This is a genomic window from Reichenbachiella sp. (genome assembly GCF_039944555.1).
In the GTDB taxonomy this organism is placed as follows: domain Bacteria; phylum Bacteroidota; class Bacteroidia; order Cytophagales; family Cyclobacteriaceae; genus Reichenbachiella.
Map to the genome: position 1 here is coordinate 1 of NZ_JBDUYN010000009.1, position 115343 is coordinate 115343.

The 115343-nt window shown below is 40.3% G+C and carries 88 protein-coding genes and 1 tRNA gene (1 of these 89 running past the window's edge); 30 read left to right on the plus strand and 59 right to left on the minus strand.

All coding sequences use genetic code 11. From position 1 onward, the window contains the following. The 7 genes from ABJD64_RS16410 to ABJD64_RS16440 all read right to left on the minus strand — a co-directional run. Nucleotides 1-774 (minus strand): hypothetical protein (locus ABJD64_RS16410; protein WP_348181666.1); only part of this gene is annotated, 774 nt, incomplete at its 3' end. 11 nt (nucleotides 775-785) lie between these two features. Further along, nucleotides 786-3824: a hypothetical protein gene (locus ABJD64_RS16415; protein WP_348181667.1), complete on the minus strand. Its 3039-nt coding sequence runs from the start codon at nucleotides 3822-3824 to the stop codon at nucleotides 786-788. A 487-nt stretch (nucleotides 3825-4311) separates the two neighbouring features. Beyond that, nucleotides 4312-7443, minus strand: a complete 3132-nt coding sequence (locus tag ABJD64_RS16420) for a CHAT domain-containing tetratricopeptide repeat protein (RefSeq protein WP_348181668.1) — start codon at nucleotides 7441-7443, stop codon at nucleotides 4312-4314. 307 nt (nucleotides 7444-7750) lie between these two features. After that, entirely contained in the window at nucleotides 7751-8701 is a 951-nt protein-coding gene (locus ABJD64_RS16425; RefSeq protein WP_348181669.1) for a hypothetical protein, read from the minus strand. Between the two features lie 193 nt (nucleotides 8702-8894). Further along, nucleotides 8895-9107 carry an SPFH domain-containing protein gene (locus ABJD64_RS16430; RefSeq protein WP_348181670.1) on the minus strand — a complete coding sequence of 71 codons (213 nt, stop codon included), beginning with the start codon at nucleotides 9105-9107 and terminating at the stop codon, nucleotides 8895-8897. A 75-nt stretch (nucleotides 9108-9182) separates the two neighbouring features. Beyond that, nucleotides 9183-9680: an O-linked GlcNAc transferase gene (locus tag ABJD64_RS16435; RefSeq protein ID WP_348181671.1), complete on the minus strand. Its 498-nt coding sequence runs from the start codon at nucleotides 9678-9680 to the stop codon at nucleotides 9183-9185. Between the two features lie 774 nt (nucleotides 9681-10454). Continuing rightward, entirely contained in the window at nucleotides 10455-10868 is a 414-nt protein-coding gene (locus ABJD64_RS16440) for a hypothetical protein (RefSeq protein ID WP_348181672.1), read from the minus strand. 318 nt (nucleotides 10869-11186) lie between these two features. Between ABJD64_RS16440 and ABJD64_RS16445 the strand changes: the two genes are divergently transcribed. Then, nucleotides 11187-12269, plus strand: coding sequence for an agmatine deiminase family protein (locus ABJD64_RS16445; protein WP_348181673.1), 1083 nt, complete (start codon nucleotides 11187-11189; stop codon nucleotides 12267-12269). 92 nt (nucleotides 12270-12361) lie between these two features. Here the strand turns inward: ABJD64_RS16445 and ABJD64_RS16450 are convergent, their stop codons facing one another. Both ABJD64_RS16450 and mnmE read right to left on the minus strand, forming a co-directional pair. Then, entirely contained in the window at nucleotides 12362-13672 is a 1311-nt protein-coding gene (locus ABJD64_RS16450; RefSeq protein WP_348181674.1) for a hypothetical protein, read from the minus strand. 87 nt (nucleotides 13673-13759) lie between these two features. Beyond that, nucleotides 13760-15115, minus strand: a complete 1356-nt coding sequence (gene mnmE / locus ABJD64_RS16455) for a tRNA uridine-5-carboxymethylaminomethyl(34) synthesis GTPase MnmE (protein ID WP_348181675.1) — start codon at nucleotides 15113-15115, stop codon at nucleotides 13760-13762. Nucleotides 15116-15271: 156 nt separating this feature from the next. Between mnmE and ABJD64_RS16460 the strand changes: the two genes are divergently transcribed. Further along, nucleotides 15272-16228, plus strand: coding sequence for an FKBP-type peptidyl-prolyl cis-trans isomerase (locus ABJD64_RS16460; protein ID WP_348181676.1), 957 nt, complete (start codon nucleotides 15272-15274; stop codon nucleotides 16226-16228). Between the two features lie 100 nt (nucleotides 16229-16328). Here the strand turns inward: ABJD64_RS16460 and thrS are convergent, their stop codons facing one another. Both thrS and ABJD64_RS16470 read right to left on the minus strand, forming a co-directional pair. Continuing rightward, nucleotides 16329-18269, minus strand: coding sequence for a threonine--tRNA ligase (gene thrS, locus ABJD64_RS16465; RefSeq protein WP_348181677.1), 1941 nt, complete (start codon nucleotides 18267-18269; stop codon nucleotides 16329-16331). A gap of 3 nt (nucleotides 18270-18272) precedes the next feature. Next, entirely contained in the window at nucleotides 18273-19388 is a 1116-nt protein-coding gene (locus ABJD64_RS16470; RefSeq protein ID WP_348181678.1) for a hypothetical protein, read from the minus strand. A 503-nt stretch (nucleotides 19389-19891) separates the two neighbouring features. Between ABJD64_RS16470 and ABJD64_RS16475 the strand changes: the two genes are divergently transcribed. The 5 genes from ABJD64_RS16475 (at nucleotide 19892) to ABJD64_RS16495 (ending at nucleotide 24650) form a co-directional block, all read left to right on the plus strand. Beyond that, a complete protein-coding gene (locus tag ABJD64_RS16475; protein ID WP_348181679.1) occupies nucleotides 19892-20473 on the plus strand; it encodes a SiaB family protein kinase in 582 nt (193 codons plus the stop codon). Between the two features lie 112 nt (nucleotides 20474-20585). Then, nucleotides 20586-21146 carry a hypothetical protein gene (locus tag ABJD64_RS16480; RefSeq protein WP_348181680.1) on the plus strand — a complete coding sequence of 187 codons (561 nt, stop codon included), beginning with the start codon at nucleotides 20586-20588 and terminating at the stop codon, nucleotides 21144-21146. Nucleotides 21147-21172: 26 nt separating this feature from the next. Beyond that, nucleotides 21173-23071 (plus strand): ATP-binding protein, encoded by a 1899-nt coding sequence (locus ABJD64_RS16485; RefSeq protein ID WP_348181681.1) that lies wholly within the window; start codon nucleotides 21173-21175, stop codon nucleotides 23069-23071. Nucleotides 23072-23092: 21 nt separating this feature from the next. Then, complete coding sequence (locus ABJD64_RS16490; protein ID WP_348181682.1) at nucleotides 23093-24373, plus strand: response regulator; 1281 nt, start codon at nucleotides 23093-23095, stop codon at nucleotides 24371-24373. A 34-nt stretch (nucleotides 24374-24407) separates the two neighbouring features. Continuing rightward, on the plus strand, nucleotides 24408-24650 hold the full coding sequence (locus ABJD64_RS16495; RefSeq protein ID WP_348181683.1) for a hypothetical protein: 243 nt from the start codon (nucleotides 24408-24410) through the stop codon (nucleotides 24648-24650). 300 nt (nucleotides 24651-24950) lie between these two features. On the opposite strand, the gene ABJD64_RS16500 is transcribed toward ABJD64_RS16495, so the two are convergent. Then, entirely contained in the window at nucleotides 24951-26750 is a 1800-nt protein-coding gene (locus ABJD64_RS16500; protein WP_348181684.1) for an acyl-CoA dehydrogenase, read from the minus strand. A 270-nt stretch (nucleotides 26751-27020) separates the two neighbouring features. On the opposite strand from ABJD64_RS16500, the gene ABJD64_RS16505 reads away from it, so the two are divergent. The 3 genes from ABJD64_RS16505 to ABJD64_RS16515 all read left to right on the plus strand — a co-directional run bounded on the left by ABJD64_RS16505 (nucleotide 27021) and on the right by ABJD64_RS16515 (nucleotide 30491). Further along, a tRNA-Asp gene (locus tag ABJD64_RS16505) sits at nucleotides 27021-27094 on the plus strand. 222 nt (nucleotides 27095-27316) lie between these two features. Next, nucleotides 27317-28732 (plus strand): FAD-dependent oxidoreductase, encoded by a 1416-nt coding sequence (locus ABJD64_RS16510; RefSeq protein ID WP_348181685.1) that lies wholly within the window; start codon nucleotides 27317-27319, stop codon nucleotides 28730-28732. A gap of 178 nt (nucleotides 28733-28910) precedes the next feature. Further along, nucleotides 28911-30491, plus strand: coding sequence for a capsule assembly Wzi family protein (locus ABJD64_RS16515; RefSeq protein WP_348181686.1), 1581 nt, complete (start codon nucleotides 28911-28913; stop codon nucleotides 30489-30491). Between the two features lie 3 nt (nucleotides 30492-30494). Here the strand turns inward: ABJD64_RS16515 and ABJD64_RS16520 are convergent, their stop codons facing one another. Genes ABJD64_RS16520 through ABJD64_RS16540 form a run of 5 tightly spaced genes read right to left on the minus strand, consistent with a single transcriptional unit; the run spans nucleotide 30495 to nucleotide 36244 of the window. Further along, the gene (locus tag ABJD64_RS16520) at nucleotides 30495-31880 is read right to left on the minus strand and encodes a hypothetical protein (RefSeq protein WP_348195176.1); all 1386 of its coding nucleotides are present in this window, start codon (nucleotides 31878-31880) and stop codon (nucleotides 30495-30497) included. Nucleotides 31881-31910: 30 nt separating this feature from the next. Next, nucleotides 31911-32867: a hypothetical protein gene (locus ABJD64_RS16525; RefSeq protein WP_348181688.1), complete on the minus strand. Its 957-nt coding sequence runs from the start codon at nucleotides 32865-32867 to the stop codon at nucleotides 31911-31913. Beyond that, nucleotides 32864-33694: a DUF1647 domain-containing protein gene (locus ABJD64_RS16530; protein WP_348181689.1), complete on the minus strand. Its 831-nt coding sequence runs from the start codon at nucleotides 33692-33694 to the stop codon at nucleotides 32864-32866. Before ABJD64_RS16530 ends, ABJD64_RS16525 begins: the two co-directional genes overlap by 4 nt. 1 nt (nucleotide 33695) lies before the next feature. Then, a complete protein-coding gene (locus ABJD64_RS16535) occupies nucleotides 33696-35303 on the minus strand; it encodes a cyclic peptide export ABC transporter (RefSeq protein ID WP_348181690.1) in 1608 nt (535 codons plus the stop codon). Between the two features lie 32 nt (nucleotides 35304-35335). Then, the gene (locus ABJD64_RS16540; RefSeq protein WP_348181691.1) at nucleotides 35336-36244 is read right to left on the minus strand and encodes a Stealth CR1 domain-containing protein; all 909 of its coding nucleotides are present in this window, start codon (nucleotides 36242-36244) and stop codon (nucleotides 35336-35338) included. A 40-nt stretch (nucleotides 36245-36284) separates the two neighbouring features. Here ABJD64_RS16540 and ABJD64_RS16545 point away from each other — a divergent pair, with 40 nt between their 5' ends. After that, the gene (locus ABJD64_RS16545) at nucleotides 36285-36881 is read left to right on the plus strand and encodes a LicD family protein (protein ID WP_348181692.1); all 597 of its coding nucleotides are present in this window, start codon (nucleotides 36285-36287) and stop codon (nucleotides 36879-36881) included. Between the two features lie 88 nt (nucleotides 36882-36969). On the opposite strand, the gene ABJD64_RS16550 is transcribed toward ABJD64_RS16545, so the two are convergent. Beyond that, a complete protein-coding gene (locus tag ABJD64_RS16550) occupies nucleotides 36970-37686 on the minus strand; it encodes a phosphocholine cytidylyltransferase family protein (protein WP_348181693.1) in 717 nt (238 codons plus the stop codon). A gap of 174 nt (nucleotides 37687-37860) precedes the next feature. On the opposite strand from ABJD64_RS16550, the gene aepX reads away from it, so the two are divergent. From aepX to ABJD64_RS16570, 4 genes are all read left to right on the plus strand, one after another. Beyond that, a complete protein-coding gene (gene aepX / locus ABJD64_RS16555) occupies nucleotides 37861-39153 on the plus strand; it encodes a phosphoenolpyruvate mutase (protein ID WP_348181694.1) in 1293 nt (430 codons plus the stop codon). A gap of 6 nt (nucleotides 39154-39159) precedes the next feature. Then, nucleotides 39160-40278, plus strand: a complete 1119-nt coding sequence (gene aepY, locus ABJD64_RS16560; RefSeq protein ID WP_348181695.1) for a phosphonopyruvate decarboxylase — start codon at nucleotides 39160-39162, stop codon at nucleotides 40276-40278. Between the two features lie 90 nt (nucleotides 40279-40368). Continuing rightward, nucleotides 40369-41448 carry a 2-aminoethylphosphonate--pyruvate transaminase gene (locus tag ABJD64_RS16565; RefSeq protein WP_348181696.1) on the plus strand — a complete coding sequence of 360 codons (1080 nt, stop codon included), beginning with the start codon at nucleotides 40369-40371 and terminating at the stop codon, nucleotides 41446-41448. Between the two features lie 118 nt (nucleotides 41449-41566). Further along, a complete protein-coding gene (locus ABJD64_RS16570; protein WP_348181697.1) occupies nucleotides 41567-42373 on the plus strand; it encodes a phytanoyl-CoA dioxygenase family protein in 807 nt (268 codons plus the stop codon). A gap of 79 nt (nucleotides 42374-42452) precedes the next feature. On the opposite strand, the gene ABJD64_RS16575 is transcribed toward ABJD64_RS16570, so the two are convergent. The 8 genes from ABJD64_RS16575 to ABJD64_RS16610 all read right to left on the minus strand — a co-directional run bounded on the left by ABJD64_RS16575 (nucleotide 42453) and on the right by ABJD64_RS16610 (nucleotide 51720). Further along, nucleotides 42453-44183 (minus strand): hypothetical protein, encoded by a 1731-nt coding sequence (locus ABJD64_RS16575; protein WP_348181698.1) that lies wholly within the window; start codon nucleotides 44181-44183, stop codon nucleotides 42453-42455. A 71-nt stretch (nucleotides 44184-44254) separates the two neighbouring features. Continuing rightward, nucleotides 44255-45241 (minus strand): hypothetical protein, encoded by a 987-nt coding sequence (locus ABJD64_RS16580; RefSeq protein WP_348181699.1) that lies wholly within the window; start codon nucleotides 45239-45241, stop codon nucleotides 44255-44257. A 4-nt stretch (nucleotides 45242-45245) separates the two neighbouring features. Continuing rightward, nucleotides 45246-47225: an FG-GAP-like repeat-containing protein gene (locus tag ABJD64_RS16585; protein WP_348181700.1), complete on the minus strand. Its 1980-nt coding sequence runs from the start codon at nucleotides 47223-47225 to the stop codon at nucleotides 45246-45248. A gap of 101 nt (nucleotides 47226-47326) precedes the next feature. Further along, nucleotides 47327-48112: a response regulator gene (locus ABJD64_RS16590; RefSeq protein WP_348181701.1), complete on the minus strand. Its 786-nt coding sequence runs from the start codon at nucleotides 48110-48112 to the stop codon at nucleotides 47327-47329. Continuing rightward, nucleotides 48109-49206 carry a histidine kinase gene (locus ABJD64_RS16595; RefSeq protein WP_348181702.1) on the minus strand — a complete coding sequence of 366 codons (1098 nt, stop codon included), beginning with the start codon at nucleotides 49204-49206 and terminating at the stop codon, nucleotides 48109-48111. The genes ABJD64_RS16590 and ABJD64_RS16595 overlap by 4 nt, the downstream gene beginning before the upstream one ends. A gap of 44 nt (nucleotides 49207-49250) precedes the next feature. Continuing rightward, nucleotides 49251-49694 carry a DUF4440 domain-containing protein gene (locus ABJD64_RS16600; protein ID WP_348181703.1) on the minus strand — a complete coding sequence of 148 codons (444 nt, stop codon included), beginning with the start codon at nucleotides 49692-49694 and terminating at the stop codon, nucleotides 49251-49253. A gap of 78 nt (nucleotides 49695-49772) precedes the next feature. After that, a complete protein-coding gene (locus ABJD64_RS16605; RefSeq protein ID WP_348181704.1) occupies nucleotides 49773-51107 on the minus strand; it encodes a leucine-rich repeat domain-containing protein in 1335 nt (444 codons plus the stop codon). Nucleotides 51108-51138: 31 nt separating this feature from the next. Further along, nucleotides 51139-51720 carry a DNA-3-methyladenine glycosylase gene (locus tag ABJD64_RS16610; protein ID WP_348181705.1) on the minus strand — a complete coding sequence of 194 codons (582 nt, stop codon included), beginning with the start codon at nucleotides 51718-51720 and terminating at the stop codon, nucleotides 51139-51141. A 92-nt stretch (nucleotides 51721-51812) separates the two neighbouring features. Here ABJD64_RS16610 and ABJD64_RS16615 point away from each other — a divergent pair, with 92 nt between their 5' ends. The 4 genes from ABJD64_RS16615 to ABJD64_RS16630 all read left to right on the plus strand — a co-directional run bounded on the left by ABJD64_RS16615 (nucleotide 51813) and on the right by ABJD64_RS16630 (nucleotide 57388). Next, on the plus strand, nucleotides 51813-52691 hold the full coding sequence (locus ABJD64_RS16615) for a DUF2911 domain-containing protein (protein ID WP_348181706.1): 879 nt from the start codon (nucleotides 51813-51815) through the stop codon (nucleotides 52689-52691). A gap of 127 nt (nucleotides 52692-52818) precedes the next feature. After that, entirely contained in the window at nucleotides 52819-54702 is a 1884-nt protein-coding gene (locus ABJD64_RS16620) for a hypothetical protein (protein WP_348181707.1), read from the plus strand. A 20-nt stretch (nucleotides 54703-54722) separates the two neighbouring features. Then, nucleotides 54723-55304: an FISUMP domain-containing protein gene (locus ABJD64_RS16625; protein ID WP_348181708.1), complete on the plus strand. Its 582-nt coding sequence runs from the start codon at nucleotides 54723-54725 to the stop codon at nucleotides 55302-55304. A 308-nt stretch (nucleotides 55305-55612) separates the two neighbouring features. Beyond that, complete coding sequence (locus tag ABJD64_RS16630) at nucleotides 55613-57388, plus strand: hypothetical protein (protein WP_348181709.1); 1776 nt, start codon at nucleotides 55613-55615, stop codon at nucleotides 57386-57388. A 5-nt stretch (nucleotides 57389-57393) separates the two neighbouring features. On the opposite strand, the gene ABJD64_RS16635 is transcribed toward ABJD64_RS16630, so the two are convergent. The 3 genes from ABJD64_RS16635 to ABJD64_RS16645 form a co-directional block, all read right to left on the minus strand. Continuing rightward, nucleotides 57394-58233 (minus strand): tetratricopeptide repeat protein, encoded by an 840-nt coding sequence (locus ABJD64_RS16635; protein ID WP_348181710.1) that lies wholly within the window; start codon nucleotides 58231-58233, stop codon nucleotides 57394-57396. A gap of 30 nt (nucleotides 58234-58263) precedes the next feature. Further along, nucleotides 58264-59031: an alpha/beta hydrolase gene (locus ABJD64_RS16640; protein ID WP_348181711.1), complete on the minus strand. Its 768-nt coding sequence runs from the start codon at nucleotides 59029-59031 to the stop codon at nucleotides 58264-58266. A gap of 188 nt (nucleotides 59032-59219) precedes the next feature. Then, nucleotides 59220-61385, minus strand: coding sequence for a glutamine synthetase III (locus ABJD64_RS16645; RefSeq protein WP_348181712.1), 2166 nt, complete (start codon nucleotides 61383-61385; stop codon nucleotides 59220-59222). 232 nt (nucleotides 61386-61617) lie between these two features. Between ABJD64_RS16645 and ABJD64_RS16650 the strand changes: the two genes are divergently transcribed. Then, nucleotides 61618-62340 carry an RsmE family RNA methyltransferase gene (locus ABJD64_RS16650; protein WP_348181713.1) on the plus strand — a complete coding sequence of 241 codons (723 nt, stop codon included), beginning with the start codon at nucleotides 61618-61620 and terminating at the stop codon, nucleotides 62338-62340. Here ABJD64_RS16650 and ABJD64_RS16655 read toward each other — a convergent pair. The 19 genes from ABJD64_RS16655 to ABJD64_RS16745 all read right to left on the minus strand — a co-directional run bounded on the left by ABJD64_RS16655 (nucleotide 62324) and on the right by ABJD64_RS16745 (nucleotide 90498). Beyond that, nucleotides 62324-63829, minus strand: a complete 1506-nt coding sequence (locus ABJD64_RS16655; protein WP_348181714.1) for a calcineurin-like phosphoesterase family protein — start codon at nucleotides 63827-63829, stop codon at nucleotides 62324-62326. The two genes, ABJD64_RS16650 and ABJD64_RS16655, sit on opposite strands and share 17 nt — an antisense overlap. A 21-nt stretch (nucleotides 63830-63850) precedes the next feature. Further along, a complete protein-coding gene (locus ABJD64_RS16660; protein WP_348181715.1) occupies nucleotides 63851-65149 on the minus strand; it encodes a cellulase family glycosylhydrolase in 1299 nt (432 codons plus the stop codon). Nucleotides 65150-65251: 102 nt separating this feature from the next. Continuing rightward, nucleotides 65252-69403, minus strand: a complete 4152-nt coding sequence (locus tag ABJD64_RS16665; RefSeq protein ID WP_348181716.1) for a two-component regulator propeller domain-containing protein — start codon at nucleotides 69401-69403, stop codon at nucleotides 65252-65254. Nucleotides 69404-69437: 34 nt separating this feature from the next. Further along, on the minus strand, nucleotides 69438-71750 hold the full coding sequence (locus tag ABJD64_RS16670; protein ID WP_348181717.1) for a discoidin domain-containing protein: 2313 nt from the start codon (nucleotides 71748-71750) through the stop codon (nucleotides 69438-69440). Then, a complete protein-coding gene (locus ABJD64_RS16675; protein ID WP_348181718.1) occupies nucleotides 71747-72955 on the minus strand; it encodes an AGE family epimerase/isomerase in 1209 nt (402 codons plus the stop codon). The genes ABJD64_RS16670 and ABJD64_RS16675 overlap by 4 nt, the downstream gene beginning before the upstream one ends. Nucleotides 72956-73169: 214 nt before the next feature. Then, on the minus strand, nucleotides 73170-74732 hold the full coding sequence (locus ABJD64_RS16680) for a glycosyl hydrolase (RefSeq protein ID WP_348181719.1): 1563 nt from the start codon (nucleotides 74730-74732) through the stop codon (nucleotides 73170-73172). Between the two features lie 696 nt (nucleotides 74733-75428). Then, nucleotides 75429-76817, minus strand: coding sequence for an MFS transporter (locus ABJD64_RS16685; RefSeq protein ID WP_348181720.1), 1389 nt, complete (start codon nucleotides 76815-76817; stop codon nucleotides 75429-75431). Between the two features lie 6 nt (nucleotides 76818-76823). After that, a complete protein-coding gene (locus ABJD64_RS16690) occupies nucleotides 76824-78005 on the minus strand; it encodes a glycosidase (protein WP_348181721.1) in 1182 nt (393 codons plus the stop codon). After that, nucleotides 78002-79774 carry an arylsulfatase gene (locus ABJD64_RS16695; RefSeq protein WP_348181722.1) on the minus strand — a complete coding sequence of 591 codons (1773 nt, stop codon included), beginning with the start codon at nucleotides 79772-79774 and terminating at the stop codon, nucleotides 78002-78004. The genes ABJD64_RS16690 and ABJD64_RS16695 overlap by 4 nt, the downstream gene beginning before the upstream one ends. Further along, nucleotides 79771-80886 (minus strand): glycosyl hydrolase, encoded by a 1116-nt coding sequence (locus tag ABJD64_RS16700; RefSeq protein ID WP_348181723.1) that lies wholly within the window; start codon nucleotides 80884-80886, stop codon nucleotides 79771-79773. Before ABJD64_RS16700 ends, ABJD64_RS16695 begins: the two co-directional genes overlap by 4 nt. 78 nt (nucleotides 80887-80964) lie before the next feature. After that, complete coding sequence (locus tag ABJD64_RS16705) at nucleotides 80965-82647, minus strand: IPT/TIG domain-containing protein (RefSeq protein WP_348181724.1); 1683 nt, start codon at nucleotides 82645-82647, stop codon at nucleotides 80965-80967. Nucleotides 82648-82668: 21 nt separating this feature from the next. After that, nucleotides 82669-84288 carry a RagB/SusD family nutrient uptake outer membrane protein gene (locus tag ABJD64_RS16710; RefSeq protein WP_348181725.1) on the minus strand — a complete coding sequence of 540 codons (1620 nt, stop codon included), beginning with the start codon at nucleotides 84286-84288 and terminating at the stop codon, nucleotides 82669-82671. 11 nt (nucleotides 84289-84299) lie between these two features. Beyond that, nucleotides 84300-87383, minus strand: coding sequence for a TonB-dependent receptor (locus tag ABJD64_RS16715; RefSeq protein WP_348181726.1), 3084 nt, complete (start codon nucleotides 87381-87383; stop codon nucleotides 84300-84302). A 15-nt stretch (nucleotides 87384-87398) separates the two neighbouring features. Continuing rightward, a complete protein-coding gene (locus ABJD64_RS16720) occupies nucleotides 87399-87572 on the minus strand; it encodes a hypothetical protein (protein ID WP_348181727.1) in 174 nt (57 codons plus the stop codon). A 187-nt stretch (nucleotides 87573-87759) separates the two neighbouring features. Beyond that, nucleotides 87760-88290 carry an acyl-CoA thioesterase gene (locus ABJD64_RS16725; protein ID WP_348181728.1) on the minus strand — a complete coding sequence of 177 codons (531 nt, stop codon included), beginning with the start codon at nucleotides 88288-88290 and terminating at the stop codon, nucleotides 87760-87762. Further along, nucleotides 88283-88807 carry a DinB family protein gene (locus tag ABJD64_RS16730; protein WP_348181729.1) on the minus strand — a complete coding sequence of 175 codons (525 nt, stop codon included), beginning with the start codon at nucleotides 88805-88807 and terminating at the stop codon, nucleotides 88283-88285. The genes ABJD64_RS16725 and ABJD64_RS16730 overlap by 8 nt, the downstream gene beginning before the upstream one ends. Nucleotides 88808-88812: 5 nt before the next feature. Continuing rightward, a complete protein-coding gene (locus ABJD64_RS16735) occupies nucleotides 88813-89295 on the minus strand; it encodes a hypothetical protein (protein ID WP_348181730.1) in 483 nt (160 codons plus the stop codon). A gap of 3 nt (nucleotides 89296-89298) precedes the next feature. Further along, nucleotides 89299-89811 (minus strand): gamma carbonic anhydrase family protein, encoded by a 513-nt coding sequence (locus tag ABJD64_RS16740; protein WP_348181731.1) that lies wholly within the window; start codon nucleotides 89809-89811, stop codon nucleotides 89299-89301. Between the two features lie 24 nt (nucleotides 89812-89835). Continuing rightward, a complete protein-coding gene (locus ABJD64_RS16745; RefSeq protein WP_348181732.1) occupies nucleotides 89836-90498 on the minus strand; it encodes a pyridoxamine 5'-phosphate oxidase family protein in 663 nt (220 codons plus the stop codon). A gap of 86 nt (nucleotides 90499-90584) precedes the next feature. Between ABJD64_RS16745 and ABJD64_RS16750 the strand changes: the two genes are divergently transcribed. The 6 genes from ABJD64_RS16750 (at nucleotide 90585) to ABJD64_RS16775 (ending at nucleotide 96234) form a co-directional block, all read left to right on the plus strand. Next, nucleotides 90585-92018, plus strand: a complete 1434-nt coding sequence (locus ABJD64_RS16750; protein WP_348181733.1) for a PLP-dependent aminotransferase family protein — start codon at nucleotides 90585-90587, stop codon at nucleotides 92016-92018. Nucleotides 92019-92164: 146 nt separating this feature from the next. Continuing rightward, nucleotides 92165-93304 carry an FIST N-terminal domain-containing protein gene (locus ABJD64_RS16755; RefSeq protein WP_348181734.1) on the plus strand — a complete coding sequence of 380 codons (1140 nt, stop codon included), beginning with the start codon at nucleotides 92165-92167 and terminating at the stop codon, nucleotides 93302-93304. Beyond that, a complete protein-coding gene (locus tag ABJD64_RS16760; RefSeq protein ID WP_348181735.1) occupies nucleotides 93301-94182 on the plus strand; it encodes a HAMP domain-containing sensor histidine kinase in 882 nt (293 codons plus the stop codon). Before ABJD64_RS16755 ends, ABJD64_RS16760 begins: the two co-directional genes overlap by 4 nt. Before the next feature lie 5 nt (nucleotides 94183-94187). After that, entirely contained in the window at nucleotides 94188-94664 is a 477-nt protein-coding gene (locus ABJD64_RS16765) for a VOC family protein (RefSeq protein WP_348181736.1), read from the plus strand. A gap of 166 nt (nucleotides 94665-94830) precedes the next feature. Beyond that, on the plus strand, nucleotides 94831-95724 hold the full coding sequence (locus ABJD64_RS16770) for a peptidoglycan DD-metalloendopeptidase family protein (RefSeq protein ID WP_348181737.1): 894 nt from the start codon (nucleotides 94831-94833) through the stop codon (nucleotides 95722-95724). 63 nt (nucleotides 95725-95787) lie between these two features. Next, nucleotides 95788-96234, plus strand: coding sequence for a KTSC domain-containing protein (locus ABJD64_RS16775; protein ID WP_348181738.1), 447 nt, complete (start codon nucleotides 95788-95790; stop codon nucleotides 96232-96234). 99 nt (nucleotides 96235-96333) lie between these two features. Here ABJD64_RS16775 and argH read toward each other — a convergent pair whose 3' ends face one another. The 10 genes from argH to ABJD64_RS16825 form a co-directional block, all read right to left on the minus strand. After that, nucleotides 96334-97671, minus strand: a complete 1338-nt coding sequence (gene argH / locus ABJD64_RS16780) for an argininosuccinate lyase (protein ID WP_348181739.1) — start codon at nucleotides 97669-97671, stop codon at nucleotides 96334-96336. Between the two features lie 66 nt (nucleotides 97672-97737). Continuing rightward, nucleotides 97738-98817, minus strand: a complete 1080-nt coding sequence (locus ABJD64_RS16785) for a M20/M25/M40 family metallo-hydrolase (RefSeq protein ID WP_348181740.1) — start codon at nucleotides 98815-98817, stop codon at nucleotides 97738-97740. Continuing rightward, the gene (gene argB, locus ABJD64_RS16790; protein WP_348181741.1) at nucleotides 98802-99587 is read right to left on the minus strand and encodes an acetylglutamate kinase; all 786 of its coding nucleotides are present in this window, start codon (nucleotides 99585-99587) and stop codon (nucleotides 98802-98804) included. Before argB ends, ABJD64_RS16785 begins: the two co-directional genes overlap by 16 nt. 20 nt (nucleotides 99588-99607) lie before the next feature. Next, nucleotides 99608-100639, minus strand: a complete 1032-nt coding sequence (locus ABJD64_RS16795) for an N-acetylornithine carbamoyltransferase (protein WP_348181742.1) — start codon at nucleotides 100637-100639, stop codon at nucleotides 99608-99610. 86 nt (nucleotides 100640-100725) lie between these two features. Further along, entirely contained in the window at nucleotides 100726-101853 is a 1128-nt protein-coding gene (locus ABJD64_RS16800) for an aminotransferase class III-fold pyridoxal phosphate-dependent enzyme (RefSeq protein ID WP_348181743.1), read from the minus strand. A 2-nt stretch (nucleotides 101854-101855) separates the two neighbouring features. Next, the gene (gene proC, locus ABJD64_RS16805) at nucleotides 101856-102662 is read right to left on the minus strand and encodes a pyrroline-5-carboxylate reductase (protein WP_348181744.1); all 807 of its coding nucleotides are present in this window, start codon (nucleotides 102660-102662) and stop codon (nucleotides 101856-101858) included. A 37-nt stretch (nucleotides 102663-102699) separates the two neighbouring features. After that, the gene (gene argC / locus ABJD64_RS16810) at nucleotides 102700-103665 is read right to left on the minus strand and encodes an N-acetyl-gamma-glutamyl-phosphate reductase (protein ID WP_348181745.1); all 966 of its coding nucleotides are present in this window, start codon (nucleotides 103663-103665) and stop codon (nucleotides 102700-102702) included. Then, complete coding sequence (argG, locus tag ABJD64_RS16815) at nucleotides 103662-104846, minus strand: argininosuccinate synthase (protein WP_348181746.1); 1185 nt, start codon at nucleotides 104844-104846, stop codon at nucleotides 103662-103664. The genes argC and argG overlap by 4 nt, the downstream gene beginning before the upstream one ends. After that, a complete protein-coding gene (locus tag ABJD64_RS16820; RefSeq protein WP_348181747.1) occupies nucleotides 104843-105466 on the minus strand; it encodes a GNAT family N-acetyltransferase in 624 nt (207 codons plus the stop codon). Before ABJD64_RS16820 ends, argG begins: the two co-directional genes overlap by 4 nt. Before the next feature lie 295 nt (nucleotides 105467-105761). After that, entirely contained in the window at nucleotides 105762-106730 is a 969-nt protein-coding gene (locus ABJD64_RS16825; protein ID WP_348181748.1) for a GSCFA domain-containing protein, read from the minus strand. 589 nt (nucleotides 106731-107319) lie between these two features. On the opposite strand from ABJD64_RS16825, the gene ABJD64_RS16830 reads away from it, so the two are divergent. The 4 genes from ABJD64_RS16830 to ABJD64_RS16845 all read left to right on the plus strand — a co-directional run bounded on the left by ABJD64_RS16830 (nucleotide 107320) and on the right by ABJD64_RS16845 (nucleotide 113125). Continuing rightward, the gene (locus ABJD64_RS16830) at nucleotides 107320-107760 is read left to right on the plus strand and encodes a response regulator (protein WP_348181749.1); all 441 of its coding nucleotides are present in this window, start codon (nucleotides 107320-107322) and stop codon (nucleotides 107758-107760) included. A gap of 62 nt (nucleotides 107761-107822) precedes the next feature. Further along, entirely contained in the window at nucleotides 107823-109868 is a 2046-nt protein-coding gene (locus tag ABJD64_RS16835; RefSeq protein WP_348181750.1) for an OmpA family protein, read from the plus strand. Next, nucleotides 109846-112746, plus strand: a complete 2901-nt coding sequence (locus ABJD64_RS16840; RefSeq protein WP_348181751.1) for a response regulator — start codon at nucleotides 109846-109848, stop codon at nucleotides 112744-112746. The genes ABJD64_RS16835 and ABJD64_RS16840 overlap by 23 nt, the downstream gene beginning before the upstream one ends. Nucleotides 112747-112768: 22 nt before the next feature. Continuing rightward, on the plus strand, nucleotides 112769-113125 hold the full coding sequence (locus ABJD64_RS16845) for a hypothetical protein (RefSeq protein ID WP_348181752.1): 357 nt from the start codon (nucleotides 112769-112771) through the stop codon (nucleotides 113123-113125). A gap of 134 nt (nucleotides 113126-113259) precedes the next feature. Here ABJD64_RS16845 and ABJD64_RS16850 read toward each other — a convergent pair whose 3' ends face one another. Continuing rightward, nucleotides 113260-115343: the 3' end of a glycosyl hydrolase family 18 protein gene (locus ABJD64_RS16850; protein ID WP_348181753.1), read on the minus strand. The gene runs 2605 nt beyond the window's last position; only the last 2084 of its 4689 coding nucleotides appear in the window; its start codon lies beyond the right edge, outside the window — the gene reads right to left on this strand; its stop codon occupies nucleotides 113260-113262.

The window sequence follows — 115343 nt, forward strand, 5'->3', positions numbered from 1 at the left end:
ACCATTACTAGTTTGCCAATAATAGGTCTGAGTAGGCGGCGGCGTAGGTCTGGTCAGTACGGTATTGCCACAATTGTTGGTTTCACTGATACTCCCCGGTGTGGCAGGCTTGGCCAACTCTGCATAGGTACGACTTGCTGAGTTTGTAGACCAGCAGCCTGCACTGCTTCTGGCCCGTAGGTACATCGTACCTGAGCCGGTCGTATTGTAGGTCGTGGAGCTATTGGAAGTACTGGTTCCGCCACTGCTGGTCTGCCAATACCAGGTATTGCTTCCGGAGCTGCTTCGCGTAAGGGTCGACCCTGTGCAGCCATTGCTGACGCTAGGTGTAGCTGGTGTGGACGGAAGACTGTTTATAGTCACGGATTTTGATAGGTATCCATTACTCCATTGCTGACTGGAGGGCTTATAGGCTTTGATATAGTAGGTACCTGTAGATGGCGCTGAATAGGTTGAGGCGTCATAAGTTACACTCGTTCCATTGTAAGAGGTTTGCCAGTACCAAACATCTCCCGGTGGTGGAGAATGGGTACGTGTTAGGGTTTTATTTCCACAAGTACCTGATTCTGTAATTGACCCGGTAGGATCAGCGGGTGCTCCCGGAGGAGTCGGTGAAGTTTTAGGGTTTTCTGAGGTAGCGTTGGCAACAACTCCCGATACAGTTTTGTTGTCCTCTTCATTATTTCCGGCCAAGGCCAGCGCACTAAGCATCAATAGGATGCCAATAACCAATAACCCTTTATTTATCGATTCTATGATTCTATTGCTATTCATCGTTCTTTGGATTATTGGTTAGACTTCTGACTCTTGTTATGATATTCGCTGGCACTTCGAATGTTGCCGTCGTGGTCTTTCACATATTCGACCCGTCCGTAGTCGTCGTAGACATAGGTGGTCGTGCGACCGTTGGGATCGGTCATGGTCTCCACGCCATAGCCTATTTTATAGGTATAGGTCGTGATCAAGGCCTGTGGCAGGGCAGTTTTGAGCGTGGTTATATCTGAACCGCTCAGGGCACCTGTGCCGGCACTCAAATCATTACCCAAGGCAGGCAAGGCGGCCTTGACCTGGGCAGTGTCTGCATTGGTGATGCTGGCTACTACGAGTGTTTGGTTGTAACCTCTAATCACCGAACTAATGATATTATTCTCTGCCCGCTGGCTAATTACCTGTCCTTTGTTGTCACGGGCCAACACTTCTCCTTTTTTGGTGTAGCTGCTGAAGGTAGTTCCATTGGAGGATGCTGTAAAGGTACCACCGGTGTCTTCCCAGGCATAAAACACTTCGGGAACGACCCAGTCATTGGTACTGTCGTAGCTAAATTTCGTTGCCCCGGCGGACACTACGTTGCTTCCTACTTTTTTAATCGTTTCTACCGGGATACCTACCAGGTGCCGGCTGACCATGCTGTCAATCACCGCCCCTCCACTACCTCCGTAGTCCTGCGGATAGGTGTAGCTGGTGGTGATGGTCCCTTCTATGCTGGCATCGCTATCTACTGAGGTGAGCTGGGCGTGGGAGGCACTATCATAGTGGTAGGTCACCGTAGTGGTGACCGGGTTGTTGCCGTCTTCATCGTACTGGCTGGTGGTGGTGGATTTCAAGTATTGCCAGAAGGAGTAATTTTTATACTCTACGACATCCACATTGTTCAAAATACTGGATACCACCACCGTATCTCCCGGATCGTAACCCACACAAGGTGGCACTGCGATCACTTTGATGCTGTTGTCATTATCTGCTGCTATACACTCCCCTATGGGGCCGGTGTAGTTGTGTGTGTGTTGTGTACGGCAAAAGATCAGGTATTCTATATCGTTGTTTTCATCAGTGCAGGGTACCAGTGTGGTTTGTTCACAATCGGTCTCGAACGTTTTCCTTATCGCAGCCGCCGGTATTTCGGTATAGTTGGCCGAATCCATTTGATAGGTGTGTTCGGTCTTTCGGAGAACAACCGGGTTGCCGCTTCCATCAAGTTTGAAAACCTCACTTTTCTTAAGCAGGCCATCGTTCCAACCTCGGTTGCTCAGTGGGGTGCCGCTGATCAACTCTCCATATACCACAGTTCCTGAAGTATCTGCTGCTTGCAAAAACTGGTAGGTGATTCCTCCATTGTCCAGACTGTCCCCTTTGACTACCGTGACATATTCATAAGACAGATGGTACCCCCGGGTGTTATACAGCGAATTGAGCGAATTGGACTGCAAGGAGGCATAAGTACATCCATAGTAGTTGCAGCTATCATTGGTGTTTTCCAGGCGATTGGTAAACTCCGAATAATAGGACCAAAAATCAGGGCGTTCAGATTGCTGCCCGCTTGAAGTGGTCAGGCTGGTCGCTTGTCCATAGTAGTATCGTGTGCTGTCTTTTTGCCCTGTCACAGGATCGTGATTGACCACGCCTTTCAATCGAAGCCCACCCGTGATGCTTGCATCGCTCAGGATGTTGGCCTCATACTCGAAGGTGGTGAACATACTTGAGGGGTATACGATACTCCTGAGCATCCCATATTTTGCATAGTCGGCATCCGCAGACCGGTCCGCTTTGGTAAAAGAAGAAAAAACAGCGGCCTTTGAGGCATCGCCTGCATCAGCAATCGTATCGTAGGTGGGCAGCAAAAAGGTTGAACTTAGTTTGCCGTTGTAGTATCCCCAGTGATCCTGTGCAAACTTTAACCGCTCCGGGAGTTTTTCAATGTCGTAATAGTCAAATACATGCAGCCCTTCCTGTGTAGAATCGGCATCAATATCAGTGACCTGAGTAAGAAACATTCGATCATTGGCTGTAAATTCATACTTCAACAGAACCTTTCGAAGAGTATCACCACTGGCACTTTTTACAAATACCGAATCCAGTTTGGTATTTCCTATTCCGGGCCTTTCACTTGATGCAAATTCGATACTTCCAAAGTGGGTAGCTGAGATTTTTTTTATGATCAGTTCGTCTGTCTTGATGTTGACATCGCAATTGTCGGCCGGATAGATGGGGAAGGGTTGTCCTGCCGGTCTTCCACTGGAAAGTGTATCATAGTAGGTTTGTGTCTTTCCGGCGATATAAGAAAAAGAGGCCGTATCATACTCAAGATCAATTTGTCCTTCCACCGGATGAATAATGGTTTTAAGGTGCCAGGCCGTTTTTACCGAATCTGCATAACCACTCGAACTGGACTGGCAGTAGGTACCAGAATACCAGGACTTGGAGGTTTCTGTAGCACCTGTACCGCCAAACTCGTACCGGATGCCATCAGGAGTTGTGATATGTATATAGTCCAGACTGTCATTTTTTTCAATGCGTAGATTTTGATAGGGCATGACCCTGATCGTATCATGGCTATCAATAACGAAAGAACCGGAGTAACCCATGAAGTTGAAAGAAAACAAGTCTGGTTCGGTATCGAAGTCCTGATCCGGGTCGGTGGCATTTTCCAAAAAGTCCAGGGTTTCGGTAGTGAGCGTATAGATATCCGTGGGATATGCCGAAGTGCTAACCTCATCCCTGTCGTCCCTAACGGTACGAGTGATGACTCCTCCTGCCTGGAGCGACCAGCCCAGGCCAACATTGGAAGCGAGTTGGTCTACTTTGGTACCCGTGGAGTAATAGCTCAGGGATACCGGCACTGACAACTGATTGGTCGCGAAATTGGCCAATGGGATGGAAACACCGCTCATACCCTGGGCCAATCCACCACCAGAGGCACCCGAGGCGCCCGCACTGGGCGAGGGAGGTAAGAAATCGCTGTAGCCTGTGCTGACACTTTGGCTATAAATCGGAGAAAAGGTCGCGCCTATCAATAGGCACATCAAGACACAAGTATACTTTTTCATATGCTCTTTGCTAAAGTGAAATACACTACATGGATGGGGAGACAGCATTCAGTCATTGGCGCCATGGCTGTCATGGACCTCATTGAAAAAGTATGTTTGACCAATTACTTGTTTCCTACAACCAAATCATTCTTAGGTTAGGTCGACGATTGTAGTAAGCAATTAATCCTTCTCGGAATGCTGATACTATGTTACAAACAAAATTTTATTTCGCAAAATTTTCCTTTTTATAGTTGCTCGCAACTGATATGGATCATGTTAATGATGGGATGAGCGCATAGTTTGCGCCTTTTCTGATTTACCAATTTTGTGAAATGCGATCTATCCATGGTCGCAGAAAGCCGTTCGGAAATAAACAAATCAAACAAAACAAAAGTGGTGAACATGTAAAAGTCAAGTTGGAGAGTAGACGCATGAGTTGTTTAAATATCTACGCTACTGCTGATACCTTGTAACTGGTCAAGTGGTCACCTTTTAGCTACTTTGGTTAGAATATCCTTTTTCTAAAGCCAATCAAAACGACAACAACCAATCCTCCAAGGATCAAATACCAAATCAATTGATTCGATTGATGTAGAGATCCGGAGTTACCTATTAACACAAATGCTCCCCAGTAATATGGATTGGCGCTGTGTACATTTCCGTTTATCATAGAAAGCTTGGACTGCCTTAGCGCCTCACTTTTAGTCATTCCTTCGTCCAAATACTGATAGAAATTTATCATTAGATCGCTTGTCGATTTATCATCCACCGGCCAAAGGCTAGATACAATGCTGGGGCAGCCTGCATAGGCAAATCCATAGGCCAGGCTAATAATTCCTTCACCTTGTTCCAATTCTCCAGCCCCGGTACTGCAAGCGCTTAGCACGATCAGTTCGGGGTTGATCTTTAAGTCAAACAACTCATAGGTATGAAGGAATCCATCATTGAGGGAGTCCATATGTGAATTAAAAACCAATTTAGACCGCATAGGTTCCTGGTCGTCAATTAGTGCATGCATGGCCAAATGCACTATATTGGATTTAGATACTTGCTCTTTAAAATTAGTTTCTGTTGCCTGATCTGCCAGATAATATGTACCTGCCAAACTCTTCCCAACAGACTCAACTTCATGTTGATTCCATTCAAGATTGACCAGTGAATTTCTAAACTTTTTAAGTTCATTTTTTTGAGCTGGTTCCAGTTCCTGATACGAGGGAGCATAACCAAGATATTCCATCTCATTGGTGGTTTGACTTTGAGACTGATGAACTAATGATTGAGCAGAATATGCATAACTTATGCTATAGCTCTTTATCAAATAGTCTAGCGAATTGTAATCTGTCCCTTCATTATAACTTCCGAGTAAAATCTCGAAAGGCAAATACGATAATGGACCTGATGGGACGATGACCAAACTTTCCACCTCATTCTCATTCACGGTTGCGAGTTGCCTTTGTAGAAAGGTTTTGTATAGGTATCGAGATTGAGATACATATTCATCGTATTGACTCTGAAATTGGGATATTTCCGGTCCCTCAGACATGTTCTTCAAAAAGGAATTTAGTTGTTTAAAGGTCTTGTCCGTGATTTCAGATGTTAGAACGTCAAAATTGTTTTTATCAATCAAAAAGGTGTACAAAATACTATCACTTATTATGTATTCGATGATCAATGTTTTATCCGGAATTTGCTTTTGCAGTTCATCTACTCCTACGGCTGTCGTTTGGTATTTTAGCTGGTAGTACTTAGGGTATTGTGTTCTGAGAATTTGTTCTAAGGAGTCTTTTTTTCTACCTATTAAAAATATCTCATGCTGATATTGCACCACTTCGGTGCTCTTGACCGAATCGTCCTGTACCTGCAGCCCTCTCAATTTTGATCGAAAATAATCGAGATCAAGAAGAATAGACTTTTCCAGAGCCGACAGATCCTCGGGAATAAGCCTATTTTCGATTACTGACATGGTTGAATAAGACTCATCCAGGATAGCAGCCTTACTTTTTTCAGTAAAATAAAAAGCCTGATGCAAGTGGGACTGGTCTTTTGTTTGATCATATAATTGCATGCTTACTGAGACTGCATTTTTGTATATTTCTTCTGCAGTTTCCGAAAGGCTAATTTTATCATCCCACGACAGATTACTTCTTCTCATTCGGTCGACTAAAGTATCGGTCAACTGAAAATTCAAAAGCGAGTGATTCAATTCATCAGTCTTAGCAAACGTCATGGCTTTGCCAGTTAGTGTCTTCAATAATACATTTCGATCAACAAAGCCTTCGAGCGATGGCAGTTCATAAATAGAGCTATCCCGGAAGGAAAAATGATTTGATGTCAGTGCCTTTTGATAATAAGGCAGAGCTTCATGATACAACCCAGATTTGCGATACGTTTCGGCAATGAAATAATTGGCATTCGATACTTTCAGGTTTACTTCACCCTCGGATTGCATGAATATATCTCGTGATTTGATAAAATTGGTCCTGGCTGTTTTGAAGTCATTACTATTGAAGTAGTATACAGCGATGGCATCCAATGAAAGTCCAACAGGCATCGAATTATCACCATAAATTGCTGCTCTAATACTTTTACTTTTCTCTAAATATTCCAACGCCCTTTCATCGTCACCGATTCCTGCATACAGCATACCCATACCATTATATAAGACTGCTATCTCAGAATGACTTTCCCCTAACTTGGATAACAAGATTTTCGCAGATTTATCATAATATTCGAGCGCCTTATCATATAACTTCATTTCTTTATAAACAATACCCAAAAGGTTATAGGCCCTTCCCACTCCATAGGATTGAATTCCATTGGAGTTTTTAAGTATGTCCAGTGAAGACTGTGCATAATTCAGTGCCTTTTTTAGATTACCATCCTTCACAAAAACAAAGGCAAGATTCATATAATCATGAGCAAGTCTGGGATGATAATTCCCCAGTGCGGCTTTTCTAATTTCTAATCCTCGCGTGATATAATATTTCCCAGAATCTTCGTATGCCATTTGCATGTAGACCACGCCAAGATTTGAATATGTGGTAGCCAATTTTATTGAATCACCTGGATCGTTAGTCAATTGCCAATCCAAACGTTTGAGAAACCATTTCAAGGCTGCCTTTTTGTTACCAGTCTGAGCATAAATACTGGCCAGCGTTTCATACAAACCAGACTTATACTTATCATCATCGTCCAATATTTTTTCTGCTATTCTTATAGCTTCCTTTTTATAGTCCAATGCACGATCATACTCGTTTTTATGAAAACAGATGATTGCCAGGTTATCAAGTGCCCTTATTTTTTCAAAATGTTCTTTGCCAAGGTATCGATCACAGTTTTCAGATGATCTCAACGCTAGTTCTTCAGCCTCTTTGAGATCTTTTTTTCTTCGGTAAGCTATAGAACCATTATTGAGCGAAATAATTGACTTTTCCCAAAGCCCTTCATTTTCATATAATTGGCTCAATTCGGTAAATATTAGAATTGCGCTGTCATATTTACCATTTTTATCTAATTCCATCGCCTGTTCGAACCTTTGTTGCCAAAGAGAAGTATCTGCAACGGTTGTAATTGGCATGGCAAGGCTCGCCCAGTGGAACGCACCTACAAAACCAATTAGGCTAAGTACTTTTTTCATGAGTAGTTAAGATGATTTTGACTCCAAAATACGAAAAATATTACGAAACAAAAGTTAAAGTTTGGAATCCAATCAAACGAACATAAATCGATCGAAAACTGCAACTTTCAGTAAGCAAAAAAGCTGGCCTGATAGGAATCAAAATTGGCTTTATAGGCTTCTTCATTTTGTAAAAAAGGTAATTGGTGTCTCGGAACAGAAAGAAGTCTGATTATCAAACATTCTGAATGTCCTGAAATCACCACATTACCATTTTTACAGATAGGCTGAGTACAGCTTTGCTTTTAAAGTTGCTATATTTTTGAAATTATAATTTTAATATCCACCATCTCAAATCCTTGTTCCTGAGTTTCTTCTTCAGATATTTTTCCTTTTTCAAAAAATTTGGTGCTTCAGTAGTTACGTCAAAGCCAAATTTCTTAGGAAGCTTCGTATACAATGATTTCGGTGGTTTGATATGCATTATTTTTTTTAAATGATTTCCACTGTCAAAGTCATGGTAATAGATGGTATCAAGACCCATTTCCTGTTTCAGGAAATGAATAGCCAAGCTCAAAGTAGCCTCCGGCCAAATCCGCTGATAGTATTCTATGTAGGTACAATACTTTTGAAAATCAGTCAAATTATACCGGGAGAAAAACCAATGTCCCAGTCTCTTCTTTTCAGGCTTTTCCAGGTGTTTGGCCAACATGCATTTCAAACCTTGAACTTCTCTCAACCAATCATTTTGAATCTCTTCAATGAGTGCTTCTCCAGAATCCAAGTTAATATCAACCCTACACCAGGACATGGTGTAATTTCTGGTTTCTGCAATCGGATGACAATCAAACTCGAATGGATTGTCTTCATCACATTTTCTGATCCATTGATGATATTTATAATTATGCCGCGAATCAAAATTTAATTGGAGCACCAAACTGAGGCCAGGCCGAGTAGTTTGATACCAATCATCATTTCGGTGTTGGACATATTCTCCCCATTTAGAAAGCGTGTAGTTGAAAACTCTACCTTCCGCTGGTAAATAATTATCCAAAGCTCCTGATCTGATACTACCAGACCCAGCGACTCCCATCATTTCTCTTACAGGCTCCTTATCCAGAAGATTTCGAAATTTTGAATTCCGAAGTTCATTAATATGAACATGCTCTTTTACATGGTATCGCAACATTTGCAGGGCATATTTATCCTTGAAGTAATAAAATTGTTTTTGATTTGAACCCACCACTTTTGTGATGTACTCAATTTCTAAAGGTGTCATGACCAATTCAGATTTAAAGTTTGAAATCAATTAACAGAGCAACTGATTCGCACTAATCTGAAAAGGACCTTCAAGCGTACCTTCAGGTTTCTGATAGGATCACACAAATCAGCGGTCGATCACAACGACTTTGCTGTAGCTTTTTCATGATTATATTATTTATGGTTTGTTTAAATCACTTCTTTACACTCGCTTATTTCGATAAGAGCGATTGATGGACTGCCTGAATTCGTTTCTGTACCCAGGCATCTGATACCGGATGTGCACCGACACGATTGTCCTTCTCAAACTGAACCACCGTCTCAAACGGAAAGATCCAGTACGTTCCTTCGCTGATGGTTCTGGAGAACTCCCCGTTTCTAAACACCAGACCTATCGTTCCTTCTTGTATAGTTATTCGTTGCATGGTTAATTTTATTTACGTTGTTCAATAATTTTTAAGATCAGTGGAATATATGATTCCACTGATCCTGTGGGTTTGTCAGAATAGAAAGAACCATCTTTTATTCTTACATCTATTGATGTTGTCTTTTACAATGGCTATTTCCTGCTCATTCAAACTCCACTTTACGGCCTCTTTGTAGCACTTGATGGCTGCCGTATATCTACCCTGGATTTCATTCAATCTTCCAAACTCATTGGCAAGGAATGATTGCGGTACTCCAGGCACATCAGCCGCGGTGTCCAAAAGGATTTGCAATTCCTCGAATCGACCAGTCTCGAACAACAGGTGAGACATGTGAATGTACGGCGCACTATAGTTAGCCGCATATTTCAATGCCAGCTTCAAGTGTAGTTCTGCCTTTTCACTTTCGTCAAGGTGATACAAATACAACCAACCCATGTGGTTGTGCGCTTTACCATAAGTAGGTTCTTCGGCAAGAGCATCTTCAAGATATCTCTTGCCTTCGAGATACAGTTGCTGCTCGAATGCCCTATCAGCTTCCAACATGTACTGCTCCAAAATTTGCATAGTCATTGCTCTAGCGTTTTAGTTAAAAAAAATCGTTGATGTCTAGCATCTCATTATTGCGTGAGTCCTGGATTCGACCGCAACTGAGTACCGCCCGGGATCACATGCGTATAAGGCATGCACACCAACCGTTGAGCCATAGGCCATTTCGATTTGTATCGCTGCCTTAAAAACAAAAAACCCGACCATTTTAAATAGTCGGGTTTAATTAGTTATTAAAATGATAATTTATCAAGTATAATTACTATCGACTATTGTTTTTTCACATACCTCTCCTGTTTCAAAAGTGAGGTTCTTTTGATCATCATGACGTAAGCTCCATATGTATTTCAAATATGTATTTCTCATATAAAATCCATTAAAAACAAAAAACCCAGACCTTTAAGGGCCTGGGTTCCAATTTCTTTCTAGAAAAGTTAACTTTTACCAGGCCATCTCATATACACATCTGTTATTCCGAATTCGGACTTCAGCGCTTGACTGTTCGTATGTAATGTGTAAATATTCATTTCTGTTTCTTTAGAGATGCAATGTTCATAAAATTTTTTATTACAAACAAATATTAGGTTAAATTTTTAGTATTTATCATCCATTTAGAATTATTCTAAAGAATTAGCTGATAAAGAATCACCTGCCGACACAAGACATACTAAAGATATTCGCCAATAAATTATTGTGGCCATCTCACCCACACTAGATGCACTTGAAAAACATGACTTAGTTCAAACAACCTTACTCTACGTAAAAAGGAATTGATCAAAAAGTGCTGGCAACCACTACTTAGACTACAACCAATTGTCTATTGGGTAGTTGTTCGCCTGGATTGGGTTTCAAGCTTTCCTGGTAGAGCCAGTCTTTTCCTTCTTCCGGGGTCTTAAAAAGTCTGGCATTTCTTTTTGTCACTTTAATTACCGAATTGGCCAAAAAACTAGCCATGGGGCTCAATCCACAAATGGCGGTTGCTTTTACGAATGGAGCGTTTGCCGTTCCTACTGATTTAATTTCAGCAATAAGGTCACGTGACAACACCAGTCCTTCCATGTTAATTAAAGAATAGACAGATTTTAATGGCATCTCTGTGATAACGCCCACAGTACTTTGCATCGTTGACTTAGCTATATCATGGTCAAGATTAGACAAATTCGAATATATGATTGATAATCCCTTATGGGTGATACTATTTACTAATTTCATTTTCTCTGCTTTATTTCTGAATCGAAATTAATTGCATCCAATTTAGGAAGTGAATTTGTTCGTTCAAACTCAAAAAATTCTCGTTCAGCCCGCGAAATCACAGGTTGAGGCATGCAGGCGCTGTTTTGGGATTAGGAGATTCTATTTCTTTAATATCACCGAAGCATTGATGTATCCATTTAGGGCATGAAAGGTCGTTTTTTTCTAATTCCATCTATTGGGCATTGTATGCCTAAAATAATCGCTTTGGTGGAATATTTTTTTGAGGTTTAATCGGCGGTAATACATTTACCTCATATTTCAACAAAAAAAGATATTATGAAAACGCAAATGGTTTCAACAGTTATCGCCTTCACCCTTTTTGCAACATCCATATCAGGTTGTAATAAAGATATGATCGCGCCCAACATAACAATTCCTGAGAATGTTGTCACCTATAAAATGCCAGGTGAAGAAGAAGAACATGAAGGAACGTGGCTGCAATGGCCACATAAATACACTTATGGTCAGCAAGTACCAAAAAGGTACGACCCAATATGGGTTGCTATGACCAAAGCCTTGCATGAAGGAGAAATCGTGCATATTGTAGCCTATGATGAAACGGAGAAAAATAGAATAACTCAACTATTGAGAGACGCTAATGTAGAAATGGCCAAAATAGACTTTTTAATAGCTAAAACGGATGATGTTTGGTCAAGAGACAACGGACCTATTTTTGTTCGTGATAAAAATGACAACTTGATAATTTCCAATTGGAAATTTAATGGATGGGGAAATAGGGCTGATTACCAGTTTGACAATCAAATTCCATTTCATGTCAGCAATGCAATTGGTGTTTCAAAAGTAGATATTGAAATGGTGCTTGAGGGAGGAGCCATTGAAGTGGATGGTTATGGGACGTTGATGGCTACCAGAAGCTCTATTTTGAATACCAACAGAAATCCTGGCCTAACTCAGGAACAAGCAGAAGCCTTTTTCAAACATTACCTCGGCGTTACCAACTTTGTATGGCTAGATGGTATAGCGGGGCAGGATATTACAGATTATCATATTGATGGCTTTGCCAGATTTGCACAAGGTAATGTACTCCTTACTCATGCCAGAGAATATATGCTTTCCCCAGGGGAGCATGAAGTTTTATCATCTGCCCAAAATGCAAAGGGAGAATTATACAAAAGGGTAGAATTACCAATTGCCATAAAAGCAGAAGGTAGCTATATGAACTACTATGTAGGCAATAGAACAGTGGTTGTACCTAACTACGATGAATCAACGGATGCAGAAGCCAACGAAATTATTCAGAAATTATATCCTAACAGAAAAGTAGTTGGTATCAATGTCCTCGAATTATGGAAAGACGGTGGTGCGATTCATTGTGTCACTCAACAACAACCGAAATAGATACTGTTTCCCTTTTGCCTTATAGCTCGATACAAAACAACTGAAGATATTGGCCAACAGATCACTGGTAGCAACGCCAAAACGAATGCTATTCAATCATGCTTTATATACAACAATCCTGCATTGCCTGATAAAATGGTTTTACTTTCGGAAAAGTGGATGTGATTTACTTCAGAATCCTTAGGTAATTCTAATTCCACAGACCAGGTACTACCTGAATCATTAGTGAATAGTAAATTGTCATTCGAAACAATATACCACTCAGATTTACTTTTGATAAAAAATGATTCAACCTCCGTTTTCATATCACTCCAGGTCACACCTAAATCTTCACTTGACACCAAAACATCTTCGGCAGTTTTGGACAGAATTAAGTCTTCGTCAATAAACTTAGCACTAGACATATTGGTATGGAGTGTAGTGGAATCGACCATCTCCCATGCATCATACCCATTCGACGATTTTATCACCAAATTTCGATGAGGTTGGTTTCTATAAAAGTACCCCAATGCATAGTAATCACCACTTGTGGACTGACCACGAGACTTAATAGTACCATAGTAAGAGGCACCGTTCTCACGGGCCTTCCTCAGATAATTAAATGGCTGGGTGACGAAAGAGGTACTCCCCATATCTTCAGTAAATACATGACCACCAAACGCATCCGCAATGATGCAAGAGTTTGTTGATATGAAAGAAACTTGAGTTTCGAATGCATATGATTCTAAATCACCAAACGTAGTTGAAGATTGAAATGAATTGGTTGTAAAATACCCTATCATTCCACCAGCGGCCACACCCACTTGGTCGTCATACATTTTCAAATCACTTAAGTTAGCACCAGGTGAATCGACAGAAGCCTCTTCATACCCTAATGAATCCGCGTGAAGAGCTTTCACAATTGCGTAATAAGAATTTGGGCCTGATGCTATATCTACAAGGGAAAATATTTTGTTTGAGCTCTCAAACACATATGATTTTACGATATCGTTCGACTCAAAGGCATTAATTTTTTGCCATCCACTTGACATAAGAAAGAAGCTCATTTTATCACTTTGAACATTATCAATTTTCACGTGAAAGGTATTATTCCCACTGGCCATTTCATCGGTAATTGGAATTTCAATTAGTTGATTCGAATCTGGTGAAAAATTGATTAATTGGCCATTGACATATAGTTCGGTCTCATAATTTTCATGAAGGAAGTTTTCTCCAGATATGGCTAGCACATCGCCTATAAAAAAGAATCTCTCTGAAAGATTATCAAATTTGATCTTCGGTATAACCACGGTCGGCTCTACTGTTTCCATCTCCTCTTTCTCATCATCGCAAGAGCTAATCTGAAACATAAAAAGCAAGAGCGCACACGCTATGGCATTTTGAGCCAAGCTGGTTGTTTTCATAGTTGTATTACTGGATTAAAATATATTTCTTACGAAATTGATTCAAGCAATTTTCTTATAAGGAAATTCAAAATTAACTTTACTACGTCACTTCCCGATACAAAATTTCGAAAAGATATTGGCTAACAGGTCGTCCGTCGTAATCTCTCCAGTGATCTCTCCAAGGAAGTGCAAAGCATGACGGATGTCCTGGGCCAGGAAATCATTGGTGATTTGATTGTCGATGCCACGGAGGACGTCGTGTAAAGAGTTTTGGGTGTTCACCAGGCTTTGGTAGTGGCGGGCGTTGGTGACGACCACGTTGCCAGGCTGGAAGTTGTCCATTTGGCTCTTGGACCAGATCAGCTCTTTCAACCGATCTACGCCACTTTTGGATTTGGCCGAAATCGATACGTAATGCTCGTTGTTACTCAGTGAAGCCTCCTCCTTTTCAACTTTATCCAGCTTGTTACCCACCAGAATGTAAGGTTTGTTTTTCTCCACAAGCATTTGTTCCGTATCGGAAATGACCTCAAGAGATTCAGTGGACAAATCAAACAAATACATGATTAATGAGGCCTCTTGCATCTTTTGCTCGGCTCGCTCCACGCCTATCGCCTCGATCTGGTCCTTGGTTTCTCTTAGGCCGGCAGTATCAATGAACCTGAATTTCACGCCGTTGATATTCAATTCATCCTCTATGATGTCTCTGGTAGTCCCTGCGATATCCGACACAATCGCTTTTTCCTCTTCCAGCAGTGCGTTGAGTAAAGTGGACTTTCCGGCATTGGGCTTGCCTACAATCACTACCGGTACGCCATTTTTGATCACATTGCCCAACTGAAAACTATCAATCAGTTGCACAAGTACCACATCTATTTTCTCTATCAACGTCTTCAGCTCCTTGCGGCTAGCAAACTCGACATCCTCTTCCGAGAAATCAAGTTCGAGTTCGATCATGGAAGCAAAATGTACAAGCTTTTCTCGTAAGGTCTTTATCTCATTAGAAATACCGCCTCGCATCTGATTCAGTGCCGTCGCATGAGCGGCTTCATTTTCGGAAGCGATCAAATCAGCCACAGCCTCTGCCTGAGCCAGGTCAAAACGGCCATTGAGATAAGCCCTCTGTGTAAATTCCCCGGGTTCTGCCAAACGTACTCCGGATCTGACCAATAGTTGAATGATTCTATTGACTACATAAGAAGACCCGTGACAAGAGATCTCCACGCTGTTTTCTTTTGTAAATGAATGAGGAGCAATAAACAAAGAGATCAGCACTTCGTCGACAATAGCTTCGCCGTCCATCAAATTACCAAAATGAATTGTATGTGACTTTTGTCTAGTCAGATCCTTTCCGGAAAAAAGTTCTGAAACCACAGACACACAACTCTCCCCCGACAATCTAATCACCGCAATAGCCCCCACCCCGGGAGCAGTTGCCAAAGCCACAATGGTATCATTCATTTGCATAGCTGCAAAGATAACCACCCTGCTCTCTTGTGAAACTCACACACTCAAATTAGCTCATCAAATTTGGTTAAAACTCATTCTTTCATTCCAACCATACACATCCCAACAGTGTCTTGTAGTTGATGTGGAACATACGAATAATAAAAAAGCATGAATAACTATTCCTTTGAATATTTAAACAAAAAGATTCTGCTGCTGATCGCAGCGACCAGCACCTTATTTCTGGTAAGATGTACTCCAGAATCTGAATTTGAAAAGCTACAGCAAGCCAGTGATATTCGGATTGAAACCTACCTCAGCGAAAATGGTATCAACGCCATCCAATCTGATCATGGGCTCTATTATGAGATGCTTACAAAAAACCAGACAGGTCAAATACCAAAAGTTGGAGAGGTACTAGCCATCAAATATGAGATCAAGACATTAGATGGTAAATTGTTAGAATCAAAAAATGAAGACAGCACGTTATTAAGATTTGGGTGGAATTATATCCTTCCTAATGGATTAAACTATGGTTTTGATACAATTAAGAAGGGGGAAAAAATCAGACTCTATTTGCCCTCATACCTGGCCTATCACGCTTATGGCAATGCAGATCAGTTCGTTCCCAATACCAACTTTATTGTAGATCTGGAACTTGTAGATATTTCAACCGAAGCGCAAATCTACGCGCGACAGCTGGATCAGATCAGAGATCATATCACTGCCAATATTTCCGAAGAAATCACTTCTACTGATTCGGGCCTTTTCTTTCAATCGTTGGAGCCGGGTGACGGAGCAGAGGCCGCTACTAACCACACGGCTAAAATTCATTATAAAAGAACTTATCTGGACGGTACGCTTATACAGCAAACGGAAGAAGACAAACCACTTACTGTGCGACTGGACACGGATCAACTGGTCAAAGGCTTTAAAGAAGGTGTTTTAAAAATGAGGGAAGGCGAAAAAGCGCTATTGATCATGCCAGCTGATATTGGATTTGGGGCAAGCGTTAAGGTAATACCTGGCACCATCCGGCAGGAGCTCTGGGAAGAGGGGTACATCGGCAGCCTGGTGGACTCATATAAAATTGTCGTTTATGAAGTTGAACTAATAGAACTGAACTAGCAGAAAATAAACAGGTGTTGAATAAAAAGGCCCGAACAGCACAATGGCTATTCGGGCTTGCTTGTTTCTATTATTTCTGAAGTATCTAATCCAGTCTTTTTCAGTCAATAGATGCAGACTTTCTGAATAAGTCAATAAACTCCTCTTGAGTGAAACTTCCTAAATCACCTTCTCCATGACGACGGGCACTTACCTTTCCTTCTTCCTGCTCCTTCTCTCCTACAATCAGCATGAAAGGAATTTTCTTGGTTTCTGCATCTCTAATCTTTCTACCAATCTTTTCATCTCTGTGGTCGATAAATCCGCGTATGTCATTTTCCTCCATCAATGAAAATACCTTTTGCGCATAATCCGCATATTTCTCAGAAATCGGCAATACCGCAATTTGATCAGGCGTCAACCAAAGCGGATAATTTCCGCCACAATGCTCCGTCAAGACGGCCACAAATCTTTCGAGTGAACCGAAAGGTGCTCTATGCAACATCACGGGACGATGACGCGCATTGTCTGCTCCTATGTACTCCAGTTCAAATCGCTCCGGTAAGTTGTAATCCACCTGAATTGTTCCCAGTTGCCAACTTCTACGCAACGCATCTTTAACCATAAAATCCAGCTTCGGACCATAAAAGGCGGCCTCTCCGTATTCGGTCACAGTGTTCAGGCCTTTTTCCTCAGCAGCCTCTACGATGGCTCGTTCTGCTTTTTCCCAATTCTCGTCACTGCCAATATATTTGGCTTTGTTCTCAGGGTCTCTCAGCGAGATTTGAGCTGTATAATCATCAAATCCCAATGCCTTGAACGTGTAAAGAACCAGGTCAATCACCTTAGTAAACTCCTCTTTGACCTGATCTGGCGTACAGAAAATATGAGCATCATCCTGAGTAAATCCACGTACCCTTGTCAATCCATGCAATTCGCCGCTTTGCTCATACCTGTAAACAGTGCCAAATTCTGCATAACGAATCGGCAAGTCCTTATAAGAATGCGGTTTGGATTTATAAATCTCACAGTGATGCGGACAATTCATTGGTTTCAGAAAAAACTCCTCCCCTTCGTGTGGAGTAGCAATGGGTTGGAATGAATCCTCTCCATACTTCTCATAGTGCCCGGACGTCACATACAATTCCTTATTTCCTATATGCGGCGTAATTACTGGTTTATAGCCAGCTTTTATCTGTGCCTTTCTCATGAACTGCTCGAGCCGCTCACGGAGCATGGTGCCTTTTGGCAACCAAAGTGGCAGGCCCTGACCTACTTTTTCAGAAAAAGTAAACAGTTCCAATTCTCTTCCTAGTTTTCTGTGATCTCGCTTCTTAGCTTCCTCAAGCAATTCCATGTGTTCCTTAAGCTCTTTTTGCTTAGGAAATGAAACAGCATACAATCTGGTTAGTTGTTTGTTCTTTTCGTCACCGCGCCAATAGGCACCGGCTACGTTTAGTATCTTAACTGCTTTAATAAATCCAGTATGAGGAATATGCGGACCCCGACACAGGTCCGTAAAATTACCTTGCTCATAGAATGTGATCGTTCCATCATCAAGACCATCAAGCAAGTCCAACTTGTATTCATCTCCCTTCTCCTTGAAATAAGCAACTGCATCAGCTTTGGAGATATCCTTTCGGATATACTCATTTTTCTCGCGTGCCAACTCGAGCATTTTATTCTCTAGAACTTCCAGATTCTCTGAATCAAATACTAGATCGCCAAAGTCTATGTCATAGTAGAAGCCATTTTCAATAGGTGGTCCGATTCCCAACTTGATTCCCGGGTATAACGCTTCCAAAGCCTCCGCCATCAGGTGAGCAGACGAATGCCAGAATGTAGACCTGCCCCCTTCGTTCTGCCAGGTGAGTAGGCTCACACTCGCATCTTCAGTAATTGGCCGAGAAGCATCCCATATTTCACCATTTACTTCAGCGGCCAAAACATTTCTTGCCAGGCCTTCACTGATACTCAAGGCAACATCCATACCGGTCGCTCCTTTGTCCATTGATTTTACACTACCATCGGGAAGGGTAATGTTAATTTTAGCGTCACTCATCAATTAATTTGTTTCTTTTATTGGGGAGGCAAAGTCAAAAGTAGGAATAGCTTCCCTTTGCTCCCTTAATTTGCGCAAATATGCGATTTTTCCATTGACTTTCCTTATTCCTTCCAAGGCTTCTTTATTCAAAGAATCAATGTCCAACATTTGTTGGTAATAGATCAGTGCACTCGTAAAATAGCCTTTCTGCTCAAACGACATCGCTTTAGCCTCCATAGCCGACACGTTCACACTATCCAACTTTAGCACCAGAGTTGCATAATGAACTATCGAATCGTACCAATTCTGCTGGCTGAAGTGATCAACAAGAGACAAACCAGCTTCGACATCGTTAGAATCCAGTAAGGACTTCAGAAGTGCATTAGCCCTCTCATTCTCACCTGACCGTCTATACAACCCCACGTTTAGGTAAACAACTTCGTTCTTCCGATAATCCTTATCAATTAGCATCTGAGTAAATGCCTGCGCCTTATTGTCGACGCCCGCAGAAACATACAGATGGGCCAAATCAAACGCAATATCTAACCTGTTCGAATCCCTCATATATGCCTGCTCTTTGTATTGTAGAGCTGAGGCAGAATCGCCTAATCTCATATACACATCCCCCTTTGACAGATAAATATCGGGATCATTTCCATTGATCATCACAGCCTTATTGATATAGTCTATGGCCAATTCGTGCGCATCAAGGGACATATAGATTTTCGCTCTTTTCTTAAAGAACTCCGTGCTGTTGGCACCTTTTTTCTCAGCCTGAGTATTATAAAAAAGTGCCTTATCAAGATTACCTCGACTTAAGTAAAAATCTGAAGCCAGTTCTAACACCTCCGCTCTTTCCTTAAACCTATCTAACCAATCATTCCACTCGCTTTCCGTTATGCCTGACCAATTGATCTGTTCATGAAGCTTTAAGTATTGAATCAAATCATTGAAATCGAATTCGCTTAAATCGACCTCTGTCAATATAATCGGTTCCTGCGAACGCCGAGCCTCATGCTCTAAACTATTATAAATAGGCAATGCGCCAAATCTTTGCTCACAGCTTTGTAAAGCACCAAATATGATCAGGAACACCGAGATGAGTATCCTGCAATTTTGATTCGCTCTGGGGATCATACAATATTGGTTAAATTCAAAATATCAATTGCCTTCAAGTAACGGAATTTAAATATTCGGCGCACGAGAACTCAGTAATGTTCGAAGTCACAAAAAAAACATTTTTTCCACTCCTTTTAAGTGCTTTCTCAACTTAAAAAAAATCCTTTAGGTAATACTCCTAAGCGACATGACCAAAACTCTTAAAAAAACGACAATTCAAACCTAAAATTTGGTTATCTCCACAAATCTTGGTAAAATTCAAGATTGATTTTTGATCAATTTACAGGTTGGCTAGTTATGAGAAGGGAATTGAAATTCATTTCAAAATTTGCTTGATGTCAAAATGCAATTGCAATTAATTTGCGACACACAAATAGCAGTTATTTTCTTTGAATAATCCAATTTATGTTAGTAAATTATTGAGATTAGTAATTGATCAGGTATCTTTACTTTTTTGAAATGCAGATTTACTGGTAGTAAACTTGTTTCGAAAATGTGATTTGAAGGACAATTTGGACTAAATGGATTTATTAAAGAGATATAAAAACATCTACGACACCAACATCATTCTGATGTATAAGGGTGAAGTCACCTTTGATCTGGTTACCTCAATTATTGAAACACTTGATGGAAGAATAACGGAACTCGAATCAGATAGATTGATTAAAAAGAAATTTTATGGTGCCGCTACAGAATGCATACAAAACCTCTATCATCACATGGACGAGGTGGCGGATGAAACCAATCAAATCGACACCTACGATTCCAAATCAGGATTGTTATTAGTTACTGCCAGGAAAAAGTTCTATAACATCATGACTGGAAATTTCATTCCAAATACAAAAATAAATACCATACAGTCCAAACTTGATAATATCAACGCGTTGGATAAAGATGGTCTTAAGAAATTATATAAAGAGATTCTCTACAATGGAGAGTTTTCAGATAAAGGAACTGCAGGATTGGGGTTCGTGGAAATTGCCAGAAAGACAGGGCAAAAATTATCTTATGAGTTCCATAAAGTGAACGATGAATATTCTTATTTCACTTTTCAGATAAGGGTTCCTCGGGAAATAGAAAAAAAACTTGCAGAGGCTTCATAGCTTTGAGTTATATGAGCAAATTGAGAAAACATATTACAAATTATCATTCATTACATACGTCAGACTTGGGAGAAGAAGTAAGTGAGGGGGCATGTAGTAACGTTGAGCTGAAATGAAAGAACTTTATCACGAAGAGCAAAAGATACTTTCGGAGTATGTAGGAAAGGTAAAAAAGAAGGATGTAAACCTTGAAGATGCAGTAGGAATTGCTATGCACTATAAAGATTTGCTGGATCAGAGTAAAGTCATTACCCGGATTAGTGATCGGCTGCAGAAGAAACTAGACCACGCCAACCAAAAGATTAAGACTCAGAATAGTGAAATTCAGAAGAAAAACGGGGAATTGGAAATAACAATTGATCAACTCGATAAAATGACAATGGGCAAAAAAGCCACAAGAATACTATTTGGCGTTTTTGTTGTTTTATTCATCTCCGAGCAGCTGTTTCTAGAACCCTTAATAGATGATTGGGCAAAAGGCAGTAACTATGTAGGCATTGGGGTCATGCTAATCATTGCCATTTCACTTAAATTCTTTGAGTCTAAACTTGAAAATTATTTCACGATGCAGCGAAAAAATAAGATTTTAAATGCTGATCGATCAAATGTTGCAGCAACAAGCGCAGGGGAAAAAAGTCAGCTCTCTTTTCTGAAAAGTAAAGGGGCAGCTTAAATTATTTAAACAAAAGCATAATAGCTATGAAAAAGGATAACCTGATACGTTCATATATTTTGACATTGATACTTGCTATCCTTGGTCTTTTTATTGGTCAGTTTATTGTACAGAATGCCATCAGAGTCAATAAAGATGATGCGGTTCTAGTAAAGCTGGCACAAAAACAAGCAACACTGAGTGAGGAAATCACCAAAAGCGCTGCCTTGATTAACCTAGATCGAATCAAGAATAATGAAACCAACTACAATCTCGTAAGAAGAAGGCTAAAGCCAGCAGTTGAAGAATTTGCGAAAATCCAAAGGGCGTTAACCAAAGGTGATGCGAACTACGGGCTCAATGGAACAGAAAACTCGGAACAGGCTACTACCATGCTCAAAAACATGGACTTGTCATTTAGAGAGATCCGAGATGCCGGAAATGAAGTTTTGGGAGTGAGCTTTGATGATCCTGAGAATGACAAAAACCTCATTCTCAGTAGAGCATTGACCAATATCCTTTCACAAAAAAGCTTTACAGTCAAAGCATCTGAATTAGCTTCTCTATATCAAACCGAAGCCAGAACCAACAAAAGTGGTTTTTCCAAATTTGAGTATGTAATCACTGCAGCAATTATTGCCATACTGCTTATACAGGCTTCATTCATTTTTCGACCAGCGGTCAACCTGGCCTATAAAAACTTCCTGACAGCGAATGAGGCGTTTGTGAAATTACAGAGGTCAGAGGAAGAATTAAGAAGCAGTGCTGAGAAACAGTTAGAGGTTAATGAAAAACTCATTCTCTCCCAGCGTGCACTGGAGCAGCGAAACAGAAAACTGAAGCTTTCCGAGCAAGAAATACTGAAAAGTTCCAGAAAGCAGATCGAGGTAAACGAAAAACTGATTCGTGTTCAGGAAGAATTAAGAAAAGCCTATGACAGAGTAAAATACTCTGAAGAGCGAATGAGAAATATTGCAGAAGAGCAGCTAGAAGCGACCGAGCGACTTATGATTGCGGAGAATAAACTTAAGTCAGCACTGACAGTTGAGCAGGACAGTAAAGAGGAATTGACTCAGACACTGGAAAATCTAAAAAGTACACAATCTCAACTGGTTCAATCTGAGAAAATGGCATCACTTGGACAGTTGACAGCAGGTATTGCTCATGAGATCAACAACCCGATCAACTTTGTATACAATGGTATTGACACATTAAAAGTATCACTGGATGATTTAATATCTATTGTTGAAAAGTACGACACGGTAGAAGAAAGCAAAGATTATAAGGCTGCACTGGCTGAAATTCAAGAGATGAAGGACGAATACGCTTATGATGATCTTCTCAGTGATTTAAAAGAATTGGTTTCTGATATTAAGAAGGGAGCTGTAAGAACAATAGAAATTGTAAAAGGACTGAGGGTATTCTCTAGACTAGATGAAGAAGAGATGAAGCCAGCCAACGTGAACGACGCACTTGATGCCACGTTAGTCTTGCTCCGTAACAAGACTAAGAACAAAATCAATGTCAAGAAATTCTACGATGATTCAATTTCTGACATCAACTGCTACCCTGGTCAGCTGAATCAAGTATTCATGAACATTCTCAATAACGGAATTCAGGCCATTCCAGATGACAGAAAGGATGGTGAAGTTCAGCTCTACACTGAAAATCAAGATCAGCATGTCATGATTAAAATCAAGGATAACGGTGCAGGAATGTCAGAACAAGTAAAGCGAAGAATATTTGAGCCATTCTTTACCACTAAACCAGTGGGGATCGGAACGGGATTAGGAATGTCAATTACGTTTGGTATAGTAGAAAAACATGGCGGAAACATTTATTGCAATAGTGAAGAAGGAAAAGGAACTGAATTTTCAATTTTGATTCCTAAGCACATGGACAAATCCTCAGAAGAGGAGAAAGTTTCCGAATCTCAAAAGGCATAATTTTTAGAAGTAAACTAACACATGGAAGAAGTTCAAACTCCTGTTGAGGACGTAGCTGTCAAGAATAAAAAGAAGTACACCATTCTATATGTGGATGATGAAGAAAGCAACTTACGAATCTTTAGAATGGCTTTCAAGAGGGAATATAATGTACTCACAGCTCCTGGTGGAAATGAGGCAATAGAAATGCTCCGTGAGCATGACATTCAATGTCTTATTACAGATCAAAAGATGCCTGAAATGACAGGCACAGAGCTGCTTGAAAAGGTTCTTCCTGAATTTCCTGATGTAATAAGGATGATTCTTACTGGATTTGCAGATATCGAAGCGATTGTGAAAGCGGTAAATAAATGCGGCATCTACAAGTACATAACCAAGCCTTGGGACAAGGGTGAAATGAAACTGACCATTGACAAAGCACTTGAAGCTTATGAGCTCAAAAGTGATAAAATGAAACTCATTCGCCAGCTGGAAAAGGCGAATAGCGGCCTTGAGGAAAAAGTAGAACTCAGGACTAAGGAATTAGCCGAGGTCAACAAGCGATTGATGGATAGTATTAAGTATGCAATGACCATACAGAATGCAATGCTTATGTCGCCTGAAACTATAAAAGAAGCATTTACAGATTTCTTCTTGTTATTCAAACCTCTTGACGTTGTAAGTGGCGACTTCTATTGGTTTGCAGATTTCGAATCAGAAGATGTTAATTATAAGTTCATTGCATCGGTCGACTGTACCGGCCATGGTGTGGCAGGTGCCTTGATGAGTATGATTGGTGAGTCATTGCTTAACCAAATAGTATATGAACATGAGATTACTGATGCTGGAGAGATTTTAGATAATCTCAACATTGGTATTCAAGATATTCTTAATCAATCGGAGAATAATATGCATCACGGAATGGATGCTAGTATTATGATCATTGATGAAAACAATAGTGATGTATATTTTGCTGGGGCGCAACAAAACCTTCTATATTCAGACAAAGAAAAAATAAAAACCGTCAAAGGAGACCGAATCTCACTTGGTGGCTATTTAGATCAGGAAAGAAACTACACTACTCACAAGGTCTCATATACAAAAGGTGAAACCTCATTCTATATGTTCTCGGATGGTTTTCAGGATCAATTCGGAGGACCAGATAATAAAAAATATACAGTTGCGCGTCTGACCGAAAGTATTGAAAAGGGACTGGCTAAACCACTGGATAAACAAAGGGACATGCTTGATGATGTTTTGACGGAATGGATGGGCGAAGAAAAACAGACAGATGACATCCTGGTAATGGGAATTAAGATTTAATTTGACAATATTTGCAAAATAAAAGCGGCTCAGTATGAAGATTAAGGTTTTGACATTGAAGAATTGGTGCAATAAGAGCATAACGCCTTTAGCATGGCAAAGAATTATTATTAAAATTCTTCCCGAGATGAGAGATAGAGGTTTTGAGCTTAATCAACTCGAAGATCCTGCGCCCGATCTTGCCTTTGGTGATGAAGAATTCCAACTTTTCACATCTTCACTTGACACAGTTTATAAAATCACTTTTCCAAAAGAGGTACTCGAGAAAATCACTTGACAATGACAAAAGGAGTTGTCTAATCCATTTACAATATAATAGAGCTTCAGATTTGAAGCTTTTTTTATAACTTATCACACAAATTAGCTGCTTGAATAAAAGAACATTTATCGTAGTATTGGCTATCTGGACAATTGCAGGTACAGGATTAGTCGGCTGTAGTGGAAGCAAAAGCACAGCAAAGATTACCGTTGTAAAACCGAAAAAAAGAATATTCGCCTACCATCCCCGATGGCACAAGAATAAAAAAAGGACTAAGAAGGTAACCTACAGGCTCCACTAGTCTTCAAACCCCAATCATCAAAGTATATCTTTGCTATCAATTTCAAGCAGCAGTTTATCAGAACTATTAAGCCTTGCAATAATAGCCTCCGCCTTAGGTAGTTCATATTCAAAGTAATAGCGCATGGTATGAAGTTTACTATTATAAAACTCGTCTCCCCTATTCTCATTCAGAGCAATCTGGCAAGGAATCGCCTGAAGCAGCCATTGCCAACCAATTGCCACTACTCCAAATAATTCAAGATATAAGGTGGCATCCATTAAGAATACTTCCTTCTTTTCTTTCATCGCAACAGTAGAAAGCTTCATCGTAATATTTTGAAGCCTAAATAAGGCATCGTTGAGTTTTTCTCCATATTTGGACAACTCTATTACCTCGAGTTTGACCTTCTTAATCGTTTTAGAAACTTCTTCGGTAAATGCTCTGAAAGCAATACCTCCCCCCATTATTATTTTTCTACCCAACAAGTCAATACCATGTATGCCCGTAGTTCCTTCATGGATGGTATGAATCCGCATTTCTCTAAAATACTGCTCTAATGGAAAATCTTTGCAATAACCAGCACCGCCTAAAATTTGAATAGCAGCTGATGTAGACAAAATTCCCATCTCACTTGGAAAACTCTTAGCTACAGGTGTTAGCAGATCTAGTGTCAGGCGGTAAATTTCTTTAATTTCCTCCTTACCTCCTTTGGCCATATCGGCGTAATGAGCACATTGGAGCAACAACGACAGGGAACCTTCTACAATTGACTTCTGAAAGAATAACATTCTTCGAACATCAGCATGCTCGATAATATTAATTTGAGGTGAACCAGGATCCTTTTCATCCGGCCTTCTTCCTTGAGGTCTTTCCTTCGCATATTTCAACGAAGCATAGTAGGCTGCCGAACCAATTGAAGCTGCACTTAATCCAACTCCAATTCTTGCTTCATTCATCATTTGAAACATGTAGGACAAACCTTCATTTGGCTTACCTATCAGATAACCAAAGCATCTTTTCTTTTCGCCAAAGCTTAAGTGGACAATAGGTGCTCCCTTATATCCCATTTTGTGATACATACCAGTTGTCACCACGTCGTTCATCACCACCTGATCATCTTCAGTAAATCTCTTTTGCGGAACTACAAACAAGGATAAGCCTTTTGTTCCTTCTGGTGCACCTTTAATTCTGGCTAGCATCAAATGAACTACATTACCTACTGCATCATGGTCTCCTGCAGATATAAATATCTTTTGTCCACTTATGCTATATACAGTCCCCTTATCGTCAAGCGCTTCAGCACTAGTCTTCACATCCGACAGTGAACTGCCTGCGTCTGGCTCGGTCATAGCCATAGTCCCTTGCCAGACACCACTATACAGTTTGGACACATAAGTGCTCCTCAATTGCTCCGAACCATGCTCCTCAATTAATCTAGCCGCTCCGGCTGTTAAAAATGGAAATACACTGGCCGAATAATTAGCAGCTCCAAAAATGAATTGAGCGCATGAAGAAACCAAAATCGGTAATTGTTGTCCTCCTACTTCTTCAGAGGCGTTGGCAGAAATCCAACCCCCTTCACCGAATTTCTTGAGTAACTTTCGTACTTGTGCATGAACCTTTACTCTCCCTTTCTCATATTCAGGTTCCAGCCGATCCATTTCTTCATTATAGGGCCGCATTTCTTTGTCAGCCAATTGGCCTGCTGCATCCAAAACCATCTTGACACTATCCAAATCATGCTTTTTATAAATATCAAGCTTTAGCAATGACTCAAGGTCAAAAACTTCTTTAAGCATAAAATCCAGGTTTCGTCGGGAGTAATATTCAGACATGATTTTCAGGTATTTTTTATTCTACACAATTGAGAATGAAGATAACTTAATGGCTTGTGATATTCAAATTATTACTAAAACATTCATATCACAAATATCGAAAACACCTGATATTGAACCGCTTACGACCTTCTAAAAATAAGTCCTAAAAGGGAACAAAATTGACAAAGAAAATAATTTAAAATATTCTGAATCAGTTGTTGCATAATAGATTTATTGCCTCTACTTTTGCATCGCAATTAAGGGACATAAGTACTGAAATTGCAGCCAGGAGCGGTAGTTCAGCTGGTTAGAATGCCTGCCTGTCACGCAGGAGGTCGCGGGTTCGAATCCCGTCCGTTCCGCTGGGAATCAAGCACTTACATTAATTTGTAAGTGCTTTTTTTATAAATTGATTCTTTAAATAAATGGCTATTCTCTAAACTTGATTCTCAAGCATAGAAAGTCTTTAGCCATCAATACCATCAGCTTGCACTTTGGGTTTGTGTATGAATTGACGCTTCGGTAACTTCGCACTTTATTTGTTGTCAGAATCGCCTTTCAACCATTTAATAATTAACGAAAATATGAAAGTATTAGTAATAGGTGCCGGCCCCGCAGGGTTAAGTTGTGCTCATGAATTGGCCAAGAAAGGTGTTGACGTTCAGCTTTATGAAGCAAGTGAGTTCGTAGGGGGAATGTCCAGGAGTTTCGACCTTTGGGGTCAAAGAGTAGATCTAGGCCCCCACAGATTTTTTTCTAAAGAAAAGAAAATTAATCAGTTTTTTGCAGAGGTGCTACAGGGTGAGTTTACCATGATTAATCGATTGACTCGTATTTACTACAAAAAGAGATTCTTTCAATACCCTCTAAAATTCACCAACGTACTATTTAATCTTAACCCTTTTACCATTGTTAGGATACTATGGGATTATTTGATCCAACGAATTAATCCGATAAAAAATCCAACCACTTTTGAGTCCTGGGTAACCAATCGGTTCGGCAAAAAGCTATATGAAATATTTTTCAAAAGTTATTCAGAAAAGCTTTGGGGTATCCCTTGCTCCAAAATTGATGCTGAATGGGCGGCACAAAGAATCAAAACCTTATCGTTAATAGGTGCTGTAATCTCGGCCATAAGAGGCAATGCTGGAAATAAGCATAAGACCCTTGTTGATGAATTTGCCTATCCAAAACATGGTACTGGATTGCTCTATGAAAAATGTGCAGAACAGATCAAAGAGAACGGTGGGAAAATTCACCTAAGTAGCGCTGTAAAAAAGGTAATTGTGGATGGATCAAATCAGGCTAAAGGAATTGAATTAGTAGATGGAACAACGGTTGAGGCAGATTATGTCATCTCAACCATGCCATTTACCACCATGATCAAAGGTATTGACAACGTTCCTCAACCTGTCCAGGATGCAGCTGATCAACTTTACTTCAGAAACACCATTCTTGTGTATTTAGAGGTAAATGGTACCGGTTTGTTTGAAGACAATTGGATTTATGTACATTCTCCGGACGTAAAACATGGAAGAATAACAAATTTCAGAAACTGGTGTCCAACTCTCTATGGGGACAAAAAAACTTCTATCATTTGTCTGGAATTTTGGGCCTTTGAAAAGGATGAAATTTGGACAATGGATGACGAAAAGTTATCCAACATTGCCAAAAAAGAAATTGGCAAATTGAATTTGGTTCCTAAATCAATGGATATCCTAAATTCAAAAGTGATCAGAATCCCTAGATGCTATCCAGTATATGAGACGGGCTATCAAGCACCTTTGAAAACCCTTGAAAATTTCGTAGATAAAATTGACAAACTCATTCCAATTGGTAGATATGGTTCATTCAAATATAACAATCAGGATCATTCCATATTAATGGGGCTATTGGCTGCAGAAAATATCACTGGCGGAGAATACACGAACCTTTGGGAAATCAATACCGATGACGAGTATCAGGAAGAGGGAGATATTAAGGATGTGCTTATTCAATGATTCACTGGTTCAATGATTCACTGGTTCACTGATTAAATAACCTGAAAAGGCTAGTCAAGCTGCTCCTCTTACTCCGGTAAGGTGAAACTATTGCGGTCAAATTAAAAGCTTACTAAGAGCAAATACTTCCCTATCCATTTTACATTTGCTCATTAAAATGCCAATAGAAAAAGCGCTGATGAAAAAATTTAATCTTTTAGCCTTACTCATATTTATAGGTTCCACATCACACGGTCAGGTCTTATATCCCGGTGACTACACAGAAGATTACTATCGTATGATCGCATTCAAGAATCCTAATCTTCAGCCACAACCTCTAATCATCAATCCATCGGTGATCAATACTTATGGTTCGGACAGCACACTAAATTGGAATATCTGGGAAGACAACTTTGGAATTAGCTTTCAGGGTGAAAGCAAAAACAACTTCCACATTCTTGATCCCAGATTTTCTTACGTTTACAATTTGGAATACCCGAGAGGATACAATGATGGCCCTGTGTGGAGTGGTAAAGGTTCTAATGCTTCATTCACAGCGGGTATTGCGGGAAATATTGGCATCATTCATTACACCTTAGCCCCAGTAATCTGGTACGCCCAAAATCGACATTTCAACATTCCATCAATTGGATTAAACAAGAGCGAGTTTTCTTACCCGGTTGAGGGTAAAATTGACTGGGTGATGCGCTATGGAGACGACTCCTACCATCAATTGGATTGGGGACAATCCGAGATTAGGATTATCTATAAAAACGCTACCATTGGCTTCTCTACTGCCAATTTTTCATGGGGACCATCTAGATACAATCCCATCATAATGAGTAAAAATGCTTCTGGGTTTCCTCACATGGATTTTGGGACTGCACGACCCATTCAAACAAAAATTGGCAGCATGGAATTCAAGTGGTACTGGGGAGCACTGAATGAATCAGATTATTTTGATGAAAATTCTGTAAATGATAGAAGATATATTACAGGTTTTACCTTAGGTTATCAACCCAGTTTCATTAAGGGGTTGACCCTAGGTCTAAACAGGATTATGTATACTCGATGGGCCGATGGTGATTTAAAAGCTGTAGACTTTTTCAATGCTTTCGCAAGAAACACACATAAGGGGCTAGAAAAAAATGATGAGTACGATCAAATGTTTTCGCTCGTATTCGAATACAAGTTTCCGCAGGTCGGTTTTCATATTTATATGGAATATGCCCGAAATGACTTTTTTGGCAGCATACTTGATCTTGCAGAACACATTGATAGAACGAGAGCTAGAACCATTGGACTGACAAAAACATTTGATTTGAATAGCGGAAAACTATTAGAAATAAATTGGGAAAACACAACGCTGAGTAGTAATCAAATTCAAATAGTGTCTCCCGGTACCTCAGCCACATATTATGTACATAGCGTGGTTGATAATGGGTATACCCACAATGGCCAAATTCTGGGAGCTGGAATAGGGCCCGGATCAAATTCCGACATTTTCTGGGTAAATATTTATAATCCAAAAGGAAAGTTTGGGTATACTTTTCAGCGAATAAGATTCAATGATGACTATTCAGTAAACGCCTTCGCTGACACCGAAGATGATCCTACTGATTACGAGATTTCTGTAGGAGCCGATTGGGTAAGGGTGTTCGACAATTTCAGTATCAATCCTAAACTCTTATGGATCTACCGAAATAATTTCCTATTCGAAGACACTGATGATAGAAATTTATTCTTCAGTCTGTCTCTTTCATACTTCATTGACCGATAATACTCATTTCTGCTTTATGTAAAGGTCTGGGTACACTTCCGAAGGATAATAATTACCAAGCTCAGTTGATTCCAAAAGATCATTAATAAACAAGCTAGAAATAATCTTAGGCTTATATTTCTGAATTGCCGAATAGACGTCGTAGGTATAGGGTTTCAATTTCTTATATGTTCCTAGCCCACCCTTTCCTGGCTCTGTGCTGTACCAAAAGAAGTCTATGTCTTTTCTGAAAAGATTAAATCGAGCGTCACCATCGTATACTCGATCTGCAGATTCCGTATTTTCCATTACCCAGCTTACTTTGTCCAATTGGGGTTGATTTGGGTATACGATCATAGTTCTGATAAAGAAAATCATTGGAACCACGAATGCAATTAAAACCACAATAGAGGCCTGTTTTGGTCTAAGTAAACTCAAAATCCCATAAGCTGAAATTCCACACATGAGTGGTAGAAAAGGCATAAAGTATTGTCGATAGGGCGCCTGAACCAGAAATACCGTTCCTAACAATATCAAACAGAGCAAAGGCAAATCTTTGATTCCTTTTTTGAAGCACCTCACAACGCCTAACACAAAGAATATCCAAATGAAATGATTGTAGTATAATGAATCAATTATCGCCTTAAAAGGAGAAAAACCTCCTTCAAAATGCATATTCAAAATCCAGTTCCAAAAGAGATATGCCTCAAATTGCCCTTGAGTCCACAAATACAGGTAGTATGGGCTTATTGAAAACATAAATACCATCCAATAAGTGATCAATTGAAGAATATTCATTTTCTTCTCGAATATCCAATACAATTGTAGTAATCCTACTCCAGCGATAATGAATAGGGTTTTCTGCAAAAATAAAAAGGAAATCGCCATGCAAATGGCACTTAAATAGAGTATTATCTGGTTTGGCTTTAGCACATGCTTCCATAAAAAAACTATTGCTAACAGACCCAAAAATACCTGAGGAACGTCTGGTCTTATTTCGATCGCCTTTTGACTAAACATGGTCATCGCGCTCAAAAACAACACTGCTAGCCAGGTGATTTTTCGATTTCCAAACACAAGATCAGAAATTTGAAAAGTACACCAGAGCATACCAATAAAAAAACCAAACATAAACATGCGCAGCACATGCAAAGTGGAGCTACTCTCTCCTACCAAACTTATGACAGGACCAATGAAGTAGTAAAAAAATGGATGATGGTGCTGAAAGAAGTCTAGATAAATTCGTTCACCGCTTAAAATCTTCCATGCGGAATGTACTGCTTCGAATTCATCGCGATCAAAATCTCTAAACAAAGCCAGGTGAAAAACAGTCAAAACCGTAATTCCCAGCAGTATCTTGAAAAACAGAATAAGGTTAATCTCTAGTCGGTTAGAAGTCATATTTTTCATGTTGAAGCTTCCGATTGACAGAAACCATACTTAGTCTTTATGCCACTTATCTTCAAAATATCTCAAGGCAATTGAATTATTCCTATCCTCATCCCTTTCCTTGCCATGATTATTGATGGAAGCCAGGCTATTCGCTTTGAAAAAACCCTCTGTCCAAAATGGGATGTAACAAAACCTGCCTGAAGGAAATACATACTTAGGAACCAAGGCATGCGCACTGACCCAAACGTCGTCCACAAATCGAACTGCTCTTGGTTCTTCGGGATAATCAGTCAACTCTTTGAAATTGAAAAATTTCGGTCTTATTAAAAAACCAGAATATCCCTGTACGATATCTATTGGGTAATAATCATTTACTCTCGTAGTAGGTACTGGCACTGGGGCTTGCTTGGTGATATTGGTCCAGAGAGTCGTACTTCTATCCACCAAATCGTCTGGCACTCTCCAACCGCTCGCCGCCACGATCCATTCCGGCTTTTCATCAGAGGCTTTATCAAAAGCGGTAAGCATTGTACGCGGATACATGTTATCATCATCCACTACCAAAATCTTTTGATCTGCATTCAGTGATTCTACCGCAGGAATAAACTTGGTACTTGGCCCCCAGTCTTTATCTACGCGTTTAACCTCCAGGCACTTAAGGTCTTTTATCTCTTCCGGAATCACATACCCCACCTTTTCTCTCATGGACATCTGAGGCACATACAAGTGGATTTTCTTTGGTGCGAGCCTTTGTGAAAGTAAACTTTTTACGGTTGGTACTATTTCAGAAATACGACTCGGTATCGTCGAGAACGAGACAATGATATCTGATTGGTTTGGGTTATTGGCGCAGTAGTTGTCCCAATATTTTAGTGACTTTTTAGTGGTTAGAAAATAATGCAAATAGTCTCTAACAAACTTCTTACCGGACAAGTAATTATAGACCTGATTAAGTAAAAACAAGAAAACGACTAGGCCGATAAGTGTGTATTGAAGTACCGTCATGATTTGATGCGATTGACTAAGATGTCAATCTTTCTGTGAAAATTGAAATAAAAAACAGACAACCAGCTAAGACTATAAGGAAACGTTGGTTTCAGCTTATTTCTCACACTGAGATAATCTACAGGGTGCTGAGAACTGATGTTGACCTCATCCTTAGTAAGGTATAGACAATTGTTTTCCTGAAATTGATAAAGTAGAATGGTCAATACAGATTGGTCATCCCTGTGGTTTTCCCTGTTGGCTCCTACAGGCTTAATGCACTCATGAATTAATGAATATCTCTCCCATTCTGATACCAATTCCCTAACATTTGGATTTTGATATCCGAAACCACACATACAGCCGCAAATATTTCGGTTTAAATAATGAGATTCAGGCACCTTCATATAGTCGAGTGTCTCCTGCACAGTCCATTCCTTGAGTGTTCCAGAACCACCAATGGGAGCATAAAGGCCATGTTCGTTCATTTGTTCCCAAACATAGTGCAAAGGCTTAATCAAAATGGTTGCGCTGTCTAACCATAACAAGTTTCCCTTCTTTTCCTCAAATACCTCTTTAACCATAATAGGCTTAAAAGAATAAGTTTTGTATTCGAGTTGTACAAATTCTGGATATTTAGAAAAATCAAAATTGCGAACTGAAAGATTGGGCACCTTGCTGATCAGTACATCAAGGTGCGCTTTTTGTTCAGTATTGAAGCCCAGATCATAGCAAATCAACTCGCTGTTCTGATATTCCTTTTGAGCATTGAAAGTATAGACAAACTGACAAAATGTTCTGAAATAGAATTCGTCGGCCGCAGTTAATATGGTATTTGATACTGCCACTTTATACTAATTTACCTTCCATGAGCTTGATTACTCTGTCTCCATGATCAAAATACTGCTCATCGTGCGAAATTACGATTACAGTTTTACCTGCTTTCTTGAGATCTTGTAGAATGATTTCGTAGAATATTTTTTTGAAGTGCGGATCTTGATTGGCCGCCCATTCATCAAACAAATAGATGTCCTTATCTTCAAGAATAGATACCATCAATCCCAATCTCTTTTTCTGACCCTCTGATAGCCTGCTGGTACTAAACCGTTTGTTTTTTATAGTAACCTTCTTGGTTAGCTCAAGTGTCTTAATTAATGAATTTCCATTCTTCTCCAGGTTATCACTGTCAATATGAAGGAGCTTATCAAAAAGATAGGAGTCAACAAAAGTGGCTGAAAACTGGTCCCTATAATCATCTATATGATTGATGTCGATCTGCTGGCCTGCATATTCAATACTACCTCCTTTTGCCGGGTACAAACCTAGAATGATCTTGGCCAAGGTAGTTTTACCACTGCCATTGCCGCCTAACAAAAAGGTCAGTTCACCCTTATTTATTGTGAGGTCAATAGGTCCTAACTCGAAATGCTCATCTTCGTCGGGATTATAATACTCGTGCTGTACCCCTTTAAACTCTATAAGCTTGTCTCCTAAGCTAGTGTTCTTTTCTAGTTTTAGGTCTTTTTTATTTTTAGGCAGCTCCAATACCAGTCCCACCTCATTAATTTTATCAAGAGCTACTTCGATTCGCTTCAAATTGGCCATAAACCCTGTAGCAGATGACAATGGAGCTATCGTCATCATGACCAGTATAAGGTACTGACCAAAAACATCCGCCGTAACGAACTGTGTGTTGAATATCAATAGTATAAGTGTGCCGAAGCCAAATAACAGTACCAGATCAGTCGACTTAGAGGCAATTGAAGTAGCCAGGTTCTCTTTTACATTGTAAGCATTTTGTTCCTTACTAGTTGGAACTATCAAATCGTGAACATAAACTTTTTTATAATCATTGTTGAGAGTCAATTCTTTAATACCATAAATTAATCCCTCAAAATGCTCATAGACGTCATTCCACAACTCGCGTGCCTGTTCCGCATATTTCCTCACCATAGGCAAGGAAATTTTAGTGATTACCAGAACGACTGCAAATAAAACAACTGTGCTTAGCGTCAGTATTGGAGAAAACCACAACATATAGCCCAAAATACCAATCACTGTGGCCAGTCCTGTTGTAACACTAGGCATGCGATCTATCGAAGTAGCAATAGTCTTAATATCTTCTGTAAGGATCGGTAATAACTTTCCTTGATTTCTTTCGATGGCGACAAAATTGGAAGTCAATATTTTCTCTGAAATATCTACTCTCAATTTATGAATGATGGATTGAGTAAGCAATGATACGGTATAAGTAGAAACAACCGCCAATACACCATAGCCAATCCAAAAGATTAAAAAAGTGGTAACGAATTCGGTTTGATTGAAATCAGTCACACCAATGGCTTGATGAACCTGTTTGATTACCATGGTCGAACAAAAGCCTGTTAATACACTGGACACACTTGCAATTGTGAACAGTAGCTTTGACGATTTGAGTAGAAGTCTAATTATCCTCATTTCAATAATTCAATTTAATTTTGGTTGTTGACCTATCTTTCGAAAGAAGACTTCTTGGGATAGTAGTTTTTTAAAAATTCTTGAGCCAATTCGACAACCTTTGGATTCGGGTTATCCTTTTGATCATCGTTTAGACAATAAAAATTGGGACGCACCCTAGTGATTCGATCAAAAGCTTTTTGCTGTCTTTTAAAATTGTTGGTAATCTTATGAAATATTTGCCATTTCTTTAGTTCAAATATTTTGACTGGCCTGCAAGTTTGGCGCTGATACTTCAGCATATAATACTTATAAAACTTGTAAGCCATGAAATCATCGTCCTGACGAAAGCGATGGAGACGTTTCTCATGCGTCTTTTCAGGCCACAGCTTGTACATCGCATCCCAATATTCCTTTTTCACAAGAATGGGGCAATGCTCAACCAATCCTAACCCTATAATGTCATTCTTCGCCTCATAAATTCTCCAGCTTGGGTTTTCACCAAACAAGGTCCCAAAGATGTTGATTCTGCCGCTTTCTGAAATAAAGGTGTCCAAACTGGTTTCATTTCCAAATAGGAAATCATCATTCATATACAAGAAATGATCTGACAATCCGGGGATTTTATCCAGATAGGTCTCAATCACACTCGAACTGTAGGTAGGAAGATACTCTTCATCAAAAATATCTTCATGATGAACCACCTTTACCTTTGGGTGATCGATATTCAACCATTCAGGGACTTGCGGCTTTTGGGTTAGGATATAAATGTTACCTGCCCAGGGTACAAATTGCTCAATCGAGCGTAAGCTAAATTTGAGCATATCGTAGACATCTCTGAACCTTTCGGGATTGACATCATCAAGATTTTCAGCAAATTTTTGACATTTTTTGATGTAAACAGGATCATCACCATTCACCCAGGTGTAAACAATGTCAATAGACTGATTCGAATTGCTCAAATTTTGTTTGATTTGCACGATTAAAATTGAGCGCAAAACTATGAATCTTTCATCCATCATACAAAAACTTCAACGCATTATAAATGTGTACTTTACCACGACGCCTGGCAATTACACAGATAAGAAATTGGAGATTTTGGCTAAAATATTCGAAGTCACAAACGAGTACATGAAAAAAACCGGCGCGATATACTGGATAGACTTCGGTACCTTATTGGGCTATCATAGAGAAGGTGCTATTCTTCCGCACGACATCGATGTAGATTTTGGTGCTCATGAGGAAGAATTCGATAAGATTTGGAGCAAAAGAAATGACCTTCCAAAGGGATTCAAGTTGTATGACACTTCATTTAGGCATCGTGGCCCAAAACTGTATTTCAACTATAAAGGATTCGATGCAGATGTTTATTTCTATGAGGATAAAGATGGCACGCTTACATCATATGAGAACAGCCACTATCCCAATGAACGAACACCGTACCCCAAGGAACTTGCTATGCCAGCAAAACCAGCAGAATTTCTGGATCAATCAACCTTCGTTCCTGCAGAGCCACAAAAATACCTGGAGCACATATACAATTATTTAGGTAGTAATGGCCGAAGAGACACAAAGACTGGCTATTGGTACGAGAAGTAATTGAAAGTTCATGGTCAATTGTCCATTGAGGAGAGTCAACACTTAGTTTTAAGCTAAGGTTCTAAGTACAATTTGTTGAATGCTTCTGCTAACTGCTCAGTTTAGGTAAAACCAATGTTAGCGCACGATTGAGGTGATCTTCGTCGTCAATTTCACACCATACTAGATTGCTCTGTTTTTCTACATGGATTGGCTCAGTAGGCGACAACACGTTGAATCCGTACTCATATTTCATCTCCTTTATTGATGGTAGAGCAATCATTTTTTGATAAAAGTCCTGACTTAACTTGCATATTCCAACCAATTCAGCATAAGAATTGATCTTGTCATTGCCATCTTGTGACAAATATCTAAAGTCTCCATTCTCAAAAGCATGAAGATAAACTTCATCTCCTGAGTCTGTAAACCCACTCCCTAAAATGACATTCGGTTCATTAGAATTCAAAATGGTCTCTAGTGCAGAGACATCGTATAGCAGATCTGACTCTAGTAAAAGAAAGTCTCCATCCACATGCGGCGCGGCGCAAACCAGCGTGTACATGCTTTCCGTAGTTGAATATTCGTCATTATAAAATATAGTCAAATCATACTGATCCTGAATATCCTCATAAGTAGTCCCTTTGTGTCCTACCCCAATAACAATATTCTCAATCCCGTTTTCTTTGAGTAATCGAAAAGAACGCTCAATTAACGTCTCACCTCCTACTTCTAAAAATCCTTTCGGCATTTCTTTAGTTCTGTCTCCAAGTCTTGTGCCGCGTCCAGCTGCTAATATGACAGCCGTTTTGATATTTTGATTACTCATTCTATGCTTTGTATTTTCCTAATAAAATCAGTGGCGAAGATAGATAAAATTTGCTTTGGGGGTAAAGGCAATTTTATGAGTCATAGTAAATGATTGCAAAATATATATTTTACTTTTGCAGCCCGACCCAAAATTGAGTTTCAAAATAAATAAAGACTTAAAATCAAGTTTAGCATGAAAAAAGTGTATGTCGGCATGGGTACTGATTTGGTGCACCACGGCCACATCAACATCATTGAAAAAGCGCGTGAATTAGGAGATGTAACCATTGGATTATTGTCCGATGAAGCGGTATCCAAATTCGCCCGTACGCCATTTCTTTCCTTCGACGAAAGAAAACAAATTCTAGAAAATATTAAGGGCGTAACAGAGGTCATTCGCCAGGAAGAACTTGATTATGAGACCAACCTAAGAGCAGTAAAACCAGATTTTGTTGTTCATGGTGACGATTGGAAAGTGGGACCTCAAAGACATATCCGCGAGAAAGTGATCACAGTTCTCAAAGAATGGGGCGGCGAATTAGTTGAACCGGAATATACTTCAGGCATTTCTTCCACAGGCTTAAGACAAGCCATGAAGGAAATTGGCAATACACCGGACATCAGAAGAAGAATGCTTCGAAGAATGCTGGATAATGGTCACCTAGTAAAAGTGATGGAAACACACAACGGTATTTCCGGTCTGATAGTAGAAGACACTAAGGTCGAATTAGATGGAGAGGTAAGAGAATTTGATGCTATGTGGTTAAGTAGTCTAACCGACTCCACTGCTAAGGGTAAGCCTGATACTGAATACGTAGATAGAACTTCCAGATTTGGTACTATTAACGATATCCTCGATGTGACCACCAAGCCTATGATCCTGGATGGAGATACAGGTGGTGTAGCGGAGCACTTTGCTATGTTAGTAAGAAACATCGAGAGATTGGGGCTATCAGCCGTAGTAATTGAAGACAAAGTAGGACTGAAAAGAAACTCACTTTTCGGTACGGAAGTTGAGCAAACACTCGATACGATCGAAGGATTCTGCGAAAAAATTCAAGCTGGTAAAAAAGCACAGGTTACAGACGAATTCATGATCTTTTCGCGGCTCGAAAGCCTAATTGCAGACAAAGGAATGGAAGATGCACTTACCAGAGCTAAAGCCTATATAGAAGCCGGAACAGATGGTATTATGATTCACTCACGTCACAAGGACGGTAAGGAGATTATGGAGTTCATGAAAGAATATCAGAAGTTCGAGGTTAAAGTACCTGTGATCTCTGTGCCTTCATCATACAATCAGTTCACTGAGGATGAATTGAAAGCTGCAGGATTCAATATTGTTATCTATGCGAATCACTTATTAAGAACCGCATTTCCTGCTATGAAGAAAACTGCTGAATCTATTTTGACTCATAAGCGATCTAAAGAAGTAGATGAATACTGCATGTCTATCAAGGAAATTTTGACCATTCTACCTAATTAATTTCACATGCTGAATACCGCAGATTTTTTTGATTTCGTCACGGCGAAGGGCGTGGATTTTTCTACAGGTGTACCTGATTCCCTCCTAAAGGATTTTTGTGCTTACGTCGCTGACAACAGCAATGATATCATTGCTGCCAATGAAGGCGCCTGCATCGGAATTGCCGCTGGCTATTATCTGGCCACAGGAAAGATTCCTCTTGTCTACATGCAGAATTCCGGATTTGGGAATACAATCAATCCATTGACGTCCTTGACCGATCCGGAAGTGTACTCTATTCCCATGCTATTAATGGTAGGTTGGAGAGGCCGTCCCGGTGTAAAGGACGAGCCACAGCATGTGAAAATGGGCAGAATCAATGAGGCCATGATCCAATCTTTGGAAATTCCGTACTGCATCCTTTCAAAGGATATGAAAGAAGCTCAAAAACAGATCGATATTGCTTTTGAATTTATGCAAAAAGAAAAGGCGCCTTACATTCTATTAATAGAAAAGGAAACTTTTGAGCCTTATAAATTGCAGAGTGCTAAGCCTGATACCTATCCTATGTCAAGGGAGCGCGCCATTGAGATATTGCTAGAGGGGTTAAATGATGACGATGTGATGGTGTCTACTACTGGTAAGACTTCACGTGAAGTATTCGAAGTAAGAGAAGCTAGAAACGAACCTCATTTTAGAGATTTCCTTTGTGTAGGCAATATGGGTCACACCTCTCAGATTGCGTTAGGTATTGCGTTAGGCAAACCTGAAAAGCGCGTAATTTGTCTGGATGGTGATGGCTCCTTTCTAATGCACATGGGATCAGCCGCAATAGTTGGAGGACAAGAACCAGACAACCTAAGGTACATTTTGGTAAACAATGGCGCACATGAATCTGTAGGAGGACAACCGACGGTAGGATTTACAACTGACTTCAAAAAAATTGCTGAAGCCTGTAATTTCAATTCTACTTTCACAGCGTCTTCAGAAGAGGAATTACAGGATGTCATGCCAAAATTCCTGACCAGCGCAGGGCCTTCAATGTTGGAAATCAACGTAAAAAAGGGTTCTAGAAAAGACCTGGGCAGACCTACGGTTAAGCCTGCCGACAATAAGATTGCGTTTATGAAAAACCTTGGCAACTAAGTAAAATTGCCTCAAATTATTAATATGCTTAAAGTCGTTCTGACCATGGTCAGAGTGACTTTATTTTTATACAACTAATAATGAAAAGTCATGACCAGAAAAATCCTTCTTAATCCTGGACCAGCTACTACCACACAAAATGTAAAGGACGCTTTAGTCGTTGAAGACATTTGCCCAAGAGAAACAGAATTCGGCAACCTGATGCATGAAATTTCTGATGGCTTACTTGAAATCGGCCAAGGTCGAAAAGACTATAATGTTGCCCTTTTTGGGGCCAGTGGCACAGGGGCTATGGAAGCCACCTTGACTTCAGCCATCGGCAAAGAGGATAAGGTCCTTATTTTGACCAATGGTGCCTATGGCATCAGAATGACTCAAATCTGTAAAAATTATGGCATCAACTATGGTACACTTTTCGAATACGGCGATTATACAGAACCCTTAAAGGTAAAAGAAGCCCTTACTTCCAATTCATACACACATCTGGCATTTATTCACCATGAAACTTCTACAGGAATGATGGATCCCGTAGAAGAATTAGTGGCCTTATGTAGAGAGCTTCAAGTGGTTTCTATTGTAGACGCAATGAGTACCTTCGGAGCCTACCCATACAATTTGACAGAATTGGGTGTTGATTACATTTTTAGCTCTTCGAATAAGTGTATCCATGGAATGGCGGGTCTTTCTTTTGTATTGTTTCACAATAACAGAAAAGAAGAATTGAAGGCGAATGGAAGAAGTTATTACTTCGATGTCTATAAGCAATGGGAAAACCTTCAAATGAAGAGCCAACTCAGGTTTACCCCTCCTGTACAAATCTGCTATTCGTTTATGGCAGCCATCGAGGAAACATTGGAAGAAGGGGTCGAAAAGCGATGGGAAAGATACAAGGCAAACTGGCAAATTCTTTATGACGGCTTGTTGGACTTGGGGTTCAAACCACTTCTTCCATTAGATCAGGAGTCTAAAATTTTGTTAGCACTAAGACTAGATGGCAAGGAAGGCTTTGATTTTGACCATTTTCATGATTATCTCTATGAAAGGAATATTACTATCTATCCAGGTGTGATGCCTGAGAAGGCCACCTTTAGAGTCGCAATTATTGGTGATTTGTATCCGGAAGATATGTATCGCGTGATGGAAGAAATGACAGGATATTTTAATTCCTAAATATTTAAACTTTTTCAAAAAATACGTGTCTTTATCTTTTAAAATGTCGTATTAATATCAAAACTAATCTGTCAGCTCTTTTTTATAACGCCTTTTAATTGGGCATAATTTCTTATTAATGACACAAACTATAACCACAAAGCTTGCAGACAGCCAATTGAAATTTTGGAAAGAAAACTCCTATGTCCATATCCCTGGGCTTTTTAAAGATCGAGTTGATCAGATGTCTGGCTGGATAGATGAAATATCCACCTGGAAACCAAGTATGGATCAATGGATGTGCTATTACGAAATGGATAATCCGGAGCAACTGTCAAGGATTGAAAATTTCATTCCCTATCATGCCGGAATGAAAGAAATATTTACAGGTGATACGATTGTAAGCCTGATATCAGAGTTGATGAATGAGCAAGCCGTTCTGTATAAAGAACGTATTAACTTCAAATCTCCAGGTGGAGGACCTCATGCTGCTCATCAGGATGGTGTTGCTTATGAACAAGGCGAAAATGCTGCTTTCGACCCAAACATCAATCCTTATCTTTCCATTTTGATAAGTATTGATGAAGCTACCGAAGAAAACGGTTGTCTTCAGGTAGTGCCTGACTGGCCAATAGACAATCTGGAAATACTACCTATGGAAGCTCCATATCCCGACAGACCTGACTATATGAAAATCAAACAAAGTCTGGAAGACCGGTTGACATGGAAAAAGCTACCCACTCAACCTGGCGATGCCTTGATTTTCACCGAAAGGTTGCCTCATAGATCGGAACCAAATCTTTCAGACAAAACCAGAAGGATTATATACGGAGTATACAATCCATTATCTGTAGGTGACAAACGAAAGAAATACTATCAAGACAAACGCAAAAACCCAAATGATCCGCGATACATGGTTGGTAATCCACATGCTCCCAGTGAATAATGTTGGACAGAAGATAAAAAAAGGGTCTCAAATTTGAGACCCTTTTTATTGTGCGCTATAGCACAGCTTGGTGATGATTTTATTCTTTTAGTACTGTAATACCCCACAACTCCTGATTGTTTGGTGGGTCATCATTCCATCTTCTATAAGAGTGCGAACCGTCTGTCTCGAAATACACACGATAAGTTCCTTTCTCAAGCATAAAGGATTCATTGAATTCACGATTTTTCCGAGCACCACCACCATGTTCAGAATTTCTGTAATCCATTTCCCAAACTATCTTGCCAGTGTCCAGATTCTTGATAAAACCATAGTCATACATGTCTCCGCCGCTTCCTTCGCCGAGGCCTATAACTCTCACTTTTGAATCACTATCAATTGAGAATGTCTTTTTAACTAGTGCTCTATCACCTACCATAGCTATCACCGCCAGTTCATTTTTATTCTTATATTCCTCCGGGTGAAATGGTGTTACATTTTTGAGATCAGATTCATTGGTCGCCCAGATGGTAATCCCCCACATTTCTGGTTCGTAAGGTTGGCTTGAGTTCCAATCTCCATATGCGTGAGAATCATCCGTTGCGTAATACACAATATAATCACCTGGATCCAAAGTGATAACTTCTTCTACATATCTATTTTTATCAGCACCTCCTCCATGTCTGGTTTTATATTGTTTCATTCTCCATACGCGTTCCCTCGTGCTAGCATCAACGATCCAGCCAAAATCCGCCATATCGTCACCATGACTCTCCTCTCCCAAGCAATAGATTCTCACATCCATTGCTTTCTTTACGGTAATGCCTTTAGCCAGCATTTCATCATCTCTGGCTCTGGTAAGTGACACCAAAGGCTTTGTTGTCTTTGGCTCCTGATATGCCACTACATTTTTTTTGTCCTTGGCATCCGCCCAAACAGATATTCCCCAAAATTGAATATCATCAGGGGGCAAGGCATTCCATCTTTCGAATGAGTGTGAATCATCAGAAGTATAATTTACCAGGTAACTACCTGCGGGTAAAGTAATTCTTTCATTGACCTTTAAATTTTTCTTGGCGCCACCAGCGAATCTGGAATCTCTGTAGTCCATCTCGAACACCCGTTTTCTAGAATTGGCATCCATAATCCAGGCATAATCAAACATCTCTCCGTCCTGCCCTTCACCCAATGCATAAACCTGCAAGTCTGTTTCAGCAGTCAGGGTAAACCCTTCACTAAACCGCTCATCGTCCCTTGTTTTCACAAAGGATACAATGGCATCATCGGTCTTTATATCAACAAAACTACCGGCATCTGCCTTCGTTAGACCGCTTCCAGTCAGTTTGATAAACAAGTCATCCTGAGCACTTCTTCTATAACTTTCTCTATCTCTTGAACCAAAAAGCCAATCCATAGTACCTCCCAGGTCGCTAAATGACCAATCTCCATCGTACCTTCTGTTTTTGTTCCAACTGCGACTGTCATACATACCAGCAAAATAGAGTTCGTAGTTTCCTTTTTGAAGATTGACTTTGGTTCTGAATTCAAATGGACCATCTATGTCATCAACATCCTCTCCTTTCATGAAATCAAAAAGATGCCAAACTACTTCACGAGATTCTGCGTCCAAGATCCAACCGTAATAGATCAGTAACTTCCAATCATCCTCGAACACTGCCCCTGTCCCGCTAACCTCTACATCTCCGCTTTGTGCAACACTAAAGCCTTGAATCTTTACTTCTTTTGGATAAACATCTCCAAGAGAGATGGACTGTGCCAGGCTTGTGGAACACATGAGTATAGCCAGCGCCAGTGTATTTATTATTTTCATAGTCATAATGAGTTTTTTCTTTCACAACTAAGATGACCAAGGTTTTAAAAAAGTTTTAATGAAAAGAAATTTTATTTTGTTGATCGTGTATTTATGATCACATTCTTGATAGGAAGGTGATAAATATTATCAAATCCATTTTGAGTATTATTCATCAAACGACGTAATTCAGAGACACTACCTGCTTCACTTTTATCCTTTCTATTGCTTGTGAAATAAAAGACTTGAGCGTCAGCAGATACAAATGGGCAGTAATCTAATTTTTCGGAATTGATTTGATCGCCCAAATTAATAGCTGGCTGCCACTGATCATTGATTTTATGAGAAATGTATATATCACCGCCTCCTAGCCCATCGGACCTGCCATAGGAGCTAAAGAGAATATAGTTTTCATCCGGGTCTATAAAAGAGTTGAATTCATAAGTTGGGGTATTGATAGCCGAATCCATACTCAATGGTCTTTGAAATCTACCATTTTGGTATAAACTAAAGAATATATCCTCCTTACCTTTTCCTCCTTCTCTTGTCGCAGTAAAGTATAGAGTGCCTTTATTCGAAACTGACGGATAAAACTCATCTCCGTCTGTATTGATCAGTGAATCCAATGGAATGGGCTCACTCCACCCCTCCTTAACCTTATCAACATACCAAATATTGTAATCATTTGTATCGTCAGTTTCAAAAAGAGGCCTATCTGATGCAAAATACAGTCGTTTACCACTTGGGGCAAACATAGGTTCCAGGTCTTTGTATTTACCTGAGAAAGAGGATACTTCTGCATCACTCCAGATGGATCCATTCTTTTTCATTTCTACAATCATACGATGGGCATTGTCATAACTGTGCACGGAGTAGAGCAGATGATTTCCATCCACAGTTATGGTCATATCTCTCTCCTTATATTGGGTAGAAATCTTTCCGGGCATTAATAATTCAGGAGATTGCGCAAAAATTGGAAGTTGTAAAAAAAGCAGGGCCAGCATCACCGGCCCTAGCTTTAACCATTCTACCGAAGAATCATTGTCAATCTGCATTCTTGTCGTTGTTGTGGTAGACATCCGTTTACTTTTTAATTAAAAATTTTATGTATTCCTTGTTTTGGTGACCTGTTAGAACCAATGTGTATATTCCTTCTTTAAGGTTCAATTGCTCGATTTTTAGATCATTGGTTCCGCCACCATAAAATGAATAGCCAAGAACTTTACTGCCATCCATAGCAACAATCTCAACTGCAGTCACCTTAAAATCAGATTTAAATGTGAGTCGGTCTACGACTGGATTTGGAAATACCATTAAACCTTTATCAACCCTGCTATCGCTTGCACCCAGCAATGTCGCACGCACCCTGAGATAATCCGCTTTGAGCTTTTCTGAGGTTTTCGAACCTGATTTTACCACCAGGTGAATACTGTAGTCACCTAATTCCGTAAAACTAGCCGTTGGACTAGGTTCGGTAGAATCCACCTGACCATCATTGTCAAAGTCCCATTCATAGGTAACCGACTCGCCTTCAGGATAAACAGAAAGATCAATGATTTCGATGGTACTATTACTCAAATAAACTGCATCGCGTAAAGCAAAATCTGCTCTCAGGAATGCGTCAGGTACAGTTTCTTTTATTTTTAAAATTTGGTTGACTTCTTTATTAAGAAAAGCTTCCGAGTTACCATTGGGCCAGACAATTTCAATTTTTGTTATTATAGTGGCCGTCCCTACTCCAAAATGTGCTCGAATGCTATTCTGGCCATTGTAGCACGATTGACTCGATATTTCACGCATCTGAACTACCTCGTTGTCCCCTATCGTAGCTGTAACCTTCACCTTGGCTCCGATGGCGGATCGATTTGAAGACGTTCCTTCCAAATCTACAATCAGCCAGTTGTTGCTATTACCCAGGTTATGATAGAGACCATTTTTTTGGCTTTCTTCGAATGTATTTGCCACTAGCAAATCCAATTGACCATCATTGTCATAATCTCCAAAAGCAGCACCAAAAGACCATCCAACGTCTGACACGATAGTATGTTCGGTATCTTCAGTGAAGGTACCGTCTGCATTATTTATATAAAGTCTGTTACTCAAACTCTCGCCTGATTTAAACCCATTGGCAATATATAAATCCAAGTCACCATCATTGTCTATGTCACCCCAGGCAGTGCCAAACGAATTATCAGAACGTTGTACCAGGTTCTGTCCGGTGATCTTTGAAAAATTACCATCACCAAGGTTTTCGAAGAATTCATTGGCCTGTCCAAAGTTGGCAACATAAAGATCCAAATCTCCATCATTGTCGTAATCAGCCCAGCTACTACCTGTCGAGTTTGATACTGATGAGACCAGCTCCCCAGAGGCTAATTTGCTCAAAGTTCCATCATTGTTAATGTATAATTCATTGATAGCACCCTCATTGGATACAAACAAATCCAGGTCATTATCATTATCATAGTCGATCCAATTTACACTTCTTGAATTCAGTCTCGCTTCTGTCGTCACACTTCCTGAATTTCTGCTAAATGTTCCATCTCCATTATTTATATAAAACTGATTACTGCTTCCACTTCCTAGTGAGCTATTGGTAATATATAAATCAAGGTAACCGTCTTTGTCGTAATCTGCCCAACTGGCAGTTTCTGAAAAACCATTTGCTTCAATGGCAGCGTTGGTGGTAAAGGTCTCTCCAAGATTTTTATATAGGTAGTTATCCTTGCCATACCAGGTAACTACAAATAAATCTTCAAAACCATCATTATCTATATCACCCCATGTGGCACCATCTGATGGGCTGTTGTCTTTTACAATTACACTTTCGGTGTTCTCTTCAAAATTGCCCGTACCGTCGTTCATGTACAAGACATTGTTTTCTCCGGTTTCCTTGCCGTTAGTTATAAATATATCGAGCCAACCGTCCTTGTCAACATCAATAAATGTTGTGGCCCTGGAGCTGTTTACGGCTTGAGTAACTTCATTGTCAATTTTCTCAAATGACTGAGCCGAAAGGCATGTGGTGATAAAAATCAGGCTGACGAGTAGGTATAATTTCATGTCTTAAAGCTTTTGGTTTGACAATGAAACATAGACTTTTAGAGATGACCTTAGTCATTATGGCTATACTCGTTAAACTGTTATAAATGCTCGGTGTACTGTTAGATATTACCGCTGGTGAGGTCGGTAATTTGATCCTTATAGGTCCGTCCGGACTTCACGATTTGTCCGTCTAGCATGTGGAAATAAAACTCAGAATTGACGTGGGGGCGAATTTCAGTAATTTTTTCACTATTGATAATTACTGATTTGTGGATTCGTCTGAATATGTTGGGATTGAGTTTGGATTGGATTTCGGTGATCGTCTTGTATAGCAAAAACTTTCCATCTCTTTCATTTATTTCTACGTAGTCTCCTGCTGCTCTTATCATAGTAATATCTTCGACCTGGATATGTTTTATTCGCTTAGAATCCTTGACGACAAGTTTCGAAGGGAATTCTGAAGATGACTTCTCTAAAATAGCGTTTTCGTAATCGAGCCTAAATCTGGATAGTTCTATTTGAAAGTCTTTTAGCTCTATCATTTTAAGTTTATCCAGCGCCTTTTTCATTGTTTTGTGAAACCTGTCTCTGTCAAAGGGCTTCATGAGATAGTCTATGGCATTTAACTCAAATGCCTTGATAGCATATTGATTGTAAGCTGTTGTAAATATTACCAACGGCTGATTTTTGAGTGCATTACTGTCTAATACCGAAATCCCATCCATTTTCGGCATTTCAATATCCAGAAACACTAAATCTGGTGATAACTGGTTGATTTTTTTTACTGCCTCAAGTCCATTAGCAACTTCGACGATGGATACTACTTCGCTGAAATCTTCCAAGTAGGAAAGAATTATTTCTCTTGCCAGAGGTTCATCATCCGCTATGAGTACCTTCACCTTCATATTTCATTGTTGGATAAGGGCAAAACTATGATTGTTGAGGCTCCTTTTGATTCGCTTAGCTCAAAGGAAAATTCAAAATCATCAGCATAAAGTGAGCTAAGTCTTTTTCTGGTATTACTGAGGCCAATACCTTCTTTTTGTTGTTCTTGAGAGATTTTATTGACTTGCAAATTGTTGCATACTTCTATTTCCAGATAATTTTCTTTTATCCGAGCATTGATATTAATATGCCCCTGATTGTCGTTTGGTACAATACCGTGAACAAGTGAGTTTTCTACGATCGGTTGAAGCAATGCCGGTGGTACTAACGCCAATTCAGTGCCTTCTTTCACCTCGAATGAATAGGTTAATTGTTTACCAAACCTAAGTACATATATTTCTAAATACCGGTTAATGAAATCGATCTCTTCATTCAATGTAATCCATTTTTTTTCGTCCATATTTAAGCTGTCCCTCAGCAAATCGCTCAACTTGGTAATCACAGTAATAGCCAACTCATTCTGCTTTTTTAGAATCAAGCCTGATATCGCATGAAGCGAATTGAATAGGAAGTGAGGTTTCATCTGTGCCTTCAAAACACCTAACTGAGCCTCAATGAGACTTCTATTCAGTTCTCTGCGTTTTTCTTCTGATTTTTTAATTTCGAAATAGGCCAAAGCAGCCACTGAAATTGCTGAATAACCTAAATATAAGAGAAGGTTAATTTGAAATCTAAAAGATATCAATTGGATATACATGTTCGTCCAGGCTCTTTCCTGCTCTGTATTTAATCTATCAAAAAAATGAACTGTAGTTTCAAGACCAATGATGACGGCCATAGCTAAGGCCCCAACTGCCAATATTTTGAATACAAAACTCAACCACTTTGTTCTGTGATGATACCAGAATCTGGTAATCATAAAAAGAAATGGCGTAATGATAATCCAACATAAAATGTACAGATCATTGACGATAATATTCCGATAAGGGGCGGGTTTTCCGTTTATTTGATAAAAGAAAAGACTTTCTGAAACCGTCAGCGCAAAAACCAACAACCAAGCAGAAGTGTTGACAATTATAAACTGTCGGTCGAGATGGAAATTTTTCCTTTTCATTTGTTCAGTGATGCGATAGATAATCAATCGAGACGGGAAGTTAATTACAATCCTTCATTTCCAGCATCGAAGACAAATTTCCACAGACCGTCGGCCTTCTTTTTCCAAATACTCACATACGTACCCACTCCTAAAGAATCACCGGCTGGAGATGAAACCAAATAGGTACCATAGGTATAACCCAATTCTCCTGATTGCGCCAAATCTGCGAACATAGGTTCCCAGGTCAGTCGAAAAGTAGTATCCGTTCGCTTATTTAGTCTAGCAATTACCTGATCCCTTCCCACGATGGGATAGGAATTGTTTCTAAGAATTACACCATCATTAGCTACATAGGTGGCAAACGCCTCGTTCATACCTTTGGCAGCGGACAACTCGGAGAATTTGCGGTCGACGTCTAGAAGCACGCTTGCATCTGTTTTCTCATCTAACTGGCAGGAAAAAACCGAAATTATTATCGCAAGACAATTAAAAATATTGATTTTCATAATTGAAATTTGTTTCCAATCTAACAATCAATCTATCAACTCCTCCTATTGATTCTTTACCGGTCATGTAAAAATCCACTATTCTTTATCTCCATAATTGATATTCACACCTCTTCTGTGAAGCGCCGCCAATACCTCTTCGTTTTTCTCAGCGTACATTTTATGCTCTATGGTATTATTATTTTTATCAATACTTAAGATTTCCAAATGAGCCATCAATTTCAATGCTGAAGGAATTTCTTTGATATCATTATTACTCATATCTATGAAAGTTAAACGTTTCAATTTCAGCAACGACTGGGGAAACTCAGTCATCAGATTGTGATTAAAGCGGATAGTATGCAATGCATCCAAATCACTTACAGAGTTAGGAAGACTCGACAAATTATTGTGATGGACAAACATTTGTTTTAGATTCATTTTCCCAGCTGATTCGGGTAAATAGCTAATTTCGTTAAAGGCTAGAAATAAACTCTCCATCAGTCTTAAATTAGAAATTTCTTCTGGCACCTTGGTCAATCGATTATAGAACAAATCAAGCTCCCTCAATTGTGTTAGGTTAAACAGTTCGACGGGAAGTGCGTTTAGCTGATTTTTATAGAAGGAAAGCTCTGTAAGTTGATTCAGCTTCTCAATGTCCGGTGAAACACTCATGATTTTATTTTCCCGCAGTATTAACTTTTTTAGGTTGGTCAGCTGAAAAATATCATTTGGGATTTGCTTCCATTGCATATTTGAAGCATTCAATGCTTCCAGTTTATATAATTTCCTTGAAATGGAAAAGTTAGCTCCTAACTCTTCATTGCCTGAAATAGATAGTGCATTGAGGTTTCTGAAACGCTTGAGACGATTTGGAATTCGATTGAAGTCATTATAAGAAACGTCTAAGGATTTTAGATTTTTCAGCCTTTTTAGTTGTCTGGGTATTTGTCGGAGTCGATTACCCTTGAGCGTGACCTCTTCAATATTGGATAGTCGTTTAACCTTAAGCTTTCTTACCGTCAATACGTTATTGTCTAACCTAATCTTTCTAAGTTTAAGTAAACTATTTAGGTCTTCAGGAAGCACCTGAATATAATTACCACTTAGATCAAGAGAGGTGATGTTTACACAATTGTAAACAAAACTCGGGATTTCCGTCAAATGACAATTAGCCAAATTCAGCACCTTCAAAGAGACCAGACTTGTTGAATTGCGATAAGCCTCCAGCCTTTGCTTGGCTCGATTGAATCTAAGGTGATCCATATAGGCGGTATAAAAATTACCTACAGAATCTTCTCCATAGTTCGTTCTAATATCATCCGCTATATCTTCTATTTCCTCAGGTGGTTTTGAAAATATACTAGTCTGTGCGCTCGTGTGCCACACAATGGAAACTAAAAGCAATTCTAATATCAGTAGTTTATTGTACATATGTGAGTGTTAAAAACTTAAATATACCGCATCATTTTCTACTCACCCATGCATTATCTTTTATGTAAAACCTCCAAGGTAAGGAGGCATCTTCTTCTGCATATTCCACTCCAACTCTTGTTGTAGTTACAATTTGTTTTTCCGCAAGAGCAGCGTCATTTTCAATCCAAACGGAAGGTCCCATTAGTGCTGTTTCTGTTAGATCAGTTGTAATCGCCATAGATTTAGCTAAAATACCTGGTCCATTCGTGAGCTTTGTATTAGAAGAATTAAGTCGCACGCGCATAACGTCCATTCCTTCAATAGGCTCAAGTGCTCGCACAAGTATGGCATCAGCAATGCCTTCAACATTTGTCACTACATTAAACAAATGATGAATTCCATAGCACAAATAGACATATGCGCATCCACCAGCGCTGTACATGACTTGCGTGCGTTTTGTGTGTTTGCCATTGTTTGCATGACAGGCTTTATCATTACGTCCGCTGTAGGCCTCTACCTCTACAATTTTCCCCTTACAAACTTGTCCCTGCAACTCCGTGCAAAGTACTTTCCCAAGGAGTTCCTTTGCAATTTCTAACACGTTAGACCTGCGATAAAAGCCGTTCGGCAAAATATTTAAACTATCTTTCTTCATTGACCAACCTGAAGTCAGGATAAACGTATAACACCCCGTAAATTTTAACAATCAAAATGAACTCTATTATGTACAAAACCAAACTGTTTAAACTCAGTTTCGTGGCAGCTTTTTTTGCTTTAGCTTTTAACGGAACTGCCCAAATTAATACGCCGGCACCTAGTCCTGCTGGTTCAGTATCCGCTACCGTCGGTCTGACTGAAATAGAAATCAACTATTCCAGACCACAGATGAAAGGTAGAAAAATCTTTGGAGACGGCGATTCTTTTTTAGTGCCAAATGGTCAGCTATGGAGAGCTGGTGCCAATGCGGGTACGACTATCAAATTTAGCGATGCCGTTAAAATTGCAGGAAACGATTTGGCTGCTGGCGAATATTTATTCCTGGCAACCCCTGGAGCATCTGAGTGGGAAGTTGTGTTCTATTCTGATGTTGCGCTAGGTGGAAACATGGCAGCCTATGATGACTCTAAAGCTGCATTGAAGGCAAAAGTAAAATCCGGCAAGTTGACTGAAGCGGTATCTACCTTGACTTATAACGTCGCAGATATCGGTGAGAATAGCGAAAACGCCAATATTCAATTGGCATGGGAAAACACCGTTGTTAATATCCCAGTCCAGGTATCATTCGACGAGACGGTAATGAAGGCAATTGCCGAAAACACTGTAGTAAACCCTAGAAACTTGATGACAGCTGCGAGATATTATTTATCTGCAGGTAAGGACTTAAATCAGGCGTTGGAATGGGTAAATACCTATTTGGCAACTGGTGAGAATAGTAAGCAATTCTGGAATGTTCACGCTAAGGCTCAAATTCTTGCCAAGATGGGCAACAAAAAAGAAGCTATCAAAGTCGCGAACGAATCTAAAGCTGCTGCTAAGGCGTATCCTGATGGTGACTTTGGATATATCAAGAGAAATGACGATCTAATTGCCTCTCTTAAATAATTGGGCAATTAATTACTGTACTAAAAGCCATTCTGCACTGCAGGATGGCTTTTTTTATTACACCTATCTATGGACAGGGCTTTGATCGTTTGTATTATATTTACCCCTCCAAACAATCAACTCATACTTGGCAAAAGCACAAATTCTTTCATCGACATCCACGTTTCTGGGATCAGTACTTTTATTCTTCTTTTGCTTAGCGTCCAACTCGACGGCTTTGAGCCAATTGCGCATCGACAAGGTCACACCACCTTCATTTAATGCTAGTGCACTGATCAAATATTGTGATCATCCGGTTGGTTCAAAATATGGAATACCCAAGATTAAGTACCCTATTAAAACTTTGGTTAATAAGGATCTTTACATCCCTATTTCTCTGAGCTATCATTCTATCGGTATCAAAGTGGAAGAGGAAGCCACGTGGGTTGGGCTCGGTTGGCGATTAAATTCAGGTGGAATAATTACCAGAATGATTCGGGGTGAAAATGATTTTGGAGTGGCAGAACATTTGGATACTCAAGAAGCATTGGGTTACCCATTTGAACATATTAAACCCTGCTTTGACGACTGCGAGGAAAATGAGAACGATGAGTTTCATCAAAAGGTCTGTGCTGGTGAGATAGACTCAGACCCTGATATCTTCTTCTTCGATATCCTTGGTTCAAAAGGTAAATTTCTAATGACTCCGGATCATGACCCAACGAAAGAATTCATAGAAATAAATATGCTCAGACCAAGAAAAATGCAAGTTAGATTTTACATTCAGGACAACTATTGGACAGCGCAAGATAGTCGTGGATTCAAGTTTACATTCAAAGCAAGGGAAATCACCAACTCATTCGACAACTATTATGATTATAAACTTGAATCACACAAGCTTCATTTTCTCGAGCATTTTAATCAGGCCACTACCTCATGGTATTTAACAAAAGTTGAATCTCCACAAGGAGCAATTGCAGAATTTATTTACGATATCACCGAAAATGGCAACAGTCCGTACGCAAGCAATAGCACAGGACACAAAATGAACATTAATGATGGTGATGTTTGGGACCTTCACTATTCCTCCTATTGCTTTCCTTCAGAAATTGAAAATGTTCAAATTGTTTCTGAAAACCAACATAGAGATGTTTACTTGAAATCTATAATCAGTGGTGATTACATCGTCAGTTTCAACAAGTCTGAGAGAGAGAACCAAACCCCTTTACAGGTTAAGAAATCGAGTCAGGCAGATGGCAAATATCTATCGTCCATTCCGGAAGGGTTTGGCCTCCAGCAATTAAATGAAATCATAGTCACTAAAGGAGGTAAGACCATTACTAAAACTAAATTCTCTTACTCCTATTTTAATGAAGAACTCTATGGCAACGCAGCCTATCTGTACAAGAGGCTCAAACTAGACAGTATTGCTATTCTAAATGAGGGCAAACAGAAGGGTTATAAATTCGACTATGAGGAAGAAATTCCCTTGCCTTCGAAGGAAAGTCATGCCAGGGATTTATGGGGATTTTATAATGGTGAAGAAGATCTCTACAATATTACGCCTTCTGATTTTTACAACTATAGTCAACCTGAAAAGCTACTGCAAGAAGAAGGTAAGTCTAAGCACTATTCGCTAGAATATATTCAAGCAGGAATTCTCAAAAAAATAGATTATGGTGAGGGACGCACCATTGAGTTTGCGTATGATCATCAGGAGTTTGAAGAAATAGATGAAGAGATTTCCAGTCACTTTTCCGACAATATGCGAAACTCAAATTTCAGTAAGCATCTCAATCCTTTCCTTTTCGGAGGCTTAAGAGTGAAGGAAATTATAGATTCCTACCCGACTGAAAAAATTTACAAAGACTATAATTACAAACCTGACGGTAAAGAGACGGGTAGGCTTATTATTGCACACTATAGTCACGATCATCATGGCTACGGCCACAAGACTTCTGGTAATCACGGTGTGAAATACAGTAAGGTAAGAATTAAGACAGGTAAACTTTTCAGAGGTAAGAAATTTTAGTTAATCAAACATAAGTGAATATGAAATCATTGATCATGTGCGCACTTCTCTCATTCCATCTGAATGCTACATTCGCCCAGGATTTGACTGGTGTTTTTTATGACCCAAGAGATGGTCAGGAGTATGAAACAGTGATCCTAGAGTATGAATCTAATGATATTACAATAAGTCGCGAATGGTTTACCGCCAATCTCAATTTTGAAAAGGAGGGCTCATTTTGTTACAAAAACTATCAGGAATACTGTAACACCTATGGTAGGCTATACAATTGGACAGCCGCTATGGATGCTTGCCCTGGCGGATGGCACCTCTCCACACAAGACGAATGGGATATGCTTACAAAATCTTATGGTGGTGTACGTGTGGCTGCAGCAGAAATAAAGGAAGGTGGTGACAGTGGTTTAGATATCCTGATGGCGGGATTTGGAGAAAGTGATGGCTCATATATCGACATAGGTGTAAACGGCTATTATTGGAATACTCCGGAAATCAAATCGCAAATACCCGGTCTGATCACATTTCATACAGGAGAAGAGTATCTGAGTTCTGATCAGATCAACGATACACATAGAAACAGCGTACGCTGCGTAAAGGATTATTAAGCACAGGCTAAGGCGTTGATCTTGTCTGACGAGTTATAGTAACCGATAATTATAAGACTAAATTGGAAAAGGATATTCGTGATTTTTTTCTATTAGAAGAGTTATATAAAAAAGACTAATAGCCATAAGTCGAAGGGTTTTTCCTAAATCTATCTCATTTGATTAAAATCTTCTATTATATTTAAGAGAAGATAACCTATACCAAAATGTTAATATTTATGCACAACATGCCTTTATATATCAGGAATATAAGTACCACCCTTGTTATAATTATTTCATCTCATTTCGTGAGCCATTCCCAGTTAAGAGTGGACAAGGTCATCCCTCCTTCTTTCAATGCTGCTGCACTTATCAAATACTGTGATCATCCAACTGGGACTAATTACGGAATACCAGAAATAAATTTTCCTATCAACACCTTGATCAATGATGACATTGAGATTCCGATAGTACTAAGCTATCATTCTATTGGTGTAAAAGTTGAGGAAGAGTCTACATGGACTGGGCTCGGCTGGTATCTTAACGCCGGCGGTTTAATTACAAGAATAATAAGAGGCGAAAATGATTTTGGTGTAAGTGAAAATGATGAGGGAGATGAGAATGAATTGGCCAAAGGATACCCTTTTGAGCATATCAAACCTTGCTTCGATGATTGCGATGAAAATGAAAATGCGGAATTTCACCAGAAAGTATGTGCAGGAGAGATCGATTCTGATCCTGATATTTTCTTCTTTAACATACTTGGTGCCAAAGGAAAATTTCTTCTCACCCCGGACCATGACCCCAAAAAAGAGTTTATATCAATCAATATTGTGAGCCCAAAAAAAATGACCATCAAGTTTTTCATTAAAAAGAATTACTGGACAGCCACAGAGGAAAATGGGTTTGAATACACTTTTAAAGTGAGAGAAATTACTGAAACGTTTGACAACTACTTTGACTACAAGTTCGACTCGCACAAGCTTCACTTTCTAAGCCATTTCAATAAGGCCACTACCTCATGGTATCTAAGCGAAGTGAAATCGCCTAAAGGTGCTACGGCCAAATTCTATTACGACACTGACCCGGACGGTAGAAGCGGATTTACCAGCAACAGTGCCTATCATAGAATGAATATCAACGATGCCGACGTATGGGATTTGCACTATAGCTCCTATTGTTTTCCTGATGACATCGAAAATTTACAAATCGTATCGGAGAACCAACACAATGACATCTATCTCTCTTCAATTATTTGTGGGGATTATACCGCCACTTTCAATAAGTCTGTACAGGAAAACATGTTCTACTCTAAAGACAATAATTCGGATGAAGCCAGGCGAAAATACCGTCCGGATACCTTTAGACCTCTGGGACCTCAAAAACTAGATAAAATCCAGATATTTAAAAATGGCAAATCAATTGGTACAAACACCTTTTTCTATTCATATTTCAATGGTGATGTGAAGGATGGGAATACTGCTTTGTACCTTAGGCTAAAACTTGATCGTCTAACAACGAAAAATGAAGAAGTAGAAAATATCTACAAGTTTAATTATGAGGAAAATATTGCATTACCATCCAAGGAGAGCCATGCAAGAGATTTATGGGGCCACTACAACGGTGAAGAAGACATTCACAATATCACTCCGTCGGATTTCTACAACTACAGTCAGCCAGAAAAACTGCTTCAGGAAGATAGCAAAACCAAACATTACTCTCTCGACTACATCAAAAGCGGAATACTAACAAGCATCAACTACAACAATGGAAAGACTGTAGAGTATCAATATGATCATCAGGAATTTGAGACCGTAGATGAGGAAATATCCGGACATTTCACAGCCAACATGAAAAACTCAAACTTCAGCCATCACATGAACCCTTTTATTTTCGGTGGTTTAAGAATCCAAAAGATCATCGACAGATTTCCAACGGAAAAAATTACCAGGAAATTCAATTACAAACCCAATGGCACTGAAACAGGCAAATTAATTATCACGCATTACAACCATGATCACCATGGTTTTGGTCACAAAACTTCAGGCAATCATTGTGTAAAATATGGGGATGTGGATGTCACTACGGAAAAGGAAACCTTCTAACTAGTTTATTGCAGCGTTTTTAATAAGGCTAGGTTCTCTATGGCTGAAACGTTCTTCGCATCCAGTTGTAGACTTCTGTTTATTAATGAGTCAGCCAAACGATAGTTGCCCAAGCGTATCTGAATCAAACCTTTATTATTTAGAAAATAGGCCTGATCCGGCACTAAAGCTATAGCTACGTCAATCGTAGAATCGGCCTTGCCAAGCAAGCCCTTTTCCAGGTAAACGAGAGATAATGGATTCAATACTTCAGGAGAGTTGGAACGAATTTGAAGCGCTTGATCGAAACAATTCTCCGCCTCCTGATACGACTTGAGATGGTAATTCATGACACCTAGGTTTGTCCAGGAGTCAAAGTGATCAGCTTCCTTTTCGATTGCCAGCTTAAAACTCTTCTTAGCTTCACCATAATTTTTCTGTTGGCCATACAAATAGCCCTCAACATTATAAACCAAAGCCGTATCCGGATACAGTTTTTTTAGAGTTTGTAAGTCTTCCATAGCCATTTCATAACGCTGCATCGCCAAATAGGTATAGGCCCTATTGAATAGTACATCATTAAAATCTGGAAGTGCTTGACGCACATGATTGTAATCAGCTAAAGCAAGTGCATAATGTCCTGTTTCGTAATAAGCCACCCCTCGGTTCAGATAGGCGTCAACCAATTCATGGTCCATCTCTATGGCTTTGGAAAACAATACAATGGCATCCTCGTAATAGGCATCTCCAAGCTTTTGAGTGCCTAACTCGAAGGTCTTTTTAATTCTGTTTTTTTTATTGATAGGACTACATGAGTCAAGCATAAAAATGCAAAAAATCACTATTGGAAATATCTGAATACGCATGAAGTTGAATTGGATATTACTTCAGCAAAGCTATAACTTCCCTTCCAACTTTAATATGGCATTCACTATCAAATCAGGTCTGTTCCATGGAATAAAATGATTGACCTCGGACTCAAGCCAAACTTCAAGAAAGGTGTCATTCACTTTTTCTTTTACAAATACAACGTTTTCTTTGGGTACCAATCGGTCTGAATCACCTTGAATCATGATGATTGGAACGGTTATCTTGCCCCAGGATGACTCCATTTCGATAAGTTGATCCTTTAGAAAAAATATTTCTTCGTTAGTCACAAACAGCGAGGCCGGTAGTAATAATTTGGCCAGTCGGTTTCGCAGCCAGGGGCGATACCATTCTTGAGCTTCTTGCTCAGGGTCTACAGAGCCTGCGACCAAAACCAGGCCAGCATATCTTTCAGGCTGCTCAAAAAAAGCCTTCACAATAATTGGGGCACCTAAAGAATGACCTACCAGAATTACCTGGTTGAGTTTCAAATGAGCAACAAGTGCATTTACTACTTTTGCCTGCTCTAGTAATGAAGGTTCCGCATTGCCAAAACCTGAATAGCCATATCCCGGTCTGTCAATGCTGACCAGATTAACTTTACTTTTCAATTCTTGATCATAGAAATAATCAATAAAAGCAGATGAGGATCCTGGTGCTCCATGTACGAAAATGGCTGTAGTTGCATGCCTATTGTCCTGCCACAAATACCTCACTCTCTTCTCGCCTACATCTATATAATCAACAACTGGTGCCTCATTGTTTCCAAAATAGGAGGCCACTTCTTCATCACTCATTCTGAATTGGCAACTTTTTGAGAACCAAATGATAAAGAAGATTAATAATGACGATAGAAGATATCGCTTTTTAAGAAATGGCGAATTAACCATACTAGAACTAATCAAGTTGATATCAATAGGGAAAGTAAACAAAAAAAGCTTCGAATAAATTCGAAGCTTTTATTTAGTCCTGTTTATTTGATGAATTATCTAATAAACAATAATTCTCTATACTTAACCAAAGGCCAGTCTTCGTCATCGACAAACAACTCCAATTTGTCAACAGCATATCTAATTTTATCAAAAAATTCACCTTTTACATTATCACAATAGGCAATTGCACGATCCCGGCTACCTTCGATATCATTAGCCTTCTTACGGGCTTCAATCATGGCAAGTGTGTTAGATTTTACACCCGATGCATACTCGGAAATTTTCTCAATGGTCGCGATTACCTCAGTATTGTCTATTCCAAGTTCTTTCAAGCCCTTGGCATTTTGGATCAATTTATTTTGATAAGCAATGGCGGTTGGAAGTATATGGTTGAGTGCTAAATCTCCCATGACCCTTGATTCAATTTGAAGCTTCATGATGTAGTTTTCCAACATAATTTCATGACGAGCATCAATTTCAATATCTGTCATGATATTGTTTTTCTTAAATACTTCACGCGCCTCTTTAGTCACATAAAAATCCAGTGCTCTGGCAGTGTCTTTCACATTGGAAAGTCCTCTTTTTTCGGCTTCTGCCACCCATTCGTCTGAATACCCATCACCTTCAAACCTTACGACCTTTGATTCTTCTACATATTCTCTCAGTTTTCCTATGATAGCCAGCTTCTTATCCACACCTTCCTTATCAATTCGAGTGGATACTTCTGCGTAGAACTGATTCAATCTTTCCGCGACAATCGTATTCAAAACCGTCATTGGGTTCGCTACATTTGCGTCGGAGCCTACCGCTCTGAATTCAAACTTGTTTCCTGTAAACGCAAATGGTGAAGTCCTGTTTCTATCGGTGTTGTCCAGGATAATTTCAGGAATCTTATCGATACCCAATTTCATATAGACATTGTCTCCTTTGTCTACCTGAACATCTCTATTGCTTTCTAATTCATTCAACACATTTGTCAACTGTTCTCCAATAAAAGCCGAAACAATTGCTGGAGGAGCCTCATTCGCCCCAAGTCTATGATCATTGCCAGCTGAAGCAATGCTTGCTCGCAAAAGATCAGCATGTTCATGGACAGCTTTTAAGGTACAAACGAGATATACCAAAAACTGTAGATTTTCTCGTGCACTGCTACTAGGTTGGAATAGATTCACTCCAGTATCCGTAAGCAGTGACCAGTTGTTGTGCTTGCCACTTCCGTTCAGTCCGGCGAACGGCTTCTCATGGAAAAGTACTTTAAGGTCGTGCTTCAACGCTACCTTGTCCATTACATCTTTCAAAAGTTGATTGTGGTCTGTTCCTTTGTTGACCTCCTCATACATAGGTGCGCACTCAAACTGAGCGGGTGCTACCTCGTTGTGACGAGTCATGACCGGAATGCCCAATCTCTGACATTCGTATTCGAATTCCTTCATAAATTCGAATACTCTTGGAGTAATAGTACCGAAATAGTGGTCATCCAATTGTTGACCTCTTGCAGGATTGTGACCAAAGACAGTTCTTCCAGCCATCACCAAATCAGGTCGTGCCGCGTAAAGTGCTTTGTCCACAACAAAATATTCTTGTTCCCAACCTAATGAGGCGGTAACCTGTGTCACATTTCGATCAAATAATTTACAAACCCTGGTGGCGGCTTTGTCTACTGCCTCCATCGATTTCAGTAGCGGTGCTTTATAATCAAGCGCTTCGCCAGTATAAGCCACAAAAATTGTGGGGATACAAAGCGTTGTATCTATGATAAATATAGGGGAACTAGGATCCCAGGCAGTATATCCGCGAGCTTCAAATGTACTCCTGATACCACCATTAGGGAATGAGGAAGCGTCAGGCTCTTGCTGTACGAGCGCACTTCCTTTGAATTGCTCCATTCCTTTTGATGGATCGAAAAATGAATCATGTTTTTCGGCTGTGGCTCCGGTCAATGGCTGAAACCAATGCGTATAGTGAGTTACGCCTTTGCTCATTGCCCAAGTCTTTACGGCTGATGCCACTGCTTCTGCAGTTTCAGTATCAATTTTTTTACCTCTTCTGATGGCTTTGTCCACCTTTTTGAAGATTTCCGATGAAAGAGCCGCTTTCATCTGCTCTGTACCAAAGGCCAATTCTCCGAAATAGTCGGATATCTTTCCCTCCGGCAATTTGAATTCAATATTCTTTCTGGATTGAACCTTATCCAGCGCGTTGAATCTTAAATGTGCCATGCTTTAGTTGTAGTTTATATTTCAAATTGATTAGCACAAAAATAAATATTCCGTTGTAGTTTTAACTATACAGGTCTCATATTTCGTATTTTTTTATCCAAACAGTTAATTTTTACCCCTAAATCGTTACTTTTTTCATATTTCTGGATTAAAAATGCAAAAATTGCAATCATGGGCCTAAAACAATTTCGCTAGATTTTTAGCAATTCATTATTTTAGCAAAAACAAAAGCTTGAACTTCTATTTTCATCCCAACCCCGAAGAAAATCCTGTGCTTAGCGCCGAAGAATCCAGTCACGTAGTAAAGGTGCTTCGTGGAAAAGTTGGAGACAATATTGCCATTATGGATGGCCTGGGAAATAGTTATCAAGCAAAGATCACCGACCCGAACAGCAGGAAATGTGGCTTTGAAATAATTAGCAAATCAACTCTTTCACGTAAGTCATTTGGTGTGCATATTGCCATTGCTCCTACAAAAAGTACAGATAGACTGGAATGGTTTGTAGAAAAAGCCTGTGAATTGGGTGTCAGCGAAATTTCAATCATACTTACCCAAAGGACAGAAAGAAAAAAGGTAAACCTTGATAGGCTGGAAAAGAAGGCGATCAATGCCATGAAGCAGTCTAAAAACTTGTGGAAATGCCAGATACATGATATTTGCAGATTTAAGGACTTTGTGGTAAAGTATGAACATGCTGACCATAAGTTTGCTGCTTATGTAGAAACCGGCGAGGAAAGCTTGCTTCAAAGGAAGATAATTCCAAACGAACAAATTCTTATTCTTATCGGCCCGGAGGGTGACTTCTCACCTGAGGAAATTGACATACTCAAATCATCTAACTTTGAGCTTGTAAGCCTGGGCTCAAATGTCCTCCGGACAGAGACGGCTGGAATAACTGCTGTGCATACCGTGAATTTGATTAATCAAATCGGTAATTCTAGTTACCAATCATAAAAAAACTGACCTCATAGGCATCAAGACCATATTCATCTTGTGCCACAACTTCTACGCGATGTGAGCCTTCCTTCAAATCATTAGGATAATAACCCAGCCAGATGTGTTTTGAATTTTCGGTTTTGAGTCCTGAACGAATTTGGTTTTGGGTCGGGTAAATACCAAGCTTTTCTGATTCGATGATTCGTGCTACATAAGGATCCGGTATTGCCGTCTTTTTCATAGCTACCCACTCACCTCCATCAATACTCATAGAAACCTGCGTGCGTTCTGATCCTGCAAAAACATTAGCCAGAATCTCATTTCCCTGAAACCCCTTGGGCTTTTGGTTTGCAATATCGCCGCGGTCCGGGTACCAGGTCCATATATTAATTTGTTTGTCAACCGGCAGTTCAAGGGCCTTGTACCTCATGCTGTACTGGTCGTCTTCAAAAGTAAAAACATAATAACCTTTTGGTGCTCCAAAACCCATGACGGAAACAGGAATTCCTTTCCAGTCACGTTCGCCATCCCACCAAAGACCGCAGACGGCGCCGGCAACTACCTCATGCAATTCTTGAGAGGTGCCAAAAGGAACAAATTCCTGTTCTAGAATGTGACGATGTCCAGATACAGCCAACACCCTCCTTCTATTCTCCAAGAGTTCGAATAGTTCTTCCCTGTTTTCCAGCGTGTGTATAGGAATGTGCTGACAGAATACAATGAGGTAGTCTTCAGGCGTGTGCTCTAAATCATTCTTGATAAATGCCAGTTGCCGCTTCGAAATCACCCCCTCGTAATCGCCATCTTCTGTCGGTAGTATATTGTTGACTACTATAAAATGAACCTTGCCTCGATTGAAGGCATAATAGTCCGGCCCAAACACGGCTTTATAACTTTGGGTGAAATTCTTACCCAAATCTCTATCATGGTTACCAAAAACACCATATGCAGGCATTGGGAAATGTTTTGTAATCTGCCGTGTTCCGGCAAGTATGTTTAAACTATCATCGGCAATATCACCGAGCATAATTGCTAGATCAATATCATTTCTTATGAAGAGTTCGGGTGTCAGTAGTCTGTTCGCATAGTTGATTTCTTCTTGAATTCTCATCTGGAGATCACCAAGCATGGCCACTTTGAAGGTTGTACCCTGATTGGATGGCTGGAGCATAAAATGAGCCTTTGTCCCGGAGGACAGTTCTTTATACGTAAAGTAGAACTTTGGAATATTGAATTGATCTACCGGCACATTATATCCCGAGGGTAAAATCACAAACAAAAACTCGTTTCTTGACAGGCTTATTTTGAATTGCCCGTTGGCATCGGTTATTACCACGTCCTTCCCATTTGAGACGCCTACTCCTCCAAGTGCCAGTTGTTGACTTTTTTGATCATTTATTGAGGACGTAACAACCCCTTCTGCAAGGATTTGCTGTGCCAAGCATGGACAAACCAGTGCATGGATAAAACATAGCACTAAGATTACTTTTTTACACTGATTCATCATCTACATTCAGATTAGGAACTACTATTGAAGCAGTTTTGATTGAAGTTTTGCGGTGTATTCTTCAATAATCTTCAACGTAGATTTATCGGTATTATAAATTGAATACCAGCCCTGACGCTCATGCGCTGGGTCACCAATGAGCGGATCTCCTTTCTGCCAAAAACCTCCGGGACTGTTGGGCTTTTCATTTCCACCCCAAGACCAAAAGTTACATCCTTGAATCGCACTATTGGCATCTATTTCGTCAACCACCTTCTTGAAGAGAATTTCAAAATAGCGATCTCTGAAATTAATAGATGCAGATGGCTCAAAAATTCCCTCATCCCTGGACACGCCAAACTCTTCTATCACCATAGGTTTATTCAGTTTTTGTGCTTTCGCTTTTTGATCTTCTATGTACTTAAAAGTTTTCTTTACTGCTTGATCAAAAGTCTCAGCCTTTTCAGGCTGATACCAGCTCCAGTTTTGAATCCAAATATGTGTGGTGCAATAATCGATGTGCCTGGACTTATTATCTCTGTACAGATCAATACCTGCTCTCGGATTAGAGGCATTGCCTTCACTACCGATGCTTACGAGATGATTTTTATCCATAGACTTAATAAATCTGGCTGATTTCTTAACCCATTTACGGTATTCTTTGACGGAGTCGTATCCCCTTGGTTCATTACTCAGTTGCCAGGCCATGATGACAGGATCCTCTTTATATTTTTTGCCTGTAATCGTATTGGTGCGATTGATTATGAATTCAATATGGTCGTAATACATTTGCATGGCTTTAGGGTTAGTATAAAAGCTCTGTGCATATTGTATGAATGGGTCCCATGTACCTCCATCTTCGATCTCGGGGTAAGGAGTTTTGGTGCCGTCAACCCAAGATACGTATTGAGCAAATCCCCCACTCCACATCCAGAAATTTCCCAGACAAACCACAGCCTTCATATTCCTTTTGCCCATCTCACTCAATAAAAAATCCAGACCGGCTAGCATCTCATCGTTGTACTGGCCTGGAGCAGTTTGCAGGGCCAAAGTATTCTGATAAGAACCGTCCACACCCTCACTGGAAGCCATAATTCTCAAATTGGTCAATCCCAATTGTTGCAATTGATTCAACTCCTGAACCAATCGTTCTCTATTACCAGAGGTGCCGCTTGCACCCAAATTCATACCATACCACAAATTGGTTCCAATGTATTTGTATGGTTTCCCTCGAAGTTCGAAATTCTTGTCCTTTACTGTTACAAAGTCCGATGAAGTCTGAGCAAACAAGGCCTGACACGATATCCAGAAGATGAGATATGTTAAATATTGCTTATTCATTTATTTAATGCTTGAAATTGATGAGCAATAGTAAGGCGTATGAAAAAACAATTACAAGTACAAATCGCACTTACAAAATGGCTAAATATCCCAACTCCTATTTTATACACTCTTTTTATGGGATTTAGCGTACTCCGATGGTGTCATCCCAAATTGCTGTTTAAAACACTTCCGTAAATACGTAGGATCTGTAAAACCGACCTGATAGGTCACTTCGCTCACATTATAATCTCCTTGTTCGAGCAACTGGGCTGAACGTTTGACACGCATCATCCGAACAAATTCATTTGGAGAAAGTCCTGCGATAGCTTTTAGTTTTCTATAGAGTTGCATACGACTTAGCCCAATGTCCTTTCCGAATTCTACCACAGTGTACTCCGAGTTTGAAATGTTATTTTCGACCAGCTCAATAGCTTGATTCATAAATATCTCATCCGCTGAGGTAACGGTGATTTTCTTGGGCTCAATGGTCAAGCTGCTATTAGATTGCGCTAACTGCCTGGACTGTTCACGAGATTGGAGAAGATTTTTGACCTTGAGTTTTAAAATTTCCGGGCTGAATGGTTTGGTGATGTAGTCGTCGGCACCTTTTTCCAGTCCTTCTACTTGATAGATGTAGGAGGTCCTGGCTGTCAATAATATTATTGGGATATGGGAAGTGTTTAAATCTTGCTTCAACCTGCTGCATAGCGTAAACCCATCAACTATCGGCATCATGACGTCACTCAAAATCAAGTCAGGGTTCTCTTCCAAAGCGACTGCGAATCCTTCGTCTCCATTTTCTGCCTCCAGCACAACATAGTCGTATTGAAAGATAGATTTGATAAAGGATCTGACCTGATCGTTGTCCTCAACAACTAAAATTCTACTCAACTCTGATATATCTTTACGATACTGCCTATTTGTTTCCTGCTCTACATTTGTACGGTCAAAGGCATATTCAACATACTTGCTTACATCCTCGCTGTCCTTGAAGTCCTCAATAATTTGATTGTCATCAAAATGATCTTTCCCTTTAGGAATATCTACAATAAACCTGGTTGCCACTTGTTCTTGACTTTCTACCCGAATCGTTCCATGATGCAATTCTACCAGGCTTTTGCAAAGAGCCAGACCAATACCACTATCTGTTGCAGATTTGTTCTCCCCAGTAAAAAATCTCTCAAAAACCTTATCAATTTCTGCAGCAGGTATCCCTACACCATTGTCCAAAACAACCAGCTGCACGAAAGTTTCGTGTTCTAAAAGCTGAACCGCTACCTCTCCTTCGGGTGAAACATGTTTAAAAGCATTAGATAGCAGGTTAAAAACGACTTTCTCCATTTGGTCACGATCGAAATAAAGATCGATCACATTTGAAGAAGCATTTAGAGTAAATTTTATGTTCTTGTCCGCTGCTAACGCATCAAAGGATAGTTTGATTTCTTTAAGAAATTTATAAAAGTTTCCTTCGGCAATTCGAAGATCTAAGTTTCCGGCGTCCGCCTTTCTAAAATCCAATAATTGATTGATGAGCCGCTGTAATCTGCTTGCATTGTTGGCCACCACTCTTAGCTGTTGCTGTATCACATTCCCACCATCACCACTATTTACCAGTTTTTCAATGGGTCCTAAAATTAAGGTAAGAGGCGTTCTAAATTCGTGAGAAATATTGGTGAAAAATTGGAGCTTGGCTCGATTTAAATGCTCCGTATTTTCACGTTTGATTCTTTCCAGCTTGATATCATTTTCATACTGTATTCGAATCAATATTAGCTTTCTAAACAGAACCAGTAGCAATGCCGCGATTAACACATATCCTGCAAAGGCCTCATTAGTCCGCCACCAAGGTGGCTGCACAACAACGTTAATTTCTCTAGGCACTTCATTCCAAACGGCATCATCATTCGATGCCTTTACTTTGAAAACATACGTCCCTTCTTTTAGGTTAGTGTAAGTAGCAAACCGTCTGCTGGCGTCAGTATATTGCCATTGATTATTAAAGCCCTCAAGCATGTATGCAAACCGATTCTTGGCTGGTATAGCAAAATGAAGGGCTGCAAATTCGAATGAAATGGAATTTTCATCATGTTCAAGTTCGATTTGTTTGGTTTGCTGTATAGGCTTATCCAAGAGCACCCGACCATTGAGCATTGCTCCTGACACAATCCTTTCGTTGAAAACAGACAAGTTCTGAATAACCACCTTTGGCAAATTAGGGTTCTCAAATATATCCTTGGCATCTATGACATTGAATCCATTGGATCCGCCAAAAAAGAGTTGGTTCTCTGTTTTCATTGCCACTTCATTATAGAAAAAGCCACCTTGAACACGATCCTTGGTATCGAAATTATTCACCAATACGTCTCCTGTTTTCGCAGGGTCGATGACGGTGATACCATCAAAATGTGTAATCCAAAGCCAACCACGCTCGTCCTCCAGTATGCTTGCTACCTCCGCATTAGACAATCCTTGTTTTTGCTTGTAGCGCTTAAATGAATCAGTCAATTTATCATAAAGGTTCAAACCGTCCTCAGTTCCAATCCAGACCTGCCCTTTTGAATCCATAAATATGGTATTTACAAAATCATTTGAAAGGCTGAGACTATCCCGATCGAATCGATATATCTCATGTGAAAGGATATCGGCCCCATTGAGCCTTACCTTCAGCAATCCCTGCCCTCTTGTGCCTATCCACAGGATTTCTTCATTCTGCTGAAACATAGTGACCAATGGAGATTGTTCTAGCCATGGTTCGCTATAATTAATCACTTCACCAGATGCTTGAATTTTGTTTAGCCCCTGACTCCATGTGCCAATCCACATACCTCCGTCCAATGCATTTTCCATCGACATCACATAGTTATCCGAAATACTACCTTCGCCATTGGCACCAAATCTTTTGTAATTGCGAATAGTAGAGTTTGTAGCCTTTAGGGGATCAAAAACGTAAACTCCCGCTCCGGCTGTTCCTACCCAAAACTGCCCTTTCGGATCGACTTCTAACTTTTGAATAAAATTAGTCAGGTCTGCATTTTGATCATCTACTATAAAGTACTTCTCAATTCTTGTTTTCTTCCTGGAGTCTGTGGTCATTTTGAACAATCCTCCTCCAAGTGAACTAATCCAGGGGGTACCTGATTTATCTCGGATAATACCGGTAAGAATACTATTGGTCGGATCGAATGATTTGGTTTCGTAAAGCGAAAAATTGTTATTGTAAGTGTCAAACTTATTAATGCCCTTCTTACTGCCTGCCCATAATACACCGCCATTGTCTATAAAAAGCGACATGATGGTATTCTGACTCAGGTTTACATCTTCATTAAAATCTCCAAAAAAACTGGTAAACTCCATGCGAGAAATATCAAACAAACTCAGGCCAATTTCCGAACCCACCACTACAAATGGCTGATCAGTGTCAATAATTTGCAAGCATCGAAAAAAACTAAAGGACGAAGACTTGTCATTGACTTCGTAAGATCTGAGTGACTTTCCGTCGTATACTTTTAGCCCTTTTTTGGTTGCCCAAAAAGTCAACTCCTTTCCTTCGTAATCGATAGTCTTAATGTCATAAACATAGTTTTCCAAGTCTTCATCACCACTTTCGCTGGCGTAGTAAAAATTATCAAAAAGCAATTCGGTAGAGGAGACAGACACCTTGTTCACTCCTTGTTCTGTGGCTATCCAAAGATTATGGTCTTTTAAGTGTAAGTCAGTGATAAAATTATACGACAACGAATTCGGGTTATCAGGATCATTAAACCAGTGTTGGAATTGCTCAGTCTGAACATTGAACTTGTTCAGTCCATTTTGGGTGGCTATCCATAGACTGCCTGAGGCATCCTCTGCGATATCCCAGATATTGTTGTCACTGATACTTAAGGTATCATCGCTGTGTATGTACTGTTTAAAGGCCATGGAATTGGGATCCAAACGAAATAGCCCTCCCACCATAGTTCCTACCCAGATCGACGAGTCACTGGCTTCAAAAAGAGAGGTGATCTTATTGCTTTTCAGTGCATTTTCATCATTGTTATTTGCATTGAAAAGTACGGTTTCGTATCCATCGTACCTCAGCAAGCCCGACCATGTACCCATCCATAGGTATCCCTGTCGGTCCTGAATCATGCAATTGATACTTCTTTGGGACAAACCCAGTTCCTGGGGCAACTGCTCAAAGCGAATATTTCTGTTTGGCAATGACGAAGGCTGAGCTATAAGTCCTCTATATAAGAGGAAGACACATGCAAATACATATAACCCTTTTATCATACCGTTCATTATTCACTTCAGCAATATAAATTAGTTAATTCTGCTTAACTATTCTGAATGTTCTGGTGTCATTTTTTGTATTAACGGTTAGAAGGTAGATTCCAGTTTTTATAAGGTAGGTATCCAATTGACCTTGAGCGTTTAGATTCAATCCTGAGAATTGTCTACCATTGAGATCTGTAAGTTTTATTGACAAAATTTGGTCATATGAATCGATCTGAATCTGATCTCGTGAGGGATTAGGGTAAACCCGAATTTGTGGCAACTCATTGACCGCTGTGGTGACATTGTTATATACTTCTAATTCCCAAAGGGAAAAACCCCATTCCGTAGCTCTTTCATCAAAATTCAACCTCAGATAACGTCCTGTGGTTCGCTCTATTTGAATATCATCCCAGTTGCCATTGCCGTTTGATTCAGCATATATTTCAGTCCATGAATTTTGATCTTCACTTACCTCAATCTGATATGACTTGGCATAGGCATCCTCCCAGAGCATCTTGATCTCATTGAAGTCCATTGAAGTACCCAGGTCTACTTCTATCCAGTGCTGATCTTCATATACGGACGACCAGCGTGTGGTGAGATCTCCATCGTTGGCCAATTCAGGTGATCGGTCTTCGTTTCCTGATTCTGAGCTTGATGCCATGATGTTTTTGAATTTGGCCAGGTTTCCTGTATCCTCCCCTAAGCTGATATTAAACGTCACCCATTCACTTGCACCATTAGGATCTGTTCCCTTAAGCACCACAGTTTCCGTACCCTTCACATTGTCATAGGGATAAACAGACATCATACTGCCATCAAATTCTATTTCCGTAAAGTCCAAATTGGTGATGTCATATAAATCATAAGTAAGTATTTTCCCTTCGGGATCGGTGAAAATTGTACTCAAATCGAAGTGATTGGCAAATTCCATATTATCTCCGGAAAATGCCCTGAGTGCGGGGATCTTACCTTCTACGACGGGTGCCTCATTGAAATCAGGATCGTCACCGATCAAAACATCTGAGGAATAATTGATTGACAAATACTCCAATCCTTCTTTAGCAGTTTCGATATCACCACCTCCGAAGCCTGAATAGTCCCAGGCCATCACCCCTGCATAGCCGTACTCCATGGCCCGCTGATAACACTCGGTAGTGGTCAAATGAGGACTTGCCTTGTCTTCAACCCCTGCAACCGGAAACTCTCCGATCACAATCGGTTTGTCGACACCCCAAAAGGAAGCGGGTCTGTGAAATGGCGAATAGGCATTTCCGAAGTGTTGGGGATAGTAATGAAACTGATAAAAATCGAGTATTCCGTTGGATTCACCTCCAGCAGCTATCAACCTGTCATCCCGATAGTAGTTAAAGTAGTTTTCCACGTCTGTCGTGGCTTTCACTGACCATGAACCATTGGAAACCAGTGCCTCGATTGTGTGATCATGAATGGCCGCAGCTGTCTTGTTGACAAACTGTTGTACATAGGCCATTGTCGTTTTTTCAGCAGACCAGCCAAACTCGTTGGTCATACCTTCTGGCTCGTTGAAAATTTCCCAGGTCATCACAGCGGGGTGGTCTCCTATTTCCGTCAAGATGGGTATCAACGCATTATCAATGTATGATTGCCTGACGGCTTCATCTTCAAGTAGCTTTCTCATTTGATCTTTATCCTGTCCCTGGCTTTGCAGCAGATCAAATGAAAATAAGCACATGCTTACCACCACGCCATAACTATGGGCCATGTCTAATGCCCTTCGCATGTTTCGTATGTCGTTGGGGGCAATTTTTTTCACCATCCCAGCATCGTCAAACTGCGGGCTGTGTCGGCCATTGGTATGCAACCACCATCTCAGGCCATTGGCTCCATAGGCGGATAATTTTTCGAATACACTGGTAAAGTATTCCTCATCAAATTCGACCACGTCAAGGCTGAAATTGTTCCAGGCCAGATTGATTCCATTTACAAAAATCTGATTGTCGCCGCCCCGAATTGAGATTCTATTGTTTCCATAATTGGTAGCATGGCCAACAAAAAGTTGCACATAGTCTACGCCCACTCCTCCTTCATCATCGGTCACAGTCAATTTGATTTCCTCCGAACCAACACTGACGGTTCTATTCAAAGTGGACGCAGTTCCCAGTACATTACCATCAGGATCGGACCATTCATATGAAGCGATGGTTCCATCCGAATCCATGCTTGCTGTACCGTCCAGTGAGAATACCTCTTCTCCATCTCCGTTACCGTCCATTAATACCTGATCTTCACCGGCATTTGCAGCCGGTAAAATATTGGTTTGTCCTATGGCGGTATTGCCAATTGAAAATGACAAGCCTATCAAAAAAAGTACTCTTTTCATAACCGTTTAATTAATTCCATCATTGCACGTCCATTGTGATATGGACATTTCCAAGGCCCTGCCTTGTCTTCCTTCATTCTGTTTCCCTTGGCATCAATTCCCCAGATCCATTCCCCATGCTCGCGGTCAATGATTTGATCCTGAATGAATAGCCAGCATTTTTCTGCGGCCATTTTGAGTTTTGGCAGTTTTGAGATTTTGTATGCATTGATTAGCCCAACCAGTGCCTCGGCCTGCGGCCACCAATGTTTTTCTTTGTCTGTAATTTCTCCAGGCACGCCGGTATTGAAAAGGCCACCATCCTGATCAAAGTATGGCAAAGTCGCCTGAGTCACATAAACTGCGTGTCGTTCGGCGATATGAATAAGAGCCCCATCCTGCAAAGCCAGGGCTGCTTCATGAAGTAGCCAACCTGCCTCAATATCATGGCCATAAGATATTTCGTCCGATTTCAGGTTCCAATGCTCATCGAAGAACAACTTAAAATGATTGTCTTCTCCCAGAAACCGATCAAAAAACAACTCTGTTAAGTTTCGTAAGCGCTCACCGAGTCTCTCATCTTCCCAAACCTTGTATAGACCGGTATATGCCTCCAGGATGTGCAAGTGGGTGTTCATCGTCTTGACTTCATTATTGTCCTTGTCGCTTAGGCGTAAATCGTCAAGCAGGTGCCACTCGCGATCAAAGGCCTCGAAATAACCATTTCGATCCTTATCAAAACTGTGTTTTTCTATCAGTTCGAAAAGTTCAATGGCCCAACTGAGTGCTAAAGGGTTATGAGATATTTTGTAATATGCCGCTAAGCCATAAATCGCAAAAGCTTGAGCATAAATCTGTTTTTTGGTCTTAACTGGTTTACCCTCTGCAGAAATCATCCAGTAAACTCCTTTGTGTTTGGCATCACGGAAATCACGAAGGGCATTAAAGGCCATTTTTGACTGATGAAAATATTCGGTCTCTTTATAGAGATCATACGCAGTGGCATAAGTCCAAAGAATCCTCGCATTCAGGATCAATCCTTTATCGGCGTTTTCGTGCAGCCGATTGTCATAACCTATTCTCCCATAGTAGCCACCATGGGTTTGGTCTACCATATGATCAGTCCAAAAACTTAATATGCCCTGTTTCAGCTCTTTTTCAAAAGCTTCTTTTTCAAACACTGCTATGGATTGATCTACAATCATTTTCACCTTAATCTTTCTCATTCAAAGCTCAATTTTAGCCATCCGGGGACCGAAACATGACTGTCAAATTGCTCAAAAACTAGTGACTGATGTAACAGCATCATTTGTCACAATAATGCAACATGTAGCATCTATTTTCAGGTGGAAACATTGGTGGATCTTTAGACTATTTATGAGCACGATTTAGGCTTAATAGCCTAAATCGTGCTATCAACTTTCTTGTAAGGATGATAAATTATCTGACCATCAATTTGCCTCGCAGTATTTTACTTCCATGTACTTCATAATAATAATGACCGGTCGTCAGTCGACTAAGGTTAAGTTGTTTTGTTTTATTCTCACTGAAGTTGGCGGTTTCTGTAAGTACCAACTGGCCCGACCCATTGTAAAGTCGAATGGCTACTTCCTCTGCAAAATGATCTGAAAATGTAAAATTGACCATGCCACGAGTTGGATTGGGGTAAACGCTCAATTCGATACTCCAGACGTCTGTCTCTTGATTTTCACCATCCGCTACGTCACCCAGTTGTCGTGACCACGCTCCGGAAGTATAAGCATACATGTTTGGCACATTGCTGGCGAATAAGGTACTTGTCTCGTCCTCAAAATCGTTGAGCTTTATCTTTGCCCAGTTGGGGTGACTAGGTATACTGACGTATGGCTGGCTGGCCCAGGGGCTATTGATCCAGGTGAGTACCCACGCGATCTTCGAAGCTCTTTGTTGAGGATCATTGACCAGGGCATCAAGTACCCGATCTTGCCAGTAATTACCACCTGTCCAGGGTTTGTGCCAGGGTTGACTTCCGTCAAAATCTGCCCAACCTTCCAGTTTATAGCCGGTTTCAGCCAAAACTGCTATTTTTTGCTTATTCCAAGCGTTATCTGACATGGCACGCATCTGATCTCTGAATTCTGATATCGGATAGACCGCATCACCAATGTTGTAAGCATCGAGTCCAAGAATATCCACATAATCGTCTCCGGGATAATAGTCCATGCCTTTTGACCTCCCCCAGGACGCCTTGGTATAAAACATATCAGGCGACCAGCAGAAGAGCACGGTGCTACATTCTGACTTTAGAAAACCGGCCGTCATTTGATAAAGACTGATATAATCTGCTGCAGACAGGTCATCCTTTCCCCACCAAAACCAGGAGCCATTCATTTCGTGAAACAACCGGAATACAATGGGAATATGATGCCAAGACCCATCCTTATATTGCCAAAGGTCGTCGTTGATAATGTCTCTGACTTCTTTCAACCGATCGTAGAACCAATCTCTTGGCGTCTTGCCATGAATTTTATTGGCATCACCGTCGCTATCATTATTATAGTAGCCATTGCTGGTATTGTGTACCACGTCGTAGGCAAATGACGTGTTGGTTCCGCCATGATTGGTATTGCCTCCGGGCCCCGGCATGTGCCAGTCGAAGGTAATGATAGCCCCTTCTCCGAAGTCATTGTAAGCTTTTTGCACTGCGGTGAGATGTGTAGATTTTTCAGCTCCGTTGTCTTTGAGATAATAAAAAAAATCAGAGCCTAAAACTGCAGGGTGGTCGCCTACTACATCTTCGCATTCGCTCTGCCAGGGATTGCCACTCAATCCTGAGGTATTGTAGCTATTGGCAAATTCCTGGCCGAAAAGAAACTGGTCTTCTGTAAAGGCGATGTCTTTGAGGTTTCTGTATAGTGCCACAGTTTTATCTGTGGCATTCGCATCTACCGGGTTGGCCTCCCACTGTGCCATCGTCGCATAGGAGGTTAGGAAAAGTACTGAGTAAGTCAATATTTTTTTCATGATAAGTTTTAGTTTGGTTATTGTTCATGTTGAAGTCAGTGGCAATTACTAACTGCTTGGTCATCCCATCTACTGACGAGATGAAATTTCGATGGGATCACTAGTAGACCCATCGAATTTGGATAAAGGAGTACGGCTAGCACTGTACCCATTCTTTATTCATAAGCCCGAAAAACAGGCATTAACAGAATTGATCAATAACCAATATTACCAATTAATCAAAGGAAAATGAGGGCCATAATGCCCAATTATATGGGTGAAGTGTAACGGTTATGCGCAAAGTCTGGTGTTACATTTGGCCGCTAAGAAAAGGCCGTTAAACTGAGCTCCCGTTTGATAAGGCAAATATTGGAGCACCTTGTCCCTTGAATCATCAGGAAAAAACAACGGAACACATCCAAAAATCCTACTGAGTATCGATTCAGATAACGAATACATATAAAAATTCCACGGAGCATCTGTTGCGAATCACAATTGATCTAAAAATCTGACGGAGCATCGATTCGGAATCTGAACACATTCAAAAACCTGACGGAGCATCGATTCGGATTCCAAACCGATCTAAAAACTCTACGGAGCATCAATCCAGATGCAGAACACATTCAAAAACTCCACGGAGTATCGGTTCAGATTCCAGATCGGTCCTAAAAACTCTACGGAGTATGTTTTATGCTTCAGGATTGATCAAAACAGCCTTTATTCTTGCTTTTGAAGTTCGATATTGACCTTTTTCATAAACCCTTCATCCAATTTGTAAAATTGAATAGCCAGAAAGGAGAGAAAAGCACCGACACCTGCAAAAACACTGAACATTAATTTAATACCTAATAGCGCTCCTACTCCTTGTGCCACATTCGCCTCAAATCCGTAGGCAGCCAGCACCCAGCCTGATAATGCACCTCCCAGGGTCCAGCCAAACTTTTGCGACATGGAAGAAGATGAAAACACCAATCCCGTGGCCCTTCTACCTGTTTTCCATTCCGAGTAATCGGCAATGTCGGCATACATAGACCACCCTAATGGCATCACAATTCCCGAGCTTATCCCAATCAAAAGGTTTAATAGAAAGATCAGGACAATTCGATCTGCAGGAATGAAGAAAAACAAAATACTCAATATGGCTGAAAGCAATGCAGCATAGCCAAAACTGTTCTTTTTGCCGAGAATCGCTGATATGGGTTTGGCGAGAACAACGCCAATGATGTTTGCCCCCAACCACAATGACATATAAGCGGACGACAAGATAGCCACCGACAATTGCCAGGTGCTGCCGAAAAGATTAAGTACCTGATCTCCCACGACATATTTGAAATAAAATAGTATCGAGCCATCCCTCAGGGACATGAAAATCAAAATTGAAATGTTCGCGGCCAACATGATAAACCAGGGCCTGTTATGTAGTAAGTCTTTCAAATCACTTTTTAAATCTCCCTGACTTTCTACCGATGGCTGCAATCGCTCCTTTGTTCCTAAAAATGTAAGTATGAAAAGTGCTGCAGCTACTATTGCATACGAAGCGACTGTATATTGATAACCAGTCTCTTCTCCAGCTCCCTGACTAAAATAATCAACCAAAATACTGGCTGTAGAGGTAACCAGCATGCCCCCAGCATAAGCTCCAATAAAACGCCACGAAGCCAAAGAAGTACGCTCGTTGCTGTCGCTGGTCATGACTGCCAACAACGAGCCATAGGGTACGTTGACCGCGGTATAAACCATCATCATCATTGTGTAAGTGATATAGGCATATATCAATTTTGATGTGCTGTCCAGGTCTGGAGTGGTAAAAGTCAAAACCCCAATGATACCAAACGGGATGGCTACGAAAAGTAAGTAAGGCCTGAATTTGCCCCACTTTGTAGTGGTGCGATCAGTAATCATACCCATGATGGGGTCATTGGCGGCATCCCAAACGCGGGTCACCAAAAACATCGTACCAACAGCCGCAGCAGATATTCCAAAAATATCCGTGTAGAAGTATAAAAGAAACATAGAAAACAGCTTCCAAAACATAGATGATGCAAAATCGCCTAGCCCATAGGACATTTTTTCTCTCAGACCCAACTTCACATTAGACTTACTCATTCCTGATTATTTTAAACCTACAGCTTTTAAGTAAGCCAGGTTTTTGTTGATCAATTCATTTCTTGTTTGGACACTCGCATAACTTCTCAAACCATCTTCGGGTGTATGCTTGCAGTAGTCTATGAGTTGTGCAATACTGGAAGTGGCCACATGCATTCTCGTGTCTGAAGAGGCGTAATAGATATATACTTTCCCTTGCTCTTCAATCCATCCGTTGGCGAAAAGGACGTTAGACACGTCTCCCACTCTCTCTTCATCAATGGGTGCCATAAAGTGTCCGCCTGGCCTGTGAATGACCTCCGACGGGTCTTCCAAAGAAGTCATAAACATGTACAACACGTATCTAAGACCAGCAGCGGTATTCCGAACGCCATGCGCCAAATGCAGCCAACCTTCATCGGTTTTGATTGGCGGTGGCCCCTGGCCATTTTTCACTTCTTTAATCGTATGATAGACCTTGGGATCTATGATTTTTTCAGAACCTACGACAGCATTTTCCATGCTATCAAGGAGAGACCAGCCAATTCCTCCTCCTTTTCCGGCTTCTATAAATCCATCTTGCGGCCGAGTATACAAGGCATATTTGCCATCAATAAACTCAGGATGCAGGACCACGTTGCGTTGTTGGTTTTTGCCCGAATCCAAATCTGCTAATCGTGCCCAGGTTACTAAATCCTTGGTGCGGGCTATACCGCATTTAGCATCTGCAGATGATTGATCTGAATCCGATGCTGAAGGGTCCCTTCGCTCTGTACAAAACAGGCCGTAAATCCAGCCATCTTCATGCGAGGTCAACCTCATGTCATATACATTGGTATCAGGCTCATGCGTCTCTGGCAAAGTGATGGGGTGATCCCAAAACCTAAAATTATCGATGCCGTTATCACTTTCTGCTACAGCAAAAAATGACTTTCGATCGTCCCCTTCTGCTCTCACCACCAGGCAAAATTTATCTTTGAATTTGATAGCCCCTGAATTGAATGCTACATTCATTCCAAGTCGCTCCATCATCAACGGATTGGTTTCAGGGTTCAGATCATAACGCCAGAAGACAGGTGTATGCTTTTCTGTGATAATCGTATTTTTATATCGTTGGACGATACCATTTGATTCCTTTTTCGGTTCATTTTTTATTGACAAAAATGCCTCATGATCTGCGATCAATTGTTTGATTTTTTCAACACTCATTTCTTCTCCTCTTTTAATATGAATTGTATTGATTTTATTTCTGCATTCATTAAGCCAGTGGTACTCAATGAAATCATGTTTTCTCCTTGGGTAGATCTAAAGTCACCGACATATATTCTTGGCCAGTCATAAGCATAGACTTCACCTCGTGGCACCCGGTCGGGACTTTCTATTTTAGATTTGGTTAAGATTGCGGTTATTGAGCCTTGTAGGCTTTGATTTACCATTCGCAGGTTCACAACTCCGGCATCTTTTACCTGGCCGCTCATTTCCACATAGACTTCATAGCTCTCGATTCCTTTCGAATCAAAATCCCAACTGGCACGGGAAGAATCTGACCATTGTGTAAAAAAGTCGTTGGCCCAACCTTGTTTACCACGAAAGGTCGTTTGTAGATATGAGACAGCTTCCTGGGTAGGAAATTCGACCTTGGGAATTCCCGGATGACCTATTTGAATTTTGGTTTTTCCATTGTAGTCTGCATTCACTTGAGCAAACCAGATTCGGTAGGCATTGAGGAATTGTGAAGCTTTTTCTAATTTATTTTCAAACAGGTTGTTTTTTTGATATGGGTCTACTTCTAAATTGAATAAAGCGGTGTCACGAGGTTTGATTGTCAGCAGCCAATTTCCCTTTCTCACCGCTGCCGGTATGGTATCGAATTTTCTTACCACCTGATGCGTGAATAAAAAACGTTCTTCTAAGGGCTCTCCCTGGACGAGCGGCACGACACTTCGTCCGTGTATCCGGATGGAATCGGGAACAGTGAGTCCAATTACCTCTGCCAAGGTTGGTAATAAATCAATATGAGCGATGGGGTCATCTATGGTTTTGGATACCCAGCCTTTATTTGGGTATCTGACCAAGAACGGCGAACGCACACCACCTTCATCTACATGAGATTTAATGCCCTTCAAATTGGCATTATACCTGATCCCATTGGGACCGTTGTCAGACATAAAAATGACGATGGTATTCTTGTCTTTGCCCGTCTTTTGCAGTGCCTTCAATAATCTCCCCACGTTGTCATCTATGTTTTCAACCATACCATAGACACTGGCGTTTTTATCGTTAAGTCCTTTGTCCTTGTATTTATCAAAGTAGGTGTCAGGGACTTGAAAAGGGCTATGTGGTGTATTGAAGGAAACCATGGCGAAAAATGGTTCTTCTTTATTCATAAAGCCCAGAGCCTTATCTGTCAGGACATCAGGCAAATATCCTTTTGTAGGTTCAACAACCTGATTATGAATTTGCTTTGCATCAAAATAATTATTGAGATGGCCTTCGGTAAAACCGAAGAATTCCTGAAAACCTTGGCCATTTGGATCATGGGGAAACTGTTTGCCGTTGTGCCACTTGCCAAACAATCCCGTTCGGTAGCCGTATGCGCCAAAAAGCTCAGCAAGCGTAACCTCTTCTTCGCGCATAACTTCCTCGCGATGCGTGACCCAGCGCGTACCTGTAGCCAAATGATAACGACCCGTCAAAAGCGATGCTCTGGTAGGCGCACACACAGGAGAGACATAAAATCTCGTAAACTCAACTGACTCGGAGGCCAGCCGATCCAGAACTGGTGTATCTATGATTTCATTGTCATGAAAACCGACATCGCCATAACCCTGGTCATCTGCAACAATGAGTAAGACATTGGGCATTGAGAAATCAGTATTGGAACCACACCCAACTAACAAACCTACCAGGCCGAGTAAAGATGCAATCATTCCAAAATCATAGTTGCCCAAAAAAGCTCGGTTCAGTACATGCTTCATTTATAAATATTCTCGAGATCTTCCTCAAAGAAAACTCTGTCACTGGCTTGAAATTTCTTAAAATCACCTGCTGCCTGATGCCCTGCATAAGGAACAAAACAGTGTTTGGCGTTTGCATTCCTCCAAACTAAAACATAGCTAATATTGATGTCCTGGCACTTGAGGATGGGGTTAAGAATTTCTTCAGAAAACCATTTGGGATTGGTAAGACCAGACTGACCGGTTTCAGTAAGCGCTGCGATTTTTCCTTTATTTTTCGCCATTTGATCAATCATTTCCAGATTGCTGATAAAGTTTAATTCCTGCTGTTCGGGTGTAGCCGGATTGTTTGGCCTTCCTACATTCCAGTAGTCATCCAGGCCAATGACATCGACGTATTGGTCACCGGGATAACCGTATTGATAGGCAGCATTTGCATCACTCATATCTAACCTACTTGCATCCGGAGAATAGGCATATATCAAATGATGCAGCTTCTTTTCATCACGAAGATATTCGACTGTAAACCTCCAAAGTTTCTCATATTCTTCCTCAGTACAATGCTCTTTTCCCCACCAGAACCAGTTGCCATTGTGCTCGTGAAAGGGTCTGAAAATAATGGGGATTTTTGTAAATCCGGATTTGATACTTTTCAGGTATTTGGCCGCCAAATCTAACTTGGACAGATAGGATGAGTGATCTTTGCCACCTGGTAAAATATGCTCAACTGTTCTGGTCTTGTCCCAGGAACTGCCGCCGGAGGTAAGATTATCGAGATGCCAGGAAATGGTATTTACGCCTCCTCTTTTATAAGCCTCCTTCATCCACTTCTTCATATCCTTGAATGATACGCTATCAATGTTGTTCTCCTCTCCTATTTTACCAATATCCCATCCATAAACAGCTGGGTAAGACCCTACTACTTCCTTTACATCTGATCGACCTTTCTCGTTCCACCACTCTACACCATATGCCAGGTCATCTTCATGACCAAACATGATCCCACGGGTAGCCTGAGTATTCAAGTTGTTATACAATTTTTTGGTCTTGCTGGTCGCCTTGTGGTCTGTCAGCACCAGCTGTGCGTTGGCGGCTATTGGGAACATTGCAACAATGAAAAAAATGATTTTCATAATATGAATCGGTATTTTAAAAACAAGCCTCCATGGTTTTGGAGGCTTGTGATCTACATTAAAACTTATGTTGTGAGATTAATAATATGCACCGTCGGAGATGACCACGTCGTCTACATTGATTTCATAATTTTCTCCATCAATATTGCCTGAGGTAAATCCTAATTTGATATAGTCATATACTCCATTGGCATCAAACTCGTCCGTGCCTCCCCAACTCCCAAATCCGACATCAGCCAGTCTTAAAGAGTATCTTACCCACTCGCCGCTGGTCTCGATAAGATTGTCTCCAGAAATACCGGCTCCAAATTTGGTGCTCTGCTGGAAAGTTTCTATTTGAAAGAATCCCTTAAGAGAACCGGTGTTGGCCCAAAAGGTGATATACGGATCATCAATACCCGAAAGATCGACTGGTGTATTGTATGCAATAGCACCGGTCCAATCCCAGGACCCGACTCCGGCCTTTTGAACAGTGTAATAATTCTCTCCACTGATAGATGCCACGGCGCCACCATTAATCGTGTGTACATCCGCGCCCGTATTGTTATCCCATGCCGGATCAACGCCATCTTCAAAATCAAAAGCCACAGCTACAAAATCCTGACGACCATTGGTAATCATGACCTGATCTACATGAATTTCGAATTCTTCATTGGCACCACCGTTTCCTACATTACCAGATTTGAAAAATAGTGCAGGGGTAAAAGTGGTTAAATCTACGGCACCGCCATCCCAATCGTCACTTAGGCTTACACTTCTCCACTCCCATCCTGTGGTTGCAAAAGCATAATCATCATTTTCATTCTCAGTGCCTGTAAAGTGCTTCCAGTTTCCATTTCCATCTTCCACCTGGAAATATCCTTTCTTACCGTTGGTATTGATGAGCATGGTCAGATGTGGATCTTCATAGTCAGCAAGATCTACCGCCGCACTGGCCTGAATTTTACCAAAATTGGTCCATCCACCAGTAGATGCTACGTGTACGGATAGATAATTCTGCCCACGACCCTTATTTACGGCAATGGCATTAATTCCATTCGTAGACGCTTCTCCATCTACCTGAAATGGATTTAAACCATCTTCAAAATCCCAGATCATCGTATGCAAATCCTGATACATGGGAACCGTAGGCGCACTACTCGGGTCCTCTACCGGAATACTCGTAGACTGAGAGGTAGACTCACCAAAGGCACCTACACTAAGCACTACTGTCTCAGTCAGCTCCAGGCTTGCCTCTAAAGGAACTGATATGATATTTTGATCGCCTAAAGAAAAGCCATCCACCTTTAGTGTAGTTGTGCCCAATGAAACTGATGTAATCAAGTCTACATTGACCCCTTCGATAGTAAATGCCTGTCCTCGAACGATCTTGTCTGGCCACACGGTCACCTCTGTAGCTGGATAGGTGACTTCCAGTTTAGACTCTGTGGTCACGACCCTCTTGTAGGAAGTGTGCAAAGTGATTTCTCCTGTAGATACTCTTCTTGGAAGTGCAAACACCACACTTATAGCATCTGCAGATACCACGGCACATTCTGCCGTTCCTACAAGAACTTTGTTTACTTTATCCAAGTCAGTACCAGTTATGGTAATGTTATCTTCAATTTCTCCAGTTTCAGTCATGGTAGAAATAACTGGTACCGGCCAATTGATATCATATGCTTCGTCGGTAAAGTCATCCTTGCAGGCAAACAGAATAATCCCTGTTGCCATTGTAAGAAGCACTCCCAACGAATTTATTTTTAATCTAAATGTATTCATCGTTTTGATAATTTAATGTGATTAGTAGCCTGGATTTTGAGCCAAGCCCCAGGACTGCACTTCATTCAAAGGAATAGCCAATACCGGAACCGGATTCACAACCCCATCGGTAATGAGATGAGAAGTACAATTGGCTTCGATTTCAGATCCAAGGGTTGCGATATAAGTCATATAGATACCCGTCCTTACCATCTCATAAAAACGCTGTCCTTCCATGGCAAACTCGCATCTGCGTTCTGCATGAATAGCGTCTAACAATGGGGTTCCGGACAAACTGATATCGTTCAAAACGCCAGTCAATTCTGCTGCCGAATAGGCTACATAACCCAACGAGCCTTCTTGCGAGCCTTTTGGTCTCGTAGAGCTCTTGGCACGCTGTCGGACCTGATTGACTCTATTATTCGCTTTTGTAGCATCTCCGGTATGGTAGGCCGCCTCAGCATTCATCAACAGCACATCGGCATATCTCATTTTACGAACATTCTGCGGACTATCCTTACCATCCGTAGTTGATCTGATACCAGGCTCAACAGCAGCTTTTCTATTCAGGTATCCTGTTGAATTTTCATCCGGAAACGGAATAGTCTGAACCTCTCCATGGACTACGTCACCATCTGCATAAACAGTACATGCGATTCGGGGATCTCCCGTTTCATAGCTGTCAATCAAGGCTTGGGTAGGATTATTAAATCCCCAGCCCCAGTCACTTCTGTTGGCTTGAATGATGTTATTGGTGGTACCAGCCTTTATTGGCCCCCATCCTTCGTTGTTAGAGACATTTTGAACTTCAAAGACAGAGTTTATGCCGTTTTCGCCTTCATCCTCAATCATTTGAGCAAAATTGACTCCGGAAATGCTGTATACGCCTGATCCAATCACACTATCAGTGGCATCAAGTACTTGCTGCCAGGTAAACCCTGCCGAATTGGTAACCCCCATTTCATAGATCATGGTTCTGGCCTTGTAGGCGCGAGAAGCACCACTGGTAGCCCTTCCTAAATCATCATCTGCATGTATCTCGGGTAACAATGGAGAGGCCAAATCAAAACTTTCTACTATAAAAGCCAGCGTCTCTGCCAGGGTTGCCCTCTGAATGGTTCCTATGTTTCTGTAATCGCCTGGTTCCACAGGTCTATCAAACAATGGCAGCCCACCAAATTTTTGAGTGAGGTATAAATAGTAATACCCTCTTAAAAAATACGCCTCTCCTATCAATCTCGATTTCAGATCCTCATCTATGGTTGCGTTGGGCATATTTTCTATGATAAAGTTTGCCCGATAAATACCGTGAAAATTATTATTCCAGGTACTAGCCGTGATACCGTGTGATGAATTTGTTCTCCATTCTGACATCTCCTGAATTTCCAGAAAATCTCCAGGTTTACTTCCCTTATCAGCGTCGTCAGAAAGCACATCGCCAAACATCCATTCATAGGTATGTCCTGAATTTTTTCCTCCTTCGTCCCAGTGCAATACGTCATACACTGCATTTACGGCTTGCTCTGCATTTATCGGATCATTTAGATAGTTTTGACCGGTCTCCTGACCTAATGGTTCTGTATCTAAGATATCATCACAAGCTGTCGATATAGCCATAAAGGCCATCATCAACGAAACTATTTTTACTTTATAATTCTTCATCGTTTCTTCCATTAGAATGTAATATTTAAACCTCCTCTGAATGTTCTAGCCTGTGGAATGGTAGCTACATCCACGCCTACTGCGAATGGATTGTCGTTCCAAGCACCCAATTCAGGATCGAAGCCTTCATAGTCTGTGATGGTCAGCAAATTGTCTGCCGCCACATAGATTCTAAGCTTTTGAACTCCTATTTTGCTCATTAAGGCAGCTGGAAGTGTGTAACCCAATTGAATGTTCTTCAATCTGATATAACTGCCATCTTGAACATATCGATCAGAAAATCTTGCATTCTCGTTTGCATCGTTAAGGGTCATTCTAGGTTCGTTGGAAGCAGTATTGTCAGCATTCCACCTATCCATTCTAGAGGTGAGTGAATTGTTAAAACCCTGTGAAGACTCTGTCCAGACTACCAATGAGTTTACAATTTCATTTCCCTGACTGCCGGTTAAAAAGAGCTGAAGGTCAAGGTTCTTGTACGAGAAATTAGAATTGAATCCCCAGGTAAAGTCAGCAAACCTACTACCGAGTTTCACTCTATCCTCAGCATCAATCACACCGTTGCCGTCATGGTCGACAAACTTTACATCACCTGGAACAGCCAGTGGTTGTATGGCGTTACCTTCACTATCTACATGCGCATCGAGCTCATCTTGATCATTGAAAATTCCGTCAGTTCTCAAGCCGTAGAAGTAACCTAAATCTTCGCCTACTGTGGTTCTCGTGGTATTGCCCACTTTATTCACATTTCCTCCCTCAATGAACTCTACACCGTTTCCAAGGTCAGTCACCTCATTTGAAATCATAGTGGCATTCGCGACAATGTTGTACTTAAAATCGCCTACAACACCTTTGAAGCCAAGGCTTACTTCTACACCTGTGTTTTTAATGGAAGCGGCATTGACACCTGCAGCATAGGCTCCTATAAACTCGGGGACGGGCTCGTTGGCAATTAGGTCTTTAGTATCCTTGATAAAATAGTCAGCTGTGGCTGTCAACCTACCGTCAAAAAAGCCTGCATCTACACCTATGTTTATCGTTTCTACGGTCTCCCATACTAAATCGGGATTACTCAAGGAGGTAGGAATTCTTCCTTGCACAGGAATTCCGTTGAAAGAGTAAACCTGATCCCCGTCTACCAGTGTGATATACCCATGGTTATCAGCATTCCTTTCGTTTCCAACCTTGCCCCAGCCTGCTCTCACTTTCATCAAAGAAATCAGTGAACTGGCAGAAAGAAAGCCCTCGTTATGAACATTCCAGCCCAAAGCAAATGAAGGATATGGATTGGTCCATCTCTTATCGGGATGCAGTTTTGAAGAGCCATCCATTCTGACCGTGGCAGTAGCCACATACTTGTCTGCAAATGAATAATTGACACGAGCAAAATAGGACAACAAATAGGTTTCATTTTGCTCACTAGATACTTTTTGACCCTCTACCAAACGAGAAGCCGACAAATGCCGTAACGCATCATAATCAGGCACGTCAAAAGCATCCGCTGTAATTTTATCGAAGGTATGACCTTGCACTTCTACCCCTGCCATAGCATTGATGTTATGATCACCCAGGTTCTTTTCATAATTCAACCGATTAGTAGATATCCAATTGATTGACTTGGCATTATCCTGATATAAAGAAGACACCTCACGTTGCTCATCGGGTGCGACATAAAATGTCGGGCGATAAGTTTTCTGAGATCTATTACTGATATCTAAGGTATAGCTCGATCTAAACGTCAGGCCTTCGATGATTCTTGCCTGAACATAGACGCTAGAAACAATCTTATCTCTCTTCACGCGATCTCCTGCCATTTCTTCGACAATTCTAAATGGATTGTTTCCTTGAGATAAATCAGTATCGCCATAGGCACCCAGGTGTTCGTCATAGGCTGGAGCCAACGGATCCGCTTTGAGTGCTGCTGGCAAAACTCCGGCATACTGATCGGTTGCAGATCTGGTCCATTCATCCCGGAGGTAATTGAATCCTAATCCGGCACTCAGCCATTTGTTGATTTGCAAGTCATTGTTCAATTTTAGAAAGAACTTGTTTACATCATTATTCTTAATCAATCCCTCCTGGTTTCTGTAAGCTGCACTGAAACTGTATTTATTTGTGTCATTACCGCCAAGCACAGAAATGTTGTAATCCTGTGAAATTGCCTCCTCTCTGAATACTTGTCTTTGCCAATCTGTTCCTGCTGACCCGTTAGCATCCACAAAATCTAATCGATCCTGTACATCTGCAGGAATTGCTACACCGTCGTTGGTATATGATTCTTGAAACAGTTCACTATACTGAGCAGCATTCGCCATGTCCAATTTTTGCCATGGCTGCGATACACCTACAAAGGAATTGAATTGAATTTGCGGAGCTCCACTTTTTCCTCTTTTGGTCGTAACCAAAATAACACCATTGGCGCCCCTCGCTCCATAGATCGCAGTAGCAGATGCATCTTTCAATACTTCCATGCTTTGAACATCGCTTGGATTGATAAAGCTGATATCGTCTGTCTGGTATCCATCTATCACATACAATGGCTGACTGTTGCCAAAATTACCAGCCCCTCTTATTGTGACCGTCACACCTGAAACCGGATCACCGGAATTAGGAACAACATTGACGCCGGCAATACGACCTTGTAAGCCTTCTGCTACATCTATGGTACCTGTTTGAGACAAATCTTCAGGTCTTACACTGGAAACTGCTCCGGTAATGTCGCTTTTCTTTATAGAGCCATATCCCACTACCACAATCTCTTGCATTTGCAAAATATCCTCGTTCATGGTCACGTCAATTACTGATCTTGAACCAACAGGAAATTCTGCGCTCTCATAGCCGACATAGCTCATCACAAGTACATCATCACTTGACTGAACCTCTACTGCATATTCTCCATCAATGTCAGTTACTCCACCAATGGTGGTGCCTTTGACTATGACACTTACTCCTATCAAAGGTTCTCCCGATCTGTCTATTACCTTACCCGTAATTTTCTGCTGTGCAAAAACCATGGACGGCATCATTAGCAAGAGAAGCAACAATGACATACAACTTAACCAACCGGTTAATCTTAATCTTAGTCGTTGTTTTTTCATATCATGAAATTCATTTTAAAAAATTAGTTTTAGGATGAAATAAAAAAGACCCACGATGGTCGAACCTACCAGAAATTCCAGGGCATAGAAGTATTTCTTTTTCTTCTCTACCACTTCGTTTTCAAGTGAATCGGTCTTCGTGATTTTTGGTGCACCTTGTTTACTAGTCAATTTCATTTTTGTATTCATTGACTGGCAATTTGGTCTAATTAATGACCTGGAATAGGAGTATCATTGCCCAAAAGAAATGGTCATTTGTCACGCTAGGTGAATGCAGTAAATATGTAACATGAGAGAGAGATGATGTTACATTTATGCAAGATGAGAAACAATATGAAAGAGCTTAAAATAAATAAAGCGCCTGTGGCGCTTTACTCTAAAATATCTTAATGGCAGCGTTGGCTACCTCATTCTTAACTTGCCGGACTCGAATATCGAAATCGATGTCCTCATAATCAATATCATCATACGCTACGGAAGATAAAAACTCAACCAACTTAGAGGGGTGCGTAGTAGAGTGCCCTTTTTCATTGATATACCTGAGCTTCGTCCACAAGATGGTTTTCAATTCTGTCTCTTCGTCGTCAGTCATGAAATATTCTACCACCATTGAATTATGATTGTGCCAAATGATCCGAGAGAATATTTTCACCCACTCTCCCATGCCTGCGGATTTGATATAGGCTATCTGATGATTGTAGACTACCCAAATGGCATTAAACGCCTGGTAGATTTCAGACATTTGCAACCCATAAAGTTTAGGCACCTTATCTTCACGAGCATTGAAGAAATAGTCAAAGTATTTGGCATTGTTTAGGTGTTTCAAGGGATCACAATCCTGAAAACGGATAACAACTCTTGATTTAGTGGTTTTTTGATACTTCTTCGAAGGGTCAAATTCAAACATGCTCTAGATATCTTTCGGTAATGATTCGTTTATGATGGGCCAGGTGCCCTGCAATTATAAATATAATTGCTCTAACCGAAACTTTTGCACCATTGGCATTACCGATGCGCTCTGTAGCCTGACTTGTAAAATTAGAAATCATATGAATGTTTGAAGTACGCAAGCTCTCAAATTCCTGAAGCAACTCATTGATGGAGTTTTGTGAGTCGTCGGCCCTTTCAACAAAGCCTTGTTCGTCAAAGCCTGGTAACATACCATGCTCGCCACGCGCAATTGACATGGCACGAAAGGCAAACATTCGCTCAGCATCTATCATGTGACGGAGCAATTGCTTAATAGTCCATTTGCCCTCTGCATAAGCATAATTGTACCTATCATCTGGAATCGCATGAATGAAGCTAATAAACTCCTCCTTTTGATCCCTAATGCATTGAAGTACATCTGAGGAATCAACTCCATTTACATAGCCAGCATAAAACTTGTGATATTCATTTTCTTCTGGTTTTGAAATCTGCATCTTGTTTATCGTTGAATTGTAAATCCGTTTAGAAATGTATAAATCTCTGAATAGGTATATGGCTTTAGTTCTCCATCCTTATATGAAGCCTCTGTCAACAACTGCTTTAACACGTCAATTTGATCATCATCCACAAGTATCAGCTGCTCATCATTTTTCAACACATAAATCGGTTTTTTTTCTTTCTTTACTTTGAGTACAATGAACTCGTTGTTGATATACCATTTTCCTTTCAAGCTAGTCGAAGAAGCCTGAAAGCCATAACTTTTACTTTTGAACCTTCCCTTCGAATCAAAATTTAAGGTTTTGCTTCCCATTAGGTCTTTGGTCATCCAGTGAGTCTCAACCAGGTCATTTGAAGTAACAAAACTTTTGTTATCCTCTAAGAATGATTCAAGGTAAATCGTTACCTCTTCTTCCAAACTCTGGGCCTCTGGAGAGAAGCCCGCAATCATCAATAATAAAAAAAGAATTACCCGATGTTTCATCCACTACTCTTTAAACCAACCTGCGTATTTTACATAATTGTCCGCTGTACGCTCAATCATTCCCTGTCCTTTTTCCCCTATCTCCTTCACCTTTCGAGCCGGATTACCAACATAAATGGAGTTAGGCTCTATAATAGTGTTTTCTAATACGATTGCACCGGCTCCTATAATTGATCCGCTTTGAACCACCACATGGTCCATCACGATGGCTCCCATACCAATAAGCACATTATCTTCCAGCGTACAGCCATGAACAATGGCATTGTGCCCAATAGACACTCTATTGCCAATCACCGTCGCAGCTTTTTGATAGGTACAATGAATAACGGCGCCATCTTGTATATTGGTGTAATCGCCGATCGTAATTGAGTTGACATCACCTCTTACAACCGCATTGTACCATACTGTACAATGATCCCCCATCGTCACATCTCCAATAATGGCAGCAGTCTCTGCAAACCAACATTCCATACCATATTTTGGCTCAATGCCATTCAGTTTTCTAATCAAACTCATTGTCAAGATTTGTTTACAACAAATCTATCCGTTTGAATTTTGCCATGCAAGTATGGCTGAATCGCTCACCGCTAATCCATCCCGCAGTTTCTGATCGGCAATAGGCTCCTCGTATTTATTGCTTATGGGCAAAACACCTGCCCAAACATCCAGATCATAGTCCGATGCCTCATCGACAGGGTCTCCAGTCCGGATTTTAGCGGAAGCTGCATCAATTTCAAACTTCAAGACCGATGTAATGTCCAATTCTTTTTGACTTGGCACACGACATTCGTCCCAGCGGCCTTTTAGGATATTTTCAGTGATCACGAACAACCCGTGATTTTTATCTTCATTGGTCTCCAACTCTTCCGCCTTTCCGAACAAAATAACTGACCTATAATTCGCTGAGTGATGAAAAGCAGATCTGGCGAGTACCAGTCCATCGAGATGAGTAACAGCCATACATACCGGTACCCCTTCTTTTACAGCTTTCATCGTTCGACTTTTCACCGAACCGTGAACATATATAGTCTCTCCATCACGGCCGTATGCTGTAGGAATCATAAAAGGTTCGCCATTGACAACAAAACTGATGTGACAAATACATCCTGCATCAAGAATATCAAAAACCTGCTGTTTATCATAGGTTGCTCTTTTGGCTCCCCGTACCACTTTGTTTTTAGCTGTTTTTTCGAATTGTTCCATCTTAATAAATTTAAATCGTCACTCAAAAATATGAGTTAACTGGATTATCATTGTAATCCATTTTTGACAAATAAACTGGTCCAGATATGTTACCATGGAAATCCATCATAGTCGTCGATAGAACTGACCATCGTCCGGTCTATTTACAAATTTCTGACAGCATAATTTCTGAAATCATGCAAGGCAGAATCAAGAAAGGAATGAAAATGCCAGGAAGCAGAACTTTAGCTCAGCTGTTGATTGTCAATCGAAAAACAATTCTGCAGGCCTACGATGAGCTCATGGCACAAGGCTGGATGGAAATTATTCCTACAAAAGGCACCTTTATCAAAGAGTCTTTGCCGGAGATCAAGCAGCAGCCTTTGGTAGAGACCTCAAGTATCGAAATCATAAATGCGTCCAATGAAGATTTTTCTAAATACGAAGTTCCAAGAGGCGCACATGTGATAGATGATGGTACGCCCGACTATCGATTGGCTCCAATTGATCTGCTCCTGAAAACCGCACGTTCAGTTTCAAAAGGAAGTATTGGCAAAGCCGTGATACAAGGCAATCACTTTTTCGGTGAGAAAACTCTTAGAAATGGTCTGACGAATTACCTCTCCTCCACCCGGGCGATCAATGGGTCAGCCAATAACATCTTAATAACACGTGGGAGCCAGATGGCCATATATTTATCATTTGCTACTCTTCTAAAAAAAGGCGACAGGGTCATCGTTGGAGAATTGAATTATCACTCGGCAGACCGGGCCATTCGAACGTCTGGTGGTCAACTGGTTAAGGTACCAGTCAACCATGAGGGTCTGGATATCAAAGCCATTGAGAAGGAAGCACAGCAAAATAAAATAAAGGCGTTATATGTAACCCCACACCATCAGTATCCGACGACTGTTACAATGCCAGTTGAAAATCGAATGAAACTTCTGAACCTGGCAGAACAATACGATTTTCACATCGTCGAAGATGACTACGATTACGACTATCACTATGAACGCTCTCCCATACTACCACTAGCGAGTATCGATAGGAATAATAGAATTATTTATATCGGATCATTTAGTAAGATTATCGTACCATCGGTTCGCATTGGATATATGTTTGCAAGCGAGCCTATTATTCGCGCCTGCGGAGAATTGCGAATGATTATTGACAAATTGGGTGACCCCATACTCGAAAGAGCACTGGCCGAAATGCTACGCGCCAATGAAATAGATAGGTTTCTGAAAAAAGCTGTCAATAGGTACAAAATCAGAAGAGATCTATTTTGCTCAACACTGAAGGCCGGTCTTGGATCGGCTGTTGATTTTGCTATACCTGATGGGGGCATGGCAGTGTGGATTACCTTCAGAAACATCAAGATTGAAGACCTCATTAGAGAAGCAGAGAAAATAAAACTCTCACTCAAAATAGATGTGTATGAAAAAAAAGAGAATGCGTGCAGGCTTGGGTTTGCATCAATGAATGAAGAAGAAATTGTAACTAATACTCAAATATTAATACAAGCAGTTAGAAATTGTTGAATTATAGTGATTCTCATCAGTGAAATTCAATGTTATTCTGAGCAATCTGCCTTTGTTTAAATATCTTACAATATATTTAGTCTCGCAACTGCCTTTCGAATCAGCTATAACTATAAATCTTTAATTCATGAAGCAAAGGTTATTGAATGCAAGTAGAGCAAAGAAAATGGAATAAGAACAAGGGTTGGGAAATATTGTCGGACTTTAAACTAGGCAATAAGGCTAATCTTGTTTTCGTATTTGGCTCTACTGACTTGGTTCAGGATCAGTCCAAATTCGATGAGGTCAGGAGCATATACCCAAAAGCCGAGATTGTTGTGAGCTCAGGTTCTGGAGAAATCATGGCGGGTGAAACGAGTACACATACGCTATGTGTGACAGCTATCCATTTTAAGAAAACGAAAATCGAGACTTTAGAAATTAAACTTGATGACGTAAAAGACAGTTTTGATGTAGGTGCTCATATCTCGGCGCACATCAACAAGGACGATTTATCTAACCTGATGATATTTTCAAATGGAGATCAAATCAACGGCTCGCACTTGCTGACTGGACTTCAATTCAATCTTTCCGAAACTGTCCCAATAACGGGTGGACTGGCGGGTAGCTACGATCCGTTTTCCTCGACTTATACCGGTTTGAATGGAATTGGTGTGAAGGGCAGCGTCATTGGCATTGGTTTTTATGGCAATGATCTAAAAATCGGACATTCTTCTAAAGCTGGCTGGACACCCTTTGGTCCGGAAAGATTTATCACTAAGTCAACTAACAATATTCTTTTTGAATTGAACGAGGAGCCTGTTTTAGACTTCTATCAGAAATATTTAGAGGGGCTTTTTGATGACATGGTTGAAGCTATTAGAATTTACCCGCTCGGGATAAAAACAGAAAACGGAGAGGAACGACTTTTAAGAGCTTTTTTAGGTTACAATAAAGAAAAAGGGGGTGCCCTTTTTGCCGGAGATATGCCTGAAGGTGCGAGAGTAAGAATGATGAAATCAAATATTAGTTCGTTGATAGATGCTGCAGGAGATGCTGCTCATTCGTGCACATTACCGTTCGACATCAAAGAACCTGACCTGGCACTTTGCGTAAGTTGTGTTGGTCGTCAGTTTGTATTACAAGATTGGGTCAGCGAAGAAATTCAAAATGTAAACGAGGTCTTTGAAGGCCAAGTACCATTGGCTGGCTTTTATTCCTATGGCGAAATAGCTCCCCAAGGGCCCAATAAAAAAAGTGCGCTACACAACCATACCATGACAATTACTACGTTTAAAGAACTATGAAATCTGACTACAACAAAATTCTAACTCGTCAGATAAGGAAGTACTCCAATGGTGATGGAATACCGGAGAACCTTGAACCTTTATTCAAAAGTATTAGTCTGTTCTACGACAATTTCGAAAGAGATCAAAAGCTAGTAGAGCGGGTAATGGATTTGAGTTCTGATGAATTAATGGATTCTAATTTGGAACTCAAAAAACTCAACGAGGAGATGGACCGTTTTGTGTACAGCACCTCTCATGATTTACGAGCACCCTTACTTTCCATTTTGGGCCTACTCAATATTATAGAAAATGAAAATACCCAGTATGACATCAAAGGCTATCTTAAACTACTAAGGGATAGTACTGTTAAATTGGACCGATTCATTAGTGATATTATAGACTATTCAAGAAATACAAGGCTTGAAATCAATTGTGTGGAAGTGGACTTTTCTTCTCTGATAGATGATAGTTTTAAGCACCTGAATTATATGCCAGGGTGCTCTACTCTGCTCAAATTGATCAACATAGACAATCATGCTACGCTGTACAGCGATGATCGTCGGCTATCCATCATCTTTAATAACTTGATTTCTAATGCGATAAAATATCAAAAATCTGATATTGAAGACAGTTTTGTCAATATAGAAGCTGAAATTAGTCATACTGAGCTTCGTGTGGAAATCGAAGACAATGGTGTTGGAATAGCAGAACAATATCTGAAAAACATTTTCGATATGTTTTATCGAGCCTCCCCTGAGGCTAAAGGTTCCGGCCTGGGTTTGTACATTGTTCAAGAAACGCTTGAAAAGCTTAATGGCAGCATCGAAGTCGAATCAACTTTAGGTAAAGGAACAAAATTCACCGTTATAATACCTAACATGACACTAGGCTCCTAATTCTTATGAAAAGATTGTTTTTCCTATCGGCACTGATGTTTTTAACCCAAAGTGGGTTTTGCCAATCCAACTCACTGAGTGACCCTGAACCTTATTTCTCAGCAATAATTGTGAAGGATTTGAATACTTCGCTGGACTGGTATTCTGAAGTACTAGGTTATGAAATTCTAAATAATAAGAACTTCCCTGAGATGAACTTCAAACAGGCAAACCTAAAACGGGGAGATTCCGCCATTGAATTAATCGAACTGGGGAGCGCCATATCTCCTGCAGAGGCAATTTCTGATTTCAACTCTAAATCCAAATTAATCGGCCTGTTCAAGATTGGGTTCAGAGTTGAGAATTTTGATAAATGGATCCAACATCTGGAGCAATCCAAAGTCAACTTTCATGGCCGCGTGGTAATCGATGAACTGTCTGGCAAACGCATGGTCATATTTAAAGATCCTGATGACAACAGAATTCAGCTGTTTGAGAAATAAAGACTGCTTTCTTAAAGGAAACTTCATCTCTATTCAGAATTAAAAAAACAAATCTTTCTGGGCCTATATGGCTAAATATTCAGAAAACCTTCAGGTAATTTTCTCTAAAGAATCTGTTTTAAATTCTATTTTTCTGTCATTGTTGATACCTTAAAAAAAGCAAACAATGACCTATTCGTCCTTTCATCTTTTCAGAATTATACTTTTCGCTCTCTTGCTTGGACTATCTTGCTGCAATCAAGACGAAGGACCAAGCATAGTCTTGATTGGTGATCCGCCGATAACTGCTGTTCATAACAGGCCTTATACCTACGAGATAAAAGCGGAAGCCGATGCTGACAACAATGGTTTGAGTATTCAAACCATACAAATTCCTAATTGGCTATCGCTAGATGCAGACAGCAATACTTTATCCGGTACAGCAGGATGGTCAAATCTTGATCGTACGTTTTCGGTTGAACTTCAAGCTACGCAGGGAGATAAGACCCTGAATATCTCATACACGCTTATTGTGGCGCTCGGGGAAATTATCTGTGATTCTCCTTTTGGTAACCCCTCAGAGTCCGAATATGCACTTCCATACAATATAGGAGAAAGCTATAGAATGTGGCAAAGTTATTGTCACCCTCAGTGGTCTCATAAAAATTGGTTCTCTTACGACTTCGATATGCCGATGGGTACGGAAATACTTGCCTCAAGAGCGGGTACTGTTATTTTTGAAAGGGACGAGTTTGAAGATGGCACCAATGTTTCAGGCAACGAGAACTTTATCTTTATACAGCATATTGACGGAACGGTCGTTCATTACGTACATCTCATGAAAGATGGTTCTTTGGTATCAGTTGGTCAAAAGGTTGAACAGGGTGAGTTAATTGGCCTGAGCGGAAATTCTGGTGGATCTGCAGGTCCTCATCTACACACTTCACAATTCATCGGAAGGAGCAATTTTGACAGACAATACTCCATCCCTATGAACTATAAAAATGCTGCTGGAGAATTGAACGCAAATAATGGTCTGGTCATTGAAGTTTACTATGAGGCACTTCCCTATGAGAACTAAATATATCATCATTTTGGCATAATTAATACCTACCTTTGCGCCTCGAAATAGATAAGACAGTCCATGAAGCGCATCAACGAATACAAAAAACTATTTACTGTAGAAGCAGATACTGATCTGAAGCAGTTGAAGACTACTTACAGAAACCTTGTGAAAGAATGGCATCCCGATAAGTTTCAGGACGACGACAAAAAAGCAGCTGCCGAAATCAAAAGTCAACAGATTATTGATGCTTATCACTTTCTTGTCAGCATTGCACCCGAGACCAAAGCTGCCAATTTGGAAGAATATACTGTCACCACAACTGAGTCAAGTATCGCAGACTTCAAACACAAAGGACTGTTATTGGAAGTTTCATTCACAGACGGCACTACTTACGAATATTTTGGCGTGAACCGAAATCTGTATGGTAAATTTGTGAATGCCGAAAAGCAATTCCGATTTGCCAGGAGAAACATCTTCAACTCTTTCCTTTACAGAAAGTCGAAAAAGGACATGCAATTAGCCTAAAGTTGTACCATGCACGACCTTCAGAGGCATATGCATAATCGACAGAGGTTATTGTAGAGCTGACAGGGTTTAACGCTCGAACATGCAAAATGAGCAAAGCTACCTGCCAATCAACTTGGCAATTGCCGAGTTCGCCTTAACAAATTCAAACCCTTTTAACACATTTTCTAATTTATCCGCAATCTCATCATTGGCCGGGTTGCCAATGCTACCCAGGTGGGTATGGTTCACTTCTTTGCTAAGTGTACTCCCTCCTGCTTCGATGGCCTTTCCTACCTGAATGTACGCGTCACGAAACGGCACTCCCTGATTAACCAGGCGGTTGACTTCTTCTACACTGAACAGATCGTTGTATTTCGGATCATCAATGATATCCGTTTTCACTTCAATGTTCTTCATCGCGAAGGTGCACACTTCCAGCGTAGATTTCAGTTCTGTGAAAGCAGGTAAGAAAGTCTCTTTTATGGTTTGCATATCACGGTGGTAACCTGAAGGCAAGTTGGTTGTGATTAACGTTACTTCATTCGACAGGGACTGCAGCTTGTTCATCTTGGCACGAATGAGCTCAAAAACATCCGGATTCTTCTTATGTGGCATGATACTGGAACCCGTGGTCATTTCTGTTGGCAACTTCAGAAATCCAAAATTCTGAGAATTATACAAGCATATATCCATACTCATACGAGATAAGGTGGCAGCAATGCTACTCATGGCAAACGAAACAGATTTTTCCACCTTACCCCTACTCATCTGCGCATAAACTACATTATAACTTAGATCCTCAAAGCCTAGCAATTCGGTCGTCATCTTTCGGTCCAAGGGAAAGGAAGATCCATAACCCGCTCCTGAGCCTAGTGGGTTTTGGTTGACAATCCTATAAGCTGCCAAGAGCAATTGCAGATCGTCTGTCAAACTCTCAGCATAGGCTCCAAACCACAGGCCAAAAGATGACGGCATGGCGACTTGCAAGTGCGTGTATCCAGGCATCAATACTTCCTTGTGTTTTCTGCTTAGGTCATTGAGAGTGGTGAATAGTTCTTCAACCAACTCTGTCATCGTTTGAATTTCATGACGAATAAAGAGACGCAAATCCACCAAAACCTGATCATTGCGAGAGCGTCCGCTATGTATCTTCTTGCCCGCATCTCCTAGTTTTCGCGTAAGAAGTAATTCCACCTGTGAATGCACATCTTCGATATCGTCCTCTATTATGAATTGGCCTGCTTCAATGACTCCGAGAATATTTTTTAGTTCGGTCTGCAGTTGAGCATGTTCTTCTTTTGTCAGCAGATCAATGCTTTCCAGCATGGCCGTATGCGCCATAGAACCATAAACATCGAAAGATGCAAGCAGCAAATCCAGCTCACGATCACGACCCACAGTATAGGTCTCTATTTCCTTTGATACTTCGTTTGTTCCTTTATCCCAGAGTTTCATGTTTTATCTATCAATAGTCACAGTCAATAGTCAACGGTAGATTGTCGACTTTGACCATAAACTGGTTTATAAATTAAGATTATCAAGCAAATTGATATAACCGCTTATTCCACCTTCTATCTCTTCAATTCCAATATACTCATCGGCTGTATGTGAGCGTGCCGAATCTCCCGGTCCGATTTTAATGGTATTGAATGGCATGAGTGCCTGATCCGACAAAGTAGGTGAACCATATTTTTCCATGCCCAGAGATTCCCCACGTTTGACGACTGGGTGATCCATCGCAAGTCCTGATGGGTTTAGCCTTAGAGATCGTGGAGTTACTTCTACATCAAGCAAATCATTTATTATTTCTACGGTTTCTTTATTTGAATAAACGTCAGTAGTCCGAACATCTACCACAAACTTGCAGCTATCAGGTACTACATTGTGCTGTGTTCCCGCTTCTATAAGTGTCACCGTTTTTTTAATTGGCCCGAGGAAAGCTGACTCTTTTTCAAACTCAAAAGATTTCAGTTTTTCAATTTCAGTCAAAGCTTTATAGATCGCATTTTCTCCCTCCTCGCGCGCTGCATGCCCGCTCACTCCACTAGCCACACAGTCCAATACTGCAAGCCCTTTTTCAGCAACAGCCATTTGCATTAGGGTTGGCTCTCCTACGATTCCTAATTCGATTTTGCCTAATTGGGGAATAAGGGAGGCAATGCCATTGGCTCCTGATATTTCTTCTTCTGCCGTTGCCGCCATTATGAGATTATATGGCAAATCTTCCTGGCCTTGATAGTGCAGAAAGGCCTGAATCAAACAAACCAAAGGGCCACCTGCGTCATTACTTCCTAGTCCAAACAACTTTCCGTCCTTCACCTGTGCTTTGAATGGGTCAAGTGAATAAGTGGTTGCCGGTTTCACGGTGTCCATGTGTGAATTGAGTAGAATCGTTGGTTTGCCTTCATCCCAATGCGAAGACTTCAGCCAAATGTTATTACCGGAACGTAAGGGATTCAGTCCCTTGCTTTTAAAAAAGGAAGTCAAGTAATCTGACACCAATTCTTCCTCTCGACTGAAAGATTGGATCTCGATCATTCCTGATAAAAGATCTATAGATTCTTGCGTTTTAATGTGGTATGTGTCTATCGTTTTTGACATAGTACCGTTCCTGCATAATCGTCAGATTCTATAGTATCAATCGAGTCAAAATGACAAATTTTCACTTGTGACACCCCTGCATCGATCGCACTGAAAGCATTATCTATTTTGGGGATCATTCCGTCGTTAATCGTACCATTTTTCTTCAGGCCTTCATAATCCTTTTTCAAGATCAAAGGAATTACAGTTTTCTTCTCGAAATCACTTAATACGCCAGGCTGTTCAAAGCAGTAGACCAAGTTCACCTTGTGGGTTTCACTAAGAGATTTGGCCAGCGCCGAAGCAATCGTATCAGCATTGGTATTAAGTAGTTGACCACTGTTATCGTGAGTTAAAGCACATATCACTGGAGTGATACCTAAATTCATCAAAGAGTTAAATACCTGATCATTAACACTCTCAATATCACCCACATAACCGTAATCAATTACAAGATTCATTCGCTTATAGGATTTGATCAGGTTCAAATCGGCCCCAGACAATCCCAGTGCCTGAATATCAAGACCTTGGAGCTTGGCAACAATCTTTTTGTTCAGCCCAGAAAATATCATGGAAACAATATCAATTGTATCCTTATCTGTTAGGCGTCGACCCTCAATCATTTTAGGCTCAATACCCAACTTTCTTTGCCATTCTGAAGCAATGTTTCCACCCCCATGTACAAGCATTTTTCTGCCTTCTATATTGGCAAATTTTTTCAGAAAGGCATCAAGTGCCTGTTCTTCATTGATAACTTTTCCACCAATTTTTACAATAGTCAATTTTTCCATTTACCCGTTCGTTTATATGATTAACCAATCAATTTTCTTAATACCAAATTGGCCGAAGTCACTCGATGTGCAGCTTGCTCCATTACGATCGAATGCTGACTGTCAATGACTTCGTCTGATACGATCACATTTCTTCGCACTGGCAGACAGTGCATGAATTTTGCCTGATTCGTCAGTTTCATTTTCTGCTGGTCAATCATCCACTTCTTGTCTTGCGACAATATCTGCCCATAATCCATATAAGAAGACCAGTTTTTAGCATAGATGAAATCAGCGTTTTCAAAAGCTTTTTGTTGATCATATTCTAACTTAACTCCCTGCATAAATTCAGGTGCCAATTCATACCCTTCAGGATGCGTCACCACAAAATCAAAATCCATCTGGCTCGTCCATTGCGCAAATGAATTGGCCACCGCCTGCGGCAAAGCTTTGGGATGCGGCGCCCAGGACAGTACTACTTTGGGTCTGTCTACTTTGGCAAATTCCTTAATTGTAATCATATCTGCCAGCGATTGTAATGGATGAAGCGTGGCGGACTCCATGTTGATTACCGGAATGGTACAGTGCTTTACAAATTGATTAAAAACCTTTTCATTGTAATCATCTTCTCTATTGCTCAATGAAGCAAAAGATCGTACCCCTATGGCATCGAAGTAACTACTCAATACACCGGCTGCTTCCTTGATATGCTCGCTGGTATAGCCATTCATGACGGTGCCATCCTCAAATTCCAATTGCCAGCCTTCCTGATTCAAATTGAAAATAAAGGACTGAATACCCAGGTTAAAAGCTGCCTTTTGCATGCTCAATCGCGTCCTTAAACTTGGATTAAAAAACAGTAGGCAAATAGACTTGCCGGTATATACCTTTGGACCGTAGGTCTCAATTTCTTTTTTTAATTCTAATGCCTCTTCCACCCATACCTTGGGGTCATCTACATCATTGATCGAGCAAAAATTCATTTGACTATTGTTTATCTTTTTGAGGCTGGGTGAAGCCAACAATTCACTTTCACCACCTTGCAAATCCACTGTTTGATCTATTGGTTTCATCTGTTTAAATTTTGTTTTTATTAGTCAGATGGAACCTCCATGAATTAATCATTCCTTTGTGGGTATGATCAAGGTACATGTCGGTTTCATGACAATATTTCTTTCAAGGCTTTCACAAAGGTGTCTGCCTCCTGTTTTCCTATAGTCATGGGCGGCAACAATCGAAGCACATTCGGATTAGTAGCCGCTCCCGTAAAAATTTTATATTCAGTAATTAGCCTGGAGCGTATTTCTTTGACTGGCTCGTCAAATTCAAACCCTAACAGCAAGCCTTTACCTCTTATTTCTTTAATCTCCTTTATATCGCCCAGTTCCGTCTTGATGTAGGATCCAATTTCTCCGCAGTTTCGAATCAATCCCTCTTCTTTGATCACTTCCAGCACGGCTTGACCGGCAGCGCAAGCCAGATGGTTGCCACCAAAAGTAGTACCCAGCTGTCCGTACGTAGCTTCAAATTTTGGTGCGATAAGTACCCCCCCAATCGGAAACCCGTTCCCCATTCCTTTGGCAACGGTTATCAAGTCGGGCTTGATGTTGGTGTATTGGAATGCAAAGAACCTTCCTGTACGTCCATACCCTGATTGAATTTCGTCAAGTATCAAGAGGGTTCCAGTATCTTTACAGGCCTTTTTAAGAGATTCCATGAACACTGGATCTGGTTCATATATCCCACCAATACCTTGAATGCCTTCAATTAAAACAGCTGCATATTCATTAGAAGCTAAAGCTGTTCTCACGCCCTTCTCATCATTTAGCTCAAGCAAATCAATGTGGTCTGTTGGATTGACGGGTGCCTGAATTTTAGGATTGTCAGTAACTGCAACAGCTAGAGAAGTGCGACCGTGAAATCCATTTTTGAAGGCCAGTACCTTTTTTCTTCCGGTCTGAAAAGAAGCCAGCTTCAATGCATTCTCGTTGGCTTCAGCACCTGAATTGCATAGAAATAGATTGTAGTCAGGAAATCCTGACAGTTCACCTAATTCATGTGCCAGTTCTTCCTGAATCGGAATTTTTATTGAATTGGAATAAAACCCTATTTCATTGACCTGCTTCGATATGTTGGAAACATACTTTGGGTGTGAATGACCTATAGAAATCACGGCGTGCCCTCCATACATATCAAGATATTTAGTGCCTTTGTCATCCCAGACATAAGCTCCTTTAGCCTTTACTATGTTGATGTTGAAAACAGGATATACCTTATAGTTTTGCATGATTACTTCTCTGAGATGATATCCGAAATCTTATCGTAAGACTTCATTAAACCCTTGATTAAGGCAGAACTCATACCTTCGTGCTCCATTTCATTCAAACCTGAAATTGTACATCCTCTGGGCGTGGTTACCTTATCAATTTCTTCTTCAGGATGGCTATTGGAATTGAGTAGCAGACTGGCCGCTCCCATACAAGCTTGAGTAGCCATATTTTTCGCCTCTGGCGCATCAAAGCCCAGCTGAATAGCTCCTTGAGTAGTCGCGCGAATGAGGCGCATCCAGAATGCAATGCCACTCGCGCAGATAACCGTAGCCGCTTGCATCATGTTTTCTTCTATGACCAAAGACTGACCCAATGCATCAAAAATCTGCTGTGCAATCTTCATTTGTTCCTTGCCCTGTTCGTTGGCGCTTAAGCAAGTCATTGACTGACCCACTGAAATAGCCGTGTTGGGCATGCTTCTAATGACCGCAATATCCTTTTTAAGCACATTTTCAATGTCCGAGATGGCTCTGCCCGTTACGGTAGAAATCAATACATGTCGCCCCTCAAGTAATACGCCCTTGATTTCATTAAGCACGCTATTGATTTGACCAGGTTGGATACAGAGGATAATAATATCTGATTGCTGAACTGCTTCAATGTTACTTGAAATCACCTTGACCTTGTTACTATCAAATTTCTCAGCCAAACCGGTTACATTTCTTTTTGTCAACGTTAGTTGATCTACATGAAATCCTGTTTGCTTAGCTATACCCTGGGCTATAGAGTACCCTAAATTGCCGACGCCTATTAATGCTATTTTCATAATTCTTAATTCAAAGTCTAAACTTTAGCGTGCGACATCAGAAGCCGCTACTTTTTAATCGAAGCCCTTCTTTCTGATCCAGCCCAAACATCAGATTCATATTCTGAACCGCTTGTCCTGAAGCGCCTTTGATCAAATTGTCGATCACTGACGTTACCAAGACCGTATCACCATGTTTTTCGACATGGATTAAGCATTTATTTGTATTGATTACCTGCTTCATGTCGGGAGCTTCATCCAATACATATACAAATGCGGCATCCTTATAAAATTCCTTGTACCAATTCACAATTTCTTCTTCGGTAGCAGACACAGTAGTATACAAGCTGGCGAATATCCCTTTAGCGAAATTTCCACGCACAGGCAAAAACTTAATATCATGTTCGAAGTCGCTCTGCAGCTGCTTAACAGACTGGTTGATCTCACCCAAATGTTGGTGATTGAAGGCCTTATAGATCGAGACATTGTTATTTCGCAAGCTATAATGAGTTGTTCGTCCAGGCTGCTGCCCTGCTCCTGTAGAGCCCGTTACTGCATTAACGTGAACATCTTCGGTCAATACCCCATGTGACGCCAGAGGTAATATTCCGAGTTGTATGGCAGTAGCGAAACAACCCGGGTTCGCTAAATGCTTGGCTGCTTTAATAGCTTCCAAATTCAATTCGGGCAAACCATAGACAAAATCGTTGCCTTCAGCTTTTAGTCTGAAATCATTACTCAAATCAATAATTTTTACTGATGACGGTAGGTCATTAGAAGATAAAAACTCCTGCGTCTTGCCATGACCCGAGCAAATAAAAATAACGTCCACCTCCAAGTCCAACTCGGCCGAAAAATCGCCTTCTACGTCTCCTATTAAATCTTTATGGACTGCATGAATTGGACGGCCAGCATTGCTCGAACTTTGAACAAATGATAACTCGACCTGCGAATGATTGGCCAATATCCTCAACAACTCACCTGCTGTATAGCCCGCACCTCCTACTACTCCTACCTTTATCATGAGTTGATAGCATTAAAAATTTTAGATTGATTGGCCAGAATCTTAGTGAAGCCTTTCACATCTTCTCCAGACCAACCATTATTCATTTCACCGTATTGACCAAATTTAGAACTCATCAAATCTTTGTCAGAAGTGATACCAATCACCTCAAATCGATAGGGTGCCAATTTCACTTTAACTACTCCTGTCACATTCTTCTGTGTGCTCTCCAAAAACACCTCTATGTCGCGCATTACTGGGTCTAAGAATTGTCCTTCATGCAGAAGCATACCATACCAGTTGGCCAACTGCTCTTTCCAATGCTGTTGCCACTTAGTAAGTACATGTTTCTCTAGTGTGTGATGTGCTTTGAGTATGATTACTGGTGCCGCTGCTTCAAATCCAACTCGGCCTTTGATTCCGATAATGGTATCTCCCACATGCACATCACGGCCAATGCCATATTTAGAGGCTATATCGTTTAGTTTGAAAATAGCCTCTACTGAGTCAAGCGCATTGTTATTTAACCCAACCAACTCGCCCTTTTCAAACTGAAGCTCCACTTCTTCACTTCCGTCCTTTTCTACCTGGCTTGGAAATGCGCTTTCGGGAAGTGATAAATGAGATGTCAATGTTTCATCTCCACCTACAGATGTCCCCCACAAGCCTTTGTTGATAGAGTACTTGGCTTTTTCCCAGGAGATATTCACTCCTTTGGTTGCCAGATAATCAATCTCTTCCTGGCGTGACAATTTGTTGTCCCGAATAGGTGTAATGATTTCAATTTCAGGGCAAATGATTTGAAAGATCAAATCGAATCGCACTTGATCATTTCCGGCACCTGTGCTTCCATGAGCGATGTATTTGGCTCCGATAGATTTTGCATGATTAGCGATCGCCAGGGCCTGGAATACACGCTCTGCACTTACTGATAATGGATAAGTGTTGTTTTTCAGGACATTCCCGTAAATCAGATACTTCAAACACTTCTCATAGAAATTGGATGTTTCTTCGAGACAATGATGAGAAGACACGCCATAAGAAAAGGCTCTTTTCTCGGTTTCCTCTAATTCCTCTTTTGAGAAGCCACCGGTATTAACGATGACTGTATGTACGTCCAATCCCTGATCTTTCAAATAAAACGCACAGTATGTGGTATCTAATCCACCGCTAAATGCCAATACTACTTTCTTATCACTCATTTCTTCTTATTCAATTTTCGCTTATTCTTAAAACTGGTCAAACGCTGAAACCGCTTGGCAATGGCTCCTTTTGGTTTTTCAGGTTTCACTTGTGATTTTTCATCGAACAACATACCCGTACACAGGCAATTAGCTCGATTATTTCTTTCCAGTATATCATGATTGGGGCAGCTTTTACAGCCATTCCAGAAGGCATCATCAGTGGTCAATTCAGAAAATGTGACTGGGCGATAACCCAACTCATAGTTGATCTTGAGTACAGCCAGACTGGTAGTTATACCGAATAGTCTTGTCTTTGGGAATTTCTCCTGTGAAAGCTCTAATATTTTCTTTTTGATTTTCTTCGCCAATCCAATATTTCGATATTTTGGACTTACGACCAACCCCGAATTAGCTACGTACTCCTTGTTCTGCCACGTTTCTATGTAACAAAATCCTGCCAACTCCCCAGCATAAGTAGCTATTACTGCCTGCTCTGATTCAATCTTTGATCGAATATATTCCGGCTCTCTTTTTGCAATTCCCGTTCCACGCGCTTTGGCTGCTGACTCTATCAAATCACAAATTTCCTGAGCAAATTTTAAATGCTCTATGGTTGCATATTGCACATCCACGTTCATAACCAATGAACTTTAATGGTTTAACTAAAATATTTTGAAATCAATGTTGGAATTGAGGTTACCGCATAGGCAACCTATCATTAGCAGACCCCTACGGGCCTGTTGTTCCTCCTTGGTGCAGGAGTAGCAGCGATGAATGCGATATGTAGTTGCTTGTTTTTCATCTGAACAATGCAAAGAAAAGCAAAGGATTGATTAACCTGCAAGCTTTTACTCTGATTTTTAAAGAATCATTGAATTATTAGAGATCATTCAAAATTATACTATCAATTTTAAATTAATTGCAACAGAACAATCAGCGCAACTGGTTCTCAAATACTCGCTTCTCCTCAGTTATTGAAAAATATTCAGAGAATACATCGAGTTTTTTGAGTTGATCACTAATAAATTTCTGATGGCTTTCGGAATCAGGATTGAAGGGTCTATGCGCTAAAGCGACCCTGACCTTATCCCACTCTTTGACTATTTTCTGCGTCTGATCAGAAAAGTAGGTCTGCTGAAATTTATTCCAAATATAGTCCTCTGCCATTTCGGTTGGATGTATCATATCATTCTTATAAAAGCGATAATCACGTAAATCGTCCATCATCATCTCGTAAGCTGGGAAATATTCTATCTTTTCATCACGTGTCAGCTCATGACAGAGCACTCGGAGCAAAGATTTGCTTAACTGATTCTCAACGATTCCATCCTTAATATGACGCACCGGACTAACAGTAAAAATGAATTGTAATGAAGGGTTGACGGTATTCAAATAAGACTTAAGCTGCTGAAATGAACTGATCATTTCTTCTATTGTTAACAGTCGTTTAGTGAAGTTCTTTTGAGGTAACTTGTGACAATTGGCTACTACCTCTGCAGTACTTTTGCGTTCATAAACAAAAGCAGTACCTAAGGTAATGAAAACAAAATCTGCGGTGGATAGGTACGCTGTGATTTCCTTTTTTTTGAGCTCTAGCACCGTTTTCAAGGTACCTTTGTCACGAGACGTAAATTGAGAATGGTAATCCAGATGAAAGTACTGACCCCCTACTTCGACAAACTTTTCGGCATCTACCTCCCTGGATAATAAAAGATCAAATATTGAAATGGGGTTATAGACCGTTCCAAATGGATTCAATTGTACGGAAAACTTGCTATCAAGTAACTTCTGACCAACATTATCAGAAAAACATGAACCTACGGTAAGCAGATTAGACTCATGCCTGATCTGCATTGAAGAGGACTTGGGATGATATTCTGTGCGAAAGTTATTTGAATTCATGATAACCATAGATCAAAGATAAGGCAATAAAAAAACCAGAACTTAGCCGTTCATTTCTACGCCTTGAATTATTTCAATTTATCATATATTTAATTGCACCAACATTCTCTTAACCACCTCATTGGATCAGTCACCACTCCAACTGATTTTCTCTAGTTATAAACACCAAATATGTCTTCTGCCAGTTACAACTAAATTGTTAAAGTTCAGACCTAATAGCATTTAGAACATCTGATTCAAAAACAAAAATGGTTTTAGAATGTGAGGGTAAAGTCTTGAACAAGAATCGAGAAAATAGCTAAAAAGTTAAGGTATTAATAAGAATAAAATACCAATAAAATCTCCCATGAATGCTCAAATACTAGGTTGGAACTCATTTCTTTTCCATAAATCATCTCGCACAAGGAGGAATAACAGTCTCCAATTGCATTTAAGTAAGTAACAAGCCAATCCCAACCAAGAAATTAGGAATAATAACGCGACCTGAGACCATGAGAGTAACATCCTCCTGGTTTTCAATGGCGCATACTGGAAAAAAACATGAGAGTCCATGAGTTTCTTTTAAATGTGCAAATATCTAATAAGGATAATGAAAAGTAGGATTAGTGAAATTATGGTAATCGACAACAACGAGTTAGATATTATGTTATGCGAATCGGTAATTGAGTCAATAGATCCCGAGCTAAACATAATATATAGCAACAACGCAATCGCAGCGATTAAACTTCTTAAGGCTCCTGGAGGAAAACTGCCTAATATCATTTTAGTGGATATTGAGATGCCCGAAATGAACGGTTGGGAGTTTTACAATAGCGTCAAGGATCTAATCCGTTCACAAAAACGTCCAGTAATGGTTTGCATTCTATCGAGTTCGGAAAAGCAAGCAGACATTGAAACATTTAACAATCAGGAAATACCTTTTTTTATTAAGAAACCTCTAACGGAGCAATTGTACTTGAAGTTAAAAAATAACTATACCCAATATTTCAGTAAACTCGATTGGAATCGGGAGATCCGGACAAGTGCTTAGCTACACACAAAATCGATGTCAGTTTAAGGGGATTATTCTAGCTGATATTTGAGAACTTAATAATGAAAATAATGGCAAGTGGCAGGTCTCTTTTTGGGTGGTTTATATTCTCAGCAATGCTTTTTTATCATAAAAACGCATATTCACAAGAAAGATTAATCAATAGAGGGATTAAGTATTTCGAAAGAGGAAACTACGCTACGGCGCTAGCCCACTTCGAATCGAACAGTGACTCTATTGTTATGAGCAACGAATTAGTTCATTACATGTCACAATCTTATTTGGAATTGCACCAACCTCAGAAAGCCAAAGAGCTCATTGAAAAGTTATCGCAAATGGATGAAGCAAACACCTACAATCTAATTCGGGCAAATTATCAATTAGAGGATTTCTCTAGCGCCATGAATCTTGTCAATCAATCCCATCATTTAGATGATCCTGCATTTCGAAATCTAAAAAACAAAATAGGCAATACCATGGAACACTATGATAATAAGAAGGGATATATTGTTCAAAACTTTGGATCAAAAGTAAACAGCACACATAGGGAGTACAGCTCGGTAATATTCAATCATTATAATACTTTATTATTTACATCAAGAAAGGACAGTACCAAAAAATCCGACATTGACGGTTTATCATTTGAAACCATTTATAAAACTACTATTGATTCTAACAACAATTGGACCTTACCAAAAGCATTAGCTACTGACTTGGTCAAGGACAAAAGGCATGACGCCACTGTGCAGATATTCTCTAATGGAAAGAAGATGATCTCATATCATGATGGCAAATTATACAGTTCTTTTTTGAAAGATAATGTTTGGCAAATTGAAAGTGAGTTTAATTTTCATAATCAATTGGCGAGTGATACACACTGTTTTATCACTACGGATGAAAAAACAATATACTTTGCTTCTGATTTCCAATCCACTAGAATGGATCTGGATTTATACATGTCGCACATGCTTGAGGATGGCAAATGGTCCGAACCAGAACCACTTTCAGAACTGAATACAGATTATGACGAAGATTCGCCTTTTTTGGCAGATGATGGTACTTTTTATTTTAGCAGCCGTGGACACAACTCTATAGGCGGTTATGACATATTCAGATCCTCCTTTAACGAAGAAAATGGCAGCTGGTCAAAACCGATCAATCTTGGGTATCCTATAAATTCTGTAGGAGAAGACACATACTATTCCGTTCATGGAAAAGTCGGATACCTAACCTCGTCGCGACTGGGAGGATATGGATCTTTGGATTTATACCGTCTTTTTCTGTTTAATAAAGTCAAAATAGAAGGTCATGTAGCTAGTAAAAATGGCCAAATTCCACTCGCAAATGTTGAAATAGATTTAGAATATGATTCTTTATTTATTCGGAGTTACACAGACATCAATGGCAACTACTCTCTATACATGCCGATCAATAAGGAAATGCATGTAACCTTCATCAAAGACTCATTAGACATCCATGAAGACGATTACATTGTTAATGTTTCTTTTAAAGATCAAAACAACAATGAATTCAACTTTTTCATTGGCGCTAATGACTCAGAGCCAAAAGCGATTGCAAACTTGAATACCCATCCCAAGGTCAAAGAAATCAACATTGATATTAAAAATGACTTTGAAGAGAATCCCTTCATAGCAGTAGTACCCAATACGCGTGAAAGCTATTGGGTTGATAGCCTTAATTTGGTTTATGAAAAATCTAGTTATAGCCAAAACAAATCTCATGAGATGAACTCAATAGTCAAGGTTTTATACTTTGACTATGATCAGTATGAATTGAGCAATTCCAATCAAAAATTATTGGACTCCTTATGTGAAAGTTCACTTGTATACAACAATGTATCAAGTGTTCACATACTAGGTCATACAGACTCAAGAGGAGGCTCTCGTTACAACCAGCAATTGTCTTGGCAGAGGGCAAATGCAGTTTATGAATACATACTAGACAAGAAGATTTTGATTAATAATTTTTTGGTAAAGGGTGTAGGAGCAAAAAAACCTATAATGAAAGGGGATAACGAGGCAAGTCATTCAGAAAATAGACGCGTTGAAATAACATTTCACCAATATGAGCAGAAAAATGAGCTATAGCTTGATATTGGCAATCCTATTTTTTGTTAGTGCAACCAACAAAAGCGATATACCAAATAATAACGACTTACCTGGTATAGTCACGAATCAAAGCACGGGCGAAAAAATAGACGGTGTACAGGTGATCATTAATGACACAATTCATTCATTTTCAGATTCCACAGGATATATCATTTTCGAATCTTTTGATTTCGGAAAAAGGCCTGAAAAATTAATCGCAAAAAAAATGGGATTCGAACTGGCTTCTTGGGTGTATAACAATAGTGAATTGCTCATTGAAATGAGAGAGACAACCATAAGACATCTGAATGGTCAGGTGTTATTATCTGACGGCACTGGTTTATCAGCGGTTGAGATTGAATTCTTTGGACGTCAGGTGCAATCTACAATGACAGGAAATAAAGGTGAATTTTCATTTGAAATCCCAATTGAGGACAATGACATTTCTCCCAATCGCTTCAACATTGATGGTCATAGACTCCAGATGAGCATTGTTAATGACGATATTGAAAGTGCTACCATTCATCTCAAGCTGGTTGCTCATGAGATGTCAATGCCTCAAAAAGTAATCACGGTAAACCTTCAGAGCGTAAGAGGAACTCCAACAGAGGAAATATCAGTAATTATTAACGGAGAATATTATAAATCCGATAACAATGGATCATTGCTCATACCGGCAAATTCGAAGTTGAGTAATATTCATATTCAAGGTTACAAAGTTCTAGCAATAGACACACTCTTGAAATCCAATCAAATCGTTTTAACGATCAATAAAAGCACTCCTATGAGTCAATCACAAAAGACAGTTTTGGCAAGTGATAGCATTGTAGCAGACACTTTGATTCAATTGGCTCAAAACCCAGAGCAAGACTCCATGGCTATACAGGCCGAATTAGCCGTGAGTCAGGGGTTAGATAGTAGCAAATATTTTTTCAATAATCAGGAGGGTGAATTGAAGAAACAAGGTGATTTCATCAACAGCTTAAAGGACAGTGTTTCACGTCTCACGCATATTTCACACCTTGACCACAAGCATCTTTTGATTCAGTTAGAAGAATTGAACAAATCTATTGTTCTAAGTGAAGAAGCCTTCAAAACTACAAAAAATGCGAGCAGCGAGTTGATACTGAAACTAAGAACTATCCTCGAGGATAAGGATCGGGAGATTAAAGATATTCAAGAAGCAAAAGATGCCCTTGACCGAATGAATAAGGAAAATATAAAAACGTTCACTTGGATACTATTGGCATTAATCTTAATGCTACTAATGTCGCATTGGGTTAACAGAAGGTTTAAGAAGCAAAAAATTGTAATTGAGAAAACCAAGGAACAACTTTTGGAGGCTCAGGAAATGGCAAAAGTAACTAACATGGTATATGATTATAAGAAAAAAACATTTTCCTATTCAGACAACTTCTTTAAAACATTAAGAATATCTGATACAAAAAGAAAAAAAGCAATTCAGAATAGTTCTGACGAGTATATTCCGAATGAACTCATAGATAATGAAGATAGGTCAAGGGTCTTATTGAATTGGAAAAAAATGTTGGCCGCACAAGAACCTATCCACATCAGGTTTAAAGGAAAGACTGATGATAATGGGACGCTGTACATAGATATGAATTCTCAACTGGATTTTACGACCTCCGGCAAAAAAGAAAGTATTTCCGTCTCACTACAAAATGTTACCGAACAAACCGAAAACGAACTAAAATTAATCAATGCCCTGAAAGAGCTAGAAAGCACATCAAAGGCTAAAGAACATTTTATGGCATCAATGAGCCATGAAATAAGAACTCCATTAAATGCCATTATTGGATTAGCCGATCATTTACTTTCACAGAAATATTTGGATGGTCAGCTTGAAAACTTAAAAGCAATCGAGTTTTCAAGTAAACACCTCCTTTCCTTAGTCAATGACATGTTGGATTTTAGTAGGATCCGAGCAAGAAAATTGAAATTGAATATCGAGGTATTCGACATCATCAATTTGACCAAAGGACTTATAAAATCAATGTCAAATCAGGCGTCAGAAAAAGGGTTGCAGCTGGAAGAAGCCATTAGTTTAGAGTTGCCACAATATCTTATGGGTGACCAACTGAGGATTACACAGGTATTGATGAATTTGATCGGAAATGGAATAAAATTTACTACCACCGGATCAATTACTCTCGAAATGAAATTAGACCGTAAAACTCCGGATACAGTCTATGTAGGCTTTCATATAAAAGATACAGGTGTTGGCATTCATCAAGATAAGTTGCATAAAATATTTGAAGGTTTTGAACAGGAAAACATTTCTACCGCCCGGAAATACGGAGGTTCAGGCCTGGGACTTACCATATCCAAAGAATTAGTGAATCTGATGGGTGGTGAACTACAAGTGAAGAGCGAGACAGGGAAAGGCTCAGAATTCTTCTTCGTATTACCCTTAAAAATTGCCAAAGAGAAAGAAAAAGAGAAAGATAATGAGCTGAGCACTGAGATCAACGCAAGGAAAACCTTAATAAAAATGCGGGTTCTTTGTGTGGAAGACAACAAGATCAATCAACTGGTACTTTCACAATATTTTAACAAATGGAAGATAATTGTTGAATATGCCAATAATGGGTCGGAAGCTTTAGAAAAGTTTGACCCAGATCAGTTTGACCTGATATTTATGGATATAAGGTTGCCAGATATGGATGGTTATGAAGTAACACGCAAGCTTCTGGAACGATTTCCAGATTGTCCAACCCCAATTATTGCCTTAACTGCCGAAGTCAATGAGCATGCTGAAGAGAAGTTTATCGCAGCAGGAATGTCTGGCTTTTTACCTAAGCCATTTAAAGAAGAACAATTGCTGTTGACAATTCAAAAGTTTGAGAAATTAAAATGAAAAATACAAATCTAATAATGAGATGGAAGTAGAAAGTAAAATGGAAATCAACCTGGAAATATTAAAAGCGGAACATTTCGAACCAGGTTTTGCAGTTACCTTTTGTGATATGGTTATTGCTAAATTGGATGAGTTTAAAAATGACTACAAAGAATATGCGTTAAGTAAAAATACTGATGGCATTAAGTCAATTGTGCATGAGCTAATCGCAACACTGAGGTTTTTAAATCTAGAAGAAATGTGTGAAGTGATAAACCGGTATCAATCGATAGACCTTAACGACACATTTGCGATTCAGGAATTGGTCAAGGTAGTTGTTGATTATTGCTCACAACTTGAAAAAGCTCTGATCTCCTTCAGGCAAGAAAACTCAAACTAGCACTCTTGATTGTCAGATGAAGTTGGAGCTATTACAAATTATATATAAAGCAATAAAAAACCAGAAACACCTGTCTGAGGCATTTCTGGTTTAAACGCTTATTCCGTAAGGAACTATTTTATTTACTAAAAAATCTATTGTTTAACGATTCTATAAGTTGTAGCCTCATTTCCAATTCCTAATCTGAAAAGATACAGTCCACTGGGCATCTGCTCTGAATTCCATGTAATCTTATGACTACCTAAACTCAATGAATTGTCTTGAACTAAATCAACGACTTTAGCCCCCATCTGATTATAGACAGATAAGCTCACTTTCTGCTCTTCTCTTAGCGTAAAAGTAAGGCTCACCTCGTTATTAAAAGGATTAGGGTAAAATAGAACCGCATCCATATTCTCTTCAGGTAGTTCATCAGTTAACTGATTGGCGTGATCCAAATTTCTAGCGCTAGCTGCACCCAAACCATCCAAATAAGTTCTATGATTGTTAGAAAATTCAAAGTTGTAGAACTCATCCCAATTGATTGACCAGGTCATCAACCCTCTAAAATTTGGATATCCTCCCGAGTTAACCAGAGTATAGTTTCCGCCATAGGAAATACCCTTTACCAAATAATCCAAGGCCTGATGCACCGTAGCTGGTGTAGTGTACCCACCACCCGCAGCTTGCGGTGAGGCTGGTAAACCAATGGCCACCTGATCTTGTCTCAAAGCTGGAAATCCTGTAGCATGACCTGGCACTGGAAATCCTTGCAACAACATCTCAGCCATGGCCACTTGAAAATCAGCCGTTCCTTGCTGATAACATGGGCTATTCTGACCTAGTCCTAACATACATCCGGTATTGTAATGCTGTACATGGATATAATTCAGACGGTCTTTAAAAGCATAAATAACAGGCAAGTACGCACCTGCTCCCCCTCCATAACTATTCAACGCACCTTGCACATAAAGTGTCTCCGGAGCAGTTGTTAAAATAAAACCTGCACCAAAATGATTCAGTATGGTCTGGGTTCCGTTGATAAAGTTTACAATCTTAGGACTGGTTGGATTTCTGAAATCAGTATCTCCAGCATCCAAAGACAATGAGCTTCCTTCCAAATCAATATCCAGGCCATCAAATCCATATTCTGTAATGATGTTGATCATAGAACTGCTGTAGGCTTGTGCATCTGCTGCTGTAGTCAAATGAATAGCGCCGTTGGCACCACCAAGTGAAATCAGCACCTTCTTACCCTGGCTTTGCAGTACAGCCACGTCATTTTTAAATTCCTGAACGGTTGGATAAATGGCATTATCTGGCACAAAAGCCATCGTTGAGCCCAGTTGAGTCGATGGTTCTGCAAAGGAAATATTAATCACATCCCACTTGTCAGAAATTTCACTCAATTTTAATGCTCCGGCTCCGTTAATAAAATTATGCCAATAACCTACCAATACTCGATCAGGTAAGTCCCCTGTAGGTGGTGTAACCGTGCCTACTGTGATGTTTACAGGCGCGGAATCAACTGACGCATTTTCGTTATCTGTGGCCTTGGCAAGAAGTTGATGATTACCATCGGTTGAGGCCCAGGTAATAGAGTATGGTGAAGACAGGTCCTCTCCTATTTTGATGCCATTTACAAAGAACTCTACCTTAGAAACTGAGCCATCAACATCTGAAGCTGATGCAGAGATATTGACAGTTGCTCCAGTTGCATAATTCGTTCCACTCACGGGTGCCGAGATTGAGACAACGGGTAATTGATTTCCAGGAGGGTTCGTTCCACCACAGTCACCTAGATCGTTCCAGGCATCCTGCCAATGTGCCCCTACGCCAGGTTCGTAAGCCCATGCGGACCCATTACACCACCCACTAAATGGATAATCTTTACATTGATACTTCTTCCCATCGTTTTGAACTTCACTACCTGCTGAATAACCTCCATTTTCCAGATACTGAGGTGCCGTGCAATCGCCACCACCATCAGCAACCACTGTGATATTTACTGGCGAAGAGGTAGTAGATGCGCTTTCGTTATCTGTTGCGACAGCAGTTAAGGCAAAGTTTCCTTCCGTACTGGTCCAATCTAAGCTATAAGGAGATGACAAATCTTCGCCAACCTTAGTCGCCCCAACGAAAAATTCAACTTTAGAAACTGTACCATCAGAATCTCCAGCCGTTGCTGCGATCGATACTATGTCTCCTACCGTATAACTAGCTCCATCAGCAGGTGCAG

Excerpts from the sequence above, each read along its gene's own strand:
- ABJD64_RS16730 (WP_348181729.1), bottom strand. The coding sequence starts at position 88,807 with ATGCAGATTTCAAAACCAGAAGAAAATGAATATCACAAGTTTTATGCT.
- argG (WP_348181746.1), bottom strand. The coding sequence starts at position 104,846 with ATGAGTGATAAGAAAGTAGTATTGGCATTTAGCGGTGGATTAGATACC.
- ABJD64_RS16580 (WP_348181699.1), bottom strand. The coding sequence starts at position 45,241 with ATGTCTACCACAACAACGACAAGAATGCAGATTGACAATGATTCTTCG.
- ABJD64_RS16550 (WP_348181693.1), bottom strand. The coding sequence starts at position 37,686 with ATGAGTAATCAAAATATCAAAACGGCTGTCATATTAGCAGCTGGACGC.
- ABJD64_RS16625 (WP_348181708.1), top strand. The coding sequence starts at position 54,723 with ATGAAATCATTGATCATGTGCGCACTTCTCTCATTCCATCTGAATGCT.
- ABJD64_RS16640 (WP_348181711.1), bottom strand. The coding sequence starts at position 59,031 with ATGAGTGATGAAGAAGTGGCCTCCTATTTTGGAAACAATGAGGCACCA.
- mnmE (WP_348181675.1), bottom strand. The coding sequence starts at position 15,115 with ATGAATGATACCATTGTGGCTTTGGCAACTGCTCCCGGGGTGGGGGCT.
- ABJD64_RS16660 (WP_348181715.1), bottom strand. The coding sequence starts at position 65,149 with ATGAATAAGCAATATTTAACATATCTCATCTTCTGGATATCGTGTCAG.
- ABJD64_RS16430 (WP_348181670.1), bottom strand. The coding sequence starts at position 9,107 with ATGCAACGAATAACTATACAAGAAGGAACGATAGGTCTGGTGTTTAGA.
- ABJD64_RS16800 (WP_348181743.1), bottom strand. The coding sequence starts at position 101,853 with ATGCAAAACTATAAGGTATATCCTGTTTTCAACATCAACATAGTAAAG.
- ABJD64_RS16830 (WP_348181749.1), top strand. The coding sequence starts at position 107,320 with ATGAAAAGTAGGATTAGTGAAATTATGGTAATCGACAACAACGAGTTA.
- ABJD64_RS16415 (WP_348181667.1), bottom strand. The coding sequence starts at position 3,824 with ATGAAAAAGTATACTTGTGTCTTGATGTGCCTATTGATAGGCGCGACC.
- ABJD64_RS16835 (WP_348181750.1), top strand. The coding sequence starts at position 107,823 with ATGAAAATAATGGCAAGTGGCAGGTCTCTTTTTGGGTGGTTTATATTC.
- ABJD64_RS16785 (WP_348181740.1), bottom strand. The coding sequence starts at position 98,817 with ATGTCAAAAACGATAGACACATACCACATTAAAACGCAAGAATCTATA.
- ABJD64_RS16765 (WP_348181736.1), top strand. The coding sequence starts at position 94,188 with ATGAAAAGATTGTTTTTCCTATCGGCACTGATGTTTTTAACCCAAAGT.
- ABJD64_RS16605 (WP_348181704.1), bottom strand. The coding sequence starts at position 51,107 with ATGTACAATAAACTACTGATATTAGAATTGCTTTTAGTTTCCATTGTG.
- ABJD64_RS16770 (WP_348181737.1), top strand. The coding sequence starts at position 94,831 with ATGACCTATTCGTCCTTTCATCTTTTCAGAATTATACTTTTCGCTCTC.
- ABJD64_RS16535 (WP_348181690.1), bottom strand. The coding sequence starts at position 35,303 with ATGAGGATAATTAGACTTCTACTCAAATCGTCAAAGCTACTGTTCACA.
- ABJD64_RS16440 (WP_348181672.1), bottom strand. The coding sequence starts at position 10,868 with ATGAAATTAGTAAATAGTATCACCCATAAGGGATTATCAATCATATAT.
- ABJD64_RS16715 (WP_348181726.1), bottom strand. The coding sequence starts at position 87,383 with ATGAAAAAACAACGACTAAGATTAAGATTAACCGGTTGGTTAAGTTGT.
- ABJD64_RS16675 (WP_348181718.1), bottom strand. The coding sequence starts at position 72,955 with ATGAGAAAGATTAAGGTGAAAATGATTGTAGATCAATCCATAGCAGTG.
- ABJD64_RS16820 (WP_348181747.1), bottom strand. The coding sequence starts at position 105,466 with ATGAACGTGGATGTGCAATATGCAACCATAGAGCATTTAAAATTTGCT.
- ABJD64_RS16775 (WP_348181738.1), top strand. The coding sequence starts at position 95,788 with ATGAAGCGCATCAACGAATACAAAAAACTATTTACTGTAGAAGCAGAT.
- ABJD64_RS16695 (WP_348181722.1), bottom strand. The coding sequence starts at position 79,774 with ATGAAGCATGTACTGAACCGAGCTTTTTTGGGCAACTATGATTTTGGA.
- ABJD64_RS16680 (WP_348181719.1), bottom strand. The coding sequence starts at position 74,732 with ATGAAAAAAATATTGACTTACTCAGTACTTTTCCTAACCTCCTATGCG.
- ABJD64_RS16450 (WP_348181674.1), bottom strand. The coding sequence starts at position 13,672 with ATGAAAACAACCAGCTTGGCTCAAAATGCCATAGCGTGTGCGCTCTTG.
- ABJD64_RS16435 (WP_348181671.1), bottom strand. The coding sequence starts at position 9,680 with ATGACTATGCAAATTTTGGAGCAGTACATGTTGGAAGCTGATAGGGCA.
- proC (WP_348181744.1), bottom strand. The coding sequence starts at position 102,662 with ATGAAAATAGCATTAATAGGCGTCGGCAATTTAGGGTACTCTATAGCC.
- ABJD64_RS16685 (WP_348181720.1), bottom strand. The coding sequence starts at position 76,817 with ATGAGTAAGTCTAATGTGAAGTTGGGTCTGAGAGAAAAAATGTCCTAT.
- ABJD64_RS16755 (WP_348181734.1), top strand. The coding sequence starts at position 92,165 with ATGCAAGTAGAGCAAAGAAAATGGAATAAGAACAAGGGTTGGGAAATA.
- ABJD64_RS16750 (WP_348181733.1), top strand. The coding sequence starts at position 90,585 with ATGTTACCATGGAAATCCATCATAGTCGTCGATAGAACTGACCATCGT.
- ABJD64_RS16490 (WP_348181682.1), top strand. The coding sequence starts at position 23,093 with ATGGAAGAAGTTCAAACTCCTGTTGAGGACGTAGCTGTCAAGAATAAA.
- ABJD64_RS16635 (WP_348181710.1), bottom strand. The coding sequence starts at position 58,233 with ATGCGTATTCAGATATTTCCAATAGTGATTTTTTGCATTTTTATGCTT.
- ABJD64_RS16525 (WP_348181688.1), bottom strand. The coding sequence starts at position 32,867 with ATGACGGTACTTCAATACACACTTATCGGCCTAGTCGTTTTCTTGTTT.
- ABJD64_RS16575 (WP_348181698.1), bottom strand. The coding sequence starts at position 44,183 with ATGAAAATAATAAATACACTGGCGCTGGCTATACTCATGTGTTCCACA.
- ABJD64_RS16470 (WP_348181678.1), bottom strand. The coding sequence starts at position 19,388 with ATGATCCCCAGAGCGAATCAAAATTGCAGGATACTCATCTCGGTGTTC.
- ABJD64_RS16565 (WP_348181696.1), top strand. The coding sequence starts at position 40,369 with ATGACCAGAAAAATCCTTCTTAATCCTGGACCAGCTACTACCACACAA.
- ABJD64_RS16510 (WP_348181685.1), top strand. The coding sequence starts at position 27,317 with ATGAAAGTATTAGTAATAGGTGCCGGCCCCGCAGGGTTAAGTTGTGCT.
- ABJD64_RS16460 (WP_348181676.1), top strand. The coding sequence starts at position 15,272 with ATGAATAACTATTCCTTTGAATATTTAAACAAAAAGATTCTGCTGCTG.
- ABJD64_RS16570 (WP_348181697.1), top strand. The coding sequence starts at position 41,567 with ATGACACAAACTATAACCACAAAGCTTGCAGACAGCCAATTGAAATTT.
- ABJD64_RS16705 (WP_348181724.1), bottom strand. The coding sequence starts at position 82,647 with ATGAATACATTTAGATTAAAAATAAATTCGTTGGGAGTGCTTCTTACA.
- ABJD64_RS16500 (WP_348181684.1), bottom strand. The coding sequence starts at position 26,750 with ATGTCTGAATATTACTCCCGACGAAACCTGGATTTTATGCTTAAAGAA.
- ABJD64_RS16845 (WP_348181752.1), top strand. The coding sequence starts at position 112,769 with ATGGAAGTAGAAAGTAAAATGGAAATCAACCTGGAAATATTAAAAGCG.
- ABJD64_RS16445 (WP_348181673.1), top strand. The coding sequence starts at position 11,187 with ATGAAAACGCAAATGGTTTCAACAGTTATCGCCTTCACCCTTTTTGCA.
- ABJD64_RS16670 (WP_348181717.1), bottom strand. The coding sequence starts at position 71,750 with ATGAAAAGAGTACTTTTTTTGATAGGCTTGTCATTTTCAATTGGCAAT.
- ABJD64_RS16485 (WP_348181681.1), top strand. The coding sequence starts at position 21,173 with ATGAAAAAGGATAACCTGATACGTTCATATATTTTGACATTGATACTT.
- thrS (WP_348181677.1), bottom strand. The coding sequence starts at position 18,269 with ATGAGTGACGCTAAAATTAACATTACCCTTCCCGATGGTAGTGTAAAA.
- aepY (WP_348181695.1), top strand. The coding sequence starts at position 39,160 with ATGCTGAATACCGCAGATTTTTTTGATTTCGTCACGGCGAAGGGCGTG.
- ABJD64_RS16735 (WP_348181730.1), bottom strand. The coding sequence starts at position 89,295 with ATGAAACATCGGGTAATTCTTTTTTTATTATTGATGATTGCGGGCTTC.
- ABJD64_RS16515 (WP_348181686.1), top strand. The coding sequence starts at position 28,911 with ATGAAAAAATTTAATCTTTTAGCCTTACTCATATTTATAGGTTCCACA.
- ABJD64_RS16710 (WP_348181725.1), bottom strand. The coding sequence starts at position 84,288 with ATGAAGAATTATAAAGTAAAAATAGTTTCGTTGATGATGGCCTTTATG.
- ABJD64_RS16645 (WP_348181712.1), bottom strand. The coding sequence starts at position 61,385 with ATGGCACATTTAAGATTCAACGCGCTGGATAAGGTTCAATCCAGAAAG.
- argH (WP_348181739.1), bottom strand. The coding sequence starts at position 97,671 with ATGAAACTCTGGGATAAAGGAACAAACGAAGTATCAAAGGAAATAGAG.
- ABJD64_RS16825 (WP_348181748.1), bottom strand. The coding sequence starts at position 106,730 with ATGAATTCAAATAACTTTCGCACAGAATATCATCCCAAGTCCTCTTCA.
- ABJD64_RS16840 (WP_348181751.1), top strand. The coding sequence starts at position 109,846 with ATGAGCAGAAAAATGAGCTATAGCTTGATATTGGCAATCCTATTTTTT.
- ABJD64_RS16740 (WP_348181731.1), bottom strand. The coding sequence starts at position 89,811 with ATGAGTTTGATTAGAAAACTGAATGGCATTGAGCCAAAATATGGTATG.
- argC (WP_348181745.1), bottom strand. The coding sequence starts at position 103,665 with ATGATAAAGGTAGGAGTAGTAGGAGGTGCGGGCTATACAGCAGGTGAG.
- ABJD64_RS16420 (WP_348181668.1), bottom strand. The coding sequence starts at position 7,443 with ATGAAAAAAGTACTTAGCCTAATTGGTTTTGTAGGTGCGTTCCACTGG.
- ABJD64_RS16520 (WP_348195176.1), bottom strand. The coding sequence starts at position 31,880 with ATGAAAAATATGACTTCTAACCGACTAGAGATTAACCTTATTCTGTTT.
- aepX (WP_348181694.1), top strand. The coding sequence starts at position 37,861 with ATGAAAAAAGTGTATGTCGGCATGGGTACTGATTTGGTGCACCACGGC.
- ABJD64_RS16700 (WP_348181723.1), bottom strand. The coding sequence starts at position 80,886 with ATGAAAATCATTTTTTTCATTGTTGCAATGTTCCCAATAGCCGCCAAC.
- ABJD64_RS16725 (WP_348181728.1), bottom strand. The coding sequence starts at position 88,290 with ATGTTTGAATTTGACCCTTCGAAGAAGTATCAAAAAACCACTAAATCA.
- ABJD64_RS16585 (WP_348181700.1), bottom strand. The coding sequence starts at position 47,225 with ATGAAATTATACCTACTCGTCAGCCTGATTTTTATCACCACATGCCTT.
- ABJD64_RS16480 (WP_348181680.1), top strand. The coding sequence starts at position 20,586 with ATGAAAGAACTTTATCACGAAGAGCAAAAGATACTTTCGGAGTATGTA.
- ABJD64_RS16425 (WP_348181669.1), bottom strand. The coding sequence starts at position 8,701 with ATGACACCTTTAGAAATTGAGTACATCACAAAAGTGGTGGGTTCAAAT.
- ABJD64_RS16475 (WP_348181679.1), top strand. The coding sequence starts at position 19,892 with ATGGATTTATTAAAGAGATATAAAAACATCTACGACACCAACATCATT.
- ABJD64_RS16745 (WP_348181732.1), bottom strand. The coding sequence starts at position 90,498 with ATGGAACAATTCGAAAAAACAGCTAAAAACAAAGTGGTACGGGGAGCC.
- ABJD64_RS16690 (WP_348181721.1), bottom strand. The coding sequence starts at position 78,005 with ATGAGTGTTGAAAAAATCAAACAATTGATCGCAGATCATGAGGCATTT.
- ABJD64_RS16590 (WP_348181701.1), bottom strand. The coding sequence starts at position 48,112 with ATGAAGGTGAAGGTACTCATAGCGGATGATGAACCTCTGGCAAGAGAA.
- ABJD64_RS16615 (WP_348181706.1), top strand. The coding sequence starts at position 51,813 with ATGTACAAAACCAAACTGTTTAAACTCAGTTTCGTGGCAGCTTTTTTT.
- ABJD64_RS16600 (WP_348181703.1), bottom strand. The coding sequence starts at position 49,694 with ATGAAAATCAATATTTTTAATTGTCTTGCGATAATAATTTCGGTTTTT.
- ABJD64_RS16760 (WP_348181735.1), top strand. The coding sequence starts at position 93,301 with ATGAAATCTGACTACAACAAAATTCTAACTCGTCAGATAAGGAAGTAC.
- ABJD64_RS16795 (WP_348181742.1), bottom strand. The coding sequence starts at position 100,639 with ATGAAACCAATAGATCAAACAGTGGATTTGCAAGGTGGTGAAAGTGAA.
- ABJD64_RS16665 (WP_348181716.1), bottom strand. The coding sequence starts at position 69,403 with ATGATAAAAGGGTTATATGTATTTGCATGTGTCTTCCTCTTATATAGA.
- argB (WP_348181741.1), bottom strand. The coding sequence starts at position 99,587 with ATGGAAAAATTGACTATTGTAAAAATTGGTGGAAAAGTTATCAATGAA.
- ABJD64_RS16720 (WP_348181727.1), bottom strand. The coding sequence starts at position 87,572 with ATGAATACAAAAATGAAATTGACTAGTAAACAAGGTGCACCAAAAATC.
- ABJD64_RS16545 (WP_348181692.1), top strand. The coding sequence starts at position 36,285 with ATGAATCTTTCATCCATCATACAAAAACTTCAACGCATTATAAATGTG.
- ABJD64_RS16655 (WP_348181714.1), bottom strand. The coding sequence starts at position 63,829 with ATGATGAATCAGTGTAAAAAAGTAATCTTAGTGCTATGTTTTATCCAT.
- ABJD64_RS16595 (WP_348181702.1), bottom strand. The coding sequence starts at position 49,206 with ATGAAAAGGAAAAATTTCCATCTCGACCGACAGTTTATAATTGTCAAC.
- ABJD64_RS16495 (WP_348181683.1), top strand. The coding sequence starts at position 24,408 with ATGAAGATTAAGGTTTTGACATTGAAGAATTGGTGCAATAAGAGCATA.